This window comes from Kitasatospora sp. SC0581, assembly GCF_048159585.1.
GTDB lineage: Bacteria > Actinomycetota > Actinomycetes > Streptomycetales > Streptomycetaceae > Kitasatospora.
In genome coordinates, this window is record NZ_JBLRWA010000006.1 from 1 (window position 1) to 111,667 (window position 111,667).

The window sequence follows — 111,667 nt, forward strand, 5'->3', positions numbered from 1 at the left end:
ACCGTTGGCAGTCTGAAAATCACCCGTCACGCCCCTCTCCGCGGCCACCCCCTGCGCCACCCCCTCCCGCAGCGCGTCCCTCTCGCTAGAGGGGAGGGGCGGGTGGGTGGGGGTGGGGGAGGGGGCCCTGGTGCGGGAGGTGGGGGGTGAGGCGGGTGGGGTGGGTGTGGGGTGGGGTGGGGTGGGTGTGAGGGGTGGTGGGTGGGGGTCAGGTGGTGGTGATGTCGGCGAGGGTGCGGAAGACGAGGGCGGTGGAGGTGGCGCCCGGGTCCTGGTGGCCGATGCTGCGTTCGCCGAGGTAGGAGGCGCGGCCCTTGCGGGCCTGGAGGGGGATGGTGTCGCGGGCGCCCTGTTCGGCGGCTTCGGCGGCCGCTGCGGCCGCTGTGGGGAGGTCGGCGCCGGTGGCGGCTGTGGCGCGGAAGGCGGCGACGGCCGGGGTCCAGGCGTCCACGATGGTCTTGTCGCCGGGGGCGGCTTTGCCGAGGAGGCGGATGGCGTCCAGGCCGGCGGACAGGGCCTCGGCGACGGCGGCCGGGCCGGCCGGGTCGGGCAGGGCGGCGCCGATGGCGCGGAAGGCCTTGCCGTAGAGCGGGCCGGAGGCGCCGCCGACCTTGGAGATGAGGGTGGTGCCGGTCTTGGTGAGGACGGCGCCGGGGCCGGCGGGCTGGAAGCCGTCCAGGGCGGTCAGGGCGGCGGCGAAGCCGCGTTGGAGGTTGCTGCCGTGGTCGCCGTCGCCGATCGCGGAGTCCAGGTCGGTGAGCCGGGCCCGCTCCTTCTCGACGGCCGCGGCGATCGCGCGGACCCAGGCCTCGGCCAGCGGGGTGTCGAAGTCCATCGTGCGTCCTCCTCAGGCCCGCTTGAGGGCGGGGGTGTCGACCGGGGCGTCCCAGAGTTCCAGCAGCTCGGCGTCGGCCTTGGTGAGGGTGAGCGAGAAGCCCGCCATGTCCAGGCTGGTGACGTAGTTGCCGACCAGGCTGCGGGCCACCGTGATGCCGCGCTCGGCGAGCCGGGCGGCGACCTCGCCGTAGACCACGTACAGCTCCAGCAGCGGGGTCGCGCCGAGGCCGTTGAGCAGGGCGATCACCTCGTCGCCCGGGGTCAGGTGGTGGTCGGTCAGGATGGTGTCGACCACCTCGGCGGCCAGCTCGCGGGCCGGGCGGAGCTTCTCGCGCCGGCGGCCGGGCTCGCCGTGGATGCCGACGCCGACCTCGATCTCGTCCTCGGGCAGGTCGAAGCCGGGCTTGCCGGCGGCCGGGACGGTGGCCGCGGTGAGCGCGACGGCGAAGGAGCGGGAGGCGGCGTTGACCCGCTCGCCCAGGGCGGCCACCTCGTCCAGCGGGGCGCCGCGCTCGGCCAGCGCGCCGGCGGTCTTCTCGACCAGGACGGTCGCGCCGGTGCCCCGGCGGCCGGCCGTCCAGGTGGAGTCCTCGACCGCGACGTCGTCGTTGACCAGGACGGTGCGGACCTCCAGGCCCTCCTCGGCGGCGAGTTCGGCGGCGAGCTCGAAGTTCATCACGTCGCCGGTGTAGTTCTTCACGACGAAGACCACGCCGGCGCCGGTCTCCACGGCCTTGGCGGCGGCCAGCATCTGGTCCGGGACGGGCGAGGTGAAGACCTCGCCCGGGCAGGCGGCGTCGAGCATGCCGGGGCCGACGAAGCCGCCGTGCAGCGGTTCGTGGCCGGAGCCGCCGCCGGAGATCAGCGCGACCTTCGGGCCGGCCGACCGGGCGGCCCGGGTGATCACCCGGTTGGGGACGTCCACCGTCAGCTCCGGATGGGCGGCGGCGATCCCGGCCAGCGCGTCCTCCAGGACGCTCTCCGGGGTGTTGATCAGCTTCTTCAACGCTCTTCGCTCCCTTGGTGACCTGGGTGACCTGGGTGAGGACGCCACGGCCGGCGACGCCGTAGCCCCGACGCTACGCCAGACGGGGGTGGTGGGCACGGGGTGCGACACGCGGGATTCCGATCACTCTCCCGGAGTACCTGGTTCCGGCCGTAGGGTCGGCCGCATGAGTGAGAACGTGGGCATTGTTCTGGTCTCGCACAGCGCCCGGCTCGCGGAGGGGCTGCGCGAGCTGCTCGGCGAACTCGCCTCGGACGGCGTGCGGGTGGTCGTCGCGGGCGGCACCGAGGACGGCGGGCTCGGCACCAGCTACGACCTGATCGCCGGGGCGATCGCGCGGGCCGACGCCGGGGCGGGCGTGGTCGTGCTGCCGGACCTCGGCAGCTCGGTGCTCACCGCCGTCACGGTGCTGGAGGACGAGCCGCGCCCGGGCGTGCAGCTGGTGGACGCGCCGTTCGTGGAGGGCGCGGTGGCCGCCGCCGTCACCGCCTCGACCGGGGCGGGGCTGGCCGAGGTGGTCGCGGCGGCCGAGGACGCGCGCGGGTTCCGGAAGCTCTGACGGACCGGTGTCCGGGCGTCGTCCAGTGCCCGCGGCTCACTTGGCGTCCGCGTAGCAGTCCACCACCGCCGTGCTGAGCGGGAAGCGCACCGGGGTGTCGCCGAACACCAGCCGGCGGGCCTCGTCGGCGGCCTCGGCGACGGCGGCGGCCACCTCGTCGGCGAGGTTGGCCGGGGTGTGCACGATCACCTCGTCGTGCTGGAAGAACACCAGGTGCGGGCGGTCCTCCGGGCCCGCGGCGGGCAGTTCGTTCAGCCGGCGGCGCAGGGCCGCGAGCAGGGCCAGCGCCCAGTCGGCGGCGCTGGCCTGGATGACGAAGTTGCGGGTGAAGCGGCCGCGGGCGCGGGCGGTGCGGCCGCCGGCCTCGCCCGCGCCCTCGCCCTCGGTGAGGTCGAGGAAGTCGGCGGAGGCCGGCGGGCAGACCCGGCCGAGCCGGGAGGCGACCACGCCGCCGTCCTCGCCGGTGCGGGCGGCGGCCTCGACGTAGCCCATCGCGGCCGGGTAGCGGCGGTGCAGGGTGTTCAGCAGCGGGCCGATGTCGCCGCTGGTCTGCCCGTACATGGCGCCGAGCAGGCCGAGCTTGGCCTTGTCCCGGTCGCCCTGGAAGGCCTGGGCGGCGAGCGCCTCGTACAGGTCGCCGCCGGCGGCGGTGCGGGCCAGCCCGGCGTCCTGGGAGAGCGCGGCGAGCACCCGGGGCTCCAGCTGGGCGGCGTCGGCGACGACCAGCAGCCAGCCCGGGTCGGCGACCACGGCGCGGCGCAGGATGCGCGGGATCTGTAGGGCGCCGCCGCCGCGGCTGGCCCAGCGGCCGGAGACCACGCCGCCGACCACGTACTCGGGCCGGAACCGGCCGCCGCGGGCCCAGGCGTCCTGCCAGGCCCAGCCGTGCGCGACGTGGATCCGGGACAGCTCCTTGTAGCGGACCAGCAGCTGCGCGGCCGGGTGGTCGACGCCCTTGAGCTCCCAGGAGCGGGTGGAGCCGAGCTGGATGCCCGCCTCGGCGAAGGCGCGCAGCACCTGGGTGTGCGAGTCGGGGTTGAACGGCTTGGCGCCGAGGGCCTGCTGGAGGTCGACGGCGAGCTCGGCGAGGACCCTGGGCTGGGTGCCGGGGACGGTCGGCCGGGGGCCGAGCAGTTCGGTCAGCAGCCGGTCGTGGACGTCGGCCCGCCAGGGCAGCCCGTCGTGGGCCGTCTCGGCGGCCACCAGGGCGCCGGCCGACTCGGCGGCGACCAGCAGCCGGAAGCGCTGCCGGGCGGCCGGGTCGGCGATGGCGGCGATCCGGCGCTGCTGTTCGGCGTGGACGGCGACCACGGCCTCCAACGGGTCGGCGCCGGGCGGCAGTTGCAGCCGGTCGGGGGCGAACAGGGTGTCCTGGCCGTCGTCGGCGTCGGCCAGGCCGGGCTCGGGCAGGTCCGCCGGGACGGGCAGGTTCCGCAGCCGGGCCCAGGCGGCGCCGAGCGAGCGCGGCGCCCCGAACCGGCCCTCGTGCGCCAGCAGCAGCGCCTCGACCAGCCGCAGGTCGTGGCAGCGGGCGAGCCGGTCGGGCAGGCGCGGCAGCAGCGGGGCGTACCCGGAGTCGGCGGCGGCCCAGACCCAGCGCGGGTGGTCGGCGGCCTCCCGGGCGGCGACGGCGGTGGCGAGGTCGCGGACGGCCTCCGGCGGGCCGAGCGGCCGGCCCGTGTCGTCCAGCGGCTGGAGCCGGCCGCCGGGGCCGTGCGGATCGGGCGCGATGGCGGTCCTTGGTGCCACGGGGGCTGCTCCTCTCCGGCGCGCGGTCGGGCGTGCGGGGACGGGTACGGGGACGCGGGCCCGCGGACGGGCACGCCGCGGCCCGCGACCGACGGGCCCGCGCGTCGACGTTAACGGGTGGGTACGACAACGGGCGGCACGCGGGCCCCGCGAGGGGCGGCAAAAGCACGTGGGCAGGGCCGGGGACACGGCGTAGGGTTCGCGAAATGACCGTGAACCCGTTCTTCCAGGCCAGCCCGCTGGTCTACGAGCTCCCGCCGTTCGCCGAGATCCGCGAGGAGCACTACCTGCCCGCGTACGAGCGGGGGATGGCCGAGCAGCTGGCCGAGATCGCGGTGATCACCGCGGACCGGAGCCTGCCGACCTTCGAGAACACCCTGGTGGCCCTGGAGCGCTCCGGGGAGCTGCTGCGCCGGGTCGACGCGGTGTTCCGCAACCAGTCCTCCTCGGACACCACCGACGTGCTGGACGAGGTGGAGGCGAAGGTGAGCCCGCTGCTCGCCGCCCACCACGACGCGATCCACCTGGACCTCGCGCTGTTCGCCCGGATCGAGGCGCTGTACGAGGACCGCGCCGGGCTCGGCCTGGACCCGGAGTCGCTGCGCCTGCTGGAGCGCCGGTACACCGCCTTCGTGCGCTCCGGCGCCCGGCTGGGCGCGGCCGAGCAGGCCCGGCTGCGCGAGCTGAACGCCGAACTCGCCGCGCTCGGCACCACGTTCCAGCAGAACGTGAACGCCGCCACCCGGGCCGCCGCGCTGGTCCTGGACTCCGCCGAGGAGCTCGCCGGGCTGTCCGGGGGCGCGATCGCCGGGGCCGCCGAGAACGCCCGGGTGCTGGGCCACGACGGCCGGTACGTGCTGAGCCTGAAGAACACCTCCGGCCAGCCCGAGCTGGCCCAGCTCACCGACCGCGCGGTGCGCGAGCGGCTGCTGGCCGCCTCGCTCGGCCGGGGCGTCGAGGCCAACGGCCCGCTGGCGATCCGGATGGCCGGGCTGCGCGCCGAGCGGGCGGCGCTGCTCGGGTACCCGAGCCACGCCGCGTACGTGGTGGCGGACGAGACGGCCGGCACCGTCGAGGCGGTCTCCTCGCTGCTGGCCCGGCTGGTGGAGCCGGCGGTGGCCAACGCCCGCCGGGAGGCCGCCGAGCTGGCCCGGGCGGCCGCCGCGGACGGCATCACGGAGATCGCCGCGCACGACTGGGCGTACTACTCGGAGAAGGTCCGGCAGAGCTCCTACCAGGTGGACGCGGCCGTGCTGCGCCCGTACTTCGAGCTGGAGCGAGTGCTGCGGGACGGCGTGTTCTTCGCCGCGAACCTGGCGTACGGGGTGACCTTCACCGAGCGGCCGGAGCTGACGGCCCACCACCGGGACGCCCGGGTCTTCGAGGTGTTCGAGGAGGACGGCACCCCGCTGGGCCTGTTCATCGGCGACTTCCACGCCCGGGCGTCCAAGCGCGGCGGCGCCTGGATGGACGCGATGGTGGCCCAGTCCGGGCTGACCGGGCAGCGCCCGGTGGTGCTGAACAACCTCAACATCCCGCGCCCGGCGCCCGGCGAGCCGGTGCTGATGGACTGGGACGAGGTGCGCACGCTGTTCCACGAGTTCGGGCACGCGCTGCACGGGCTGTTCTCGGACGTGCGCTACCCGCTGTTCTCCGGCACCTCGGTGCCCCGGGACTTCGTCGAGTTCCCCTCGCAGGTCAACGAGATGTGGATGGTCCGGCCGGAGGTGCTGGCCAACTACGCCCGCCACCACGCGACCGGGGAGCCGCTGCCGGCCGAGCTGGTCGAGCGGATGACGGCGGCCGAGGGCTTCGGGCAGGGCTTCCGGACGGTGGAGTACCTGGCGGCCACGCTGCTGGACTGGGCGTGGCACACCGTGCCGCGCGGCGAGGAGGTCGCGGACGCCGAGGAGTTCGAGGCGCGGGCGCTCGCCGCGGCCGGGATCGCGGTGGACGCGGTCCCGCCGCGCTACCGGACGACGTACTTCCAGCACATCTTCTCCAGCGGCTACAGCGCCGCGTACTACGCGTACATCTGGTCGGAGGTGCTGGACGCCGACACCGTGCAGTGGTTCGAGACCAACGGGCGCGCGGTGCGGGAGAGCGGTGAGCTGTTCCGGCGCGAGCTGCTGGCGCGCGGGTTCAGCCGGGACCCGCTGGAGTCCTTCCGCGCGGTGGTCGGCCGGGCTCCGGAGACCGGGCCGCTGCTGGCCCGCCGGGGGCTGGTCTGACCGTCACCGTCACGGTCAGGCCGCGGTGAGCGTGACCGTCACGGTTGTGCCCCGGCGGGTGTGCGGGAGCCGGACGCGGACGGTTCCCGCGCGCCCGCCGGTCGGCTGGTCGACCTCGACCCGGGCGCCGGCGGGGGAGACGGCGACCCGGGCCCCGTGCGGGAACGCGGCCGGGGGGAGCAGGAGTTCGCTGCCGCGCCCGGTGCCGTCGGCGCGCCAGCGGACGGTGGCGCCGTCGGCGCGGGCGTCGGTGCGGACGTCCGTGCCCGCGACGGCCACCGGGTACGGGCCGAAGGCGGGTTCGTCGCCGGGGGCGGGGCGCCCGGCCGGGTCGAGCGCGCAGTAGCCGCCGTTGCCCCGGCACCAGTACCACATCGTCCAGCCCTCGGCGAAGCCGTCCATCGCGGCGGTCTGACGGCGGACCAGCTCGGTGTTGCCCGGGGTGCGGGAGTCCGGCGGGCCCCACTCGCCGACCAGGACGGGCAGGCGGTGGGCGGCCGGGTAGCCGGTGATCGCGGCGGTGTACCGCTCCACGAAGCCGTCGGCGGGGTTCCAGTCGGCGCCGCCCTCGACCGCGGTGTCGTAGAAGTGCGGCGCGTAGCCGAGCCGGGCCGCGCCGGGGCGGGGGTCGGCGAAGCCGGGCAGGCTGGTGGGCACGCCCTGGCCGACCAGCACGGTCGGCTCGACGAACAGCCAGGCGCGGGAGTCGGCCCGGCGCACGGCGGCGATCAGGCGGCGGTACATGTCGGCGAGCCGGCCCTGCTCCAGGGCGGAGGCGGCGGCGGCCAGCACGGCCGGGTCGCTCGGGTCGCCGTCCACCGGGCCGAACGGCTCGTTGAACAGGTCGTAGCCCAGCAGCGAGCGGTGGCCGCGCAGTTCGCGGGCGAGCCGGGTGTAGAAGTCGGCCTGCCAGGCGCGCAGGTCGGGGTCGTCGTAGAGGTGGCGGAAGGCGGCCTGGACGGCGGGCTGGAAGTAGCCGGCGAACCAGTCGTCCGGGTCCGGGGTGAACGGCAGGCCGTCGTCCCGGGTGGCCCAGACGGGGACGCCGTTGGTGCCGCCGCCGAACGCGGGCCCGTAGACGTCCTGGTGGAGGTCGACCAGGACCAGCAGGCCCAGCCGGTCGGCCCGGTCGAGGAGCCGCTGGACGCGGTGCAGTTCGGTGGGGTCGAGGCGGCCGCGCCGGGGTTCCAGCCTGGTCCAGGAGACCGGCAGCCGGACCAGGGTGAAGCCCTGGGCGGCGACGGAGTCGAGGTCGGCCGGGGTGGCCTCGGCGTACTTGTCGAGGTTGAAGCCGCGCAGGAGGAGCCGGCGGCCCTGGGCGTCGGTGAGGGCGGTACGGCCGTCGGCGGCGGTGACCGTACCGGTGGGGAAGCGGTCCGGGGGCCCGTCGTGGGCCGAGGCCGGGACGGCGGTGAGGACGGCGGTGGCGGCGAGCAGCAGGGCGACGGCGGTGCGGCGCAGGCGCATCGGGGACCTCGCACGGCGGGGGGTGGGGGTGGGGCCCGATGATGCCCGGACTTCCGTGCGCCGCACAAGAGTTCGGTCTACGGAGGACTCAGTCCGCGGCCGGTTCGGGCGCGGTCGGCAGGACGGCGGTCGGCCGGTCCGCGGCGGCGGCCAGCCGGCCCCAGAGCAGGTCGGCCAGCGCCTGCACCATCCGGGCGCGCGAGCAGGGTCTGGTCTCCAGCCACCAGTCCCCGGCGGCCAGCACCATCCCGGTGATGCCCCGGCCCCAGGCCTCGGCGAGCAGGTCGCGGTCGGCGCCGAGGTCGACCTGGCTCTGTACGGCCCGGGTGATCTCCTCGGCGATCTGCCGGAGCGCGGGGGCGAGGGCGTTGCCGGCGCCGCTCGGGTCGCCGGGCTCGGGGTGGGTGAGCAGCCGGTAGACCTGGGGGCGGGCCTCGATGCCGGCGAGGTAGGTGTCCAGGACGTGCTCGACCCGGTCGCGGCGCTCCAGCGGCTCGGCGAGGGCGGCCCGGACGGCGGCCAGCAGTCCGCCGGTGTGGCGCTCGGTCAGGGCTCTGATCAGGCCGTTCCGGTCGCCGAAGTGGCGGTAGAGGATCGGCTTGGTGATGCCGGCCTCGGCGGCGATGGCGTTCATGCTGGCGCCCGGCCCCTCGCGCTGGACGACCCGGTCGGCGGCGTTGAGCAGCTGCTCGCGGCGGGGCTCTCGGGACATGCGCTGCTCCTCGGAGTTGGGGTCCGTCTGGGCGTTGACACCGGTTACCAATCAGTAGCAGACTCCGACGATGTTACCCGAGGTAACACCCCGGTCGGCCGCACACGTCTTCGGAGGCACGCACCATGAGCAGCACGTTCTCGCTGGACCCGGGCGCGGACCAGCTCGCCGTACGCGACTGGCTGCACGGCTTCGCCGCCGACGTGATGCGCCCCGCCGCGGCCGAGTGGGACGAGCGCGAGGAGACCCCCTGGCCGGTCATCCAGGAGGCCGCCAAACTCGGCATCTACTCGCTGGACTTCTACGCCCAGCAGTACTTCGACCCCTCCGGCGTCGGCATCCCGATCGCCATGGAGGAGCTGTTCTGGGGCGACGCGGGCATCGGGCTGTCCATCGTCGGCACCACCCTGGCCGCCGTCGCGGTGCTGGCCAACGGCACCGACGAGCAGATCGGCACCTGGACCCCGCAGATGTTCGGCACCCCGGAGGACGTCAAGGTGGCCGCCTTCTGCTCCTCCGAGCCGGACGCCGGCTCCGACGTCTCGGCGCTGCGCACCCGGGCGGTGTACGACGAGGCCAAGGACGAGTGGGTGCTCACCGGCACCAAGACCTGGGCCACCAACGGCGGGATCGCCGCCGTCCACGTGGTGGTCGCCACCGTCGACCCGGAGCTCGGCGCCAAGGGCCAGGCCTCCTTCGTCGTCCCGCCGGGCACCCCGGGGCTGAGCCAGGGCCAGAAGTTCAAGAAGCACGGCATCCGCGCCTCGCACACCGCCGAGGTGGTGCTGGACGGCGTCCGGGTGCCCGGCAGCTGCCTGCTCGGCGGCAAGGAGAAGCTGGACGAGCGCCTCGCCCGGGCCCGCGAGGGCGTCAAGCGCCCCGGCGGCAGGGGCAACGCGGCGATGGCCACCTTCGAGGCCTCCCGTCCGGCCGTCGGCGCGCAGGCGATCGGCATCGCCCGGGCCGCGTACGAGGTGGCGCTGGACTACGCGAGGACCCGGGAGCAGTTCGGCCGGCCGATCATCGACAACCAGGGCGTGGCCTTCCAGCTCGCCGACATGAGGACCCGGATCGACGCGGCCCGGCTGCTGGTGTGGCGGGCCTCCTGGATGGCGGTCAACAACCAGCCGTTCACGGCGGCCGAGGGCTCGATGTCCAAGCTGTACGCGGGCGAGACCGCCAAGTACGTGACCGCGCAGGCGATGCAGATCCTCGGCGGCAACGGCTTCACCCGGGAGTACCCGGTGGAGCGGATGCACCGGGACAGCGCGATCTACTCGATCTTCGAGGGGACCAGCGAGATCCAGCGGCTGGTGATCGCCCGGGCGATCTCGGGGGTGCCGATCCGCTGACCGGTTGCCCTGGTCGCCCTGGTCGCCCGGGCCGGTGGGCCGTCCGTCAGCGGGCGGCCCAGAAGGTGAGGCCGGCGGCGAGCGCGCCCACCACCGCGCCGACGGCCGTCTGCGCGGCGGTGTGGTCCCGCAGCACCACCCGGGACCACCCGATCAGCGGGACCAGCGCGCCGAGCAGCAGCCAGAGCGGGCCGAGCGCGATGGCGAGGCAGACCACCGCGCCGGTGGCCACGGCGGTGTGCACGGAGACCTTCCACCAGACGGTGATCACCAGGATCGGGACCAGCGAGGCGAACATCGCCAGCACCAGCGCGGTCAGGTCGGCCGGGGCGTCCAGTCCGATCATCACCGCGAAGCTGAGCAGCACCGAGCCCATGATGAGCGGGAAGAGGGTCAGCCGGCGCTGCCGTCGGCCGACGTGACGGTCCGCCACGGTGCCCTTGCGCATGCCGTGGCCGATGATCAGGGTCGGGACGACGGCGGCGAACAGGGCGGCGAACAGCGCCCAGCCGATGCCCGACCAGCCGTAGCGGAGGCCGCCCAGCAGCGGGAGCAGCACGAGGATCACGTTCTTCGGCTCCAGGCCGTCGGTGATCCGGCGGGCCAGGGCCGTCCGGCGGGTGGGGGCGGGCGGGGCGGGCACGGCCTGGGCCTCGGTCGTCATCGGGGTGGGTGCTCCGGGGGCGGGAAGGGGTGGACGGGTTCCGGCCGGATGATCGTACGGGTGCTGCTGCGCCCCCTTCCGCCGGGCCCGCACCGTTCCCGCGCGGAAGCGTTCCCGCCTGGACCCGTTCCCGTTCAGAACCGGGCGGGCCGGCCCTCCAGGAAGGCGGCCAGGCCCTCGCGGACGTCCGAGCCCTCCCGGGCGCGGAGCAGCCAGGGGGCCAGGACCTCGTCGGCCCGCTCGGGCGGGGCGTCCAGGACGGCCTTGGCCGCGCCGACGGTCTGGGCGGAGCGACGGGTCAGCAGCCGGGCGAAGTCCAGGGCGGCGGCGTCCAGTTCGGCGTCTGGCAGGACGCGTTCGGCCAGGCCGAGCGGCAGCGCGTCCCGGCCGGCCACCAACTCGCCGGAGAACAGCAGGTACTTGGCCCGGGCCGGGCCGATCAGCCGGGCCAGCCGTACGGTCGGCACCGCCGGGTAGACCACGCCGAGCTTGGCCGGGGTGATCCCGAGCCGGGCGTCCTCGGCGACGAACCGCAGGTCGCAGGCGACGGCCAGCTGGCAGCCGCCGCCGACGCAGGCGCCGTGCACCACGGCGACGGTCGGGTGCGGGAAGGCCGCCAGCGCCTCCTCGGCGGCGACATTGGTCGCGTGGTAGGCCTCCGCGCGGTCCGGATCGCCGTACACCTCGGAGAGTTCGGCGATGTCCGCGCCCGCGCTGAAGGTGTTGCCGGCGCCGGTGAGCAGCAGGACGCGCACGCCCGGGTGGCCGGCCAGCTGCTCCAGCACCTTGGGCAGCGCCTGCCAGACCGCCAGGGTCACCGCGTTGCGGCGGTGCGGGCGGGCGAACTCCAGGACGGCGACGCCGTCCTCGCCGACGTACGCGTTGAGGCCCTCGGCCTGCGCGGGCAGGGCGGAGCGGTCCCGCGTGAGCAGCGGCTGGTCCATGCGCACCTCCGGTCGGTCGTGGTGCGCCAACTCTCTCAGGCGGCGCGGGCGCAGTAGTCGCCGAGGCCGTGCTCGAGCAGGGCGAAGGCGCGGCGGGCCTCCTCCAGGACGGCGGGCAGGGCGTCGGCGGCGCGCTCGCCGGCCAGCATCCGCCGGTGGTTGGCGGCGATCAGCGCGACCCGGACGGCGAGCAGCTGGGCGGTGGCGACCCGGGCGGTCAGTTCGTCGTGGGCCGGGTCCTGGGCGAGCAGTTCGGCGGCGAGCGCGGCGTGCGCCAGCCGGTCGAAGCCGTGGGTGGCGCGGGCGGTCAGCGCGGGGGTGCGGTGGATCAGCCGGACCACGTCGAGCACGATCCGGTCGTCGTTCAGCCCGGCGGCCGGGTCGAAGCGCTCCAGTGCGGCGAGGAACTGCTCGCGCAGTGCCGTCACCGCCGAGGTGCCCAGGGCGCGGTCGCGCACCGCCTGGGCCGGCTCGTCGAGGTGCTGCTCCATCGGGCCCATGACCAGGTCTTCCTTGGTGGGGAAGTAGTTGAAGACGGTCATCTTGGACACCTCGGCGGCGGCGGCGATCTCCGCGACCGAGACCTGGTCGAAGCCGCGCTCGGTGAACAGCGCGACGGCCGTGCGGAAGATCCGCATGCCGGTCTGGAACTTCTTGCGCTCGCGCAGCGGGAGGGCGTCGAGGTCGACGTCGGGGCCGAAGTCCTGTGCGGGTCGCATCGCCATGGGGGGACTGTACCAGGATCAAATGTTGACCCGGCAGAAAGATTGGTCGGGATGAAGAATTGACCGAGTCCAAAAACGCTGCGATGGTGAGGGCGTGCCGCCGGCCGCCCCGGCCCCGGCGCGAACCCGACGGACCCTGGGGGGACCCGACCATGGCCACCACCGCCGCCGCCGTACCCGCTGCCGTACCCGCGCCGCCGGACACCGCGCTGATGACCCCGGCCCAGCGCAAGCTGGGCATGCTGCTCTGCCTGGTCACGATCGTGCTGGCGGTGCTCGACATGAACATCGTGTCGGCCGCCACCGTGCCGATCGTCCGTGACCTCGATCCCGTCCACGGCGTGGACCGGCTGCCCTGGCTGGTCAGCGCGTTCGCCCTGGCCGCCACCGCGCTGCTGCCGCTGTACGGCAGGCTCTGCGACGTGTACGGCGCCAAGCGCGTGCTGCTCGGGGCCGTCGGCACCTTCCTGCTCGGCTCGGCGCTCTGCGGGGCGGCGCAGTCGATGGACCAGCTGATCGCCTTCCGGGCGGTGCAGGGCGTCGGCGGCGGCGGGCTGATGAGCGTCACCATGGTGGTCATCGCCCAGTTCAAGGACCCGGAGGAGCGCGGCGGCGCCAAGGGCGGGGCCGTGGGCGGGATCGTCGCGGGCCTCGGCATGGCGGTCGGCCCGCTGGTCGGCGCGCTGCTCACCGACCACCTCGGCTGGCGCTGGGTCTTCTACGTCAACCTGCCGCTCGGCCTGCTGGTGCTGGTCGGCGTCGCCCTGGTGGTCAGGCTGCCCCGAACGGCCGGCCGCCGGAGCCTGGACTTCGTCGGCGCGGCCCTCGCGGCGGCCTTCGCGACCGGGCTGCTGCTCGTCACCGAGTGGGGCGGCAAGGACCACGCCTGGACCTCCCCGGTGATCCTCGGGCTCGCCGCCGCGACCCTGGCCGCGCTCGGCCTCTTCCTGTGGCGTCAGGCCACCGCCGCCGAGCCGGTGCTGCCGCTGTCGCTGTTCCGGATCCGCGCGGTGCGGCTGGGCTTCGCGATCCAGGGGCTGGTCGGGATGGGCATGGTCGGCTCGATCATGTACGTGATGCTCTACCTGCAGATCGCCCGGGGCGTCGCTCCGACCTCGGCCAGCCTCTACCTGGTCCCGATGGCGGCCGGGATGACGGCGGCCGGCCTGCTGGTCGGGCGGCTGACCGGGCGCGGCCACCCGCCCCGGACCTTCCTGGCGGCCGGCGCGGCCTGCGCCACGCTCGCCCTCGCCCTGCTCGGCCTCAGCGGGCCGGACACCGCGCTGTGGGCGGTGCTGGCCGAACTCGCCCTGCTGGGCTGCGGGCTGGGGCAGCTGATCGGCCAGCTGGTCACGGTGGTGCAGGAGACCGCGCCCCGGCACCAGCTGGGGGTGGCGACCACGGGGATCCAGTTCTTCCAGAGCCTCGGCAGCGCGCTCGGCGCGGCGCTCTTCGGCACCGTGCTGACCCGGGTCTTCGAGGCGGGCGAGCCGGGGCGGCCGCTCGGCGCGGTCCGGGCGCTGACCGGGGCGGCGCACGAGCACGCGGTGCGCAGCTTCACGGACGCGGTGGACGTGGTCTTCCTGTCGGCGGGCGGGGTGCTGGCGCTGGCACTGGTGTGCGTGCTGCGGCTGCGGCCGGCCGAGCTGGCGGGGCCGGCCGGGTCGGCGGGGGTGGCGCCGGCCGCCTGACGGGTCGACGGCCGGCGGGCTGGTGGGCCGCCGGGACGGTGTGGTGCGGTTCGGTTCGGTGCGGGGCCCGGTGAGCGGGGGAGTCCACCGGGCCCGGCGCCGTTCCCGGTTCAGGCCCGGCTGGTCCACTCGTCGGCCAGCACGGCCCAGATCTCCTTGTCGTAGCGGACCCCGTTGTACGGGTACCACTCGCGCAGCACGCCGTCGCGGGTCATGCCGACCCGCTCGGCGACCGCCCGGCTGCGGGCGTTGACGGAGGAGCACCACCACTCGGCGCGGTGCATGCCGCGGGTGGTGAAGGCGTAGTCGAGCAGCTGCTTGACGGCGGCGGTGATCAGCCCGTGGCCCTCGCCGGCCGGCTCCGTCCAGGCGCCGATCTCGCAGACGCCGGACCGGGCGTCGAAGCTCACGAACATCACGCCGCCGACCAGGGTGCCGTCCAGCCAGATCCCGTAGATCCGCTTCTGGTCGGCGGCCAGGCCGTCGGCGTAGCGCTGGAGGGTGGCGCGGGCGGAGTCCAGGTCGACGGAGAAGGTGGCCCAGGGGATCCACGGGTCGGTGTGGGCGCGGGCGCGGTCGAGGTGGGTCAGGAACTCGGGCGCCTGCCAGGGCTCCAGCGGGCGCAGTTCGGCGTTCTCGGTGAGCGGTACGGCAAACACGGGCGGCCTTTCACGGGTGGTGCTGAGGTTGGCTGGACTATTCATAACAAACGTTTGGTACGTAAGATAGCCCCCATGACACCGGCCCGTGGAGACCATGACGCCCGACGCTCGGAAGTCTCCGAGGGGGTGTGGCGGGTGCTCTCCACCCGGGGCTTCGAGGGGCTGACCCTGCGCGCGGTGGCCGCCGAACTGGGTGCCTCCACCGGGCTGTTGACGCACTACTTCCCGAACAAGCGGGCGCTGCTGAGCCACGCGCTGGAGGAGCTGGACCGGCGCTCGCTGGCCCGGCCCCGGCGCACCGCCCCCGCCGACGGCAGCGCGCCGCCGGCCGGTCTGGCCCGGGTGCGGGCGTCGCTGCTGGACGTGCTGCCGCTGGACGGCGAGGCCGCCGCCGACAACCGGATCTGGGTCGGATCCTGGGACCACGCCCTGGCCGACCCGGAGCTGGCGGCCGCCCACGCGGGCCGCTACGCGCGCTCGCGCACCGCGCTCACGGCGCACGTCGCGGACGCCCAGCGGCTGGGGGAGCTCCCGGCGCGGGCCGACCCGGCCGCGCTCGCGGCGGGGGCGCAGGCCTTCGTGCTGGGCCTGGTGGTCCAGGCGCTGTTCGCCCCGGAGGAGTTCCCGGCGGAGCGGCAGACGGAGCTGCTGGACGCCTACCTGGCCGGGCTGGCCGGGCTGGCGGGGTAGGCCGGGGCGCTTCCGAGCGCGCCGGCCCGGCCCGGGGCGGGCTCCGGCGTGTTCGGGGTGGGGGATTCACCGGGAATTCCGGTTGTTCCGGTTGGACCCGTTTTTCGCCCCGTTTTCCCGACGGCCCGACACGCATGGTCACGAGTTCTGTGCGATGAGTGCGCGGAACGGTTGGTGTACGGGATTACCGACTGGTCCGGAGCGGACACGGAAAGTGTCCGCCGGAGTGGTGGCCTGCGGAATTGCGGGGTGGTGCCCCCAGCAGGATTCGAACCTGCGACCTACCGCTTAGAAGGCGGGTGCTCTATCCGCTGAGCTATGGGGGCGGGACGGGCGGTGCCCTGGCGGGCGCGACCGTGGCCGGGATCGGGCTGGCGAGCGCCGGGGCGCGCGCTGTCCGGCCCCGTACCTGAGGGTGGGGGTGGGGGTGGTGGGCCCTCGCCCTGTCGGGGACAGGATAAGGGTGACCGGTTCCCAGGCCGGGTGTGACGACACCGCCGTTGGTGTGTCGGTTCGGTGGAGCGGTCCGATAATCGCAGGTGAAGGCCGTGAGTGCAGCGGTCTGGGAGTGTTCCGCGCCGGACGTTGTGCAGTCGTTACGGGGCTGCCTCCTCACCCGTTATGGATTCGGCACGGAGAATGCGGCGCCGACGGTGCGGGTGGGGGCCTTAATCGCGGTTGCGCCGGTCGTATGACGTGCGCGGACGGCCATCGGGGCGCCTTCCGGGGCGCGTTCCCGGGCGGGTTCCGGGGTGCGCCGGCCGGGCGGCGAGCAGCGAGTTTGTTGTCATGGCCGCGAAGAAGTGGGGTCGAAGCGGCGGCGGAAGGCTGAAATTCACCCCTGCGGGTGACAACAGTTCCACAGGCCCGAGTTATCCACAGGATTTCGGAAGTCGGTGGCCCGGATTTCCCCTGAAGTGCACGCTCAAGGCGCACCGGTCGATTCCGTACGGTGCATCGGCGAGAACGGAGGGTGTGCCGTGAGCGAGACGCATGTGACGGTGATCGGCAATGTCGCGACGGAGGTGAGCTACGGCGAAACCAGCGGCGGGGTGCCGATGGCGAACTTCCGGCTCGGCTGCACCGAGCGGCGGTACGACCGGCAGCGCGAGTGCTGGGTGGACGGCGAGACGCAGTGGGTGGCGGTGACGGCCTGGCGGGCGCTGGCGGTCAATCTGATCGGCTCGCTGTCCAAGGGCGATCCGGTGCTGGTGAGCGGCCGGCTGCGGGTGCGCGAGTGGACGGAGGGGGAGGTGAAGCGGAGCCGGGCCGAGATCGACGCCCGATCGGTCGGACACGACCTCACCCGTGGTACCACGGCGTTCCGGTGGGCGGCGGGGGTGCGCGGGCAGCCGCCGGGCGGCGCCGGTCCGGCCGGGGCGGAGGGCGGGGGCGAGGCTGTGCCGGGGTGGATCGTCAGCGCGGTGGAGGCGCGCAGGGGCTCCGGGGCGCCCCCGGCGCCGGCCCCGGCGGCGGTCGCGGCGCCCGTCGTCCGGGCGCTGCCGCCGGGCGGGCGGCCGGCCGCGGGGGAGTCGGGCGAGGTGTCCGGGGCGGAGCGGGGAGGTGGCGCCGAGGATGCCCTGACCTGATCGGTCGGTGACCTTCCCTGTCGACAAATATGTTGATCGAGAACGTCGTTGTGCCCGCACGCGCAATCCGACCGGATAACAGAAAGCGCCCCGGGACTTTCTGGTCGACCGTCAGCTTGTGTGGGACTTGAGGGGATTGATAACGATCCAGATACGGAATCGTCCTGATTTCGCATGGGGGTTTCCGGGCCTCTGGGGCTCAATAGGATTCGTCTGGTTCATACCCGTAGCAGTGCCACAGGGGGCACGCGCGGAACGGCAAGTCGGCGGGCCGCCCACTCGGTGCGGCCCGGCCCGGAGGGATCCCAGATGTTCCAGAGGCAGGGGCGGAGTCTGTCCCGGATAACCACTGTCATGCTCACGACCAGCTTGGCGCTTGGCGGAGGCCTGTTCGCGGCCGGTGCGGCGGTCGCGGCCGGCGCCCCGACCTCGGGCGTGACGGCGGAAGTCCAGAACGAGATGCTCGGCGAGAAGATCGACGTCGAGGGCAAGGGCACCGTCGACGGCGGTCTGTTCACCCTCAAGACGGCTGCCGGGGAGAAGCTCCGGACGTACTGCATCGACTTCGACAACCCGGTCTACCTGGACAGCGGCGCCAAGTACCACGAGGCGGACTGGGCGTCGAGCTCGCTCAACAGCAACGCGAACGCCCCCAAGATCCGCTGGATCCTGGACAACTCGTACCCGCAGGCCAGCCTGACGTCCCTCGCGACGGCCGCCGGCGTCGACAGCCTGACCGACGCGGACGCCGCCGCCGGCACCCAGGCCGCGATCTGGAAGTTCTCGGACAACAAGAACGCCGTCCCGCGCAACGACAAGGCCAAGAAGCTGCGCGACTACCTCGTCGGCGACGCCAACAAGGGCGTCGCGGCCGAGCCGAAGCCCTCGCTGACCCTCTCCCCGGACTCGGTCTCCGGGAAGTCGGGCGGCAAGCTCGGCCCGTTCCTGCTGAACTCCAGCGCGAACGAGGTCAAGCTGACCGTCACCGGCGACGCCGCGGACAAGATCAAGCTGCTGGACAAGGACAGCAAGCCGGTCAACGGCAGCCTGGCCGGTCCGATCGGCAAGGACACCCCGCTGTTCCTGGACGTGCCGGCCGGCACCCCGGACGGCAAGGCCGCCATCAACGCCACCGCCGAGGCCACCGTGCTCAGCGGCCGGGTCTTCATGAGCGGCGTGGACTCCCGCGGCCGCCACAGCCAGACCATGATCCTGGCCGGCTCCACCAAGGTGAACGTCGCCGGCGGCGCCAAGGCCACCTGGAAGCAGGGCAAGGGCGCGCTGATCGACAGCACCGCCAAGGAGGAGTGCGCCACCGGCGGCGTGCGGGTGTCCGTCACCAACAGCGGTGACGAGGCCGCCACCGTCACGGTCGGCAAGCAGCAGGTCGCCGTCCAGCCGGGCAAGACCGAGAGCGTGCTCGTCAAGGTCGAGGAGAAGGCGCACTACGACTTCACCGTGACCGGCCCGAACGGCTACACCAAGCAGTTCACCGGCGTCCTGGACTGCAAGGTCGGCGTGACGCCGACCCCGGCCCCGACCACCCCCGCCGCGACCGGCACGCCGTCCGGCACCCCGAGCGCGGCCCCGTCGGGCACCCCGAGCACCGGCGCCGGCCAGCCGACCCCGGCGACCACCAGCGCCGCCCCGGGCACCGGTGGCCTGGCCCAGACCGGTGCCAATGACTCCACCCCGATCCTCGCCGCCGTCGCCGGTGGCCTGGTCGTGGCCGGTGGCGCCGCCGTCTTCGTCCTGCGCCGCCGCGGCCGCCACGGTCGCACCACCGCCTGAACCGCCTGAACCGCCTGAACCGCCTGAGGCGCCCGAAGCGCCCGAAGCGACGGAACCGCCCGAGCGGGCCGGGGGTCACCGACCTCCCGAGGCCCTGAGAGCGGTACCGGCCCGGCTCCCCGCACCCGCTGCGGGGAGCCGGGCCGTCGCGTTTCCCGGGCGGGCCCCCGGGGGCGTCGGCCACGGGGCGGCGGGGCCCGGGGTGGGCGGGGTGCCGGCCGGGGAGAGACGGCCGGGAGGGCGGGAGCGGGGGCGCCGGGCGGCCGCGGTCCGGGCGGCGGGGCCGGGGCGGGCGGGAGCGCTTCCGGATACCCCGGTGGGGTCATCCAGGCGATTCGGGCCTCAGGGCCGGGTGCGGCACAATGGAAGGCTGCAAGCCGAATACTCCCGACGACGCCGGAGCGATCTCACGTGGCGGAATACATCTACACGATGCGCAAGGTGCGCAAGGCTCACGGAGACAAGGTCATCCTTGACGACGTGACGCTCAGCTTCCTCCCCGGAGCGAAGATCGGCGTCGTGGGCCCCAACGGCGCCGGTAAGTCCACCGTGCTGAAGATGATGGCCGGCCTGGAGCACCCCTCCAACGGCGACGCCTTCCTCTCGCCCGGTTTCACCGTCGGCATGCTGCTCCAGGAGCCGCCGCTGGACGAGACCAAGACCGTCCTGGAGAACGTCGAGGACGGCGTCAAGGAGATCAAGGGGAAGCTCGACCGCTTCAACGAGATCGCCGAGCTGATGGCGACCGACTACTCGGACGCCCTGCTGGACGAGATGGGCAAGCTCCAGGAGGAGCTGGACCACGCCAACGCGTGGGACCTGGAGGCCCAGCTGGAGCAGGCCATGGACGCCCTGGGCTGCCCGCCCGGCGACTGGCCGGTCACCAAGCTCTCCGGTGGCGAGAAGCGCCGCGTGGCGCTCTGCAAGCTGCTGCTGGAGTCCCCCGACCTGCTGCTGCTCGACGAGCCCACCAACCACCTGGACGCCGAGTCGGTGAACTGGCTGGAGCAGCACCTGGCCAAGTACCCCGGCACCGTCGTCGCCGTCACCCACGACCGGTACTTCCTGGACAACGTGGCCGGCTGGATCCTGGAGCTCGACCGCGGCCGCGCGATCGGCTACGAGGGCAACTACTCCACCTACCTGGAGTCCAAGCAGTCCCGCCTGAAGGTCGAGGGGCAGAAGGACGCCAAGCGCGCCAAGCGCCTCAAGGAGGAGCTGGAGTGGGTCCGCTCCAACGCCAAGGGCCGCCAGGCGAAGTCCAAGGCCCGTCTGGCCCGCTACGAGGAGATGGCGGCCGAGGCGGACAAGATGCGGAAGCTGGACTTCGAGGAGATCCAGATCCCGCCGGGCCCGCGCCTGGGCAGCATCGTCATCGAGGTCGAGAACCTCAACAAGGCCTTCGGTGAGAAGGTCCTGATCGACGACCTGAGCTTCACCCTGCCGCGCAACGGCATCGTCGGCATCATCGGCCCGAACGGCGCCGGCAAGACCACCCTGTTCAAGATGCTCCAGGACCTGGAGACCCCGGACAGCGGCACGGTCAAGGTCGGCGAGACGGTCAAGATCAGCTACGTCGACCAGACCCGCGCCAACATCGACCCGAAGAAGACCCTCTGGGAGGTCGTCTCCGACGGTCTGGACTGGATCAACGTCGGCCAGGTCGAGATGCCGTCCCGCGCCTACGTGTCGGCCTTCGGCTTCAAGGGCCCGGACCAGCAGAAGCCGGCCGGCGTGCTCTCCGGTGGTGAGCGCAACCGCCTGAACCTGGCGCTGACCCTCAAGCAGGGCGGCAACCTGCTGCTCCTCGACGAGCCCACCAACGACCTCGACGTCGAGACGCTCTCCTCGCTGGAGAACGCCCTGCTGGAGTTCCCCGGCTGCGCCGTGGTCATCTCCCACGACCGCTGGTTCCTGGACCGGGTGGCCACCCACATCCTCGCCTACGAGGGCGAGAGCAAGTGGTTCTGGTTCGAGGGCAACTTCGAGTCGTACGAGAAGAACAAGATCGAGCGGCTCGGCGCCGACGCCGCCCGTCCGCACCGGGCCACGTACAAGAAGCTGACCCGAGGCTGACACCCAGCCGTCACAACGGCCCGGCAGACTGCCCTCCGGGGCGGCCTGCCGGGCCGCGGCCCGTCGCCGACCGCCCGCCGCCCCGGCGGTGGACGGCGGCGGGCGACCGGACACCGAGGAGAACTCCCGTGGCTCGCCACATCTACGCCTGCCCGCTGCGCTGGTCCGACATGGACGCCTTCGGGCACGTCAACAACGTGGTCTTCCTGCGCTACCTGGAGGAGGCCCGGATCGACTTCATGTTCACCCAGGCCGCCGCGGCCGGTGCCGGGGAGTTCGCGGGCGGCTCGGTGGTGGCCCGCCACGAGATCGACTACAAGCGTCCGCTGGTGCACCGGCCCGAGCCGGTCACCATCGAGACCTGGGTGACGAAGATCGGCGGCGCCTCGCTGACCGTCTCGTACGAGATCAAGGACGTCGCCGAGGACGGCGGCGACATCGTGTACGTCCGGGCGTCCACCGTGGTCGTCCCCTACGACCTGGCCGAGGGCCGGCCGCGCCGGATCTCGCCGGTGGAGCGGGAGTTCCTCGGCCGCTTCATGGACGAAGAGCCGGTAGTCGCCGCCGTCTGACCGCACCCGACGATTCGAGCTGAACCACTGTGACCATCACCGCCCGTCTCGCCCTGACCGACACCGGGGAGGCCGCCGACCTCTCCGCCTTCCTGCTGCGCCTGCTGCGCTTCGACCGGGCGGCGGCCGTCCGGATCCAGGCGGTGGGCCCGGGCGAGGGGGACGGCGTGCTGGCGGTCTTCGGACGGCTGCCGCTGGGCGACTCGGGCGTGCTGGCGATCCGCACGGCCCGGCTGGACGGTCTGGACGAGCCGGTGGACCTGACCGTCTCCGCGGGCCAGCTACTGGACGGCGTGGACGCAGCTTCGGGCGCCGTCGCGCTGCCCGCGCCGGTGACCGGTCCGGCCTGGGCCGGGCTGCTGCCGCCGCGCACCGGCTGGCGCCCGGTCGGCACCCCGCCGGCGGCCGAGGTGTGCCGCGAACTGATGGCGGCGGTCGGGGAGTTCCGCGAGCGCAGCGAGGCCGTCCCGGAGCACCACCGCACCCGCGCGGTGCTGGACCGGCTGGCGGACGAGGTGTGGTCCCGTCCGGTCTCGGTGCTGCCGGAGCTGCCGCTGCGCGCCGTGCACGCCTCGTACCGGATCGGCTTCCTGAGCCCCGAGGCGCCGCTCTCGGTGCACCGGGCGGGCGGCTGGCTGCGGTTGAGCTCCCCGGTGGGCTCGGTGGTGGTGCGGACCGCGGCCGCGCCGGGCGCGGGGCTGGGCCTCAGCCCGCTCCGGTAACAGCGGTCCGGGCCAGTCCCGCCCCGCCGAGGAGCGCTCCGGGCTCAGCCCGGGGTGTTGATCATCGAGGCGGCGGCGTAGACCAGGTACTCGAGCAGCTGCTGCTCGTGCTCGGCCGGCAGCTCCAGGTCCGCGACGGCCGCCCGCATGTGGGTGAGCCAGGCGTCGTGCGCGGCTTTGTCGACCTTGAACGGCGCGTGCCGCATCCGCAGCCGCGGGTGGCCGCGCCGCTCGCTGTAGGTGCGCGGGCCGCCCCAGTACTGCATCAGGAAGAGGGCCATCCGCTCCTCGGCGGGCCCGAGGTCCTCCTCGGGGTACATCGGCCGCAGCAACTCGTCCTCGGCGATGCCTTCGTAGAACCGGTGGGCCAGCCGCCGGAAGGTCGGCTCACCGCCGACCTGGTCGTAGAAGGTCTCCTCGCTCAACGTGCCTCGCCGGATCTCTCTCACCCGACCATGGTCGCAGACGCCGACGGGGTCGTACACCGGGACCAAAGGCGTACGACCCCGTCGGGAGGGGACCGGCGGACGTCGGCGCGGACGTCGGCGTAGCAGATCAGCGCCGGACGGTCAGTCCTCCCAGCGGAACAGCTTCCAGGAGATGCCGGTCAGCACGGCCGCGAAGAGCAGCAGGCCGCCCATGGTCGGCACGGCGTCCATGACGCCGCCGCCGCGGGTGAGCACCGACTGGGCGGATTCGACCAGGTAGTGCAGCGGCATGACCTTGGAGACGGCCTTCAGCCACTCCGGGGCGCCGTCCAGCGGGAAGAACGAGCCGGACAGGAAGGACATCGGCAGCACGATGATCTGCGAGATGCCGTTGGCCGCCTCCTCGGTCTTGGCGACCGAGCCGGCCAGCAGGCCGATCGACATGAAGGCGAGCGTCGCGCAGGCCACCAGCGGGATGACCAGCCACCAGTTGCCGGTGAGTTTCAGCCCGAAGAAGCCGGTCGCGACCACCAGGAAGACGGCGGTCTGCAGGAACGCGGTCAGCAGCGAGACCAGGATCCGGGAGCTGATCACGGTTCCGGCGCTGAGCGGGGCCAGCCGCAGCCGGCGCAGCACCTTGGTCTTGCGCCAGTTGACCAGGGTCAGCGCGGCACCGAACACCGCGCCGGTGGCGACGGCCCAGCCGAGCAGTCCGGGGGTGAGGAACTGGATCGGCTTGAGCGACTTGTCCTCGACCTGCTGGGAGTCCAGCACGAAGGCCGGCTTCTGCCCGGTGGCGGCCTGGTTGGCGCTCTGGACCACCGAGTTGAGGATGCCCTGGAGCGCGCCGGCCCGGACCTGGTCGGCGGCGGTGTAGCGCAGCTCGACCGTGCCGTTCGGGCCCTGCTTGATCAGCGCGTCGTAGTCGCCCTTGCGGACCTTCTCCAGCGTGCCGGCCTCGTCGTCGGTCTTCGTGATGGTGAGGACCTTGTCCAGCCCGGCCCGGTCCTCGCCCTGGATCGAGTCGAACAGCTTCACCGCGCCGACCTGCGCCACCTTGGCGTGCGGGCTGCCGGAGCCCTTGGTCACGGAGCCGAAGAAGACCAGGAACACCAGCGGGAACAGCAGGATGAAGAAGGCCGCGGTGCGGTCGCGCTTCATCCCGAGCAGCATGGCGCGGGACAGGCTCCAGAACGCGCTGACCCGCTCCCGCTCGCCGGCGGCCGGGCCGCCGCGCCGGGCGGGGGCCTGCGGCTCGGTGGGGGTGGTGGCGGTCATGCGCGGAACTCCCGTCCGGTCAGCTGGAGGAAGACGTCCTCCAGGGTGGCGCCGCGCACTTCCAGGCCGCGCAGCGCGTTCTGCTCGGCGAGGACGCTGAGCACCGGAGCCGGGAGGCGGGTGGAGACGGAGAGCGAGACGCTGTCGTCCTCCAGGGTGGCGATCTCCGCGCCGGCCGCGGTCAGCAGCTCCCGGGCGCGCTCGAGCGGGAGCTGGCCGGAGGCCACGCTGATCCGGACGGTGTCGTCGATCTCGCGGATCAGCGCCGCCGGGGCGCCGGTGTGCAGGATCTTGCCGTGGTCCATGATCGAGACCCGGTCGCAGAGCACCTCGGCCTCGTCCAGGTAGTGCGTGGTCAGCACGACCGTTCGGCCCTCGGCGTTGATGTCCCGCAGGAGGTCCCAGAGGTTGCGCCGGGCCTGCGGGTCCAGCCCGGTGGTGGGCTCGTCCAGGAAGACGAGCTCCGGGTCGTGGGCCAGCGCGCAGGCGATCGACAGGCGCTGGGCCTGGCCGCCGGACATCTGGTCGGTCAGGGTCTCGGCCTTGTCCGAGAGGCCGACCCGCTCCAGCATCGCGTCGGCCCGCTTGGGGCCGACCCCGTAGAACGACGCGAAGGTGCGGATGGTCTCCCGGGCCGTCAGTTTCCGGAAGAAAGCGGAGGCCTGGAACTGCACGCCGATTCGCGGCAGCAGTTTCGGATTTCGCGGCCAGGGCGCCATGCCCAGCAGCTCGACCCGGCCCTCGTCCGGTTTCCGGACGCCCTCCAGGATCTCCATCGTGGTGGTCTTCCCGGCGCCGTTCGGGCCCAGGATCCCGTAGAACTCGCCGGCCTCGACGGTGAACGACACCCCGTCGACGGCCTGCACATCCCCGTACCGCTGGCGGATGCCGTCAGCGGATATAGCAGCAGTCATGTGGCCTGAGCCTAGGGGCAGGGAAGGCTCCGGCGCACGCCTGCGGCAGCGAATTTGCGGATATTTTGAGGATGGTCCAAACAAATCCGGGCCGGGCGGATGTCGAATTCCGCCCGGCCCGGCCGGAGTTGTCACCGACGTGTGGTCAGGTAACGATTTGACGGGTTTTCAGTCGGAGAATCCCCTCCGACCGACGGCCGGTCAGCCGCGGTGCACGGTGATGGTGGTCCAGGCGCCGATGTGGATCCGGTCGCCGTCGTTCAGCGGTACCGCGGTGTGCGGCGGGACGGGCTCCGCGCCGCCGTTCATGGTGGTGCCGTTGGTCGAGTCCTGGTCCACCAGGACCCAGCTGCCGTCCGCCTGTTCGGCGAGCAGCGCGTGCTGGTGCGAGGCGCCCGGGTCCTCCGGCGGGACGGACAGGTCGATCTCCGGCACCGTGCCGCGGTGCTGGCTGCGCCGCCCGATCCGCAGCTGGCCGCGGCCGGTCAGCGGGATCCGGCGCTCGGGGCAGTACGGCGGGAAGAACAGGCCGGCCGCCTCGGGGCCGCTGCGGGCCATCATGTCGGTGAAGTAGTCCCGGTCGGCCGAGACCACGGCGATCCAGTTGGTCCGCACCGGCTCGGCCGGGGCGGTCTCCTGGGGCTGCTGGGGGACGGGCGGGGCCAGGTTGAACGAGGTGCCGAAGTCGCCGCCGCGGTTGTTCGGGCCGGGGCCGGTCGGCTGGGCGTACACCGGGCCGGAGTCCTCGCGCACCGAGGTGTCGGGGAACGCGCCCTCGGGCGGCGGGTAGCCGTAGGTGTGCTGGTGCGCCGGGGCCTGGGGCTGCTGAGGGACGGGCGGGGCGACGGCCTGCTGGGCCGCCGGTGGCTGGCCGAGCGGGGACTGCCCGAGCGGCTGCTGGCCGAACGGCGGTTGGCCGTGCGGGGGTTGTCCCGCCGGGGCGTGGCCGTGCGGCGGCTGACCGGCCTGGGCGTGGCCGTGCTGGGCCTGCTGCGGCGGGGGGCCGCCGTAGGAGGCCGGGATGTTCAGCGGCGGCTGCTGCTGCGGCTGTTGCTGCTGTTGCTGTGCCGCGCCGGGCACCTGGCGGCGCGAGGGCGTGGAGAGCTCGTAGTCGTAGCCGCACTCCTCGCAGAACCGTCCGGTCTGCGGGCTGCGGCAGATCGGGCAGACGGCCAGGCCCGCGGTGAGGCCCTGCGGTCCGGCCTGCGGCGGGACGGCCCCGTGCGGGGGTACGGCCCCGTGCCGGCCCGGGGGCACCAGGCCGGGCGGCGGCAGGGGTGCCCCGTGCGGCGGGACGGCCCCCGGCGGCATCGGCGGCGGAGGCGGCGGCGCGCCGAAGGAGGCGCCGCCGTACCCCGGGTGTCCGGAGTGCGCACCGGGCGCGGGCTCGCCCCCGTGCGCCCCCGGGTAGCCTCCGTGCGCCCCCGGCGCAGGGGCCGGCGGAGTCATCGGGAAGCCGCAGAAGTCGCACCAGTCCTCGGCCTGCGACTCGTGGCCCCTCGGGCAGATCGGCATCAGGTCCCCCTCGTTTCGGGCCGGCTCCGTGCGGCGTCGCGCCGGGGTGCCGGCCCGGTCACGTCTTCAGCGGTCACTTCTTCACACGTACCGTCTTGGTCGACCGGGTCTCAAGGGTCATCGAGTCGGCCTCGCTCACGTTCTTACGGAACCGAACCGTACCCTCCTTCGGGTCCACCACGTCCACCACCTTCTGGAGCAGCTTGTAGGTGCCCTCGTTCCCGGTCGCGTGGGCGATCCGGACGGCGGCGCCCAGCTTGGCGGTCGCCCGGTCGACGTCCCCGGCCCGGTGGGCCTCCAGGCCCTCCTGGATGGAGGAGGCGAGCTCGGCCTGCCCGGTGTAGTGGGCGACCTGCGGGCTGATCCGGGTGGAGGAGGCCAGGTCGTCGGTCCAGACCGCCTTGACCAGGCCCTGGGTGAGCACCTCGGGGGTGCCGCCGGCGACCTGCTCGGGCAGCACCAGGCTGATCCGGGCGGCCAGCATCTCGTTGCCGACCGAGGCGGCCGGCACCTCGACGCAGACGTGGTAGTCGCGGCTCTCGTCGCCCCAGGAGCCGGTGGGGTAGTCGCCGGCCCGGGGGCCGGCCTCGGTGCGGCGGGAGCTCAGGTCCTCGACCGCGGGGGCGACCTGCTTGACGAACCGGACCCTGGCGTTGGCCGGGGTCCAGATCCGCAGCGCGACGTCGGCGACCTGCTTGCCCATCGCGCCGGCCATCATCGAGCGGAAGTCCTCGGCCAGGCCGGAGGGCTCGGCGACGATGTCGGTGGTGCCGAGCAGCGCCGAGGAGATGCGGCGCAGCTCGTCGATCCGCCAGTCGGTGCCCACGCCGCGGCAGTCGGCGGTGAAGTGGCCGGTCACCCGTTCGACGGTGCGGGCCAGGTCCTCGGCCGACTCGTGCTCGTTGTTGCCGTCGGTGAGCAGGACGGCGTGCCGGATGGCGATGTCGCGGCGGGTGAGGAAGAGCTGGTCGGCCTTGGCCAGCCAGGTGCCCATCGCGGTGCCGCCGGCCGCGGTGAGCCGGCGCAGCGACTCCTTGGCCTGCGCGCGGGTGGTGGCGGAGGCGGTGGCGAGGGTGCCGTCGCCGGGGTAGATGTCGCGGGCCTCGTGGGTGCCGGCGACGACGGCGAAGGCGGTGCCGTCGCGCAGCGCGTCGATGGCGGCGGCGGTGGCCTCGCGGGCGCCGTTGATCTTGGTCTTGGGGTAGTCCATCGAGCCCGAGCAGTCCACCAGGACGACCACGGCCGCCGCGGTGCCGGCGCCCGCCGCGGTGGCGTCGGCGAAGCCGAGGGGCCGGCCGCCCGAGGTGCCGCCGCCGGTCGCCGTGACGGTGACGATGGCGTTGACCTCGCGGGCGCCGTCGGCCAGGTACTCGTTCTGGAAGATCTCCACGTTGAACCTGGGCAGGTTCGGCTTCGCCAGTGTTGCCATGGGGCGGTCGGCTCCCGTCGGGTGAGGGGTGGACGTGCTCAGGACGGTGGGGCGGCCCGCCGGGCGGGGCCGGCGGGCCGTGCCGCCGGAGCGTCCGGCGGGTGGTCGGGTCAGGCCGTCGGCGGGTGCGGCGGCTGCGGCGGGACGGGCGGAACGGCGGGCGCGGTCGGCGGGACGGACGGCGCCGGGGGGACCGGGGGTACGGGCGGGGCCGGGGGCAGCGGGGCGGCGGCGGAGCCGATCACCGGGAGGTCCGGCAGGGTCGGCTCGTAGTCCTCGTCCTCCTCCGGGGCCGGCCGGGCGGCCGCACGCGGAGCGATCACCGGCAGGTCGAACGCGGTGGGGGTCTCCTCGGCCGCCTCGAGGGCGGCGGCCGGCGGGTCGATCGGCAGCACGGCGACGGTGATGTTGTCGTGGCCGCCGGCCGCGACCGCGAACTTCACCAGGGTCTGCGCCGTGGCGAGCGGTTCGGTGCGGGCGTCCGGGCGCACGTAGTACGCCAGGTCGGTGGCCGCCTCGGCGTAGTTCCACAGCCCGTCGGTGCAGATCAGCACCACCCCGGGGACGTGCGGGGTGAAGTCGAGGGTGTGCGGCACGACCTCCTCGGCGTCGGCGCCGAGCCAGCCGGTGATCGCGTGCGCGCGGGGGTCGGCGTAGGCCTCGGCCTCGCTCATCAGCCCGGCCTCGACCATCCGGGCCGCCCAGGAGTCGTCCTGGGTGAGCCGGAACGGCTCGGCGGCGGCGCGGTCGTCCGGGATCCAGTACGCCCGGGTGTCGCCGACCCACCCGATGGTGACCCGGCCGCCCGCGGCTATCGCGCTGACGAAGGTGCAGGCGGGCGCGTTGAGGTCGGGCCGGGTGGGGCCGGCGCCGTCGGTGGCGAGGCCGGCGACCGCGTCGGCGGCGTCGGCGACGGCCTGGCGCATCGCCGAGTTCGGGTCCCGGCCGGCCTCCAGGGCGGTCAGCAGCGACTCGGAGGCGGCGTCCACGGCGGTCTCCGAGGCCTCGTCCGGGCGGTCGGAGGAGGAGACGCCGTCGCACACCACGGCGACCACGACCGGCTCGCCGCCGGGCAGCGAGGTCGCGGCGACGGTGAAGGAGTCCTCGTTGCGGTGGTGGCGCACGCCGCGGTCGCTGACCCCGGCGACGCCCCCGAGCGCCTTCTCCATGTGGTCGCGCGGGCGCGGCTGGGCGCTGCCGCAGCCCTCGCAGTAGCCGTCCGGGGCGACCTGCGGCTGCCCGCAGTGCACGCAGACCTGCCCGCGCGGCGACGGTACGGCCTCGCCGCGGGCGGCGGCCCAGCTCGTGGGCATCGAGCCGGGGGCCGCCCGGCCGTCCCGGCCGGTCCCGCAGGAGCCGCAGTAGGCGTCCTCCTGGTCCATCGGCTCCGAACAGCTCGGGCACTCGGTCTGCTGCGGCATCTGCTACACCCACGTCCTGGGACGGGCACGGTTGGCCCGTTCCACCATCTCGATCCTGGTCTCCGCCCGGTCGGCCAACCGGGCGAGTACCCGGTAGGACTGTTCCAGGGCGAAGCGCAGTTCCCGCTCCTGTGCGGGACGTCCCAGTACCACCAGGTCGGTGGTGCGCCGGCCGGCCGCCTCCTCGGCGCCGACCCAGCCGAGGGCCGTGTCGAGCACCTCGACGGCGAGCTCCTCGCGGCGGCGGGCGTCCAGCCGCAGCGCGGTCAGCTGGGCGGAGCTCGCGCCGAGGTCGGCGGCCAGGTCGTCGGTGGTCCGGCGCTCGCGCAGCCGGGCCCGGACGGCGGCGATCCGGGCGGCGGTGTAGTGGCTGGAGGTGGCCGGGACGGTCTCCAGGACGCGGACCGCGGCGGTCCGGTCCTCCTCGGCCAGCCGGACCCGGGCCAGCCCGAAGGCGGCGCTCAGGTAGGCGTGGTCGGTGGCCCACACCAGCCGGTAGAACTCGGCCGCGTCGCCGCCGTCGCCGAGCAGCTCGGCGCAGATGGCGAGGGCCAGCTTGGGGGCGGCCTCGCCGGGGAAGGCGTCGTAGACGGCGTCGAAGGCCTCCGCGGCGGCCCGGAGGGCGGTGGAGGAGCCGTCGACGAGGGCGGTCAGCCCGCGGTACCAGACCACCCGCCAGTCGTCCGGCTGGTCCCGTTCCAGCTCGGTGAGGCGGTTCACGGCGTCGTCGTGGCGGCCGAGTTCGAGCAGGGCGCGCAGTTCGCGCAGCCGGCTCTCGACCGAGACGGCGGGCGCGGCGGCCAGTGCGGCGAGCGTCTCCTCGGGGTCGGGGGTGACCAGGACGGCGAGGAAGCCCGCGTTCGGGTCGCCGGGGTCGACCCGGGGGACGGGCAGCGCGAGGGCGGCGGCGGCCGGGTCCAGGGGGGCCACCCGGAGCTGCCCGGCCTGTTCGGTGGGCAGGACCAACTCGGTGTCCACGACGCGCAGTTCGGGGCCGAACAGGGTGGAGGGCGCGGGCCGGGGCCGGTCGTCCTGGAGGGCCAGGACCTCCCGCAGCACGCCGGTGAGCTGGTCGGCCATCTCCTCGGCGGAGGCGAAGCGGCGGGCCGGGTCCGGGTCGGTGGCGCGGACCAGGAAGCGGTAGTACGACTCGTACCTGGCGAAGACCTCGACCTGTTCCGGGCCGGGCAGCGAGTCGCGGTAGGTGCCGCTGTAGCCCTGGAAGTCGAAGGTGAGCACCGCGAGGGTGCGGGCCACGGTGTACAGGTCGGAGGCGACGGAGGGGCCGTCGGTGGCGATCTCCGGGGCCTGGTAGCCGATGGTGCCGTAGATCGGGCCGTCGTCGTCGAAGCGGCGGACCGCGCCCATGTCTATGACCTTGAGCGTGTCGCCGCTCTGGATCACGTTGTCGATCTTGAAGTCGCAGTACACCAGGCCCCGGCCGTGCAGGTAGCCCAGGGCCGGCAGCGCCTCCAGCGCGTACGCGATCCCCTGCTCGACGGGCAGCGGTTCGCGCCGGCCGTCCGCGGTGCGGCGCTCGTTGGCGATGTCCTTGAGCGACTTCCCGCCGACGTACTCCATCACGATGTAGCCGTCGGTGGAGCCGGTGCGCAGGTCCGGGTGCTCGGCGAAGTTGATGATCCGGACGATGTTCGGGTGGTCCACCTCGGCCAGGAAGCGCCGCTCGGCGACGGCCGCCGCGAGCGCGTCCTCGTCCCCGGTGTCCAGCAGGCCCTTGAGCACCACCCACTTGTCGTGGACCCGTCGGTCCACCGCCAGGTAGATCCAGCCGAGCCCGCCGTGCGCCAGGCAGCCCACCACCTCGTACTGCCCGCCGACCAGGTCGCCGCGGCGCAGCTTGGGCGTGAACGAGTACGGCGTGCCGCACTTGGTGCAGAAGCCGTCCGGGCGGCCGGGGCGGCCGTTCTTCTCCCGGCCGACCGGGGTCTCGCACTTGGAGCAGAACCGCTTGCGCTCGGGCACCTCGGGGTCGGCCAGCACCGCCTGGGACGGGTCGGCCGCCTCGACGGTCGGCACGGTGACCAGGCCGGCGCCCAGCCGGTTGCGGGTGCCGGCGGTGGAGCCGCCCCGGGTGGAGCGGACCGAGAGGGAGCGGCTGCTGCCGGTGCGGGTCGAGCGGTGCGAGCGGGAGCGGCCGGACATCGAGCGGGCCGAGCCGGTGCGGACCGACAGCGAGCGGGCCGAGCCGTCGTGGCCGGAGCCGCGGCCGGAGCCGTTCCGGCCGGGGCCGGGGGAGACCCGGGCGGAGGGGACGTGGGGCTGGGTGACGCCGGTGTCGCCGCCGGGCGGGGTCAGGCCGCACTCGTCGCAGTAGCCGTCCGGGTCGATGGTGCCGGAGCAGTCGCGCGGGCAGGGCGCGCCGGGGCCGGCGGCCGTCGGTGCCCCCGCCGCCGGTGCCCCCGCTGTCCCCGTCGCCCCCGCGCCCGGTGCCTCCGCCGCCGCTCCGGTCGTCGCGGTGGTCCCGCCCGCCGGGGCGAGCCCGCACTCGTCGCAGTAGCCGTCGGCGTCGATCCTGCCGCTGCCGGAGCACTCCGGCCGTTCGCACGTCCCGCCCATCACCCTCAGCCCCCCTGGACCTGTCCGTCGGCCGGCTCCTGGCCGGCCGCCTCCTGTGCCTGCCCGGCCTCGGTCTGGGCCGGGCGCAGCGACTGCTGGAACCGGGCCACCGCGGCGGCCGCCGCCCGCAGGTCGCAGGGCGCGCTCCACAGCAGCCAGCGCGCCTTCTCGTACCGTTCGATCACTTCCGGGTCCTCGGAGACCCGCAGCCGGGCCGCCATCGCCTTGTAGGCGTCCAGCCGGCCGCGCAGCTCGGCCCGGACGGCCAGCGGCTGGGTCACCTCGGTGAGCGACTGCCGGGCCCGGCCCAGCTCCTTGGCGGCGGCGTCCTCCAGCGTGTCCAGCAGCGGCGCCAGCCGGCCCCACTGCCCGGCCTGGCGCAGGTCCAGGGCCGCGACGATCCGTTCGCGCAGCGCCGAGGCCGGTCCGGGCACCGCCGGGACGTCGCTGGACGCTATCTTCGCCAGCACCTCGCCGCGCGCCCGGCGGGCCTCGGCCAGGGTGGCGTCGGCCCGCTGGAGGAGGTCGCCGACGCCCTGGAGGCGCTCCTCGGCCTCGTCACGCAGCCGCAGCAGGTCCTCCAGCTCCAGCCGGACGCCGTCCAGCGCCCGCCCGGCCCGGTCGAACCGCTCGGTGTCGACCACCCCGGCGGGGCCGGCGAAGGCCGAGCCCTCCGGGACGGTGCCGCGCTGGGCGGGCACCCGGGCCGGGCGCCACAGCGCCAGCGGGTCCCCGTGGACCTCGGCGCGCAGCCCGGTGAGGTCCTGCTCGATCCCGGCCAGGTCGTCGCCCAGCGGGTGGCTCCCGGTGCGCACGCCGAGCGAGGCGGCGAGGGTGCGCACCCGCTGGAGCTCGGCCAGCAGCAGGTCGATCCGGGCGGGCAGCGCCGACCAGACCGCGTCGGCGGCGCTGACCACCTCCAGCACGGTGGCGTACCAGGAGTTCATCCGGACCATCAGCGCGTCCAGGCTGATCCGCTCGACCAGCCTGGCCGGCGCGCCGAGCACCTGCGGGCCGTCCGGCACCACCCCGCCGGGGACGGTCACCGCGTCGCCGGTCAGCAGTTCGCTCAGTTCGGCCAGTTCGGGCGCGCCGGGCTTGGCCTTGCGGGCCCGGACGGCGCGCGCCGAGGCCAGCGCCTCGGAGTAGCGGTCGAACAGCGCCCAGAGCAGGGGCAGGCCCTTGCCGGCGACGGACCAGCGCTCCAGGGTGCGTCCGGACAGCTCGGCGCCGTCCAGCAGCCGCAGGCCCGAGTGGTCCTGGAGGGCGAGCAGCGCCGACTCGACCGCGTCCCGCTCCGCGCCGAGGCGGGCGAGCGCGCGGTCGACCTCCTCCCGGTTCAGTACCGGGCCAGCCGATGCCGCCACCGCGGTGTCCTTCCTTCCTCGCGTGCGATCCCGACGTGCCTGACGTTCCTGACGTACCTGACGTGCTGGACGTACCGGACGTGCGGTCCCACGACAACCCCCGTGTCCACCACCGGTCTCCCCGTGGTGATCGTCCCGAACCCTAGCCGGTGGCCGTTCGGGCGGAGCGGGCGCGGGGCGTCAAGGCACCGTCAACGCCCCGCTGACGGCCCGCGCGCTACCTCCCCCGCGCCGTCCCCCGCGTCGCCCCCGGACCGGCCCGGGGTGGACCCCGGGGCGGCCCCGACGCCGGCTCAGCGGGTGCCCGGCCAGTAGCGGTCGGCCTCGTTGAGCATGTACGGCTTGAGCCAGTGCTCGTACGAACGGGCCCAGTCGCCGCGCGCGTAGTAGTCGGCCAGGACCTGGTTGACGCGGGCGGTCAGGTCGGTGCTGTCCTTCAGCATGGCGACGCCGACCACCTCCGGCTGGGCCTCGCCGTCCACGATCCGCACGGTCTGGTCCTGCGCGGCCTGACCGGCCGCCAGGCCGTTGTCGGTCATGGTCGCGTCGACCTTGCCGAGCTGCATCAGGACCAGGCAGTCCAGCTGGTTCTCCACCGTGACGACCTGCCGGGCGGTCTTCTTCTCCGTGACCACGGTCAGCGCGGTGGAGCCGGCGGCGGCGCAGACCCGCTGGTCCTTGACGGCGTCGTCGATGTTCTTCGCCGGCGAGGCCGTCGGCACCAGGACGCGCTGGGTGATGTTGAAGTACGGCTTGGAGAAGGCGACGTCCTCCATCCGCTTGCAGTTGATCGTCATGGTGCGGACGATCAGGTCGACCCGGCCCTTCTTGATGGCGTCGATCCGGTCGGCCGTGGCCACCGGCTTGAGCACCACCTTCTCCGGGTCGCCCATGACGGCCGCGCCGATCGCCCGGGCGAGGTCGATGTCGAAGCCCTCGATCTGGCCGGTGTTCGGGTTGCGGGCGCCCCAGCGGTAGCTGTTCTGGTCCACGCCGATCACCAGGCTGCGCCTGGCCTTGATGGCCTTCACGGCCGGGCCGTCGTCGGTGCTCGGCGGCACGCTCTTCGTGACGTCGCAGCCGTCGGCCTGCTCCTGCTGGTCCTGCTTCGTCCGGTGCACGGCCGCCGGCGCGGCGCCGACCGGGCCGCCCCCGGCGAGCACGGCCGCGCCGGCCGCCAGCAGGGCCACCGCGACGGCGGGCCTGGTCCTCCTCCCGGAACCGCCGGAACCGCCGGAACCGCTGGAACCGCTGAAGCTCCTGAAACCCCTGGTGCGCATCGGTCGCTCTCCCCCTTGCCCGTTACCGGTACTCGGCCAGTCGCCGGCCCAGGCCGCGCAGCGCGGCGGCCGCGGCCACCAGACCGAGCAGCGCGGCGGCGACGGCGGCGGTGCGCAGGTCCCCGCCGGTGCCCTCGGCGGCCTGCTTGAAGCGGTCCTGCTCGATGTCGGCGGCCTGGGCGAGCGCCTTGTCGGTGGCGTTGAAGGAGGCGTCGGCGGTGGCCGCGTCGCCCTTGGCCGTCACGGTGGCCTCCAGTGCGCCCTGGTAGTCGGCCTCGAACACCTCCCGCTTCCGGGCCTCGTCGTGCCGTTTGCGCCACTCGTCGAACTGCTTGGCGGCCTCCCGGACGCCCGGCTGGGCGGCCGAGGGGGCCAGGCGGAGGGCCTCCGGCAGCGAGCCGGCGGACCGGTCCGCCGGGACGTCGGTGGTTCCGGCGAGGTCTCCGACGGCCTTCGTCCACTGGTCGGCGTACTTGGTGGTCGAGCCGCGGGCGACGAAGTGGAGGTTCTCCGCCAGCCGGGCGGTCAGCACGTCCGCCCGGGCGGTGTTGAGCGCCTTCAGCGGGGCCGCGCCCTCGTGGACGCTCCGCTTGAGCGCCGCGCTGGTGGTCAGACCGGTGACGGCCAGCCACAGCCCGCCGGCCAGGACGGCGGCGGTGGCGCCCAGCAGCCCGATGTTGAACACCCGGTTGGTGCGGCGGAACAGCGTGAGCTGCACCCAGGCCAGTGCGGCCAGGGTGACCAGCGCCAGGCCGTACGCCCCCCACGGCACCGCCTTGGCCTCGGCGTAGTCGTCGGCCAGCTCCTGGTTCTCGGCCGCGGCCAGTTCGGCGGCGGCCGGCAGCAGCACGGTCTGCATCTGCTCGGAGGCGTACCGCAGGTAGGCGCCGCCGAGCGGGATGCCCTGCCGGTTGTCGGCCCGCGCGGTCTCCACCAGGCCGGCGTAGGCGGGGAGTTGCTGGTTCAGCCGGGAGAGCGAGCCCTGGGCGGGCGAGGTCGCGGTGGTCCGGGCGGCGGCCTGGGCGATCAGCTTGGCGGCGGTGGCGATGTCCTGCTCGTAGCGGGTGCGGACGGCGTCGGGCTCGGCGCCGGCCAGCAGGAAGCCGCTCGCCGCGGTGGTGGCGGCGTCGGCCAGGCTGCGGTGGATCTCGGCGGCGTCCCGGCTGAGCGGCTGGCTGTACGAGACCACCCGGTCGGCGGCCTGCGCCCTGGTCTCCAGCTGCCAGGCGGTGAGCCCGCCGAAGGCGACGGTGAGCACCGCGAGCACCACGCCGGCCAGTCGCAGCCGCCCTGGGGGCGTGCGGGTGGCCTGTGCGAGCCGGGCGCGCACGCCGGTGGCGACGGCCGCCGGAGGGCGCTTCTCGGGCGCCCCACCGGGTCTGGCCGCTGGGGGCGCCCCGCCGGACTTCGCGAGCGGTGCTGATCCGGGGACGGCCGGTGCCCCCGGTGCGGCCGCCGCCACCGGCACGGCCGTCGCCACCGCGGCGCCCGGCGCCCCCGGCAGCTGGTTCGGCCGTGCCGGGAACGCGGCGCCGGACGCGCCGTTGCCTACTGGTGTTGCCACCCGCCTCATCCTCCCCTGGGGCCGGGCCCGTCCCCGGGGCCCGACCGATGGCAGCAGTATGGCCGTGACTCCCCCCGACCACACCTGACTTGCGCCGATCTTGAGCATGTCGTGCACGTCCCCCGGACGGCCCGTGGCACCGGCGCGGCCGGTGCCGTCGGCGCGGCCCGTACGGTCCGTACGGTCCGTACGGTTCGTGCCGCTCCCGCCGGTCGTCTCCTGCCGGTCGTCCCGAGAGGTGGCGAACCGTCCGACGCGGGCCGCACCCTACGCGGTTCCCCCGGCCGGGCGGAGCGCGGGGGTCCGGTTGCGGGCGGGCTTTCCCGGGTGCGGCGACCCCTCGCTCCGTACGATGGAGGTATGCGCCTGCTTGGAACGATCTCGCCCGACCGTCCGCTGCTCGTCGTCGCCGTGCGCGAGGAGGCCGCCCACCTGGACGACCGCCTGCCCGTGCTGCTCACCGGGATAGGGAAGGTCAACGCCGCCGTCGCGCTGGCCACCGTCCTCGCGCAGGGCGAGAAGCCGTCCGAGGTGATCAACCTCGGTACGGCCGGCGCGCTGCGCCCCGGCTGGGAGGGCACCCACCACGTGGTCCAGGTGATCCAGCACGACCTCGACACCGCCGCCCTGCACGCGCTCACCGGGCGTGAGTACGGGGCCCCGCTGGTGATCGGCAAGGGCGACGGCCCGGTGCTGGCCACCGGCGACCTCTTCGTCTCCGACACGGACGCCCGCGACCGGCTCGCCGAGCACGCCGACCTGGTGGACATGGAGGGCTACGCCGTCGCCACCGTCGCCCACCGCGCCGGGCTGCCGGTGCGGCTGGTCAAGCACGTCAGCGACCAGGCCGGGGACGGTGCGGAGCACAGCTGGAAGGAGGCGGTGGACGACTGCGCCCGGAAGCTGGCCGACTGGGTGGTCGCGCAGGGCTGGTGACGTCGCCTCAGGGGCTGGTCAGGGTGGCGCGGTGACCGGGGGGAACGCAGGGCCGACCGGGCTTGACCGGGGAGGGCGCGGCCGCCCTCCCCGCCCCGCCTCCCGGGTCAGCCGTTCCGGAAGTCGGTGAGGTCCAGGCCCGCCAGCCGCTGCGGGTCGGTGAGCACGTCGATCGCGACGATCGCGCCGTCCACCACGGTGAACGCCATGACCGACAGCGGCCGGCCGTTGTCGCCGATGACCACCGCGCCCGCGGTGCCGTTGACCAGCGCCGGGCGGGCGAACGGGGACAGCGTGCCCCACAGGACGGCCTGGCCGGCCACCGTGCCGGCGCCCGAGAGCACCACGGTGTGCCGGGCCAGCAGCGCGCCGCCGTCCGAGCGCAGCACCACGTCCGGGTCGAGCACGGCGAGCAGCGCGTCCAGGTCGCCGTTGCGGGCGGCGGCGAAGAACGCGTCCACGGCCGCCCGCTGCCGGCCGAGGTCCGGGTCGGGCGCGGGCGCCTGCCCCTGCACCTTGCGGCGGGCCCGGCTGGCCAGCTGGCGGGTGGCGGCGGCGGTCTTCTCGATCAGCGGGGCGATCTCCTCGAACGGCACCGCGAACAGGTCGTGCAGCACGAAGGCGACCCGCTCGGCCGGTGACAGCGACTCCATCACCACCATCAGCGCCAGCCCGACCGAGTCCGCGAGCATCACCTCCTGCTCCGGGTCCACCACGCCCTCGCGCCGCAGCAGCGGGTCCGGGATGCGCGGCGGGCCCGGCTCGCCGCCCGGCCCGGCGGGCTCCAGCGGCTCCTCGCGGCGCTGGGCGCGGGTGCGCAGCAGGTTCAGGCAGACCCGGGAGACCACCGTGGTCAGCCAGCCGCCGAGGTTGTCCACCCCGGCGGTGTCGGTGCGGTCGTAGCGGAGCCAGGCCTCCTGGAGGGCGTCCTCGGCCTCGCTGATCGAGCCGAGCATCCGGTACGCGACCGCGCGCAGGTGCGGGCGGTGCTCCTCGAAGAGCGCGGTCCGGGCGGATTCCCCGTCCACCTTCTCGTCCACGTGTCACATTCCTTCGTCGCCGGGGGTCAGGGCAGCAGGAGTCACCCAACAACGGCCGCGGCGGGGAGATCAACTCCCCTCCCGGGACGAATCGGAGACGGTCATGACGAAGAACACGGTGCTGGTCACCGGAGGTACCGGGACCCTGGGCCGGCAGGTGGTCCCGCTGCTGCGCGCGGCCGGGCTGCCGGTGCGGGTGCTCAGCCGGCGGGAGCGCCCGGACGCCGACGGCGTCGCGTACGTGCGCGGCGACCTGCTCGGCGACCCGGCGACGGCGGCCGCCCGGCTGGACGGGGCGCTGGCGGGCGTGGACACGGTGCTGCACCTGGCGGGCGGCCCCAAGGGCGACGACGTCGCCACCCGGCTGCTGGTCGCCGCCGCCCGGCGGGCCGGGGTGCGGCACCTGGTGTACATCTCGGTGATCGGCGCGGACCGGCTGCCGCTCGGCTACTTCCGGGCCAAGCACGCCGCCGAGCGGGCGGTGGCCGAATCGGGCCTGCCGTACACGGTCCTGCGGGCCGCGCAGTTCCACGACCTGGCGTTCACGGTGGCGGAGAAGACGGCCCGGCTGCCGCTCGTCCCGGCCCCCGGCGGGGTCCGCTGGCAGCCCGTGGACGTGCGGGAAGTCGCCGCCCGGCTGGTGGAGTTGGCGCTGGGCGAGCCGGCCGGGGCGGTGCCCGACCTGGCCGGTCCGACGGTGTACGCGATGGAGGAGCTGACCCGCGGCTACCTCGCGGCGCGCGGCCGCAGCCGCCGGCGGCTGCCGCTCCGGGTGCCGGGCAAGGTCGGGCGCGCGTACCGGGCGGGGGAGAACCTGGCCCCGGCGGGCGCCGACCACGGGCGGCGGACCTGGGAGGAGTACCTGGCGGAGCGGCTGGCGGCCTGACGGCTGCCCCGTCGTGGTCCGGGGGTGGCCGCCGTGCCGCTCCTCGACGCCGTCCGCGCCGACTCCGCCGCCGCGCTCGGGCTCAGCGGCCCCCCGGCCGCCGCGCTCGGGCCCGACGTCCCCCGGCCTTCGGGGCCCTGGCGCGGCTGCGGGAGCTCGCGCTGGGCCCCGGGGCGTCGTACGTGCTGCTCAACGCCGAGGAGGGCGACGCCTACGAGCCGCTGTTCAGGCCCGGGCGGCTCCGGTGACGTCCTCGGTGGTCACCACCTTGGCGAAGCGCATCGCATGCAGGGTGGCGGCCGTGGCGCGGGCGAGGTCGGCGGCCGGGATGGTGGTGCCGTCCGGGCCGGCCATGTCGAAGGAGTGCATGGCGTCGGTGGGGAAGATCGCGTCGTAGCCGAGGTTGCCGGCCATCCGGGCGGTGGTCTCGCAGCACACGTTGGTGATGATCCCGGTGACCACCACCTGCCGGGCGCCGCGCTCCTGCAGCCAGGCGTGCAGGTCGGGGGTGCCGTAGAAGGCGCTGTTGACGGTCTTGGTGACGTGCAGCGCCGGGGTGAGCCCGGCGACGAAGTCCTTCAGGTCGTGCCCCGGGGTGCCCCCGGCCAGCGGCGTGCCCGGGCCGTCGTGCTGCACGGTGACGATCGGGCGGTCGGTGTCCTGCCAGGCGGTGATCAGCTCGGCCATCCGCTGCTCGGCCTGCGGGTTGTCGCGGGGGCCGAAGGCGGGGGCCTCGAAGCCCTTCTGGACGTCGATGAGCAGCAGGACGGCGTCGGGGTCGAGGGCGAGGGGGGCGTCGAAGGCGTCGAGGTTCGTCATGCCGTCCATGGTGGTCGGCGGTACCGGGGAGGCGTGATGGGCGGAGATGCCGACCATCGATAGATTCCTGCCATGCGTACGGTGGGTTGCCTGATCTTCGACGGTGTCCGGGCCTTCGACTACGCCGTGATCGGCGAGGTGTGGGCGAACCGGGCCATCCGGCCCGGCCAGCCCCTCTTCGACCTGCGGGTCTGCGGGCCGGAGGGCGCCCGGGTGCGGCTGGGCGGCGGGCTGGAGCGGCTCCCCGACCACGCCCTGGGCGCGCTCACCGACTGCGACCTGGTGGTGGTGCCGGGCGTCGAGGACCCGGGGGCCCGGCACGCCCCGGAGGTCCTGGGCGCCCTGCGGGCCGTCGCCGCGGCGGGCGTCCCGATCGCCTCGCTCTGCGCGGGCGCCTTCGTCCTCGCCGAGGCCGGCCTGCTGGACGGCCGCGAGGCCACCACCCACTGGGCGCTCGCCCCCGAACTCGCCCGCCGCTTCCCGGCGGTGACGGTCCGGCCCGAGGTTCTCTTCACCGGCGGCGACGGCCTGTGGACCTCGGCCGGCGTCGCGGCGGGCATCGACCTCTGCCTGCACCTCGTCCGCACCGCCCACGGCCAGCGGGCCGCCGCCACCATCGCCCGCGCCATGGTCACCGCGCCCTTCCGGGCGGGCGGCCAGAACCAGTTCCTGCCCTCCCCGGTCCCGGACGCGGCCGTCGGCGACGACCCGCTGGCCCGCCTCCGCGCCGAGGTCCTGGCCTCCCTCGACACCCCCTGGACGGTGCGCCGGATGGCCGCCGCCGCCCTGATGTCCGAACGCACCTTCGCCCGCCGCTTCACCGCCACCACCGGCACCACCCCGATGCGCTGGCTCCTCGACCAGCGCGTCCTCACCGCCCAGCGCCTCCTGGAGGAGACCGACCTGCCCGTCGACACCGTCGCCACCCACTGCGGCTTCGCCTCCGCGGTCTCCCTGCGGCCGGTCTTCGTGGACCGGGTCGGCGTCGCCCCCCGCGAGTACCGCCGGGCCTTTCGCGGCCGCGAGGAGGGCTGAGCGGTTCGGACCGGCTGAACCGGGTGACGTCATCCGGGAGTTGATGGAGCGGTGGCGGGGCGGCGGGGGCCCGTTGCGGCGGAGAGGGCGAAGACCAGCAGGCCGAGGGCCGTCATGGCGGCGCCGGCGAGGTTGGTGAGGGGGAGGGCGGTGCCGGGGTGGGGGCCGCCGTGCTCGATGACGGCGGCGCCGAGCAGGGAGCCGAGGGTGATGCCCACGCCGAAGGCGGCGGTGTTGGCGGTGCCGACCAGGGCGGAGTCGCGGCCCGCGACCCGCAGGACGTAGGCCTGGGTCGGGGTGAGCAGGCCGAAGCCGCAGAAGCCGAGCAGGAAGAGGGTGGCCACGGCCGCGCCCTTGTGGTGGACGGTGGCGGTGAAGAGGGCGAGGGTGAGGGCGAGGGCCGCGAACAGGGCCGCCGTCGTCGGGACGAGGGCGCGGTCGGCGGCCCGGCCGGCCAGCCAGTTGCCCGCGACCAGCCCGGCGCCGTAGACGGCCAGCAGCCAGACCACGTCGCCCGTTCCGAAGCCGGTGACCGCGGTCAGCATCGGCTGGACGAAGGTGAAGGAGGCGAACAGCCCGCCGAAGCCGACGGCCGTCGCGGCGAGGGCCAGCCAGAGGCGGAGGCCTGCGAAGACGGCCAGTTCGGCGCGGAGCGAGGACGCGGCGGAGGCGGGGGCGTCGGTGGGGGCGGTGTCCGTACGGGGGAGGAGCCGCAGCAGGCCGAGCAGTCCCGCCGCGCCGAACACGGCGACCAGCGCGAACGCCCCGCGCCAGCCCCAGGCCTGCCCGGCCAGGGTGCCGATCGGCAGGCCGAGCACGTTGGCCAGGCTCAGCCCGGTGAACACCAGGGCGATCGCGGCTCCCCGCCGGGCCGTCGGGACGAGCCCGGAGGCCACGACGGAGGCGACGCCGAAGAAGGCGGTGTGGGTGCACCCGGTGAGGAAGCGGGTGGCCAGGAGCAGGCCGAAGGTCGGCGCGAGGGCCGAGGCGAGGTTGCCCGCCGTGAACAGCAGCATCAGCAGGACGAGCAGGCGCCGGCGGGGCATCCGCAGGGTGAGCAGCGCGAGCGCCGGACCGCAGGCCTGGCCGACGGCGTAGGCGGTGGTGACCAGCCCGGCACGGGCGACGGTGACGTCGAAGTCGGTGGCGAGGGCGGTCAGCAGGCCGTTCGTGACGAACTCGGTGGTGCCGACGGCGAAGGCGCTGAGGGCGAGCGCGAGCAGGGCGGGGGGCATGGCGGTGGAGGGTCCTTGGCTGGGGCGGGGCCGGGGTGCGGCCGGACGGGGCCATGCTCCGGCGCCCCGCGCGCCCCCGGCCAGCCACCTGTCGTTCCTACCCCTCGGAGGGTCACCCACGGCGCTGGCCTGCGGAAACCTTCCGCCGTAGCCTCGGTGGGCATGGGAGCCAACAGCGAGCTGGGCGAGTTCCTGCGCCTGTGCCGCGCCGCCGTCACCCCGGCCGAACTGGACCTGCGCGTGCCGGCCGAGCACCGGCGGGTGGCCGGGCTGCGCCGGGAGGAGCTGGCCGGGCTGGCGGGCATCAGCGTCGCCTACTACACCCGGCTGGAGCAGGGGCGCAGCACCAACGCCTCGGACCAGGTGCTCGACGCGATCGCCCGCGTCCTGCGCCTGGACGCCACCCAGCGCACCCACCTGGGCGACCTCGCCCGCCGCCCGCCCCGGGCCGTACGGAGCCGCCCTCCGGTCGAGCAGCCGGACCCGCGCTCGGTGCACCTCCTCGCCTCGCTGGACCACGTGCCCGCCCTGCTGCTCGGCCGCCGCAACGACGTGCTCGCCTGGAACCGCCTCGGCCACGCGCTGCTCGCCGGACACCTCCCGTACGGGGCGCCGGACGATCCGGCCACCCGGCCGTCGATGAGCCGGCTGCTGTTCCTGGACCCGCGCACCCGCGCGCTCGAACGGGACTGGGAGCACTACGCCCGCACCCACGTCGGCTACCTGCGGCTGGTCGCCGGGCGGTACGGGGAGGACCGCGAGCTGGCCCGGCTGATCGGCGAACTCAGCATGAAGAGCCCGGAGTTCGCCGCCTGGTGGGCGGGCGGGAACGTGCGGGAGTGCACCTTCGGCAGCAGGACGCTGGACCATCCGGCGGTCGGGCCGCTGGAGGTGACGTACCAGGTGTGGCTCCAACCCGACCGGCCGGACCACCGGTTGGAGGTCTACACCCCCGGCCCGGACCCGGCCGCCGCGGCGGCGCTCGACGCGCTGGCGCGGTCGCGGCAGCCGTAGCGGGGGAGCGGGGGGAGGAGCCGACGGGGTGGCGGCCCTCAGCGCCGCCACCCCGTTGGCTTCTCGGCACGGGGCCCGTGGCGTGTTGAGCCAAACCCCACCTTGGGGTGAAGCCGGGTGGGGATTCCCGTGGGGACCGGTGCCGGTTCGGTGTGCGGCCGCCGCCACGGCCGCCACCCGGCGGCCGCGCACGGCGCGGTCCGGCGGGTGCGGGCCTTCAGGCCGTGGCGGCCGCGCGCAGCCGCTTCTTGTCCGGCTTGCCGACGGGCGTCAGCGGGATCTCGTCCACGAGGTGCAGCACCTCGGGGGCGAAGATCCGCCCCTTGCGCTCGGTGACGAACGCGCGGAGGGTGTCCAGGTCGGGCCGCTGCCCCGGGGCGGGGACGACGGCGACGTGGACGTGCTCCGCCTCCTGGTCGTCGCGGACGCCGAAGACGGCGCAGCGGGCGACCGCCGGGTGGGTGAGCAGGAGGTCCTCCACCTCGGAGGGGTAGACGTGGCCGCCGACCACGATGATCAGGTCCTTGACCCGGTCGGAGAGGTAGAGGTAGCCGTCCTCGTCGAAGTAGCCGACGTCCCCGGTGTTCAGCCAGCCGTCCCGGAGCACCGCGGCGGTGAGGTCGGGCCGCTTCCAGTACCCGGCCATGACGGCGTCGGAGCGCAGGTGGATCCCGCCCTGCTCGCCGGTCGGCAGGTCGGTGCCGTCGTCGGAGCGGATCGCCACCTCGACGCCCGGGACGGGCCGGCCGACCGGCACCTGGCCGCCGGGGCCGATCCGGTCGTGCTCCTGCGGGGTGAGGAAGGAGATCAGCTGGGCCTCCGACATCCCGTAGAGGCCGACCAGGACCGGCCCGAAGACCTTGAGCGCCTCGCGGATCCGGGTCGGCGAGGCGGCGCTGCCCCCGTAGGAGAGGTACCGCAGGCTGGACAGGTCGGTGCGGCCGATCGCCGGGTGGTCGAGCAGCTGGTGGAGCAGCGGCGGCAGCACCCAGAGGTCGGTGATGTGCTCGCGCTCGATGGCGGCCAGGACCGCGCCGGGCTCGAAGGAGCGCTGGAGGACCACCGTGCCGCCGTGCTGGAGGGTCAGGTCGGCGAAGATGCCGGCCAGGTGGGCGAGCGGGGTGGCGGCGAGGAGGCGGGGCGCGCCGGCGGCGGGGTCGCTGCCGATCGGGGCGTCGAAGATGCGGCGGTACGGTCCGTGCAGGCTGAGGATGCCCTTGGGGATGCCGGTGGTGCCGCCGGTGTGGCGGATGCTGAGGTCGTCCTCCGGCCCGACCCGGACGTCCGGGGGTTCGGCGGGGCGGTGGGCGGAGGCGGCGATGACGTCCTCGCCGAGGGCGGCGGGGTCGCCGCCGGGCCCGGGGCCGAGGGTGAGGACGGTCGGCACGTCGATCAGCGGGAGCAACTCGGCTGCCTCGGCGTACCGTTCGGCGTCCACGAGCAGCACGGTGGTGTCGACGCTCGCCGTGATCTCGGCCAGGACCGGGGTGCTCATGCCGTCGTACAGGTTCACCACCCGGGCGCCGGCGAGGCCCGCCGCGTACCGGGCGCTCAGGGCCTCGGGGGTGTTGCCGGTCAGCAGGGTCACGGTGGTGCCGAGGGCGGCGCCCCGGGCGATCAGCTCGTGGGCGAGGCGGTAGGTGGCGGCGGCGAAGTCGCCGGCGGTGATCTCGGCGCCGTCGGCGGTGACGACGGCCTGCCGGTCGGGATCGGAGGCGAGGGACTGGAGGATCAGAGCGGGACCGCTGACGAACTCCGCGTCGGGCATGGCTACTTCTTCCTTGTAGTTTGCAACCATGTCCACAGGCTAACCCCAACCTCCGCCCCTGGTCCGGGAACTGCCGAGGAGGGCCGAATGTGATCGTCCGTCACCCGGACAGGGGAATGATCGTGGGCGCGCGCCTGTTTCGTGGCGCACACCCGTTTCGGCGCACGCCCGTTGCGGGGCCCGCGCGGTCAGAACGCCGCCGGGGGCCGGAGGGCGAGGTCGGTGGCGGCGGCCCAGTGCTCGGTCGCGGCGGTGACGATCGCGTAGCCGGGCTGGGAGGGGAGCCGGGAGATCAGGGCGCTGCGGCAGCCGTGGCTGCGGTGGACCTCGACGGGGACGGGGACGCCGTGGAGCCGGACCTCGCCGGGGGTGGGCGGGCCGTCCGGTGGGGCGAGGTGGATGCGGGGGTCGAGGCGGTCCGAATTCGCCAGGAAGGTGGAGAGTTGGGACTGCGGGGTGGTGAGGGAGCCCACCCGGTGGCCGGACGGGACGGGGCGCGAGGTCTGGACGACGGCGACGAGTTCGCCGTCCAGGTGGTAGTTGAGGTCGAGGTGGCAGAGGTAGCCGTCGGAGGACAGTCGCCCCAGCAGGAAGCGCCACCCGCGCGGGGCGTCGCGGAGTACGGCGATCTGCTCGCCCCACTCCTCGGCGGTCTCGCGGTGGGTCGGTATGCGGATGCCGTGCGGGCGGGTGTCGCGGAACAAGGGCTCCCCCAACGGGCTGGTGGTGACCGGGCGTCGGCACGATGATCGCGCCGCGAGGGGCACCGCGGGAGGGGGAGACGACTTTTCGGCCGTTCGCCGCGTCGGCGGATTGCTTCGGGCCGGGGTGGGACAGAAGCTTCGGGGCGTCGGCTTCGGCGGCGTCGTGGGGACATCCGGGCAACAACCCGGTGAACCGCGGTCGACGCCGGTCGAACGGCAGTGGCAACCGGACGGGGGACGGGACATGGGTCAGGGCGGTGCCGCGACGTTCCGTGCGGGGGCGGCGCGGCGCCCGGTCGGCCCAGGAAGACGGGCGCTAGCCGCGGCCCACGTACGGCATGGCGCTGGGCATGACCAGGACGGACTGGATGTTCACCCCGAGCGGCAGCCCGGCCATGGTCCGCACCATGTCGACCACGTGCCGCACGTCCATGGTCGGTTCGACCCGCCGTGAGCCGTCGGCCTGGAGGACGGCCGGCTGGGGGTGGTCGGGCGGGGTCACGTTCCCGATGTCGATCTGGCCGCAGGAGATGTCGTGGCGGCGGCCGTCCAGGGACAGCGAGCGGGTCAGCCCGGCCACCGCGTGCTTGGCGGCGGTGAAGGCGGCGGAGTCCGGGCGGGGCGTCTGTGCGGAAGGCGCGCCGTTGTTGATGATCCGTCCGCCGCGCGGGGTCTGACGCTTCATGATCCGGAAGGCCGCGCGCGAGCAGAGGAAGGTGCCGGTGGCGATGGAGTCCATCACGCGGTGCCAGTCCTCGACGGCCACGTCCTCGGTCGGGGTGTACGGCATGACGTCGGCGGCGTTGTTGAACAGGAGGTCCAGCCGTCCGAACCGTTCCTCGACGAACTCGAACAGACCGTCCACGGCCACCGGGTCGGTGATGTCGGCGGTGAAGGGGACGGCGCGGTCCCGGTCGGCGGGGGCGGCGAGCCCGGCCGTCTCCGCGAGCGGCTCCTTGCGGCGGCCGACCAGGACCACCGTCCAGCCGTCCGCCAGCAGGCCCAGCGCGCTCGCCCGCCCGATGCCGCGCCCCGCCCCGGTGACGACCGCCGTCCGCTCCGCCATACCCCACGTCCCCTCTGCTCTGCCCTGCTCTGCTCGCGATGCCGTCCGGCAGGAACCCGTCCCGACGAAGGGCACCCCGAGCGTGCCCGGACAACCCTCGACCAAACAGGAGTCGCACATGAATGGCCGTAACCCGGCGGCGCAGTCGAACGGCCGCAGCCCGGCGCACGTGGATGTCCCCGACCCGGTACCGGGCCGGACCGACGGCAGCCGGCAGTGGTTCGAGCGGGCCAAGGAGTCACTGGCGGGCGGCGTCAGCTCCTCCGCCCGGCTGACCTCGACCGGCCCGGACCCCTACCCGCTCTACCTGGTGGGCGGTTCGGGCGCGCGGGTCCGGGACGTCGACGGCAACACGTACGTGGACTACCTCGCCGGCTACGGGAGCGCGGTGCTGGGCCACGCCGACCGGCAGCTCGCCGAGGCGCTCGGCGCCGTCCTGGGCGCCGGCACGATGTTCGGCACCTGCAACACGGTGGAGGTCGAACTCGCCGAGCTGATCAGGGAGATGGTGCCCTGCGCGGAGCTGGTCCGGTTCGCCAACTCGGGCAGCGAGGCGGTGCAGGGGGCGGTGCGGGCCGCCCGCGGGTACACCGGGCGGTCCAAGGTGCTCAAGTTCGAGGGCCACTACCACGGTTGGTCGGACACCCTGGCCGTCTCCAACCGGCCAGACCCCGTCGAGGCCGGGCCGTACGGCGCGCCGCGCTCCGTGCCCCACTCGGCCGGCATCCCGGCCGGTGTCGTCGGCGACGTCGTGGTCTGCCCGTGGAACGACCCGGGGGCGCTGCGCGCGGTCCTGGACGCCCACCGGGGCGAACTCGCCGCCGTCGTCTGCGAACCGATCGTCGCCAACAACGCCTGCACCATGCCCGCGCCGGGATACCTGGCGCTGCTGCGGGAGGAGTGCACGGCGCGCGGCATCGTGCTGGTCTTCGACGAGGTCTGCACCGGCTTCCGCACCGGCCCCGGCGGCGCCCAGGCGCTGTTCGGGGTCGTGCCGGACCTCGCCGTCTACGCCAAGGCGCTCGGCGGGGGCCTGCCGATCGCGGCCTTCGCGGGGCGGCGCGAAGTGATGGAGCCGGTGGCCGAGGGACGGGTGAAGCACGGCGGCACGTACAACGCCTCGCCGCTGTCCGCGACGGCCTCGCTGGTGACGCTGCGCAGGCTGAACCGGCCGGAGACCGTGAAGCACATCGAGGAGAGCGGCCGACGGATCATGGAGGCCGTCCGGCGGGCCGCCCGGGACCGGGGCGTCCCCTGCGCGGTCCAGGGAGTGGGGGCGATGTTCCAGGTGGTGTTCACCGCCGACGGCGAGCCGACCCGGCACTACCGGGACCTGCTCCGCAGCGACCAGGCCCGCCACCACGCGTTCCGCCACGAGCTGCTCCGCCGGGGGATCCACGTCAACGCGTACGGGATGGCCTGCTGGTTCGTCTCGGCCGCCGTGACGGAGGACGACCTGGACGAGACCTGCGAGGCCGTGGAGGGCGCGTTCCGCACCCTGTGAGCCGGAGCTGTTGTGCGCGGGAAGTCGGCGGGTCCGACTTCCCGCGCGCGGCCGGGCGGAGGCGGGCGGGTGCACCGGTGACTGTCGGAGGCGGGTCGTACACTCGCGCGCGGCAAGGGAGTTCCGGGATACCGGAGTTGACCGGCGTGCGAGGGGGACTGTTCCATGGCGACGTTCGTGCTGATCCACGGCGCGGCTGCCGATTCCTGGTGCTGGGAGCCGCTGGCGGCCGAGCTGCGGGGGCGGGGCCACGAGGTGGTCGCGCCGGACCTGCCGTGCGAGGACGACACGGCCGGGCTGGCCGAGTACGCGGACGCGGTGGTGGCTGCGGTGTCGTCGTCGGATGCGTCGGCGGCGGCTTCTGAACGGCCGGCCGGCGACCGGACGGGCCCGCTCGTGGTCGTCGCGCACTCCTTCGGCGGCTTCACCGGCCCGCTGGTGTGCGCGCGGCTGCCGGTGGACCTGCTGGTCATGCTCCAGGCCCAGGTGCCGGCGCCGGGGGAGACGCCGGGCGCGTGGTGGGAGAACACCGGCTACCCGGAGGCCCGCCGCGAGTCCGACCGAGACAGGGGCGTGGCGGAGGGCGCGGAGGAGGACGAGCGCGCCCTCTTCCTGCACGACACCCCGCCCGCCCTGGCCGAGGAACTCCTCACCGAGCACGGGCGACGCCAGTCGGCCACGCCGTTCGGGACACCGTGGCCCCTGGAGGCCTGGCCGCAGGTGCCGACCAGGTTCCTGCTGGCCACCGGCGACCGCTTCTTCCCGCCCGCCTTCCTGCGCCGGCTCGTCCAGGCGCGGCTCGGCCTCCGGCCGGACGAAATGCCGGGCGACCACCTCCCGATGCTCGGCCACCCGGAAGAGCTGGCCGAGCGCCTGGAGGCCTACCTGGCGGCGCTGTAGCCGGCCCGCACCGCGCAGGAAGTCGGCGGGGCCGACGTCCCGCGCGACCGGGCGAACCCGTTAGGGGGCCGGTGCGGGTGCGGGCTGCTCGGGGATGGGCGGGCCCGGCTCTGCGGGGGCGGGAGTGGGGGCGGCGGCGCTGCTGAGGCCGGCCGTCTGGGCGTCGAACAACCGGCGTGTGCCGCTGAGTTTCTCGCTGCCCCACATCACCGCCGGGCCGATGAGGGCGGTCAGTGCGGCGGGAGCGACCACCGATGCGGGGAGGTCGGCGAAGGCCGCGGCGCCCACGATGCCCGCCGCCGCAATGCTGCCGACCAGGACGACCAGCCGATCGTGCCTGTCCTCGCGGCCGGCGACCAGGTCGACCGGCTCTGGCGGAAGGTCCGCCTCGTCCAGCAGGCCCATCCACCGGCCCTGCACCGACCGGTCGAGCAGGGTGGCGACCAGCCGAGCGAGGCCGGGGACGGCAGCGGGGCCGTCCCGCAGGACGTTCGACGCCTCCCGCTCCAGCGCCTGCTGCACCTTGGCGATGTGCGGGCGGAGCGTGTCGCGGCGCCGTTCGCGATCGACCCCGTACGCGGCGAACCACCCGAGCCGGTTGGTGTAGCGGGTGACGTGCCGGTCCAGCTCCAGCAGCGGGAGGGTGCCGTCGGCCGCCTGCTGGCACCGGCGGAGGAGCTTGGCCAGTTCGACCGCCGAGGTGAGCGGGAGGCTCTCGCCGATCCGCCTCCGGTAGAGCTGACCGGACCGGTGGAGCCAGAGGAAGGCCGCGCTGCCCAGGCCCGCGGAGAGCGAGAAGAACGGCAGCGTGTTGTTCCGGACGAAGGCCGGATCGTCCGCAGCGCTCGGGCGGACGGTGAGGTCGAGTCCGGCCGCGGCGAGCGATCCGAACACGGCCGAGGGGATGAGGGCGAAGACCAGGAGCCAGGTGTCGATGCCGCCGGACCTCCGGACTCCTCGCCGCCAGTGCTCCCGCAGCGTTGCCGGGGAGGAGGACACCGGCGCGTGCAGGCTGTCGCCGAAGCGGCCGAGCTCGGCCGCACCGGGGAGGACGGCGCGCGAGACCCGTCCGGCGACCCATGGCGGGATCCACCACCCCTTCCAGGTGTCGGCGAAGTCGAGCACCCCCATGGCGATCGGGTAGAGCACCCCCGCCACGAAGGGCGGGAAGAGCGCGAACACCGCCGACTCGAACCACAGCACGGCACGACCCCCGTTCCGATCGGAATGACCGAGGAAGTGCCTACCACCGGTGGCGAATCGGGAATCCCGGACGGTTGTGCTGTTGACGGGCGGCCGCGTGGGCGAGGGGAAGGGCTCTGCGGGGATTCACCAGGAGTTGACCTGGGGTGCGCGGGAAGTCGGCGGGGCCGATCTCCCGCGCGTGAGCTGCTTGAGCCGGAGGTCTTTCAGTCGGGATCGGGCACGACCTTGACGGACTTCAGCTGGTCGGGCGTCAATACAACCTGCGCCAAACCGCGCACGGTGAAGAGCGCTCCGGAAAGGTCTGCCCCGAAGAAGGGACTGCTGCTCAGTTCCGCGCCGGTGAAGTCTGCTCCCGCGAGCTTGGCGTGCTCGAACACGCAGCCCGTCAGGACGGCCCGTCTGAAACTGGCCTTGTGCAGGTCCGCGTAGCGGAAGTCGGCGTACTCGGCCTTGCAGCCCGACAGTACGGCTTGGTGAGCCGAAGCGCTCGCCAGGTTCGTCCCCGAGAGGATGGCGTAAGACAGATCCGCGTTCGTGATTCTGACGCCCCGCATGGTCGCGCCGGACAGGTCACACCGGATGAGGTCGGCCAGGGCGAGGTCGGCGTGTTCCAGATCGACGTCGGTGAGCGTCGCTTCCACGAGCTGGGCCTCTGCAAGCTGTGCGTACTGCAGGGAACTGCCCGACAGCAGGCTCCCGCTCAGGTCGGCGTTCCAGAGCCGGGCGCCGTCCCAGACCAGGTTCCGGAGATCGAGCCGCGTGAGGTCGAAAGGGTCGCCGAAATACTGCTCGGGAAGACGGCCCAGGATCAGTACCGCAACCTGGAGGTCTTCGAACCGAGCCGACTCCGGACCGGAGGACTCCCCGAGCGGGCGGGCTTCCCGGAGGAAGTCGGCCAGCATCGACAGCCACGGCCGGGCGGGGTCCTCCTGTTCCCGCGGCGGGTTGCGCCAGGCCAGGCGTTCCAGGCGGTGGAGGGCGGCGATGCGGCGCTCCGGATCGGTGGACCGGAGCTCCGCCCACAGGTCCTTGTCCACCGCAGGCGGCCGTGCCGGTGTGGCCGGGTCCGCGTCGTCGGCGGCCAGCCAGAGCCGGTGGAAGCGTTCGACCTCGTCCTCCGGGTCCGGCTTCTGCCGCCCGACGGCGGTGCCGGCCAGGTACCGGACCATGGACTCCACCCGCGCCCAGGCGGGTACGGCCACGCCGTGCAGCAGTTGGCTCGCGGTGTCGTGGCTCACTGTCGTCGGCAGTTCGTCGCGCTGCTTGATGCCGAGGGAGATCTCGCGGAGGCTGGGTTTGCCCGCGCCCCGGTACAGCCCGTGCAGGGCTTCGACCAGGTCCCTGCGTGGCCCGGGCGGGAGTTTCTCACTGGTCGGAACGACGATTCCCGCCAAGGCTGCGCTACCCCTCGATGGACTGTCAGATTTCGTCCGTAACTGTCGGTCCATCATGAAGTGGCGGGGCGGTTCTGTCAGTTGAACGCGGGTTCCTGGCGGCAGGCCTCCGGTTTCATCCGGTCTCATCGACCGGGCGCGGTGCTGCCTCCGTCCGCCGCCAGGGTTGATCCAGGCCGTGAGAGGCGGCCGTCCCGAGGGATGAGGAGGAGCGCGATGTTCGAGCACGGTCGGCCCGGTGGGGCGGGACGGAGTGGCGAGGTGGCCGGACGGCGCCGTCGGTGGCGGGTCGTCCGGCGCACCGTCGCCCTGTACTTCGTCCGGGGCATGGCCACGGCGGCGGGCGGTGCCACCGTGACCGGCCTGCTCGCCTGGCTGGTCGCCCAGCGGGGCTAGGAGACAGGCCCTGCCGCGGCGCCGCACTAGCGCTGGAAGACCACTTCCGGATTGTCCGGCGAGGGGCCGTCCAGCAGCGGGCCGTCGATCCCCTTCAGCGTCCGGTCGAAGAACGCCGTCACGTACTCGCGGGTGATCTCCACCCCGCGTGCCGGGGAGAGGGGCGGCGCCGGGAACCCGGCCTGCTCGTGCAGCAGGTCCAGGTCGCTGAAGCTGAAGTGGTCGGCGCCGGCGACCGTCAGCCACTTCTTGTAGCCGCCGAGGGCGTCCCAGGCCTGCCCCCAGGTGGTGTCGCCGCCACCGGCCGGGTGGTTGTCGGGCGAACCCAGCATGAGGAACGGCCGGTTGATCTGGCCGGGCGTCGGGACCGGCTTGAAGGCGCCGTCCATGTTCACGCCGGCCCGTACGCGCGGGTCGGCGACCATCGCGGCGGAGGCCGCCGCTCCGCCGATGGAGTGTCCGGCCATGCCGATCTCGTGCTTGTCGATGAGGTGTGCCAGGCGCCACGCGGTGTTGCCGTGCGTCAACTGGTCGATCAGGAAGGACACGTCCCGCGCGCGGTTGGTGGGGATGGAGTCGATCCGCGACGGGTCGCCGCAGATCGCGCACGGCGTCGTCTGGCCGTTCGCCAGCGTCTCGCCGCTGTCCTCGTAGGTGTCGCCGACGAGCGCGACGACGTAGCCGTGACTGGCCAGGTCGGTCGCGAGCGCGGTGAGCGTGACGCGTGGGTCCTCGTACGCGGGTGAGAGGACCACCAGCGGGTACTTGCCGGGCTGCGGCCGCGCGCCGTCGAAGGCGTGCGTGGTGACTCCGGCGATGGTCTGTGGGGTGATGCCGGAGCTCGCCGGCAGGTTCTGCCGCTGGACGATTCCGGTTGCCTCGCCGAGGGACATGTAGGGGGCCGGGGTCCCCGTCCCGGGGACGGCCGGGTAGACCATGGTGACGGCCAGTTGGCGGGGGCCGGATGACGGCACCCACGGGTCGAGGCGGCTCGTGTCGGTGAGGTGGATGACGTCCTCGCCGGCGGCGTAGGGGCCGGTCGGCGCGGGGAGCGCGCCCTGGAAGGTCCGCGCGGGTGCGGCGGCCGCGGCCGGTGCGGTGTCGAACGCGTGCGTGGCCACCGGTGCGGCCGCCGGTGCGGCCGACGGTCCGGCCGTGGCGGCGAACCCGGCGCCGGTTCCGGTGGCGAGGGCGGCGAGCGTCAGCACCGCGACTGCGCTGATACGGCGATTGCGTCTCATGGGACAGACGCTAGGGTCCCGAGGCTCCGTGTCGGATCAACCCGTTGAGGTAACCGTCCTGTTGTCGTTCGTAGCCCCCACGGGGTACCGGGTCATACGCCGGGGCTACGTCGTGCGGCGCGGGGCTCCCTTGGTCGGCTCGTGGGGCCCCACCGCCGGTTCGAGCAGGGCGAGCGTCCGCTGCCGCGCGTCGAGGCCGACGCGGACGCCGACCGGCATCGGCAGGTTCGGGCCGGCGTGCCCGAAGTCGACGTTGCCCAGGACCGGGATGTCACGGTCCCCGAGGACGTCGAGGACGATCTCGCGCAGGGTCGGGGACGCGCCGGGTTCGAGGCCGCCGATCTCGCGCGGAACGCCCACGACCATGCCGGCGATCCGGTCGAGGATGCCGCTGTGCCGCATCACGTGCAGGTAGCTCCACACGTACGAGGCCAGGCCGCCCATCTCCTCCCAGAACAGCACCGCGCCGTCGAACCGTTCGAGCGGCAGCGCGAAGGGCGTCGCCTGCGCCAGCACGATCCGGTTGATCAACCCGCCGATCAGCGGCCCTTCGACACGGCCGGGACGCCAGCACTCCCATGACGGGCTCGCGGGCAGTGCGCCGATCGCCTCGGTGCCGGTCAGCAACCTGGCGTAGAGCGCCTCGAGTTCAGCCTGGCGCGCCGCGGGCGCGGACCGCCAGTGCCCGCCGAAGCCGGGGACGGCCATGTCGGCGTGGAACCCGACCAGGCCCGTGCGCGCGTGGAGCACCAGGTGCAGCAGCGAGATGTCGCTGTAGCCGAGGATCGGCTTGGGGTCGGCCCTGATCGCCTCGACGTCGATCAGGTCGAGGTAGCCGAGCGCCGTCTGGCCGCCGTCACTGGCGACGATCGCGCGCACCTCGGGATCGCACAGGAGGGCGTTGAGCTCCCCGGCGATCTCCGCCGGGGTGGCCGCGCTCCACCAGTGGCGGCGGCCCGCTTCGAGGAGCGGAGCCCGGCGCACCCGGAATCCCATCCGCTCCAGCACGGCCACCGTCCGCTCGACGTTGGGCTCGTACGCGGGCGGCAGCGGACCGGACAGCGCGGCGATGACGACGAGGTCTCCGGGCGCCAGGGCACGTGGTCGAAGCAGTCGAGGCGGTGCGGAACCAGTCATGGCGCCAGTGTCGCCGCCGCCGTCGGCGGGGTCACCCGACTTTCGCCGGAAGGGTTCTGTCACCACCCCCGGCGTTCGGCGGCCGCGCGTTCCTCGGCGATGGTGGGGATGGCGGCGAGGGCCTCGGCGGGGCGGCCGTTCCGGAGCAGCATGTCGGCCAGGTCGAGGGTGGCCCGGTAGTGGGTGGACGCGCGGAGGAGTGCGACGGCCTCCTCCAGTCGGCCGTCCAGTTCCAGCAGCCGTGCCAGCGAGGTGTCCCACGCGCCGGGCTGCCGTTCGTTGAGGGCGGTGGCCTCCGCGATGCCCTGCGGGCAGCGGCCGGCCTCGCCGAGCAGCCGGAGCCGCAGCTGGAGGACGTCGTCCGGGTGCCCTTCGGCGTACGGGCCGGTGAGCCCTTCCACGAGTTCGAGCGCGCGGTCGGGGCGGCCGTCGTCGACGAGCAGGTCCAGTGTCCGGTGGAGGAGGTTCCCGCAGTCGTAGTAGTCGAAGGTGGGCCGGCCGGTCTCGACGGCTTCGTCGATCCTGCCCTGGCGGACGAGGAGGTCCATCAGCGCCGCGCGGTCGTTCGAGAGGTCGTGGGCCTCGATGCGTTCGCGCAGCAGGGTCTCGGCCTCGGGTGCGCGCCCCGCGTCCTCCAGTGCCTTCGCGTACGCGTCGAAGGCGGCGTAGGGCTGGTCGGCGGCGAGGGATGCCAGCTCCTCGATCAGGCCCTGCCGGGCGAGGAGTTCCGCGTGGTACTCGGGGAAGTTGACGGGGTGGTGCCGGCCGGCGGCCGCTTCGGTGCGCAGGGTCTCGACGGCCTCGTCGGTACGCCCGGCGCGTTCCAGGACCCGGGCGGTCAGGAGCAGCACCTGCCACCGCTCCAGCGAGCCCGCGGGCTCGGTCCCCGCGCGCTCCGCGGCCTGGGCGAGGACGTCGAGGACCTGGTCGTCCGCTCCCTGGCCCCCGGTCGCCTCGACCAGGCACGACAGCGGCCAGGACGCCCCGAGGTGGGGCGTGAGCACCTCGATGGCCTCGTCGATCCGTCCGGCCTGCGCAGACAGTTCGGCGTAGCGCACGCACACGTGGGCGTCGTCCAGTTCGGCCGCGTCCGGGCGCACCATCGCGAGGGCCTCGTCGGCCTCGCCCTGCCGGATCATGATCTCGGCGGTGACCCACTCGGCGGCCCGCCAGCCGATGTCCGTGAACGGGTCCAGGAGTGCCAGCGCCCGCTCGAACTCCCCGGCCGCGCCCAGCTCCAGTGCCGCCGCCTTCGCGCAGTTCCAGTCCCCGCGCTCCTGCGCCGCCCGGGCGAGCAGCTCCACCTGGCCCAGGTCGAGGAGGGTCTGCGCCATGCGCGGGTAGACGCCGCCGAGGTTGTGCGCTTGCCAGGAGAGGTCGTCGATGTTCACGCGGGGAGCGTACGAACCGCCACTGACAGCGGCCCCGGGCTCGCCCCGTCCAGGGGTGGACCGGGGCCGGACCGTACGGGGAAGCCCTCGGCGTCCACCGCCCGCGTGCACGAGAAGTCGGACCGGCCGACTTCTCGCGCGGGTGGGGCGGACCCGTCAGGGGGTGGGTTCGGCTTCGCGGAGTCCGCGGAACACCGCGGGGGTCGTCCAGCCGCGCAGTGCGGCGTGGATCGTCGACTTGAACGCGGCCCGCGCGGTGGGGGCGTCGAGGGCTCCGGCGAGTTCGAGGGTGACAAGCCCGTGCAGGGTCACCCAGAGCGAGAGGGCGATCGAGGGTGCCGGGCCGTCGAGGACGGACTCCGCGACGGCCCGGTCGATCGCGGCGGTGAGCGGTCGGACGGGGTCGCTGGTGCCGACGGTGTCCGACGGTTCGAAGGACTGCACCCCGCCGAACAGCACCGTGTACAGGTGGCGGTGTTCGAGCCCCCAGTGCCGGTAGGCCGTGGCGAGGGCGTAGATGTCGGCGAGGGGGTCCGCGGAGGTGGGTACGTCCGCGACGGCGCGGAACAGGCCGGCGACGGCCTGGTCGCGGACGGCCGCGATCAGGCCGTCCTTGCCGCCGAAGAGGGAGTACACCGCCGTCGTCGAGGTCCCGGCGGCCGCGGCGACGGCCCGGACGGTGACGGTCTCCTGCGGGCGGGTGGCGAGCCATTCGGTCGCGCACGCCACGAGGCGCTCTCCGACGGTCTCGTCGTTCGTCTTCGGCCTTCCCATGACGGGGAGCCTACCGCCTTTGATAACGTCGTTTTGAAACAGCGTTACGAAACAAGGAGGGCTCCACCTTGTCCACGTTCGCCCTGCCCGCGACCCTCTTACGCCGCGCCGCCCGCTCGCTGTCGGCCCTGGCCGCCGTCGTGGCGTCGGTCCTCGCCTTCCTCGCCCTGGTCGTCCTCACGGACGGGGCGGGCTCGGGGCTCGCCGCCTGGCTGCCGGTCCTCGCGGCCGGGACCGCCCTCGCACGGTGGCGGAGCCGGAGCCGGAGCCGGAGCCGGGGTCGGGCGGCCCGGCTCGTGCCGTTCCTGCCGGTGGTCGTCGCGGCGGCGCTGACGGCGCCGGTCTGCGTCCCGACCGTGCCCACGGCCCGGCAGTACCCGCCGGACCTGCCGTTCGTGGCCACGGAGCGCTGGAGCCTGGACACCGGCAGCAGCGTCGCGGTGTACCACTACCCGCCTGCCGGGCCCGGCCCCCGGCACCCCGTCCCGCTCGTTTACCTCAACGGCGGTCCGGTGCGCGGCATTTCGCTGCTCGACCACCGGTTCCTGCAACTCCTGGCGGGGCAGGGCTACGACGTCTACGCCTACGAGCAGCCCGGCGGCGGACGCAGCGGCCTGCTCCCCATGGACCAGTACACGGCCGACCGGTCGGTCCGCGACCTCGGCGCCTTCGTCGACCGCCTGGGCGCGGGCGCGGTCGACGTCCTCGGGTTCTCGTCGGGCGCGGTCGTGCTCACCCGGGCCCTGGCCGACCCCGGAACCGCCGCGCGCGTGCACCGGGCGGTCATCGCCGAACCCGGCCCGATGGACGGCCCCACCGCGCGGATCGCCGGGCACCGGGGCCGCGAATCCGCGCGCGGCCTCGCCCTGGACCCGACCGGGCCGCGGTCGACGCACGTCCCCCGCTACGCGGTGGCGTTCGGCCTCATGCGGCTCGGACTCCTCAGCCCCGGCACCGGGCTGATCGGACAGGCCGAGGGCGACAACGCCTTCACCGCCGCCGACCTGGGCGGTGACACCGCATCCGCCTACTGCGCGCGCGACGCGCACCGCATCCCCGCCGAGGACAGCGCGCGGAACTTCTCCTTCAGCCCCGCCGCCAGCCTCCGCGTCCAGCGGACGGTCAGGGACTCGGCGTCCATCGCACCGCAGTTGGGGCGGTCCGGGACCCCCGCGATGCTGATGATCGCCGAGTGCTCCTCGCAGGTCCGTCAATGGGCGACCGCCGTCCTCGCCGCCGACCCCGCGATCCAGCGCACCCAGTTCATGCCGGGGGTCGGGCACCACATGTGGAACGGCCTCGACGGCAACAACGACCGGGCGGCGGCCGTGATCGGCGCGTTCCTCCAGGACCAGCCGGCGCCCCTGCCGAACTCCCCGACCCGCGAGGGGATTCCGGCCTTCCTGCGCGACCACGAGTGAAGGCCCGGCAGCCGCGTACGGGGTGGACCGCCGGCGGCCGGGCCGGGGGAGACCGTGCCGCACAGGAAGTCGGCGGGGCCGACTTCTCGTGCGGGGCGGGGTGATCGGGGGGCAGTCGCGGGCGGCCGCAGGGGCGCGGCCGCCGTGCCGGGGATGTCACCCGATGCGGTGAATTGTGTGCAAACCCCGATGGCACCTAGAGTCCAAGGACTGGTGTTCGTGCGCCGGCGGCGGGTGAGGCTGCCTGTCTCTGACGTGCCGCTAGCCCGGCTCGACGACGCCAAGTCCCTTATCCGAAAGGAATATCCATGAGTGACACTCTGTACGCTGGCAATGAACTCGGTCTCGGCCAGTCCCTGACCGGCGGTGCCTACACGCTGACCCTTCAGGGGGACGGGAACCTGGTGCTCTCCGAGCCGGGCGCCGTCGTGTGGGCGACCGAGACCCAGAACCAGGGCGTCGAGCGGGCCGTGCTCCAGGAGGACGGCAACTTCGTGCTCTACAAGGGCGACGGTGCGGCGTGGTCCACCGGGACCGACGGCCAGGACGTCGACCGCCTGGTCGTGCAGGCCGACCGCAACGTGGTGCTGTACGCCCGGGACGGCGGGGCGCGGTGGGCGACGGACACCAACACCGATTTCCCCCTCGCCGCCGAGGCCCCGGTCTCGGCCCCGGCTCCGGTCGCGGAGCCGGAGCCGGTCCCGACCCCGGAGCCCGTCGCGGTGCAGACCTACACCGTCGAGCCCGGGGACTCCCTGTGGGCCGTGGCCGAGCGCTTCTACGGTGACGGCAGCCGCTACCTGGAGATCGCGCAGGCCAACGGCATCGACGACCCGGACCTGGTGAACGTCGGTCAGGTGCTGACGATTCCGTAATCGTGCGGTCCGGGCGTCCGCGTCCGGGCACCTCGCCCTGATCACCGGATCGTCGATTCGGTGTGCCGGTGTGCCGGTGTGCCGGTGACCGGCTCGTGGGAAGTCGGCCCCGCCGACTTCCCACGCAGGGCGTTCAGGTGCGGGCGGCCTGGGTGCGGCAGTGGGAGAGGGCGTACTTGATGCGGCTGTCGGGGCCGGGGGCGGCGGTGAGGAGTTCGCCGGCGGTGACGAGCGTGGCCCAGTACAGGGCGGGGTCGCCGGTGCGGGGCATGGGATGGGCGGCGGCCAGGGAGAGGTAGGCCGTGGTGAGGTTGCCGGTGGTGAACCAGCGCTGGAGGCCGTGACGGTGGCCGGGGCGGAGGCTGCCGTGGGCGTCGATGGCGGCCAGGAAGTGTTCGACGACGGCGAGTTCGGTGTCGGTGAGCGACTTGGGGACGTCGAAGACGCCGAGGGCTTCGAGGAGTTCACCGGTGTCGTTCTCGGAGTCCGGGCGGGGGTTCGAGAGCAGGGCGTCGTAGCACTCGGCCAGGCGACGGGTGGTCTCGGCGAGGGGGACGTCGAGGGCGAGGCAGACGGCGCGCGCGACGGGCAGGGACGGGTGGCCCAGGCGGGCGATCAGGGCGAAGGCCGCGGCCGGGGTGGCACCCCGGGAGAGGGCGTGCCGGGCCAGGGTCGTGAGGTGCATGGGGGTTCGGGCTTTCAGGCGAGGGCGGTGGCGGGCGCGGGGGCGACGAGCACCCAGACGAACTTGCCGATGCCGTCGGGACGGGAGGTGCAGCCCCAGCGCTCGGCGAGCTTGTTGACGAGGAACAGGCCGCGCCCGTGCTCGTCGCAGGCGGTGGGGGTGTGGAGGGACGGCAGGCCGCTGCCGGCGTCGTGGACCTCCAGCCGCAGGCGGGAGTTGATCAGGGCGATGCGGATCTCGATGTGGCGGTCGTCCGGCGCGTCGGAGTGCTGGACGGCGTTGGCGAACAGCTCGCCGAGGAGGAGTTCGGCGGTGTCCGCGTAGCGGTCGCCGGAGGGCAGCCCGGAGAGGTACGCGCGGAGCAAGTAGCGCGCCAAGGGCGCGGATTCGGCGCGGGAGTCGAGGTGCGCGACGAACGCGCGGGGCCGACGGGGCGAGAGCATGGGGGAGCACCTCACGGGGGCGGAGGGGGTGTGAAGGGGGCGCGCGATGTAACGCTATGCATGCAAAAGATTGCATTCCGGCATCAATGATGAGGGTGTCGGAGTTACGGTTGCGACCAAAACGGAGTACGGAGATCCGTGGCACCTAAGGGGGAAACACGTGGCACATCGGCGCCTTGGGCTCGAGCCGACGGCGAACCCGGCGGAGATGTTCGGCGAAGCGCTCCGCTTCGCGCGTGAGCGAGCCGGCTACACCCAGGAGCAGCTGGGGAAGCTCCTGAGCTTCTCCCGCACGGTGATCACCCGGTTCGAGGGTGGGAGGAGGTCGATGGACCGGGAGACCGTCGAGAGGGCTGACGAAATCCTGGCCATGGGGGGCTTGCTGGTCCGGCTGTGGGAGCGGGTGGACTGGCAGGCGGATATCGAAAGCGCGGACTGGTTCGAGAAGTTCATGGAACTGGAGGACGAAGCGCTGGCGATTCGGGTGCTTCAGTACTCTCGGATCAATGGCTTGTTGCAGTGCGAGGAGTACGTCCGCGCGATGTTCGCGACTGGAAACGCGCGCAACAATCCGAAGTTGCTAGCCGAGCGGATTGAGACCCGGCTGATGCGGCAGCACCGCTTCCTGGTCGCTGATGGGCCGACCCTCATGGTGGTGCTCGATGAGGCTGCCATTCGTACGGTCTTCGGAGGGCCGGGTGTGATGAGGCGGCAGATGGAGCATCTTCTCGCGGTGACGGAGCAGTCGAACATCGTGGTCGAGGTGATGCCGTTCGGCAGTGCGATGCCAGTTGCGCCATCTGCCTCGCTGGTGCTGATGCTGATGCCGGACGGCAGGGAGTGGGTGTACTCGGAGAGCCTGTATCGCGGGCACTTCAGCGACGCCCCGTCGGTTGTCGAGCAGTCCAGGCGGGACTTCGACATGATGCGCGGCGGTGTACTCTCACCTGGAGAAACCAGGGCCCTGATCGCCGATGCGATGGAGGAGTACCGTTTTGCAGAACGTCGATCTGAGAAAGGCTGCTTGGAGCAAGAGCAGCTACAGCACGGGCGACGCGGGCGAGTGCATCGAGGTGGCCCTTGGCTTCCTCCCCGGCGCCGTCCCGGTGCGTGACTCCAAGGACCCCGGCGGCCCGGCCCTCCTATTCCCCGACTCCTCCTGGAACGCCTTCGTCGCGGCGGTGCGGGCCGGCGAGTTGCCGATCGAGGGCTGAGCCACCCCTCCACATCCCTCCCTCGGGGCGGGGCGCCAACTGGCGCCCCGCCCCGAGGCGTTCTCCGCCCCTGACTACTTCGCCTTCGCCCGGTAGGCGCGCTTCTTCGCGAGTGCGCCGCAGGTCTTCATCGAGCACCAGCGCCGCGCGCCCGCCCTCGATGTGTCCACGAACGGCGTTCCGCAGTCGGGGTTTCCGCAGATGCGCACGCGCGTCCGCTGCTCGTCGGACGCGCAGAGCGCGATCAGGTCCCGCGCGACCATCGACAGCACGGCCGCGATCCCGTCCCCGTCCCACCGCACGGACGCCGCGTCCGCCGAGAGCACGGGCACCGAAGTCGCCTCGGCCGCAGCACCGTTGACCACCGCGACGTCCTCGGGCGCGGGTGGCACCCCTTCCGCCAGTGCGACGCCCGTCCGCTGGATCGCCTCGCGCAGCCGCCTCGCTCCCTCCAGCTCTGCCTCGTCGCACCTCGGCGCCACCGTCGTGCAGCCGCTCTCCACGCTCCACCGGCTCAGGTCCTCCGGCAGTGCCAGCCGCTCGACGTGCACGTCCTTGCCGCGATCGGCGAGCGTGCCGGCGAAGGCGAAGCACAGCCGTGCGTCGTCGAACCGGAAGTCGGTCTTGGCGCGCTGGCGCCCTTCTCGTCGGCCGTCTTCGTCACTCATGTCCACCACTCTAAGCGGTTGACACGCATCGAAGCGGGCGCATAGCTTCAAGGTCCACCACTTGAACCAGTGGACTTTCCCCGAGGAGGTCGCGTCCATGCGCGCCGCAGTCATCGAAGAACTCCACCAGCCCCTCGTCATCCGTGACGTGCCCGACCCCGTCTGCCCGCCCGACGGCGCCATCGTGCGCGTCGGCGCCAACGGGATCTGCCGCACCGACTGGGCCCTGTGGGCCGGGGACTTCTGGACGGGAGGGCCGCAGGTCAAGCCCCCGTTCGTCCTCGGCCACGAGTTCGCCGGCACCGTCGTGGAGGTCGGCCGGGACGTTCGGGACTGGCGGGACGGCGACCGGGTCATCTTCCCGATGAACCCCGGCGAGGGCTCCTGCGAGATGTGCCGCAGCGGCAACCAGCACGTGTGCGAGCACGTGGACTCGCTCGTCCCCGGCGTCTCCTACTGGGGCGCCTTCGCCGAGTACGTCATGGTCCGCTTCGCCGACGTCAACCTCGTCCGGGTGCCGGAGACCGTCGGCTTCGTCGATGTCGCCGCCCTCGCCTGCCGCTACATGACCGCCTTCCACGGCGTCGTCGACCAGGCCCGCGTACGCGGCGGGGAGTGGGTCGCCGTGTACGGGGCCGGCGGCGGCATGGGCCTGTCCACGGTGGAGATCGCGGCCGCCACCGGCGCCAACGTCATCGCCGTCGACATCTCCGAGGAGAAGCTGGACGCCGCCCGCGCCCTGGGCGCCGTCCACACCGTCAACGCCGCCACCGACGACCCGGCCGAGGCGGTCAGGACCCTCACCCGGGGCGGCGCCCACGTGTCCGTCGACGCCGTCGGCATCGCCGAGGCCTGCCGCAACTCCGTCCTCTCCCTGCGCACGCGCGGCCGCCACCTCCAACTCGGCCACACCACCGGTGCGGAGAAGGGCGACGTCGGGCTACCGATCGACGTGATGATGGTCAAGGAACTGGAGTTCCTGGGCGCCTTCGGCATGCAGGGCCAGCGCTTCGGCACCATGCTCAACATGATCGAGGCCGGCCGCCTCAACCCCGGCCGCATCGTCACCCGCACCGTCGGCCTCCACGAGGCGAGTGGCGTGCTGGAGTCCCTGGAGACGTACGGGCCGACCGGCGTCGTCGTCATCGACGAGTTCCGGGCCTGAGCACCGGTGGAAGGAAGCACGACCATGCCCGTTCCCCGCCTGCTGGTCGACCCGGAACTGCGCCGGGCCCTCGACGCCGTCCCGATGACCCCCAACGGCGTGTTCGACCTGACCGACATCCCCGCCACCCGCGAGACCCTCCGCGCCTTCGCCGCGGCCGTCGCCGACTCCACCCCCGACGACCCGTCGGTCACCGTGACCGAACACCGCGCGACCCGGGCCGACGGCCCGGACGTACCGATCCGCCTGCTGCGGCCCACCACCGCCGGGCCCGGCCCGCTGCCGGTCCTGCTCTGGTTCCACGGCGGCGGGCAGGTGCTCGGTTTTGCCGCTCAGGACGACCCCTGGCTCAAGCGGCTCAGCACACGGCTCGGCTGCGCCGTCGCCGCCGTCGACTACCGGCTCGCCCCGGAGACCCCTGCCCCCGGCGCCGCCGAGGACGGGCACACCGCCCACCGGTGGCTCCTCCACGAGGCGGGGGTGCTCGGCCTGGACGCCACCCGGATCGGCATCGGCGGCCAGAGCGGCGGCGGGGGAGTCGCGGCGGCCACCGCCCTGCTGGTCCGCGACCACGGCGGCCCCACGCCGCTGTTCCAGGCGCTGATGTACCCCATGCTCGACGACCGGAACCGGACCGCGTCCAGCCACGAGATCACCGACCTCGGCATCTGGGACCGCGCCACCAACCTCCTCGCCTGGCGGGCGATCCTGGGCGACCGCGCCGGAACCGACCAGGTCAGCCCGTACGCCGCCCCCGCCCGCGCGGCCGACCTCGGCGGACTGCCGCCCACCTTCGTCGCCGTCGGCGAACTCGACTCCTTCCGCGACGAGGACCTCGACTACGCCATGCGCCTGCGCGCCCACGGCGTCCCCGTCGAACTCCACCTCTACCCCGGCGCGTACCACGCCTTCGACCTGTTCGCCCCCGAGTCACAGCTCGCCGAGAGCTTCGAGCAGGCCTGGCTCGGCTACCTCGCCCGCCACTTCCGCACCCCCGCGCCCCAGCACCCCCGGCCCCCGGCGTAGACCCGGTCTCCCGCCGTCTGCCCGGACGTGGTCGGAAGTGCCCCTCCGGATGGTCTATAGTTTTCCTCATCACCCAGATGCGCGGGTGGCGGAATAGGCAGACGCGCTGGATTCAGGTTCCAGTGCCCGAAAGGGCGTGGGGGTTCAACTCCCCCCTCGCGCACAGCGAACGGCCGGTTGATCTTCGGATCGACCGGCCGTTTTGTTTTGTTGTGGCCGTTTTGTCGTGGCCGCCGAGGGCCCCTCACGGTTTCGTGAGGGGCCCTCGGCGTTTGTGCTGGTCAAGGTGGGTGCGTGGGGTGGGGTCAGGGTTCGGTGCTGTGTCGCCTGGGGGTCCAGTTGCCGGGCTTGTTCGGGGTGTAGCGGTTGGTGGGGCGGGCGTCCACGCGGTGGCGCCAGGTGGTGTGGTCGATCTTCTTGTTGAGGAGGTCGGCGGTGGCGGTGATCAGCGGGGCGGGGATGTTGGGGCAGTACCAGGTGCCGTCGACGAGCAGGGCGCCGGCGTGGCTGCCCTGGATGCCGAGCTGGTCGCGGCGGTAGTCCCAGATCGGCCGGTAGCCGAGGTCGAGCAGGGGGATGTGGAAGGTTTCGGGCAGGGCGGTGAGTTCTTCAAGGTCAGCGGGAGTCGCCATTCCGCCGAGGTCGGGGGGAGCCACCTCCGTCGGTAGCGTCCCGCAGCCTGCAACGGCCTGAGCAGGGCAGCCCCTTTCGGTTGCCGCCTTGAGGCTCGGAAGATTGCTCCCGGCCTCGCCGAAGTTCTGGCTCTGGATCGTGTCGATGAACTCACCGGGCGTCAACCAGTCGGATTGAAGCCATGCCCCCGGCCGCTCCCGCGCGCTAGTGTCTGATGCCGTGTCATTCATCCTTCATGGGGGGGTGTGAGCAGGACGTGACTCGTTGGCAGAAAATTGTGCTCGTCACAGCCGGGTCGGTGGTCACCGTCTCGACGCCGATGGTCTGGCTCCTGGGTGATCCGGACACCGGGCAGTTGGTCGGCGCCTCGGTCCAGGCCGGGACCGGAATCGCGGCGCTGCTCCTGCCCGTGCTGTGGCGGCAGGACCGCCCCGCTCTGCGGGCTGAGGCCGTCGACACGGGCAAGGCCGTCGCGAACGGTGGCGGCTCCGCGAACAGCGGCGTACGACTGGGCGGGAACGCGGGCGGCGTCGCGTCCGCGCGGGCCGAACGGACCGGTGACGCCACCGCCGAGGGCGGCGGCACCGCCAACTCAGGAGTCACCGATGCCTGATCCGGTGGTCGACGGCGAAGGCCACCCCAAGGAACCGACGGCGTCGGCGTCCGATACGGGTGCCGCGCGGGCGAACGACGGCGGTACGGCCATCAGCGGGACCGTCGTCGGCAGCAACGTCAACAGCCGCATCTACACCCTGTACTTCTGGGGTCGCGCCGCCAGCTGGAGCCTCCCGACGGTGCTCGTCGGGCTAGTCGCCGTCGTGACGCTGGTACGCCAACCAGAAGGCCGCATAGGGCAGTTCACGCCGGTGTACTTGCTGCTGGGCGCCGCGCTGCTGGCATCCGTACTCCTGACGATGCTCGCGGGAGAGCAAGCCGGCCGGGGCGACTTCTTCCGGTCCGGACTCAGGCTGCCCGCCGCATTCTTGTTGTGCCTGGTCGCCGCCGGGGCCGGACTGCTGTGGATGGGATATCTCCGGGACCACGGCGAAGTGGACGTCGCCGGTGGGCACTTCCGGGTCGAGAATGCCACCGAAGTGGGGGACGGCGAAGGGGCGACCCTGGTGGTCGACGCCGACGGGATGAAACGCGACGGCATGAAGGTCACGGTCTCCATCGGGCAACGCGTGCGGAACGGGGGATCCTGCGCGGCCGCGACCACGCTCGGCGTGGCACTCGAAGGTAAAGACGTGCAGAGCGCCAACCGCTCTCTCGAAGACGGGGATACCGCCGACCTGCGGCTTGACGGCGGAAGCGAGATCCGGGTCCGCCTCATCGTCCACACGCAAAAGGGATGTCAGGTGAACCTCGGAGTCACCAAAGTTCTTCTGTACGGGTGATCTGTACGAGTGAGGGGTCATGGGATGAGCGCGTGGCGAACTGCCAGGCGGGTGGTGGCGGGACTCGGGGCGCTGGCATTCCTCGCGACGGCCACGGCATGCGGTGAAGAGCCCAAGAAGTTCCTCGGCCTCACGCGTGTCAACGTCGCGTACAAGCATGACCAGCCAGGCACCTCCTACTGGGACAAGGGGAAACATTCCGGATTCGACTGGTATGTGGGAGCCTATGTCACCCAGCAGTTGAAGGTCGCCCACTCTCCCAAGCTGGTCACGTCCGACGTGCGCGAGACCGATATCACCGAGAGATTGGCCGACCTGGTGATTGCCACCTACTCGATCACTCCGGAGCGCGAGGAGAAGGTCGCCTTCGTCGGCCCGTACGCCGTGACGGAACAGGGCTACATGGTCATGCCAGGGGCGATCAAGTCGGAGAGTGACCTCAAGGACAAGAACATCTGCACGATGACGAGCACGACCGCCGCCGAAAACCTGGAGCGCCAGGGTTTGAAAAAAATCAAGCAGGTGCCGAATGCCTCGACATGTGTGGATCTGCTGCTCCACGGAGAGACGGACGCCTTCTTCATGGACGAGATGATTCTCTATGGATTCCAAGCGGCGAATCCAGACAAGGGCCTACATATCTTCAAAGGCAAGGCCGGGCAGCCGCAGTTCTACGGCATCGGCATGCCCAAGGGGCATCTGAGAGACTGCGAGGACCTGAAGAAGATCGTCAAGGCATACGTGCAGAGCAGCCAATGGACAATGGACTTCGCGGCGGCACTACGGGAGTTCGCGAACGGACACTCGGCCGAGGTGGACGCATACCGGCCCAACGCTGAACTTCTCGACAAGCTTTCATGCAAGGGGTGAGGGCCTGACCGCCGAGGCCGTACCCCGCCAGGTCGGCAGGGTGTGGGAGGAGTTCAGTGACGCCCGAACAGCCCTGCGGGAAGGTCGTCACCCGTTCGATCCCCTCCTGCGGGGGAGCCCGGAGGCCTGGAACTCGCTCTACCGGGCTCGTCCCGAGGAGATCGTCCTTCCGGCGGACGCGCAGGAGGTGGGGGCTGCGGTGGTGTACGCACGTGAACGGGGCCTTCCCTTCCGCATCTGCGCAGGCGGCCTGCTTCCTCTACGAGGTGCGGCGCCCCGACTGAGGGGCGGCGGAATGCGGAGAGCGTCGCGACGCTCTCGGGTGTCGTCGGCCGGCTGGTCGGCGGACGTCGAACGAGGTCATCTGGTAGGCGTTCGTGGGCGTGCAGGTGTGGAGATAGACGCCGGAGGCCCGGTGGCGTCGGCGACACCCGCGCTGAGCACGGTCGTGAGAGTTGTCCATCGGACCTCTCATTGCCGCTGGTCAGCGAATTCTGTCGGTCGGCCACAGATGAACGGCCGGTTGATCTTCGGATCAACCGGCCGTTCTTTGTTGTCCGGACGCGCGGGGTTCAGTGCTTGTCGTAATGGCGGCAGAGCAGGACGCCGCCGAGGACGGTGAAGAAGGTGTCGAGGCCGGCCTTGACCGTCGCGATCACGAAGCCGGAGTCCGGTTCCTTGAGCATGATCCGGTTGTTCAGCAGGGCCGTCGCGGGGGAGATCGCGAGCAGGACCTGTGCCGCGCCCTCGTCGGCGTCCTCCGTCGTGCCGTCGACGATCCGGGCCACGGCCCCGCGCAGGTTCCAGAAGCAGCCCTTGAGCATCAGGAGGACGGGGATCGGGTCCCCGGCGTCCGCCAGTTTCGAGAGCCACCCCTTGAACGCGGTCCGGTAGACCACGGCCAGGACCGCGAACGCCAGGGCGAACAGGGTGGCGACGAGGGCGATGGCCCAGCCCGGCGTCGTGGTCGTTTTCAGCACGGTGGTCGCGATGTCGAAGACCACGAGGGTGAACAGCAGGTTGGCGACCTGGACGAGCGGGCCGAGGTAGGGCCAGTCAAGGTCCTGCGCGCTCTCGTAGGCGAGGAGGTCGCCCGCCGCGTAGAAGGCGAACTGCATGGTCTGCAGGATCGCCGCGACCAGCAGCCACGTCTTGTCCGTGGGGGTGAGCGTGTCCCTGGGGGCGGACCCGTGCCTCAGGGCCTCCAGCGGGGTGGACTTCTCGGGGAAGGGCTCGGCGCCCTTGCCCTTGATCAGCCGGTAGACCAGTGTCACCGGGAGCGCGCCGAGGAGGCAGACCGCGCCGTTGACGGTCAGTGGCGCGTCCGGATCGCCGGCCTGCTTGGCGATCCACTTCCAGAGCTTCCCGAGGATTCCGGCGTCGCGTTCGGCGGTCAGCGCCGTCTTCAGCTTGCCGACGGCCTTGGAGACCAGGTCGACCATCGCGTGGACCAGGACGTCCCCGAAGTCGAGGGCCGCCAGGGCCAGTTGCTCGAACGATTCGAGGAGCTTGGCGAGGGTGGAGGCCTTGAGGTCCTGGGGGTTGGCGGCGAGTTTCGTGAAGCCTTCCAGTAGGTCACTTACGCCGTTGACGAACTCCCCGCCGGCCTGCTTCAACGTGGGGGCGCAGGCGTTCCAGGCGTCGTCGTCGACGATCTCCTTGTCGCCGGCCTGCGACGCGACCGACATCCCGGCCGCCTTGTCCTGGAACCAGTTGAGGTGGGCGTTGCCCCCGCCGAGGTCGGCGAGTTTCGCGTCCCCGATGACGGGCACGTCCTGCTTGCCCTTCCCGGACCAGGTGTCGAAGCTGCCGACCGTCGTGTCCCCGAGCTTGGCGCGGGCGCCGTCGAAGGTCCTCTGGACGCTGTCCCTCTCTTTCTTGATGAAGTCGTCGGCGAGCTTGCCGACCTCGGCCACGGCGGCCTCGGCCTTGTCGAGCATGCTGAGGACGGAGCCCTCGAAGACCTTCTTGGTGCGCCAGATCGCGGGGAAGTCGAACCACGCGGCCAACCAGTCGACGACATTGAGGAGTTTCGAGCCGATCACGTTGAAGACGCTGCCGATGAAGCCCCAGACCGCCTCGATCGCCTTCTTCGCCGAGGTCCAGAACGTCTTGAGCTCCGTCCCGATCCGGGCGATCACGGCGAGGATGCCGTTCTTCGTGTCGAAGGTGATGCTCACGGGTGTGACGACCCCGCTGTGCAGGCCCGCGTGGAGGTCCCCGAAGGCGATCGGGGAGTCCTCCCAGGAGTCGTCGGGAGCCTCCGGCGCATTGAGCTCCTCGTACACGAGCTCCGGGGCGCCGGTGCCTTGCCGCACCGACAGCCGGAAGCTGGGCGCGTCCTGCGACATCGGACTGGCCTTGTAGCCGGCCATGGCCGTGATCGCCTTGGCTGCCGGCACGGCGACCAGTTTGGACTTCGCAGCCCAGGGCGCCAGGGAGTCGTGGGTCGGGTGCCCGGCCTGGCCGGGCACCTTCGCGCCGGCCAGGGCACCGCTGCCGAAGTCGGGCAGGGGGCCGGCGGGGTTGGTGAGGTTGAGCTTCTTGTTCTTGGTGCCGCGCAGGTAGTCCTCGGTGTCCCGCGAGGGCCGCAGGGCGACGTCGTCGATCCCCGGGACCTTGAGGATGAGGTCGGGAGCGGACAAACCGGTCGGGGTGAAGGTCAGGGTGATCCTGCCGAACAGGTCGGTTTTCAGGGGGGTCGGCTGGTCGGTGATATCGGTGACCTGGCCGTCGAAGGCGACCTCGCCCGAGGTGTTGCCGGGGGCGCGGGCGAGGGTCACATGCTGCCCCGGCATGGGCGCACCGAACTGGTCGAGGAGGGTGGCCTCCAGCCGGTAGCGCTTGACCTCCTTGACGCCCGCCGCGGGGTCGTGGACGTGCACCCGCCGCCACAGGCCGGTGGCGCTGTCCTGGACGTCGAGCCGGAGCTCGTTCCTCGTCTCGTCGCCGGGCTCGGTGCCCGCCTCGACCAGGAAGACGGTCGAGGTCTCCAGCGGCGAGGGCGGCGTGGCGACGGCGACCACGTCCTTCTGGAGCGGGATTCCCGGCAGTGCCGCGCCCTGGGCGGGCAGGCGGTGGATCCAGCAGACGTGCTGCGCGTCGACGGCGTAGACGGTGTGACCGCCGCCGGCAGCGGGGTGGACGGCGGCTTGGACGATGTTCCCGGCGTTGAGCCGCTCGCCGGCGGTCAGGGCCCTGGCGGCGTCGTCGTAGCGCATGGTCCACAGCGCGCCTGCCGTGTCGGTCACCAGGAACACCGCGCCGCCTGCGCTGGCGAAGCCACCGACCACGTGCTGTGGCCGGATGTCGGACAGATCGACGGCAACGTGTTCCTGGGCATCCGTATCGCCCTTGACCCGTGAGGCGAACAATCCACCCTGCTGCAGCATCCCCAGCAGCACGAAGTCCGTCTCAGAGAGCATCACCACGGTGTCGTCGTTCACCGGCTGGTCCGCGAGGGAGATCTCGACGCACCTGCTGGGGAGGTCGACGCGGACCCGCGATGCCCCACCGTCGTACGGCACGGGATGTCCCAGGGGCGTGTACGTCGCATTGACGGTCTCGTAGAGCAGGATCTGCGGTTCAGTGACGGACGAGGGCGCGGTCCAGGTGCCGTCCGGGAGGAGTTCTGAGGTGAACCACTGATTGGAGGGCGCCTCCTTCCCGTCATAGTCGTACCTGACACGGATCTGAGTGACCACCTTGTGGGAACTGTTCTCCGGTTCCAGGTACACCGTGAGGTCGACGAAGGACCAGTCGGCCCGTTTGGCCTGTTCCTGGAGCCAGCTCTCGAACGGGCTGGTGACGCGCCAGCCCGTCGGGGTGCCCAGGGCGCGGGCCACGTGCCGGATGTCGGGCACCCGGCCCTCCCGGGGACAGAACACCAGGGCCTGGTGCCCGTCCGAGTCCGAACCCGCCTTCTCTCCGGGGTTGTGGAACGCGAGGACCGGCTTGCGGCGGGCGGTGTCCACAATCACCGGCCCGCCCAGGACCACGTCCTGGCTGAGGACTTGGGTGACCTCCACCCGGTCTGCTGTGCGGCTGCGCAGCCGCCGGTCGGTCTCGCTCGGCGCCATCATGAGCGGCTCCATTTCGGTTGGGAGGCGAACCAGCTTGGTTCGCGCACTGTGTACCCGGGCCGTGAGCGCGCCCGTGCGGCGAACGGTGACGTTCCCACCAACAGCCCTTTCCGGAGGGAAGACGGGCAGAGACCGTCCCCGCAGGGCAGACCGGCGGGCCGGGGGCAAGGGTTTCGACCAGGGGCGAATTCCTGGCTCCGGCGCGCCGATCGGAGCATCGTCGTCACCAGCGAAGCCACGCCGGCCCCGCGACGGACGACGATCCGCGGGGGGCCGGCGCCAGCCGGAACTCAAGGAGAGGCACTGATCATGCGCATCAACACCTGGACCCGCCGCGCCGCCGCCCTGGCCGTGGGCGCGACCGCCGTCGTCGCCCTGACCGCCGGTTCCGCCAGCGCCGCGAGCACCCTCGCGAAGGGCAGCTCCGGCTCGGCCGTCGGCTGCCTCCAGCAGGGCCTCAACTACGTGGACAGCGCCGGTCTCCAGGTCGACAACGACTTCGGCGGCCTCACCTACAACGCCGTCGTGCACTACCAGAGCGGCCACAGCCTGAGCCCGGACGGCGTCGTCGGCCCGGCCACCGGCGGCTCCATCAAGAACGCGGTCAGCCGGGCCTACAACGCCTCGAACCACGGCGGCGACCACTCCCCGGAGCTCGGCGCCTGGCTGGTCAACTGCAGCGGCCAGCTCCCGGGCTGACGCGGGCCGCGGCGGGCCGGGTGCACCCGGCCCGGTGAGTGACTGACGAGGGGCTCGGCGGCCTGGCCGTCGAGCCCCTTCGCGTGCCCTTCCCCATGGTCGGATGACGGATTCGCCACCACGCCGCCCGGTGTGTGTACTTACGACTTTCCCCGGCGCCGTTTACCCCTCCCCTCCGGGGTGGGATCCCCCTCCCGAACGGCGATACCGCCGATCACCGGTGCATCGGAAGGGAGTTGGCGTTGGAGTGGTCCGTGCCGAGACGGGCGGCCGTCTCGCTGACCGCCGCCGCCATCGCGAGCGCGGCCGTGATCCCGGCGGCGGGCGCGCCGTCCGTGCCCCGGCAACTCGCCCGGCCCCGGGGCCGTACGGTGTGCGCGTTCACCGAACTCGACTTCCACGGCCTGCTGGTGCACATCCGGCAGCCGCGGCTGCTGATCGAGCCGCCCGTCGAGAGCGTGGTCAACACCAGCCACGTCGCCTGGTGCTTCTACGAGTCGCCCGCGTACGGCGGCCTCGCCGTCACCCTCGAACCGGGCCGCGGGGCCGCCAGCTTCCCGTACCCGGTGCAGTCCGCGCGGCCGGTGGGGGAGGACGGCTCCAGCGACTGATGCCGACACCGTGGGGTCAGGTGCAGAGCTTGTCCTCCGGGCCGGCCTCGCTGACGATCACGTTCCTGTTCAGGTCCACGTCGTAGGTCCAGTACGCGGTCCACAGGCCGGTGCCGCTCTGGAGCTCGGAGTCGAAGGAGTGCCGGACGGCCGTGCCGTCCTCGGAGGTGACGTAGCGGAAGGCGACGCGGTTCGCGGTGGAGCCCGGGTCGGGCCTGCCGCGGGTGAGGGTGACGAAGTCGGTCCAGTCGTAGGTGGCGCCGTCCCAGCCGAAGTGGATCCGGCCGTTCTCGCACCTCAGCGGGCGCACCTCGGGGCCGCTGCGGACATGGGCCGTCCGGTCCGAGGGGGCTGCCGACGCGGTGCTCGCGAAGGTTCCCGCAAGCGCGCACGCGGCGGCTGCCACGACCCAGGGGTTCCTCATTGCCTCGCCTTCCTTCCTGTGGTGGTCGAATGCCGTGGCCGGCCGGTCCTCCCGGCCCGCCACGGGTGACGGCCGGTCCTCCCGGCCCGCCACGGGTGACGGCCGGTCGACCCGACGGTCGACCGGCCGGTGCCGAGAGGGCTCAGCTGCAGAACTTGCTGCTCGGGCCTTCCTCGCTGACGATCACGTACGTCTCCGAGTCCGCGTCGCGGGTCCAGTACGCGGCCCACAGGCCGGTGCCGCTCTGGTACTCGGAGTCGAACGAGTGCCGGACGGCGCCGGCGGAGGAGACGAAGGCGTAGGCGAGGCGGTTCCTGCTGGTGTCGGCCGGGTCGGGCTTCGTGGTGTAGAGGCCGACGAAGTCGGACGAGGTGCGGGGGGTGCCGTCCCAGCCGTAGAAGATGTGGCCGTTCTCGCAGGTCAGCGGGCGCAGTTCGGGGTCGCCGGGGACGACGCCCCGGCCGCCGGAGGGGGCGGGCGGGACGTGGGTCGCGACGGGTCTCGGGCCGGTGTCCGCGGGCCGGGCGACCGCTGCCGACGCCGTGCCCGCGAAAGCGCCCGCAAGTGCGCAGACGGCGGCTGTTGCGACCCGGAGGTTCTTCATGTCCTCGCTTCTCCCTTGTTCGCGGGACCGCCCACCGATCCCGGTCTGCCTGCGTACCAATCGGAGGCCCCGGGGCAGACCGTGTGACCGGGATTTGGTTCGAATGGCGGCCGTCCCGTACCGGCCGTTCCGGCTACCGGCCCTCCACGCGGCGGGCGCGGCGGAGGACCTCAAAGACCGCCACGCCCGCGACGGCTCCGAGCGCCAGCAGCGCGGCCACGGTCGCCGCGTCGGGAGCGGTGACCGGCTGGGCGCGCAGCGCCTGCCAGAGGAGGACGAGCACCAGGCCCAGGTAGGCCGCCCCGGCGATCCCCATCAGCGCGACCCGGTGGTGCTCGGACAGCCCGCGCGGCCGGGTGGCGAGGAGGAAGCCGAGCAGCGGCAGCACCTGGAGCGCGTGGAGGCCGAGGAAGTGGGGGATCCGCAGGTCGCCGCCGAGGGTGCTCCAGTCGGTGACGGGCATTCCCGGGCCGCCGTCAGCGAGCCCGACGGTGTGCGCGCCGACGACGGGCAGGCCGTGGCCCCGCCTGGCGGCCGCGCGCTGCGGGGAGGTCGGCAGCGTCATCAGGAACGCGACGGCCATGCCGAGGGCGCTCACGGCGATGCCCAGCCGCAGCCCCCACGCGAACACCGGCGGCCGCACCCGCTGACGCAGCAGCAGCACGACGACCACCAGGGCCATCGCCCAGGTGGCGACGATGAAGGCGGCCATCGTCATCCACACCGCCGTCGCCGCCGGGGTGGCGAAGTTGAAGTGGCTGGTCGTGCCGGCCGCCGCCGCGGCGGCGATCAGGGCCATCTCGACGACCAGCGACACGGCCGTCACCCGGGAGACGACCCGGACGAGGCGGTCGTGGCCGCGGACGAAGGTGAGCAACCAGAGCAGGGTGAGGGTGTAGAGGCCGATCGAGAGCGCGAAGCGGGCCGGTTTCGCCCAGGCGGGCTGCCCGGTGATCGACCGGGGATCGGCGAGCAGGCCGACCAGGGCGACGGCCAGCATCAGGGTCATCAGGGCGGCCGTGCCGGCCAGCGGCCGGTTCGCCGCCCATGCCCGCCGCGCCAGTTCCGAGGGCCTGGGGGCCCGGGTCATGGGGTTCCTCTCCGGGTGGGGACACGGGAACGGCCGGTCGACCTCGTGGTCGACCGGCCGTTTCGTCATTCCGGGATCCGGTTCAGCGGGGGCCCTGTCCCGGGGCCCCGTACGTCCGGTGGTGCGGGGTCCGTCAGCCGTTCACCAGGGTGGCGCCCGAGCCGGTGAACCCACCGGTGACGCCCTCGTCGTCGGACCAGATCCCGAAGTCGGCGTGCGAGACGCCCTCGGGGCTGACCGAGGACTCGGCGCCCGCGACACCGGCGCCGTCCGGGCCGGCGGTGAAGAAGCCCTGGCCCCAGGCCGCGTTGACGCCCCCATGGGCCGAGGCGATGCCGGCGGCGCCGATCACGAGCGGGACGGTGAGGGCGCTGACGGCCAGGACACGCTTGAGAGCACGCATGGTGGTTTCCTCCGTGGGATTCGAGGTCATGAGCGGCGGCGCCGATCGGCCCGCCGGAACCAGCCAGACACGCACCGCCAGCCCCCGCAAGCGAGGCCGCCATCCGAACAGGCCTAACGGTTCGTCAGACGCGCCGCGCCGACCTGCGGAAATGGCCGATCGGGCGATCATCCGCCGAGGTCGTTCGGGCGGAGCAGCCCTGCGGGCCCGCGGCATGGGGTTCCTCTCCGGGCAGGCCCATGGGAACGGCCGGTCGACCTTCGTGGTCGACCGGCCGTTCCCTCATTCCGGGATCCGGTTCGGCGGGGGCCCTGTCCCGGGGCCCCGTACGTCCGGCGGCGGTGCGGGGATCGTCAGCCCTGCTGCCAGGTGGCGCCCGAGCCGGTGAACGAGCCGGAGACGCCGCTGTCGTCGGCCCAGACCCAGAAGTCGGCGTGCGAGACGCCTTCGGGGCTGACCGAGGACTCGGCGGCCGCGATGCCGGCGCCGTTCTCGTTGGCGATGAACTGGCCCTTGCCCCAGGACGCGTCCAGACCCTCCTGGGCCGAGGCGAGGCTGGCGGTGCCGATCACGAGCGGGACGGTGAGGGCGCTGACGGCCAGGACACGCTTGAGAGCACGCATGGTGGTTTCCTCCGTGGGATTCGAGGTCATGAGCGGCGGCGCCGATCGGCCCGCCGGAACCAGCGGGACACGTGCCGCCGCCCCGCGCAAGCGGGGTCGCCATCCGAACGGTGCCCACGGTGCGTCAGGCGCGCCGCGCCGACCTGCGGAAACGGCCGCTCGGGCGGTCGATCGCCGAGGTCGTCCGGGCGGAGGAGGCGGTGCGTCAGGAGACGCGGCGGCGGCCGGCCGACCCGAGGGCCGACCGGCCGCCGGGCGCACGGGGCCGTGGATTGCGGTTGGCCTCGTTGGCGGACGAGCCCGACCCCGTCCTGGTCACCCGGGTCGGCACCGGCGCCCTCTACCTCGACCGCCTCGGCGCGGTGTCCTCCCGGCACGCCATGCTGCTGGAGGCGTCGGCCGCCCTCTGCGCCGAGGACGACCGGGACGCCCTGCGCCGCTTCGCCCTCGCGCTGGACACCCCCGGAGCCGACCGGTGGTGCTTCGACCAGGCCCGGGTCCGGCTCGCCCACGGCGAACGGCTCCGCCGGGCCCGGGCGACGGTCCGGGCCAGGGTCCAACTCGCCGCCGCCCTGGAGGTGTTCGAGGAGCCGGATGCCCGGCCGTGGGCCGAGCGGGCGCGGAACGAACTGCGGGCGACGGGCGCGAGCAGGCCGCGGTCCGACGCCTCGAACACCCACGGCCTGAGCGCCCAGAAGCTGGAGATCGCCCGCCTCGCCGCCTCCGGACTCACCAACAAGCAGATCGCCGAACGGCTGTTCCTCTCGCACCGGACCGTCGGCGGGCACCTGTACCAGATCTACGAGCGGCTCGGCATCACCTCCCGCACCATGCTGCGCGACGCCCTCGGGCCCGCGCCGGAGCGGGGCGGAGAACGGCCGGTCCGAGAGGGGACCGGCCGTTCCGCGTCAGGGCTTCCAGACCACGGGGTGGGACGCGACCGGCTGGCCGGCCGCGTTCAGCTCGACGGCGTGACCGGCGACCAGTCCGGCGTCGTTGATGTACCTGGCCTCGGCGTACGGGCTGAGCGGGGACGGCGGGAGCGTGACGGTCGTCCCGTCGGGCTGCCACAGCAGGGCGGTGGCGCGGGTCCAGTCCGGGCCCTGGGCGCTGCCGACGGCGGTACCCGCGTTGTTGACCGCCATGGCCTCGCTCTGCCGGCCCGCCGGGCCGCCGAGCAGGGTCTGGCTGCCGTCCGGGTTCCAGCGGGCGGCGAACGTGGAGTGCGCCGCGTCGAACGTGGCCCCGACGACGGTGCCCGCGCTGTTGACGGCCCGTGTCCGGCCGTAGCCGGCGTCGCGGACGGTGCCGTCGGCCGTCCAGACCAGCACCCGGTCGAACTCCGTGCCGCCGGCCCGCCGCCCGTGCCCGAGCACCACGCCGTCGTCGGTCATCCGGTCCACCCGGGCGCCGTCGACGCCCGGCGGGAGCGGGAGCGCGGTCACCGTGTCCGTCGGGCTCCAGAGCACCGGGGTCTCCTGGTAGTCGCCGTCGGCGAGGCGCCGTACGGAACTGCCGGCGACGAAGCCCGCGTTGGTGACGGAGGCGGTCGAGCCCATGGTGTCGCCGGGCAGCAGCGGCAGGTCGACCCGGGTGCCGTCGGCCCGCCACTTCAAGGGCTTGGGCTGGTAGACCTCGTCGTACGAGCCGCCCACCACGACACCGGCGTCATTGACCGCTCCCGCGCCGCCGCCGCGGACCCCGGCCGGCAGCTCCAGCGCGGTCGGGGTGCCGTCCGGGGCCCAGCGGACCGGGTGGTTGTCGCTCAGCGATACGAAGGAGGCCCCGACCACGGTGCCCGTGTCGTTGTACCCGCTCGGGCGGCTGGACAGGTCGCCGGGCAGCGGCGCCAGGACGGTGTAGCCGAGGTGGTCGGGGCTCCAGCGGATGGCGCGCGGACCGGACTGGCCGGGGGTCTTCGCGAAGTACTCGCCGACGACGGCGCCGTCGCGGCTCAGGCCCCACACCGTGCTGTAGGCGGTGTCCGGCGGGGTCGGCAGGAACTGCGGGGAGGCCAAGTAGTGGGCGGGAGTGGCAGCCGCCGCGGGTATCGGGCCGAGGAGCAGGGCGGCGGCCGTCGCGGCGGCGGCGAGGGCGGCCGTACGAGAAGTGCGTGAACCGGTCATGCGGAGAACTCCTGTTTCGTCGGGGCGACTACGGGTCGTGGCCATCAGGGCTTCCAGACCATCGCGCGCGGCAGCGACTGCTCGCCGGGCACGGTGGCGTGTCCGACGATCACCCCGGACTCGTTGACGAGGGAGGCCGAGGCGTACGGGCTGAGCGAGGACGGCGGGAGCGTGACGGCCGTCCCGTCGCGCTTCCACAGCAGTGCCGTGCCGTGGTCCCAGTCCGAACCCGTCGCGGTGCCGACGGCGGTGCCCGCGCTGTTGATCGTGCGCGCCGTGCTCTGTTGGCCTGCCGGGCCGTCGAGCAGCGTCCGGGTGCCGTCCGGGTTCCAGTAGGCGGCGTGCAGGGAGCGGGCGGCGTCGAACGCCGCCCCGACGACGGTGTCGGTGTTGGTGATGGAGTTCGGCCGGCCCTCGCCGATGTCCCGGACGGTGCCGTCCGCCGCCCAGAGCACCACCCGGTCGAGCTCGGTGCTCCCCTCTCGCCGTCCGGGGCCGACGATCACACCGGCGTCGGTGATCCGGTAGACCCCGGCCACGTCGATCCCAGGCGGGAGCGGCAGCGCGGTCACGGTGCCCGACGGGCTCCAGACCACCGCGCGCTTCCGGGGCTCGCCGCTGAGACGTCGTTCGGACCAGCCGATGACGAAGCCCGCGTCGTTGACGGCCGTGGTCGAGCCGGTGTCGTCGCCGTCCAGCAGGGGCAGGGCGACCCGGGTGCCGTCGGCCCGCCACTTCACGGGCACGGGGCGGAACACCGCGTCGTACGAACTGCCGATCGCGACACCGGCGTTGTTGATCCCGGACGCGCCGCCGCCCCGGGCTCCGGCCGGCAGTTCCAGGGCGGTCGGGGTGCCGTCGAGGGCCCAGCGGACCGGGTGGTTGTCGGTCAGCGACGCGAAGGAGACCCCGACCGCGGTGCCCGCCTCGTTCATGGCGCCCGGGCGGGTACCGGTCTCGCCGGGCAGCGGTTCCAGGGCGGTGTAGCCGAGGGTGCCGGTGTTCCAGCGGAGGGCGCGCGGGGCGAACCGGCCGGGTATGTCCAGGTAGCACTCGCCGAGGACGTCGCCCGCGTTGTTCAGGCTGGACGCGGTGCTGAGCGGGCCGGCGTTGGCGGGCAGCGGTAGGAGGTGGGGGGTCGGGAGCAGGTGGGAGGTCGGGAGCGGTGCGCCCGGGTCGGCCGTTGCGGCGGGTACCGGGCCGAGGAGCAGGGCGACGGCCGTCGCGGCGGCGGCGAGGGCGGCCGTGCGCGGGGTGGATGAACCAGCCATCCGGAAACTCCTGTCTCTTCAATGACCTTGTGGATCAAGCGAATTGACGTTCCGTCGGAGTCAGGCTGGTCGGGTGCCCGGTCCGGTGGCCAAGTCTCGGCCACCGTCCGTTCGTTGGCAGGCCGATCACCGAAACGGCCGGAATCCGCACCCCCGGATCCGCATCGGGCAGGTCGGGAGGGGTGCGGATCCGGGGCGGCGGCCGATTTCCCGTGGTTCGGCCGAGCGGGGCGGTGGGGGTGCCGGGGCGGGCGTCGTTGCGCCTCCGCCCGGCTGCGTCAGCCGGGTGCGATCGCCGGGCCGCCGCTGCCGGTGGTGCCCTCGGTGGCGTCCCGGCCGCCGCTCCAGCCGCTTCCGGAGCCGCCGCCGCCGGAGCCGCCGCCGGAGCCGCCGCCGGAACCCTGGACGTACACCGTGAAGGAGGTCAGGCCGGGGGGCAGTTCCCAGGCCCCACCGGCCCGGACGGAAACCCGGTAGGCCTGCGGGCCGCCGTCCCGCTGGGCGGGTGCGGCCGGGGCGGCCGTCGTGGTGCCGGTCGTGACGGCCAGTGCCGTGGCTGTGGACGCGGTCGCCAACAGGCCTTGCCGGAAGAGCTTTTGATTGATCGTCATCCTTGCGATGGTCTGATCTCCGGCGGCCCCGGCGGTGGCTTCGACCCCGAATCACGCGAACGAGTGGTCGCGTTCCGGCCGAGTTCGACGCGGGCCCTCGTCGGTGAAGGTCGGCGGCCCTCGGACGGGCGGCGCTCGGGCGGGCGGCGTGGGACCGCGCCCGGGGCCCCGCCGCGGGGAGCCGCGTCGCGCTCGGCGGAGTCGGCGGAGCCGGCGGGTGGCGGACGGCGCGGGGGCACGGCGCGGACCTGCGGAGATCCTCCCTCGATCGGGGGAGGGCGAGGGTGCGAAGGCCGGTGATACTGGCGGACATGATCAAGGGACTGAAGCCGCTGCTGCGCGGGTCGACGTATACGGGTGTGCTGTTCGCGGTGGTCGGGGCAGTGGCCGCGCTGCCGGTGGCGATGGTGGCGCTCGGGGTGCCGCTGGGCTTGTCGGGCCGGCCGGACTCGGTCTGGGTGGCGCTGCCCCTGTGGGCGGTGCTGCTCGGGCTGTGCGGGCTGCCCCGGGTGGTGCGCCGGGTGCTGGCGGCGGGGGCGCGCAGGACGCTGGGCGTCGCGGTGCCCGCCCCGGTGAAGGGGGCCGCCGCGGCGGAGTGGTGGCGGACGCCGGCGTTCGTGGTGGCGCACGTGGCACTGGGCTGGACGGTGCTGATCGGCGGCAGCACGCTGCTGGTGACGGCCGTGGCGCTGCCCGGGCGCTGGGCGGAGGGCACGGCGCGGGTCAGCCTCCTCGGCTGGGCCACGGACGTGACGGGCGTCTGGGCCTGGATCGTCGGAGTGCTCGCCCTGGTGCTCGCGGTGGCGCTGTTCGTGGCCGTGTCGGGCGCGCTGCGGTGGCTGGCGCCCCGGCTGCTCGGGCCCTCGCCGGCCGAGCGGCTCGCGATGGCCGCCGAGCGGGAGCGGCTGCTGGCCGAACGCAACCGGCTGGCCCACCAACTGCACGACTCCATCGGGCACACCCTGACCGCCGCCACCATCCAGGCCGCCGTCGCGGGCGAGGTGCTGGCCGACGACCCGGTCGCGGCGCGGGCCGCCATGCGCAGCATCGAGGAGTCGACCCGGGCCGCGCTGGAGGACCTCGACTACGTGCTCGGCGCGCTGCGCGAGGAGCAGTCCGGCACCGCGCCGACCCGCACCCTCACCGACCTGCCCGAGCTGATCGACCGGCTCCGGCACGCGGGCGCCGTCGTGGCGCCGCGCACCACCGGGGACCTGGCGCAGGTGCAGGGCACGCTCTCCCGGGCCGCGTACCGGATCGTCCAGGAGGGGCTGACCAACGCGCTGCGGCACGGCTCGGGCGGGACGATCGAGCTGCGGGTGGCGGCGGGGGCGGACGAGCTGGAGCTGAGCGTGGTCAACGGAGTGGCGGACGGGGCCGGGGCGGGCGGCTTCCCGACCTCCGGGCACGGCCTGCCCGGGCTGGCCGAGCGGGTGCGGCTGCTGCACGGCGAGTTCGAGGCCGGCCCGTACGGCGAGGGGCAGTGGCGGCTGGCGGTCCGGCTGCCGATGCGGTGGTCGGCGTGAGCGGGAGCGGTGAGGACAGGGTGGCCGACCCCGCCGCTGGGGCGGCGCCCGACGTCACCCTCCTGATCGCCGACGACGACCCCGTCACCCGCAGCGGCCTGAGCACCCTGCTGGGCGCCCAACAGGGCATCACGGTGGTCGGGCGGGCCGCCGACGGCGTCGAAGTGGTCCAGCAGGTACGGATGTTGCGCCCGGACGTGGTGCTGATGGACGTGCGGATGCCGCGTCGCAACGGGATCGAGGCGACCCGCGAACTGCTGAAGGACGCCGACCCGCCCAAGGTCGTGGTGATCACCACCTTCGAGAACGACGGCTATGTCACCGCCGCGCTGAGCGCCGGCGCCAGCGGCTTCGTGCTGAAGCGGCGGCCCGTCCCGCAGATCGCCGAGGCGGTACGGGTGGTGGCCGCCGGGGAGGCGGTGCTGTTCCCCGCCGCGCTGCGCCGGATGGTCGCGGCCCGGCCGCTGGAGTCGGCCGAGGCGCTGCCCCGGGCGGCGCTGACCGGCCGGGAGGAGGGGGTGCTGCGGCTGATGGCGACCGGGCTCTCCAATCCGGAGATCGCGCAGGCCCTCGCGGTGAGTCAGGAGACGGTGAAGACGCACGTCGGGAACGTGCTGGGCAAGCTCGGCGCGCAGAACCGGACCCACGCGGTGGTGATCGCGTACGAGAGCGGGCTGGTGGTGCCGGGGCTGCCCGGCGCCTGAGCGGCGGTGCGGCCACGGTGATGTGGCCACGGCGGGGGCAGCCCCGGCGGTCGGTGCGGCCTGCGGCCTGCGGCCTGCGGTGTGCGGGCGTGCGGCCTGCGGCTTACGGCCTGCGGCTTACGGCCTGCGGCTTACGGCCTCGGGTCGATCGGGGCGAGGGTGCCGAGGCGGTCCTCGACGGCCTGGGCGGCGGCCAGGCAGAGGTCCTCCCGGAAGGCCCGGCCGACGAGCTGCACACCGGTGGGGAGGCCGTCCGCGGCGAGACCGGTCGGGACGGCGACGGACGGGACGCCGACGAAGCTGGTCACCGAGCAGAGCCGCATGGCCGAGGCGACCCGGTCCCGGCCCGCCTGGTCCCGCGACTCCAGGCCTGGTTCGACCGGCGGCTCGGTGAACACCGGGCCCAGCAGCAGCGGGTACGCGTGCAGGAACTCCGCCCAGGAGCGGCGGATGTTCATCCAGGTGCCCAGCAGCCGGATCAGGCCGGGGCCGTCCACGGGCGGGGAGCTGCGCATCGTCAGCTCGATGAAGCGGTCGCCGCCCTCGCCCAGCAGCTGCCGGACGGCGGGCCAGTTCGGCGCGAACTCGGTGCCGGTCAGGCGGTGGTAGGTGTCGAGCGCCTCGTCCAGCCGCGGGACGTCGGGGACCTCCTGGACGTCGTACCCGGCGTCGCGCAGCGCGTCGGCGGCGGTCTCGACGGCGCGGCGGACGGTGGGGTGGACGCCGTGGCCGCCCGGGTCGGCGACGACGGCGACCCGGACGGGGGCGGCGAGCGGCTCGCCGTACAGCGGGACGGGCACGGCGCGCGGGTCGCGCGGGTCGGTGCCCGCCAGCGTCTCGTAGGCGAGCCGCAGGTCGGCGACCGTACGGGCCAACGGGCCGTCGGTGACCAGGACCTGGGAGGCCGGGCCGGGGTCGTCCGGGCCGATCAGGCGCTGGTCGGCGGGGAATCGGCCGGTGGTCGGATCGAGGGCGGCGACCCCGCAGAAGGAGGCGGGGATGCGGACCGAGCCGCCGGAGTCGTTGCCGAGCCCGAGCGGGGCCATCCCGGCGGCGACGGCCACGCCGTCCCCGCCGCTGGTGCCGCCCGGGGTGCGGCGCCGGTCCCAGGGGTTGTAGGTGTCGCCGTACAGCTCGCTGCGGGTGTGCATCCCGGCGAGGATCAGGGTCGGCAGGTTGCTGTGGCCGATCGGGATCGCCCCGGCCGCGCGCAGCCGGGCCACCGGGACGGCGTCGTCGGTGGCGACGTGGTCGCGGAAGCGCGGGGTGCCGAAGGTGGTGGCCACGCCGGCGATCGGGGTGCACTCCTTCACGGTGAACGGCACGCCCGCGAGCGGCCCGAGGGGCTCGCCGGCGGCCCGGCGGCGGTCGGTGTCCCGCGCGGCCGCGCGGGCCCGGTCGGCGAGGAGCTGGGTGACGGCGTTCAAGCGGGGGTTGACCTCGTCGATCCGGGCCAGGTGGCTGTCCACCACCTCCAGGGCCGACACCTCGCCGCCGCGCACGGCGGCGGCGAGTTCGGTGGCGGGCTTGCTCCACAGGGACATGGGGGCGCTCCTCGGCGGGTCGTCGGGCTCGTTCCGATGCGGTCGCATCGGAACGGAACGAACCCTAGCCCGGAACCGATACGCTTGCATCGGAATATCGAAGTTCGGAGAGCACGGCGGCGAGGAGGACGGGCATGCCGAAACAGGTGGACCACGAGGGCCGGCGCCGGCGGATCGCCGAGGCCGTCTGCCTGCTGGTGGACGAGCACGGGCTGGAGGGCGTCACCCTGCGGGACGTCGCCACCCGGGCGGAGGTCTCGATGGGGGCTGTCCAGCGCTGCTTCCGCACCAAGGAGGAGATGCTGCTGGCCGCGCTCGCGCACGTCGGGGAGCGGGTCACCGCGCGGGTGCGGAACCGGCTCACGGCCGGCCCTGCGCAGTCGGCGGCCACCGAACTCGGGCTGGTGGCGGGCGAGGTGGCGCTGCTGCGCGAGGAACACCGGGCCGAGGCCAGGATCTGGCTCGCCTTCGTCGCCGGGGCCGCCGTCAACCCGGCGCTGGCGGCCACCCTGCGGAGCAGCTACGCGGCGCTGGAGGAGCTGGTGGTGCGGCTGGTCGCGGAGGCGGCGGCCGGGCCGGCAGCCGGGGGATCGGCGCTGGGCGGGGCGACGGCGGGCGGGCCGGCGGCCGGGGGATCGGCGCTGGGCGGGGCGGACACCGCCGGGGCGGTGGACGCGCGGACCGAGGCCCGTACGCTGCTCGCCCTCGCCGACGGGCTCACCGCGCACGTACTGGTCGGGCACCGGACGGTGGCGGAGGCGGAGGAGGTCCTGCACACGCACCTGGCCGGGCTCTGGGCGCGCTGCTGAAACGGCCCCTCGGCACGCGGCTGAAGCCTTCGCCCACTGTTGTCGCCCCCGTCACCGTCCAGTCCGTGGATGGTCGGCCACGGCGGTGGCCGGGTCGGGCAGGATCGGGCCCGACGTCACCGGAGACACCTGTCGGACACTCGAGTTGGGAGAGCCTGCCGTGACTGCTGTGGAGATCCCCGGGTCCAAGTCCATCACCGCCCGGGCGCTGTTCCTGGCCGCCGCCGCCGAGGGCGTGACCACCCTGCGCCGGCCGCTGTCCTCGGACGACACCGAGGGCTTCGCGCAGGGGCTGGACACCCTCGGGTACCGGATCGAGCGGACGGCCGCGGCATGGCGGGTGGAGGGCCGCCCGGCCGGTCCCGCCGTCCCGGAGGCCGAGGTGTACTGCCGCGACGGCGCCACCACCGCGCGCTTCCTGCCCACCCTCGCCGCCGCCGGCCACGGCACGTACCGCTTCGACGCCTCCGCCCAGATGCGCCGCCGCCCGGTCGCCCCGCTCACCCGGGCGCTGCGCGACCTGGGCGTGGACCTGCGGCACGAGGAGGCCGAGGGGCACCACCCGCTGACGGTCCTCGCCGACGGCGTCCGCGGCGGTGAACTCACCCTGGACGCCGGGCAGTCCTCGCAGTACCTGACCGCGCTGCTGCTGCTCGGCCCGCTCACCCGGGACGGCCTGCGGATCACCGTCACCCGGCTGGTCTCCGCGCCGTACATCGGCATCACCCTGGCGATGATGCGCGACTTCGGGGTCGAGGTGAAGCGGGAGCGGACGCCCGCCGGCGAGCTGTTCGAGGTGCCCCCCGGCGGCTACCGGGCCGCCGACTACCCGATCGAGCCGGACGCCTCCACCGCCAGCTACTTCTTCGCCGCGGCGGCCCTGGCCGGCCGGGAGGTCACCGTCCCCGGCCTCGGCCGGGACGCGCTCCAGGGCGACCTGCGCTTCGTCGACGTGCTGCGGCGGATGGGCGCCCGGGTGGACGTCGGCGCCGACCGCACCACGGTGGCCGGCGAGGGCCCGCTCGGCGGGATCACCGTCAACATGCGGGACATCTCCGACACCATGCCCACCCTCGCGGCCATCGCCCCGTTCGCCACCGGGCCGGTGCGGATCGAGGACGTCCACAACACCCGGGTCAAGGAGTGCGACCGCCTGGAGGCCTGCGCCGACAACCTGCGCGCGATGGGCGTCACCGTGGCCACCGGGGACGACTGGATCGAGATCCGGCCCGGCACGCCCCGCCCGGCCGAGGTCATCACCCACTCCGACCACCGGATCGTCATGTCCTTCGCCGTCACCTCGCTGCGCACCCCCGGCATCACCTTCGACGACCCGGGCTGCGTGCGGAAGACCTTCCCGGGGTTCCACGAGGCCTTCGCGGCGCTGCGCGCGGAGTGGGGGGTCTGACCCGCGCCGCTCCGACCCGGGTTGCCGCTCCGACCCGGGTTGCCGCTCCGACCCGGGTCGTCGGTCCGACCCGGGTCGTCGTCCGGGCCGGGAAATCCCGGTTGCCAGGCGGCGGCCCCGGCGGCGAGGATTCCGTTCGTGTCCGAGACGGTGTTCGAGACGGTGTCCGACGGGCCCGGGCTGCGGCCCTACCCCAAGATCCCCGCCCGGGGCCGCTCCGGCGGGCCCGGCAGCCGCGAGTGGACCGCGGCCGAGAAGGTGCACGGGGCGCACTTCGCCGTGGTCTGCGAAGGCGGCACCGTACGGGCCGCGAAACGGCGTGAACTGCTGGACGACGAGGGGCTGGACGGCTTCTTCGGGGTGAGCCGGATCTGGCCCGAACTCTCCGTCGCGGCCGCCCGGTTCGCCGCCGCGGTGCGCGAACCGTGGGGCGCCGCCGCCGTGGTGACGGTCTACGGCGAACTGGCCGGCGGCCGCTACCCGCACCCCGGGGTGCCCGCCGTCCCCGGCGTCGACCCGGTCCAGACCGGCGTCTGGTACGCCCCCGGCCTGCGCTGGCTGCCCTTCGACGCCACCGTCGAGACACCCGAAGGCCGTTGGTGGATCGCCGACCGGACCCTGCGCACGGCCGCGCGGGCCGCCGGACTCACCTGCGTCCCCCTGCTCGACCACGGCCCGCTGAACACCCTGCACGACCTGCCGGTCCGCTACCCCAGCCGGGTGCCCGCCCTGCTCGGCCTGCCCGAGCTGCCGGACAACCTCGCCGAGGGGTACGTCCTCAAACCGGCCGGCGAATGGCACGAGTCCGCCACCGCCCGTCCGCTCGTGAAGGTGAAGCAGCGGGCCTTCGCCGAGGACGACCGCTACGACGGCGCCCGCCCCTACCTCCCCCCGCCGGAGGGCGCGGCCGGCGTCCCCGCCTGGCTCCTCGTCCAGGCCTCGGCCCTGCTCACCCCCACCCGCGCCGCCGCCGCCGTCAGCAAGCTCGGCCCCCGCACGCCGGCACAGGCCGTGGCGGCGGAGATCGCGGCGGACGTGGCCGAGGAACTCGCCGACGCCGTGGGAGGGTTGGACCCAACCGTCCTGGCCGCCCTGCGCCAGGCCCTCGAACCGGGGGCCCGGGCCCTCACGTCCTTCGACGCGGAGGACCGGCGCAACTCCTGAGCGCCGGGTGGCCGGCGGCTGCCGTACCTTGATCGTCTGTGGGGTCAGGGGCGCGAGAAAGATTCCTCGGGAAAGTCGTCGGCTGATGTAGAGGCCGGGTTCCGCCGCTCCGACTGAGAGGTGACGGCGCGCCGACGGGGCGCGTGAGACGGAGGGGACACCCGGAATGAAGTACGTCGCGATGATCTACGGCAACCAGGCCAAGTGGGACTCCTTCCCGGCCGAGGCGTGGCCGGAGGCGATCGCCAGGCAGGAGGCGTTCAACGCGCGGTACCGGGAGAGCGGGGAGCTGGTCGGCGCGTACGGGCTGGCGGACGCGGCGGCGGCGCAGCTGGTGCGGCGGGCGGAGGGGGTGCCGGTGGTCACCGACGGGCCGTACCTGGAGACCAAGGAGTACGTGGCCAGCTTCTACCTGCTGGACTGCGAGAGCCTGGAGCGGGCCCAGCAGATCGCGGCGGACATGCCGTTCGCGGACGTGGAGCCGGTGGAGCTGTGGCCGATCCTGCACGAGTCCGTGGCGGGCGACCTCCCCGTGTGCGAGTGAGCGGAACGACCGGTGCCGTCGAGGGCCTGCTGCGCGAACTGGCGCCGCAGGTCCTCGGCGTGCTGGTGCGGCGGCACGGCGGGGCGTTCGACGCGTGCGAGGACGCGGTGCAGGAGGCGCTGCTGGCCGCCGCGACGCAGTGGCCGGAGGGCGGGGTGCCGGGCAACCCGAGGGGCTGGCTGGTGACGGTCGCGGACCGGCGGCTGGTGGACCGGGTGCGCAGCGATTCGGCGCGGCGCCGCCGGGAGGAGGCGCTGGCGCTGGCCACGCCGCAGTCGGCGCTGCTGGCCCCCGCGGCCGACGCGCCCGACCCGGCGGCGGACGACTCGCTCGCGCTGCTGTTCCTCTGCTGCCACCCGGCGCTGTCCGTGCCGAGCCGGATCGCGCTGACCCTGCGCGCGGTCGGCGGCCTGACCACCGCGCAGATCGCGGCCGCGTTCCTGGTGCCCGAGGCGACGATGGCGCAGCGGATCAGCCGGGCGAAGCAGACGCTGAGGACCGTGGGCGGGGGACTGTCCCTCGGTGGGGGAGAGTCCCTCCCGGAGGGCGGGGCGGGGCGGCTGGGCGAGGTCCGGCACGTGCTGTACCTGGTCTTCAACGAGGGCTACACGGCGAGCGGCGGCGAGGAGCTGACCGCGCCGCGGCTGTCCGAGGAGGCGATCCGGCTGACCCGGCTGCTGCGGCGGCTCACCCCCGGGGACGCCGAGACGGCGGGGCTGCTCGCGCTGATGCTGCTGACCGACGCCCGCCGGCCGGCCCGTACCGGGGCGCACGGCGCTGTGGTGCCGCTGGACGAGCAGGACCGCGGCCGGTGGGACCGTGAACTGCTGGACGAGGGGCTGGAGTTGATCGCCTCGGTGCTGCCGCGCGGGCAGGCCGGGCCGTACCAGGTGCAGGCCGCGATCGCCGCGGTGCACGGGGAGGCGGCGACGGCGCGGGAGACCGACTGGCCGCAGGTCCTGGCGCTGTACGACCTGCTGCTGCGCCTCGACCCGAACCCGGTGGTCGCGCTCAACCGGGCGGTCGCGGTCGCGATGGTGCACGGGCCGGAGGCGGGGCTGGCACTGGTGGCGGAGCTGGCCGGGGACCGGCGCCTGGCCCGGCACCACCGGCTGCTCGCCGTCCGGGCGCACCTGCTCGACCGGCTCGGCACCGACCCGGCGGCCGCCGCCCGCGCCTACCGGGAGGCGGCGGCCCGGACGGCGAGCGCCCCGGAGCGGCGCCATCTGGCCTCCCGGGCACGGCGGTTGGAGGTGGCCTCGAGTACGGGGTGAGCGGGCGGGCGGCAGGGTCGAGGGCGGGGTCGAGGGCGGGTTCAGACGGCGTCCAGGGGGCTTCCGCGTCCGGTGGGAGGGGCCCATCATGGGCTCCCGGCCCCGGCAGAACCGCCCCGACACCGTTCCAGGGCCGCCGTCAGGAGGCAGAAGAGATGACGATCCCACCGCCCGTTCGGATCCAGGCCGCCGTCGTCCGCGCCGCGTACGCGCTGCCCGAGGGCCTGCGGCGGGCCGTCGCGGGCAAGCCGGTGGTCCTCGACGGGCAGACGCTCGCGCTGGACGCGCAGTTGATACTCAAGCTCCAACAGCTGTCCGGGGCGTCCCTGGTGATGTCGGGCGGGGTCGGGCCGTCGCGCGCCGCGATGGAGCACGCGCGGCACCTGGTGGGCGGGCCGCGCAACCGTACGGTGGCCGCGCGGAGCGTCGGCATCCCGCAGGAGCACGGCGAACTGGCCGCGACGCTGTACACCCCGGAGGGGCTGGCGGCCGGCTCCGGCCTGCTGGTCCTCCTGCACGGCGGGGGCTGGGTGGTCGGCAGCCGGGCCAGCCACGACCACGTCGCCCGCTTCCTCGCCCAGCGGGCGCGGGTGCGGGTGCTGTCGGTGGAGTACCGGCTGGCGCCCGAGCACGCGTTCCCGGCGGCGGCCGAGGACGCGCTGGCCGCGTTCGACTACGCCTACGCCAAGGCCGCCGACCTGGGCGCGGACCCGGAGCGGATCGCGGTCGGCGGGGACAGCGCGGGCGGCAACCTGGCCGCCGTCGCCGCCCAGCAGGCGGTCCGGCGGGGCGGCCCCGCGCCGGTGTTCCAGCTGCTGCTGTACCCGGCGACCGACGCCTCGACCCGGCGCCCCTCGCGCGCACTGTTCGCCGACGGGTTCTTCCTGACCAGCGCCGACATGGACTGGTTCGCCGACCGGTACGCGCCCGCGCCCGCCGACCGCACCGACCCGCGGCTGTCGCCGCTGCTCGCCGAGGACCTGACCGGCCTGCCGCCCGCGTACATCGGCACCGCGGGCTTCGACCCGCTGCGCGACGAGGGCGAGGCGTACGCGCGGGCGCTGGAGGAGGCCGGGGTCGCGGTGCGGCTGAGCCGGCAGTCGGACCTTATCCACGGGTACGCCAGCTACATCGGCATCGGCCACCGCTTCCGGGAGGCGACGGCCGAGGCGGCGGAGGCGCTGCGGCAGGCGATCGGCGGGTAGCGGCGGCGCGCCGGAGGGCTTGCGGCGAAGGGCGGGACCCCGGCGGCGGGCGGGTCCCGCCCTTCGCCGTGCCGTGAGGCGGGAAGGCGGGGCGGGGCCGGACGTGGAAGGGGGGTGTGATCGTGAGGCGGAAGGGGGCGTGCCCGGAGGCAGAAGGGGGGCGTGAGCCGTACGGTCACGCGCCGGATCGCTGTCGCGCAGGGGGTTCTCGGCGACCGGCTCTTATTGTACTGTCCGTCTAATAAGCGGGTGAGCGGGAACCCGCGGAACAGGCACCTGGAGGCAGCCATGGCTCTCACCTGGCAGACGGGGCACGGCCACACCACGGCCGACGACGACGTCTCGAAGCGGCTGCTGGAGTCGGCCGCCACCCTCTCCTACGACCCCTCGACCGAGATCGACTGGGACGCCCCCCTCCCGGACGACCACTACGGCCTCAACCCGGAGTGGAGCACCCTCTACGGCACCCGGCTGTGGGACGAGATGACCGAGCGCCAGCGGGTCACGCTCACCCGGCACGAGGTCTGCTCGATCATGAACACCGGCATCTGGTTCGAGATGATCCTCCAGCAGATGGTGCTGCGCGACCAGTACCTCAAGAACCCCGCCACCGCCGAGTTCCAGTTCGCGCTCACCGAGATCGCCGACGAGTGCCGCCACTCGATCATGTTCGCCCGCGCCTGCGCCAAGATGGGCGTCCCCGCCTACCGCCCGAACAAGGTGATCGCCCAGGCCGGGCGCGCCTTCAAGGCGCTCGCCAAGGGCGAACTCGCCTACGGCGGCATCCTGGTGGCCGAAGAGGTGCTCGACGTCATGCAGCGCGACTGGATGCGCGGCGAGAAGGTGCTGGAGATCGTCCGCGGCACCTCCCGGATCCACGTGGTCGAGGAGTCCCGGCACATGAAGTTCGCCCGGCAGGAGATCCGCGAGCGGATGCGCCACGCGAGCCCGGCCCGCCGGCGCGCCTCGGCCACCGGCATCGCCGTGGGCGCGTACGTCATCGTCACCAGCATGGTGCACCCGGGTGTGTACAAGGCCGCCGGGCTCGACGTGCAGCGGGCGCTCGCCGAGGTGCGGGCCAGCGAGCACCGCAAGGCGATGATGCGCACCAGCTCCCGGCACCTGATGGCCTTCCTCGCCGAGACCGGCCTGCTCACCAGTCGCTCGGCGGCCGTCTACCGCCGGGTGCACATGCTCTGACGGACCGTCACCACCGAGCCGCCCCATCCCCCACGCGCAGCGAGGACCCACCCCGGCCATGGCCTACGCGATCACCCAGACCTGCTGCAACGACGCCTCGTGCGTGTCCGTCTGCCCGGTCAACTGCATCCACCCGACCCCGGACGAACCGGAGTTCGGCACCACCGACACGCTCTACATCGACCCGCGGGCGTGCATCGACTGCGGCGCCTGCGCGGACGCCTGCCCGGTGGACGCCGTGTTCCCGGTCGACCGGCTGCGCGGACCCGACACCGTGTTCGGCGACCTCAACCGCGACTGGTTCCGCGACCACCCCAACGACCACGCCTGGGGCGCGCCCAGCTTCCCGCGCAGCCTGCCGGCCGAAGTCGGCGCGCTGCGGATCGCCGTCGTCGGCACCGGCCCGTCCGCCGGGTACACCGCGCAGGAACTGCTGCGCGGCACCAGCGCCGAGATCACCATGATCGACCGGCTGCCGGTCACCGGCGGCCTGCTGCGCCACGGCGTCGCGCCCGACCACCAGTCCACCAAGCGGATCGCGGAGAGCTTCGCGAGCGTCTTCCACGACCCGCGGCTGCGGATGCACCTGAACGTGGAGATCGGCACGGACCTCACCCACCAGGAGCTCGCCGCCCACCACCACGCGGTGGTGTACGCGGTCGGCGCGGCCGCCGACCGCCGGCTCGGCATACCCGGCGAGGACCTGCCGGGCAGCCTGCCCGCCACCGCCTTCGTCGGCTGGTACAACGCCGAACCGACGGTGCCCGCCGACGCGGTGGAGCTGTCGGCGGAGCGCGTGGTGGTGGTCGGCAACGGCAACGTCGCGGTGGACGTCGCCCGCATCCTGCTCACCGACCCCGACCGGCTCGCCGCCACCGACATCGCCGACCACGCCCTGGCCGCGCTGCGCCGCAGCCGGGTCCGGGAGGTCGTGCTGCTCGCCCGGCGCGGCCCCGGGCAGGCGGCGTGGAGCAGGGCGGAGTTCCTGGCGCTGCGGCGGCTGCCGGGCGTCGAGGTGGTGGTGGCCGACCACCCGGAGGTCCGGGCGGCCATCGAGGCGGCGGCGGCGGAGGCGGAGGCGGAAGCGGAGGCGGAAGCGGGGTCGGGTACGGCGTCGGGGGCGGCGCTGCTCGCCGGGCTGCCGCTGGTGCCGCACGACGGTGACGCGGCGCCCGGGCCGGGGCGGCGGATCGTGCTGCGGTTCCTGTCGGCGCCGGTCGAGCTGTCCGGGGAGGGGCGGGTCGAGGCGCTGACCGTCGAGCGGACCGCCCCGGCGGCGGACGGCCGGGTCGAGGGCACCGGGGTACGGGACGTGCTGCGGGCCGGGCTGGTGGTGCGCTCCATCGGGCACCGGGGCGTCCCGCTGCCCGGGCTGCCCTTTGACGAGCGGACCGGGACGGTCGCGCACCGGGCGGGGCGGGTCGTCGACCCGGCGACCGGACGGCCGCTGCCGGGGACGTACGTGGTGGGCTGGGCCAAGCGCGGGCCGTCCGGCGGGATCGGCGCCAACCGGGCCTGCGCCCGGGAGACGGTGGGCGCGCTGCTGGACGACGCGACCGCCCGCGCGCTGCCCGTCCCGGAGGCGGGGCGCGGCGACTTCGAACGGCTGGTGCGCAAGCGGCGGCCGGACGCGGTCGGGCTGCGGGAGCTACGGGCGGTGGACCGCGCGGAACGCGAGCGGGGCGAGGCCGAGGGGCGGCCCCGGGTGAAGCTCGCCACAGTCGCCGAGCTGCTGGCGGCGGGGCTGCGGCGGTAGGGCCCGTCTTCGAACTCGCGTCTGCGGGGCGGCGCACAGGACGTGCGCAGGAAGTCGGGTGGGCCGACTTCCTGCGCACTGGCGGCTCCCCGCAGGGGGTTGACCTGCGGGGAGCCGGGTTGACGTGGCCGTGTCCCGGTACGGGCGGGGCGCGTTGGCCGGGTGTGAGTGGTTTTGGGAGGCTGCCGGAACCGGAGCGGCCGCTGGCTGAGGAAACGATCCTGCACGGCGCTCCGGACAGACCGCCGGAGCGGCCGCCGGAGCAGTCGTGGGCGGCGCCCGTGCCGGAACCCGTGGCGGAACCCGTGGCGGAACCCGGTCCGGAGACGCCCATCTACGCCGAACTGGCCCGGCGCTGGCAGGCCGAGGGGCGGGCCGTCCCCGGGCTGCCCGACCCGGACTGGGAGCCGCCGGCCGCGCCGGCCGGGGCTCAGGAGGCGTCCGGCTCCGGCTGGAGCCCGGCGCGGGCGTCGGGGTGGAACCCGGGGGCGGGCTCGGGGTGGAACCCGGGGTAGAACTGCCGCGCCCACCGGCGGAACAGCCCGATCGAGCGCTCCCCGGGGACGAGCCGGGGCTGCGCCAGGTACCGCTTGTGGTCCAGGACCGGGCGGTCCTGCTTGATGATCCGCACCGAGGCCTGGAGCGCCGCCCAGGAGGCCGCCCGGTCGACGGCCCGCGCCGCGCCGACCCCCGGCACCGGCACCGTGGCGGTCACCGCGAAGCGCACCCTGGTCCGCCACGGCGCGACCGGCGTCGGCAGCACCCACACCCGCAAGGTGCCGCCCACCTGCGGCAGTTCGACCTCCATGCGCATCAGCCCGAGGCCGAACAGCGTCACCGGCTGCTCCAGACTCACCGTGCCCAGCCCGGGGAACCGGGTCGTGGTGCGCTGGTGGACGGTGAACAGCGGCCCGGCCACCTCGGGCGGGGCGGTCTCCCGGGTGTCCAGGCCGTGCAGCACCCGGGTGTGCCGGAAGTCGACGCTGTTCTCCATCACCTCCTGCGGGTGGGAGAGCACGTCCCCGCTCCACCACGCCAGCGGCCGTACCCCGAGGGCCGGCGGCAGCTCCCAGTCCGGTGCGCCGCCGTCCGGACCGCCGCCCGAACCGTTGCCCGGGCCGCCGCCGGGGCCGCACCAGACGAACAGCGCGCCGTCCCGCTCGCACAGCCGGCGCCCGGCCAGGGCGCCGCGGAACCGGATGCCGTCCGGCGAACCGGTGCACGAGCCGTCCGGGCCGAAGGCGAAGCCGTGGAACGGGCAGACCAGCTCCTCGCCCCGGACCTTCCCGCCCGCCCCGAAGTGCGCGCCCAGGTGCGGGCAGTGCGGGCCGACCGCGCGCACCGCGCCCCGGCGGGTCCGGTACAGCACCACGTCCTCGCCCATCAGCCGGACCGTGCGGACCCGCCCGGGCGGCAGGTCCCGGGACCGGCCGACGCAGAACCAGCCACTGGGGTACGGCAGGGGGGCGGAGCGCTCGTCCACGCGGAGTTCACCTCGATGGCTTGACAGCCGTGTGAACGTACCAGGCGACGTGCTCCCGAACGCCGTACATCTCCACCGTGGACCGGAGATTGAGCCACTTGGCCGGATCGCCGAAGCGCCGCAGTATCTCCCACGGCAGCCGGAAGTACGCGTACACGGCCTCCGAGGTCGGCAGGTAGTACGGCGTCGCGTCCAGCGCCTCCTCGACCTCGAAGCCGGCCTCGGCGAGCAGCCGCGACAGGTTGCCGGCGTGGTAGACCTTGGAGCCGGTCATCGTCATCGCGTCCAGGTACGGTTCGATCAACGCCCGTGCGCCCGGCTCCATTTCGTCCAGCGGGCCGGTGCTCATCGGGCCGAGCAGTACCAGCCGGCCGCCCGGGCGCAGCACCCGGTGGAGCTCGGCCAGGGCCCGGGGCGGGTCGTAGGAGTGGACCAGCGTCTCCATCGAGTACGCGCCGTCGAACTCCCCGTCGTCGAAGGGGAGCCGGTGGAAGTCCCCGAAGCGGAACACCGTCCGGTCGCCCATCCGGGCCCGGGCGCTGAGCCGGGCCGCCTCGGCGAGGTGGAAGTCCAGGACGTCGACCCCCGTCACCGCCAGCCCGAAGCGCAGGGCCATCGCCCGGGCCACCACCCCGGCCCCGCACCCGGCGTCCAGCACCCGCGCCCCGGCCGGCAGCGCCAGCTTGCGCCCCAGCACGTCCTCCAACTGCCGCTGCGCCCGCCACAACCGCCACTTCGACTGCCCCGGCTCCGTCCACCCCCAGTGCCGCGCGTTGCGCGCCACCCGGGTGTAGAACCACCGGCTCCCCGCCCGCCCGTACACCCTGCGCAGCCCGGCCAGATCGAGTCCCTGAGCGCTCATGCCAGCGGGTTACCCGGCTCGCGGCGCCGCCTACCCCCGCCGCCCGCGGATGCCCCGATGGAGTGAATCGTGCGGTCATCGTTCCATCGGTGGGGTGGGGGAGGGCGGGCAGCGGGGGAGTCGGGCCCGCCGAGGTGTCAGTCGACGTCCCGGGCGGTAGGAGCTCAAGCGTCCTTCAGGTCAAGGACGCTCGCCGGGTCGCCCGCGCTCCGACCACGAGCGCTTCAGCTCTGCCCAGCGGGATGACTGATCCTCCGTCAGGGTGCCACGGAGTTCGGCGAGTTTGAGGAGCTGGGCCTCGGCGTCGGCGCCCAGGGGTTGGGCCTCGGCGCGGTAGTGGTCGGTGAGCAGGGCGTCGAGTTCGGGGCGGGTGAGGGCGGGGTCGAGGCGCTGGGCGAGCTTGGCCATGTTGCGGTAGGAGCCCTGGAGCAGGAAGGGGGGCTCGGTGCGGGTGCGGTCGTCCTGGGCGGCGGAGGCCAGGTAGGCGCGGTTGACGGCCAGGACGGTGGAGCGCAGGTGGAGCAGGCCGGCGAGGACGGCGGTCATCCGCTCGGTCTCGGCGGCGGGCCAGGCACCGGCCAGGGTGCCGCCGGGCAGGCCGCCGGCGCGGGCGAGCAGGGTGTCCAGGTCGGCGCGTTCGGCGGTGGCGAGCGGGGCCAGGTGGGGGCTGGCGGGCAGGGCGTTCTCGACGAAGCTGAGCGCGAACAGGTCCTCGCGCCCGGCGACGGCGTCGCCGAGGTTCCACACGTCGGCGCGGTTGGCGAGCATGTCGGGCAGCCGGAAGAGGCGGCCGGACTCGGTGTACGGGTTGGCGGCCATGACGACGGCGAAGCGCTTGCCGCGCAGGTCCCACTCGCGGGCCTCGCCGTCCCAGACGCCGTCGACCCGGCGCTGGGCGTCGCACAGCGGGATGAAGCGCTGGAGGAACTCGGGCGAGGTGTGCTGGACGTCGTCCAGGTAGAGCAGCACGTTGTCACCCGCGTGCAGGGCGAAGTTGAGCTTCTCGACCTCGCGCCGGGAGGTCGCGTCGGGGGCCTCGGCCGGGTCCAGCGAGGTGACCCGGTGGCCGAGCGCGGGGCCGCTGACGGAGACCAGCAGCAGGCCGAGCCGCTCGGCGAGGTACTCGACCAGGGTGGTCTTGCCGTAGCCGGGCGGGGAGACCAGCAGCAGCAGGCTGCTGCGGTCGACCGGTCCGCCGGGCCCGGCGGTGCCGAGCTGCTTGGCGAGGTTGTCGCCGACCAGCGGCAGGTACACCTGGTCGATCAGCCGGTTGCGGACGAAGCCGTTGAGCGGGGCGGGCCGGTACTGGTCGAGCCGCAGCCGGGCGTGCTCGGCGGCCAGCAGTTCGCCGCGCAGCCGCTGGTAGGCCCGGTAGCCGGGCACCTCGACCTGCTCGAACTCCGCCACCCGGGCGAGCAGTTCGTCCAGCCGGAGGTCGAGCGCTCCGCCCGCGAGCCGCGGGTGGTCGCCGAGCAGCCCGGTGATCCGGGCGCCCACGGCCCCCTCGGCGGGGCGGCGCGGCAGGGACGGGCAGAGCAGCGCGGCGGCGGCCTCGGCGAGGTCCGCCGGATCGGCGTCGACGGCGCCCGACTCCAGCCAGGCGGCGGCGAGTTGGCGCCGTACCGGCAGCAGCTCGGGCTCCTCGGGCAGTGCGGCCAGCGCCTCGGTGAGACCGGCCGACTCGGGGGCGGCGCGGAACTTGTCGAGCAGTGCGGCGGAGCCCGTCGAGTGGGCGAAGCTGGGTGCGGCGGCGGCCAGTTCGGCCACCAGGTAGGGCCCGGCGGGCGCCGCTCCCGGGACGAAGTCGGCGACGGCGGAGGAGAGTTCGCGGGCGAGGGCGTCCAGCGCGGCCTGCGCCGGGGCGCCCCCGAAGGCGTCCCGGGCGAGGCCCAGCGAGCGGGCCCGGGTGTGCCAGAGCAGCCGCTGCCGCTCGTCGGCGCCGTGCGCCCAGTACAGCTGCGCGGCCGCCCGGGCGCCCGCCGGGTGGCGCAACAGCCCGGCCTCGGCGTCGAGTCGGAGCAGGGCGCGGAGCAGCAGTGTGGCGTCGTGGTCGTGCACGCCGCGCTGGTAGCCCTCGTCCGGGCGCTGCTCGGCGGCCCGCCGGACGTACTCCAGCAACTCGGCGTCGGTGAGCGGCGCCGCCGCCTCGACGGCCGGCAGCAGGCTCGCGGCGAGGTACTCGGCGCGGTACAGCCGCGGGGTCTCCGAGGGCAGCGGACGGTCCCAGTACCGCTCGGTGGCGGCGAAGGCCGGGTCGGTGACGGGGGAGCGGTAGTCGGTGCCGGTGAGGGTGAAGGCGGGGCGTCCGCGCCAGGGCACCAGGGCGAGTTCGGGGCGCTGGGTGGTGACGGCGAACAGGTGCCGGCCCAGCCGCAGGGTGCCGGGGCCGTCCCCGGCGAGCTCGGCGCGGTCGCGCAGGGCCCGGTGGGCGCGGCCGCGGGCGGCGCGCAGCCGTCCGGTCAGCTCCTCGGCCCGGACCCGGTCGCCGAGCGCGGCCAACTGCCCGGCCAGGTCGCGGAGTTTGACGGCGGTCGGGTCGGCGGCGAGGGCGGCGTCGATCTCGGCGGCGGTGTCAAGACCGGCCAGCCGGCGGTGCAGGGTGTCGAGGACGCGTCCGGCGGAGGCGGCCAGCCGGTCGGCGCGCCGGGCCCGCTCCTCCAGCAGGTGCTGGCGGCGGGCGGTGAGCGCGTCGTGGACCTCGGTGCGGCGGGCGGTGAGCTGCTCGCCGAGCGCCGGGTCGGCGTCGGCGAAGCGGGTCTCCAACTGCTCGATCCGCAGCAGCAGCCGGCCGAGCTGCTCGTCGCAGGCCTCGGGGGTGTCGGCGGCGGCGAGCGCGGCGGTGGTGGCCTGGCCGAGCAGGGCGGTCTCGGCGGCGAACTCGGCGGCGGCCTCGCGGGTGCGCAGCTCCCGGCGGCGCACGGTCAGCGCGGACCGGGCCCGGTTGAGCAGCCCGAGCACGTCGGCGAGCCGGTCGAGGATCGCGGTGCGGGTGGTGGCGTCGGCCAGGTCGAGGGTGCCGACCAGCTCCGAGACGGTCTGCAGGGCCTCGCTCTGGCCGCCCAGTTCGAGGCCCAGCGGCTCGGCCTCGGCGGCGGTGGCGATGGCGGCGCAGCGCTCGGCCAGCTCACCGGCCCGCTGCCGGTGGGGCTCGAAGGCGGTCGGCTCGGCGAGCTGGCCGACGGCGCGGTCGGCGGCCTCGGCCAGGCCCTCGGCGAGGTGCGCGGCGAGCCCGTCGATCCGCTCCGGGTCGGCGCGCGGCAGGTCGCGCAGCGCCTCGACGCGGCCCTGGGCGCGGCGCAGTCCGGCCAGCCGGTCGACCCACTCGGCGGCGTCGGCCAGGGTCTCGCCGCGGGCGGTGCGCAGCAGGCCCTCGACGTGCTCGGCGACCTCGTCGGTCCGCCGGGCGGCGTGCGCGGTGAGCTGGGCGACGGCCTCGTACTCGGCGACGACCTGCCGGGCGGTGTCGCGGATCTCGGCGAGCGGCGCGGCGAGGTCGCCGAGGCCGTCCTGGCCGAGCCAGTGGTGCCGGTCGGCGGTGCGGGTGCAGGCGGCGAGGACGGCCTGGTGGCCGGCCGGGGTGCCGGCGCCGGCCGCGGCCAGCCGGGCCAGGGCCAGGCAGTCGGCCAGGCCGCGGACCAGGTCGGCGTTGCCGATCCGGGCCAACGGCCCGCTGCCGGGCGGCTGTTCGGCGGCGAAGCGCTCGCTGGTGAACGGGGTCTGCCAGAGCTGGACGGGGTGCAGCCGGGTCGGCCCGTCCTCGGCCGGGCGCAGCGCGATCAGAGTGCCGTCGGCGAGCAGCGCGTAGCCCTGGCAGGGCAGCGGGGCGGCGGCCTCCTGGCGGACGCTGTTGTACGGCTGGAGCAGGGCGCGGCCGTCGGCGGGGGAGCGGAACTCGTACAGCACGTCCTCGCCGTTGGGCGAGAGGAGGGTGCGCTCGTAGCGCAGGCCGTCGACCGGCTGGTCGAAGGTGCGCACGGTGCCGTCCACCAGGTGGCAGCCGCCGGGGAAGGCCACGCCCTGGTCGGCGGGCAGCCGCAGGCAGGCCTGGCCGAGCGCGTCGATCCGGGTGACGGTGCCGGTGGGCAGGTGCACCACCAGGTGCCGCTCGGTCTCCTCCTGGTACGGGCGCACGCGCACCAGCAGCAGGGTGCCGAGCCGGGCGTGGGCGATCCGGGCGTCGGCGAGCGTCTGCAGGGCCTCGGCCAGCGGCTCGTGGTGCAGCTCCCGGCCGTCCGGGGCGGTGATGGTCAGCCGGCCGCCGTCGACGCCGACGAGCAGTTCGCCGGCCAGGTCGGCACGGGGCGGGCGGCCGGGGCCGGCGGGCAGCTGGTCGTCCCGGGTGAGGGCGGTCCAGGGCAGCTGCTGCCCGTCGGCCGGGGTGTGGTCGCGTTCGCCGCGCCCGTCCAGGTAGGACGGCTGGGCGTCGTCGGCGAGGCCGCCGTCCAGGCGCCAGCGCAGCACCCGGACGTCGGCGGCGGTCGGGCCGGTGCGGAAGACGGCGAGCAGCCGGCCGTCCACCGCGCGCAGCCGCTCCAGCCGGGCGTCGCGGAAGTAGCGCCGCAGGTCGGCGAGGTCCTGGCGCAGCCGCGGGTCGTCCAGCAGGGTGCCCTCGGCGGGCGCGGGGGAGAGGTCGGGGTGGTGCAGGCCGAGGACGTCGGTGAAGTCCCCGGCACCGTCGGCGGATTCGGTCGGACGGGTGGCGAGCAGCAGCAGCCCGCCGGCGGCGGTGAGGTCCTGCGGCAGGCAGGCCCGGTCGGTGGTGAGCCGTCCGGTGCCGGCCAGCCGCAGCTCCCCGCCGCCGAACTCGGCGACCCGGCGGGCGTTCAACGCCTGGGCCCGGTCGGCGAGTTCGGCGGCGGCTCGGGCGAGCCGGTCGCGCAGGACCTCGTAGGTGCCGGCGTCGAGCCGGGCGTCGAGGGCGTCCACGGTCACGGTCACGTTCCTCAGTTGACTCGGTCGAATCGGTTGCCGCGATCGATGCGGCTGGATCGGTAGCCGCGGTCGGCGCGGTCGGCGTGCCCGCTCAGCGCGGTCGGCGTGCCCGCTCAGCGCGGTCGGCGTGCCCGCTCAGCGGATCACTTGGAGCCGTTGGCCGAGGCGAGCCCGCCGGCCAGCGCCCCGATCGGGGTCTCCGCGACGCCCAGCTTCCGTGCCGACTCCAGCAGTTGGCGCAGCTGACCGGCCTGGTCGCCGGCCCCCGAGCCGATCAGCTTCATCAGCAGGGCCGACACCGTCAGGTTCTGCACGTCGGCCGTGGAGACCGAGGAGAGCACCCGGGTGAGGTCGTCCGTGAAGCTCGCCCGCCCGTCCAGCCAGGGCCCGGCCAGCGTCTGCGCGGTCTGCGAGTGGGCGACGAAGGCGTCCACGCTCTTGCCGGCCGACACCGACTGCACCAGCCGGTCGAAGAACACCGAGTCCCCGCCGACGATGTCGATCTTCGCCTTCTCCAGCCCGGCCGCGACCAGCGCCGCCTGGGCCTCGGCGATCTGCCGCTGGGTGTCCAGCCCGGCCAGCCGGACGTCCTTCTCGGCGGCCAGCCGCAGCCGGTACTCCTCGTGCCCGCGCGAGGCCTCGTCCAGCTTGGCCATCGCCGCGGCCTTCTCGGTCAGGCCCTCGGCCTCGGCCTTCAGCCGGCCGCCGATCTCCAGCGCGGCGGCCTTGGCCTTCTCCGCCTGGACGACGGCCTCGGCACGGCCGACCTTCTCCACCGCCGCGGCCTCCTGCTCGCGGACCTGGACCCGGGCCAGGCCCTCGGCCGCGGCCTCCGCCCGGACGCCCTCGGCCATCCGGATCTTGGCGGCCGCGTCCAGCTCGGCGGCCTGCTGCCGGGCCTCGGCCAGCACCAGCGCCTCGCGGGCCTTGTGGGTGGCGGCCTGCTCGGCGGCCTCCGCGGCCTTGATGTCCTTGACGAGCTTCTCCTGCGCCTCGGCCTCGGCCTGGATCACGACGGCCTTGCGGACGCGCTCGGCCTCCTCGGTGGCGCGCAGGGTCTTGACGGCCTCCTCCTGCTCGGCGACGGTGCGGTCCACCGCGACCCGCTCGCGGACCACGTCGGCGACCTCGCGCTTGGCGGACTCGAGCTCCTTCTCCTTGGCGATCGTGGCGAGCTGGGTCTCCCGCTCGCGGCCGACGACCTCCAGCAGGCGGTCCTTCTCGATCCGCTCGTTCTCCACCGCGATCACCCGCTCGCGGTTCTTCTGCGCCACCGCGACCTCGCGGGCCTGGTTCTCCCGCTGCACCCCGAGCAGCTCCTCGGTGCGCAGGAAGGCGGTCTGGGCGTTGAGCCGCTCCTCCTCCTGCACCCGGGCGATCACCGCGTCCTCCTTGGCCCGCAGGGTCTCGATCTCGCGGCGCTGGCGGATCTCGGCGTCGGCCTGCCGGCGCTCCAGCTCCAGGACGGCCTCCCGGGCGTCCACGTTCTGCCGGGTGATCTCCTTCTCCTCGGTGCGCTGGTACTCGTTGGTGCGCACGTGCTCGATCGCGGTCAGCTCGGTGATCTTGCGGATGCCCTGGGCGTCCAGGATGTTGTCGGCGTCCAGCTGGTTCATCGGGGTCTGTTCCAGGTGGTCGATCGCCGCGTCCTCAAGGGTGTAGCCGTTGAGGTCGGTGCCGATGACCGCGATGATCTGGTCCCGGAACTCGTGCCGGTGGGTGTACAGGTCGGTGAAGTCCAGCTGCTTGCCGACGGTCTTGAGCGCCTCGGCGAACTTGACGGCGAAGAACTCCTGGATCGCCTGCGGATCGCTGGCCCGGGCGGTGCCGATCGACTGCGCGACCTTGATGACGTCCTCGACGGTCTTGTTGACCCGGACGAAGAACGAGATCCGGATGTCCGCGCGGATGTTGTCCCGGCAGATCAGACCGTCCCGGCCGGCCCGGTGGATCTCCACCGTCTTGGCGGTGATGTCCATCAACTCCGCCTTGTGGAGCACCGGGAGGACGATCGCGCCGGTGAAGGTCACGTCCACCTTCTTCGTCCGGGAGACGATCAGTGCCTTGCCCTGCTCGACCTTCTGGAACAGGCGGCCCACGAACAGCAGCATGGCGAGCAGGATGAGCAGCACGACGGCGACGAGCACGCCGAAACCCACGGCGATGGTGTCCATCACGGAGTCCTTTGACGAGATGGCGAGTTGGAGCGAAGAGGTGGTGCGAGGAGTCGATGCGAAGAGGTGGTGCGAAAGGGAAGTGCGGTGGCGGAGGGCCGGCCGGGGAACGGGAGGCCGGGGATCAGACGCCGGTGGACGGCGGGTCGAAGGGCGCCACCAGGAAGTGCTCGCCCACGGCGTCGTAGTCGAAGATCAGGGCGGTCCGCCCGGCCGTCAGGCCCGGTTCGGGCTCCGCCGTGCGGACCTGGACGGTCGCGGTGGAGCCGTCCTCCGCGGTGACCTCGGCCTGCCCGAAGTCGGCCGTCACCCGGCCGGTCCGGATCACGCAGACCCGGCCGACGAAGTCCCCCCGGGTGGCCGGCCGGTCCTGCGGGAACAGCCGCGACAGCGGCCGGACGAGCACCCGGGTGCCCGCCCAGGAGGCGGCCAGCGCGACGACGAACACGCCGCCGCGCGCCGGCGCCCCCGAGGTGAGGACGGTGCCGGCCAGGCTGACGAACCAGGCGAGCGCGACCAGCAGCGACACCGCCACCGTCACGGGCACCCCGCCCAGTCCCAGCGCGTCCAGCACGCCCGTGTGGTGGCCCGCACCGGGCCGGTCGGGTCCCCCGTCGGCACCGTGCCCCCCGGCACCGTGCCCCCCGTGTCCGACGTGCCCCCCGTGCTCGGCACCGAGGTGGTGCCCCGCGTGCCCGACGTCCATGTGGTGCCCGGCGTCGTGCCCCCCGTGCACGGCGCCGGGAACGAGGCCGCCGAACAGCATCAGCAACCAGTACCCGACCACCACCACCAGCGCGAAGCTGAACAGCGCCGTCGGAAAGGCCAGCGCGGCCGCGAAGAATCCCCCCATCCCGGCCACCCTCCCCCGCCTCTCCACCGGCGCCGCGCTTCGGCACCGGGGAGATCATGACAGCGCCGGGGCCCGTCGCACATTGCCAGGATCCGGCAATCTTTACGCCCTCTTGACACCCTGGTACACGCGGCCCGCGTGACACTGCAACAACCAGGCAACAGGACGGGCGCCGGACGGTCGCAGCGGCGCCGCGCGGGTTTCGCGCGGCGGGACCGCGGCGGCCCTTCCCGGGGCGGCGGGGACTACGGCCGTCGTGCCGCGCACTACGGCGGTAGTCCAGCGCACCACGGCGGTAGTTCCGCGCACTACAACGGTTGTTCCGAGCACTACAGCGGTAGTCCCGCGCACTACAGCGGTTGTTCCGGCCAGTTCAGCAGCCGCGCCCCCATGGCCGCGGTCTCCAGGGTAAAACGCTGGAGCGCGTCCGCCGGGTCGTACCCGGTGAGCGCCTTGATCCGCTCCAGCCGGTAGCCCAGGGTGCGCACGCTCAGGCCCAGTCGGCGCGCCGCCTCCGCGTTCACGTACGCGGCCTCCGCCTGCACCGCGATGGTGTCCAGCAGCGGACGGGCGCCGCCGCGCGCCTCGGTCAGCGGGCCGAGCACGGTGCGCACCAGGTCGGCCATGGCCGACCGGTCGCGCATCAGCACCGGGAAGACCAGCAGCTCCTCGGCCCGCAGCTGCCGGGCCGGCAGGCCCAGCCGCTGCGCGTAGTCCAGGGCGTCCAGCGCCTCCTCGTAGCTGCGCAGCACCCCGCTCGGCCCCGAGTGCCGGCGGCCGGTGGCCACCCGCCGGACCGGCTGGTAGCCGCGGCCGGTCCCCGGGCGCAGCGTCAGCTCGGCGAAGGCCTCCAGCACGGCCCGCTCGGAGTCCGGGGCGATGCACACCAGCCGGCCGTCCTTGCTGGCCAGCAGCACGTCCCGCTCGCCGAACCGCCCGGCCAGCTCCCGCTCCACCCGGTGCACCAGCGGATGGACGTCCGCGAACGGCTCGTCGCCCACCGCGACCGCCACCGTGTACGCGCCCGCCAGCCGCAGCCCGAACCGCTCCGCGCGCTCGGCGAGCAGCCCGAGGTCGCTGCGGCCGAACAGCAGGTCGTCGATGAACTCCCGCCGGGCGGCCTCCTCCTGGCGGACGGCCAGGCGCTGGGCCCGCTCGTGGCCCTCGCCCAGCGCGGCCAGCGCGGCGTCGGTGGCGGCCAGCACCGCGTCGCCGGTCCGGCGCAGTTCGGTGACGCTGCTCGCGGAGGTCGTCCCGGGCAGGGTCTGCCAGGCCCGCCGGGCCGCGGCCAGGCAGTGCGCGACCACCTCGCGCAGCCCGTGCCCGGCCTCGGCGCAGTGCTCGCCGAGCCTTCGCAGACGCTCCAGCTCCTCGCGGCGCAGCAGCCGGCCGGTGCGGGAGACGTCGGCGAGCAGCACGAGGTAGACCTCGGCCAGCTCGGTCGGTATGTCGTAGTCGATCTCCTCGGTCACCCTGTCCTGCCAACCCCCGTGCGGCCCGGTATTTCGGCGCTGAATTTATCAGGGGCGCTCCGGCCGGGAACGGGCGCGGCGGCCCCTGCCACCAGCCGAGGAGGCCCCCGCCACCGGCCGCTGCCGCCCGCCGCGGCGGCCCCCGCTACCGGTCCCGGAAGTGCAGGACGAAGCGGGCGCTGCTGCCGTCGATCCGCCGCCGCACGTACAGCGCCGGAGCGCCGTCCGGGGTGCAGCTGACCCCCTCGCGCACCAGCAGCGCGGTGCCCGGCGGGACGCCCAGCAGCTCGGCGTCCGCGAGGTCCGCGCCGACGGCGCCGAAGGCCCGCCAGTCGTACTCCAGCTCCACCCCGGCGGCCCGCGCCAGGTCCGGCACCAGGTTCCCGGGGCGGCCCGGCCGGACCAGCTCGGCGGGCAGCGGGCCGAACGGCACCCAGTAGCTGCACGCCGCCCGGGCCCGCCCGCCCAGCCGGATCACCGAGTCCACCCGGGACAGCTCCGCGGGAGTGCGGCCCAGCTGGCGGGCCGCCTCCGCGTCCTGCGCCGAGCCGGTGACGGGCGGGGCGGCCACCACGAACTCGCCGTCGGTGGACTCGTCGTTCGGCAGCGCGGTGGGCACGCTGCCGAGGTCGAAGCGCTGGCTGCGCGGGTCCACGGCGATCGACACCCGGACGGCGGGCGGGCGGACGAAGGTGCCCACGCCCCGGCGGATCTCCACCACGGCGGCCCGCTCCAGCTCCGCCACCGCCTGCCGTACGGTCAGCCGGTTCACGCCGAACTCGGCGCTCAGCTCGGGCTCGCTGGGCAGCCGGGTGCCGGGCGGGTAGGCGCCGGTGTCGACGCGCTCCTGGAGCCGGCGGGCCAGGCGGCGGTACACCGGGGTGTTCGGGGAGCTCGGGGTGTCCGGGGGGTTCGTCGCCACGGGCCCGATCCTACGGAGCCCGCCCGGGCCGCCCGGGCCGCCCGGCCCGCCCGGCCCGCCCGGGCCGCCTGCGTCGCTCGTGCCGCCCGTGCCGCCTGTGCCCCTCGTCACCGCTGGGGCCGCCCGGGCGCCGTGCCGTACGGGACACCGCGGCCCCCGGGTCGCCGTGGGCGGGCGATGGGCGTGGGATAGAAGGATGTACCGATCGAGGCCCGCGTCGGCGAGACCCGCGCCACCGAGGCTTGCCCGGCGGCCCCCCGAGGGGTTACACATCTAGACGTCTAGATGTCTCCGCCTCCGGATCTCCCCGTCTCCTCCCGGGTGCGGCCCCACCGAAAGGCCTCCCGCATGTCCCTGGTCAACTTCCGCGACGCCGCCGCCCTCGGCGACCCCGAGGGCCGGCGGGTCCGCCCCGGTGTGCTGTACCGCTCCGCCCAGCCGTTCCCGGCCGCCGACGAGGCCACCGTCGCCCAGCTGCGCGGCTGCGACATCCGCACCATCGTGGACCTGCGCGACCCGCGCGAGACCGACCCCGCCGACTGGGCCGCCGCCGAGGCCGCCGGGATATCCGTCGTCGCCGCCCCGGTGAACCCCGCCACCGACGCCCTCACCGCGCGGATGGGCACCATGGCCACCGCCGCCGACCTGGGCGACTTCTACGTCCTGCTGGCCGAGTCCGCGCCCGACGCGGTGGCCGCCGCCGTCGACGCCACCGTCCGCCCCGGCGCCGTCCTGCTGCACTGCGCCGCCGGCAAGGACCGCACCGGCCTGCTGACCGCCCTCCTGCTGGACCTCCTCGGCGTCCCCGCCGAGCACATCGTCGCCGACTACACCCGCACCGCCGACGCCCTCCCGCAGATCTTCGCGGGCCTCGCCGAGCGCCACCGCACCGCCCTCAACGACCGCACCACCTCCCGCGTCACGGACTCCCGGGGCCGCAACCTGACCATCCCCGCGCCCCTCCTGGAGGCCCCGGCCGAGGCCATGTCCGTCTTCCTCGACCGCGTCCGCACCCACCACGGCGGCGCCGCCTCCTTCCTCCCCTCCTGCGGCGTCCCGGCGGCCACCCTCGGCGCCTTCCGCACCAAGGCGGGCGCCGCCGCCTGAGCCCGACCTGTCGGAGCCCGCGCCTACGCTGGCGGGCGATGAGCTACCAGGCGATGTGGTTCCTGATCCCCGCGCCCGCCGACGTCGTCGAGCGGCACGGGCCGCGGCTGCGGGCGCTGCTCGACGCGCACGCCGCGGACCCGGGCAACCGGGCGCTGCGCCGTCGTTGGGAGCGGGAGGGGCTGGCGCCGGAGGAGTTGGAGGAGCTGGCCGTCGGTCCGCTCGGGGAGGACCCGGACGGCCTGTACGCGGTCTGGGAGGACTGCGGGACGGCCGGCCCGTGCGCCGCCGTCCAGGCCCGCAACCGCTACCCGGTGCTGGGGCTGGCGCACGGCCTCGGCCCGGAGCGGACGGCCGGGCTGCCCGGCTGGTTCGGGGACGTGGTTGTCGGGCCTGTCTTCAAACTCCCGTCGTCCGCCCGGAGGGCGGGCGGGGCGGCGTTGGGGTGCGTGCATCGCAAGGCGGAGGAGGGAGCCACTGCGGAGCATTGGCGACCGACGACAACGCGGCGAGGTGCGTGCCCCGGCGTCGCCCCGCAGACGCGAGTTTGAAGACAGGCCCGAGGGCCGGAGGAGGTGCGGGCCGCCCTCCCGGCCGTCGAGGCGGTGTTCGACCTGGACGGGGCCGAGCGACGGGCGGCTGAGCGGCGGGCCCTCGACGCCCTGTGGACGGACGACCTCTCCGGCCTCTTCGACGCCGTCCTCCCGGTCTGGCGGGCCGCAGCCGAGGCCGGTCACGGGCTGATCGGCGCGCAGTTCGTCCCATAGCGGTGCGCCCCTGGCGCCGTGCCCGTAGGCGTGCCCTAATCCCGTTGCACCGTGCCGTCGGTGCTGGCAGCGTGGCCGGGCGGGCAGCGTGCCGGGGCGGAAGGGGGTGGCGCGGGATGACCGCTCTGCGTGAGATCCGGGCCGACCACGACGGGCGGACGATCGTGCTCTACCAGGCCTACCCGCCGGCGATCGCCGACGCGGCGCTGGCGGCGGGCCGGTTCACGGCGCCGTTCGGCTTCCACCGGATGACGTGGATCAAGCCCTCGTTCCGCTGGCTGATGCACCGCAGCAACTGGGCGCAGAAGCCCGGCCAGACCAGGGTGCTGGCGGTCCGGATCACCCGGGAGGGCTGGGAGGAGGCGCTCGCCCGCGCCGTCCTGACCACCGCGCACCCGGACGTGGTGGCCCGCGCCGAGGTCCACGTGCAGTGGGACCCGGAGCGGTCGCTGCGCGGGGCGGCGCTGAACCACTACAGCATCCAGGTGGGCGTCGGCCGGTCGCTGGTCCGCCGCTACGCCGAGGAGTGGGTCGTCGGGCTCACCGACCTCACCCCGCAGGTGCAGCGGATCGCCGCGCTGGTCCGCGGCGGGCAGGCGGCGAAGGCGCAGCGGCTGCTGCCGCCCGAGCGCCCGTACCCGCTGCCCGCCGCGACGGCGCGGCGCCTCGGCCTGGGGTGACCCGAGGCCTGGGGCGACCAGAGGCCTGGGATGCCCCGAGACCTGGGGCGACCCGAGGCCCGGGGCGCCCCGATACCTCACACGTCCCGCCGCCGCACCACGACCACCGTCACCGCCACCGCCACCGCGCCCCACACCCCCATGGTGATCCACGAGTCCAGCACGCTCGGCGCGTACTTCCCCATCGTGGTCCTGGAGTTCGGTGTGATGGTGAGCCGCTGCACGGTGGCCAGCGGCAGGTGGGTGCCGATCTCCTTCAGCCACCGGTAGCGGTCCCCGCCGAACATCATCGGCAGGATGAACATCAGCATCACCAGCGACACGATCGAGGCGGTGGCGTGCCGCAGCAGCGCGCCCAGCGCCATCCCGATCAGCGCGCAGACCGGCACGATCGCCGCGTAGGCGAGCACGGCCCGCAGGCAGCCCTCGTCGGTGATGGAGAGCCCGACGTGCCGGGAGGCCAGCATCGCGTTGATGGTGAAGAAGGAGACCGCCGAGACGACGAGCCCGGCGAGCGCGGTGATCCCGCCGATCAGCAGCACCTTGGCCGCGATCACACCGCGCCGGTCCGGGACGGCGGCGAAGGTGGTGCGGATCAGGCCGGTGGTGTACTCGCCGAAGACGGTGATCGCCCCGAGGCTGCCGGCCGCGACCGCCATCAGGTCGCTCGCGATGCTGCCGAGGCCGTGGAACAGCGGGTCGTAGGTGTACGGGGAGCGCCCGGGCATCGGCGCGGGCGGGTGGTCGATGTACGTCAGGTCGGTGTGGACGGCGTTCACGTTGACCGCGATCGCCACCAGCGAGGCCAGCGCCAGCACCCAGTAGGTGGAGCGCAGCGAGCGCAGTTTGATCCACTCGGCGGCGAGCAGGTCGAGGAACCGGGGGGCCGGCTCGGCGACGGAACCGGTGGAACCGCCGGAACCGGTGGAACCGAGGGCCATGGCGTTCATGCTGCTCATCGGGCTTCTCCTGCCAGGTACTCGACGCTGTCGGCGGTCAGGGACATGAACGCCGACTCCAGCGACGACGTCCGGGCGGCCAGTTCGTGCAGCACCACGCCGTGCCGCAGCGCGAGTTCGCCGATCCGTTCGGCCGGCATCCCGGTGACGGTCCCGAACCCGGGCTCCGTCAGCCGTACTTCGGCCCCCTCCGCGCGCAGGACCCCGGCCAGCGAGGCGAGTTCGGGTCCCCGGACGGCCACCGAGGAGACCGCGTTGCGGGCCGAGAACTCGGCGAGGCTCTCGTCCGTGATCAGCCGGCCGCGCCCGATCACCACCAGCCGGTCGGCGGTGTGCTCCATCTCGGCCATCATGTGGCTGGAGACGAAGACGGTGCGCCCCTCGGCGGCGAGCCGGCGGAACAGCCCGCGCACCCAGAGCACGCCCTCCGGGTCCAGCCCGTTGAGCGGCTCGTCGAAGAGCAGCACCGGCGGGTCGCCGAGCAGCGCGCCCGCGATGCCGAGCCGCTGCTTCATGCCCAGCGAGTAGCCGCCGATCCGGCGCCCGGCGGCCTTGCCGAGCCCGACCTCGGCCAGCACCTCGTCCACCCGCCGGAGCGGGATGCGGTTGCTCCGGGCCAGGGCCGACAGGTGTGCCCGGGCGCTGCGCCCGCCGTGCACGTCGCCCGCGTCCAGCAGGGCGCCGACGTGCCGCAGGCCGCGCGGCCGGTTCGCGAAGGGCACCCCGGCCACGGTGGCACTCCCCCCGGTGGGGGTGTCGAGGCCCAGGACCATCCGCAGCGTGGTGGACTTGCCCGCCCCGTTGGGGCCGAGGAAGCCGGTCACGGTGCCGGGCCGGACGGTGAAGGTCAACTGGTCGACGGCCGTGGTGGCGCCGTACCGCTTGGTCAGTCGCTCGATCTCGATCACGGGGACAACGCTGCCGGTCGGGCCCCCGCCCGGGCATCGGGCCGCGGGCCACAACCGCGGGCGGCCGCACTGGCCCCGGGGATTACGCCCCCGGGCCAATGTGCCGCCGTCAGGGCCGCCGCTACCATCGCGTCATGATCACCGAACCCCGTCCGCCGCTGCTCAGGCGCCTGCCCGCGGGCGTGTGGGTGGGGGCGCTGTGGACGGCCCTGGTCGCGTTCCGCTTCTTCACGCGCGAGAACGAGCTGCACCACCTGCTGAACTACCACGGCAATCCCGAGGACATGCCGATGGTGGTCACCGCGGTGGTCACCACCCTGGTCGCGACGCTGCTGGTCCGGCTGCCGCTGCTCGCCGTCGTGGTGGCGCTCGGGGGCGGGATGTTCGCGCTCGGGATGTGGGGCGTCCCGGAGGCGGCGCCGCTCCAGTTCCTGATCGCCGACGCGGTGGTCGGCTACTGCGCGGCCACCCGCTCCCGCCGGGTCTCGCTCACCGCCCTGGCGCTGCCGCTCGCCACCCTCGCCGGGCTGCTGCTCTGGGGCGCCGTCAACGACTACCCCGTCAATCCGCTCGCCTACGGGGGCTTCGCGGCCACCGTGCTGATCGCCTGGCTGATCGGCAACACCGTGCACCAGGGCCGGGCCCACACCGAGGCGCTGCGCGGCCGGGCCTCCGAGCAGGCCATCACCGCCGAACGGCTGCGCATCGCCCGCGAGTTGCACGACATGGTGGCCCACAACATCGGCATCATCGCGATCCAGGCCGGCATGGGCAGCCGGGTCATGGACACCCAGCCCGCCGAGACCCGGGCCGCCCTGGAGGCGATCGAGGCCACCAGCCGGGAGACCCTGGCCGGGCTGCGCCGGATGCTCGGCGCGCTGCGGCAGGGCGAGGGGGAGCCGGCGCCGCTCGAAGTGATGCCCGGACTGGGCGAGTTGGACCGGCTGGTGGAGAAGGCGGCGGGCGCCGGGGTGCGGGTGGCGCTCACCCGCCGCGGCGAAGCCCGTCCGCTGCCGTCCGAGGTGGACCTCGCCGCCTACCGGATCGTCCAGGAGGCGGTCACCAACGTGGTCAAGCACTCCGGCACCCGGGACTGCCACGTCACCGTCGGGTACGGGCCGCGGGAGCTCGACGTCACCGTCGTCGACCTGGGCGCGGGCGCGGCGACCGGCACCCCCGGCACCGGCTACGGGCTGGCCGGCATGCGCGAGCGGGTCGCCCTGCTGGACGGCGAGTTCGCGGCCGGCCCGCGCCCCGAGGGCGGCTTCCGGGTCGCCGCGCGGCTGCCGCTCCCCGAGAGCCCGGCCGTGCAGACCCCGGCCGTGCAGACCCCCGTCGAGCCCGGTGTCGGGACCGCCGTCGGAACCGCCGTCGAGACCCCCGTGGAGGTGGGACCGTGATCCGTGTCGTCCTGGTCGACGACCAGCCGCTCATCCGCACCGGCCTGCGCGTGCTGATCGCCGACGCCCCCGACCTGGAGGTGGTCGGCGAGGCCGGCAACGGCGCCGAGGCCGTCGAACTGGTCGCCCGGCTGCGCCCCGACGTCGCCGTGATGGACATCCGGATGCCCGGCATGGACGGCATCGAGGCCACCCGCCGGATCACCGCCGACCCGGACCTGCCCACCCACGTCCTCGTCCTCACCACCTTCGACGACGACGACTACGTCTACGGCGCGCTGCGGGCCGGGGCGAGCGGCTTCCTGGTCAAGGACCTCGCCCTGGAGACCATCCTGGACGGCGTCCGGGTGGTCGCCGCCGGGGACGCCCTGCTGGCCCCCGGCATCACCCGCCGGCTGATCGGCGAGTTCGCCGCCCGCCCGGACGCCGACGCCGCGGCCAGGCCCCGCAGGCCGGTCGCCGAGGCCGTCACCGAGCGCGAGCGGGAGGTTCTCACCCTGGTCGGCCGGGGCCTGTCCAACGCCGAGATCGCCGCGGAGCTCACCATCAGCGTGGCCACCGCCAAGGCCCACGTCGCCCGGCTGTTCACCAAGCTCGACGCCCGCGACCGGGTCCACCTGGTCATCCAGGCCTACGAGTTCGGGCTGGTCAGCGCGTAGAAGCGTGTGAAGCGCGCAAGGAACGTAAAGCGCGTGGAGCGCGTCACGCGAGAGCGCCGGAGCGGGCCCGCACGGCCCACTCCGGCGCTCGCCTCACCCGGTCGTCAGTGGACGACCGCGTGCGAGATCTGGCAGCCGCTCACGCCGTTCGACCAG

General features: G+C 74.1%; 99 protein-coding genes, 2 tRNA genes and 1 pseudogene (1 of these 102 cut by a window edge). 46 read left to right on the top strand and 56 right to left on the bottom strand.

Features of this window, described 5'->3' with window-relative positions:
• Nucleotides 1-208: 208 nt before the first annotated feature.
• Together dhaL and dhaK are read right to left on the bottom strand one after the other, a co-directional pair.
• Complete coding sequence (gene dhaL, locus ACLWS4_RS12515; RefSeq protein ID WP_416874140.1) at nt 209-835, bottom strand: dihydroxyacetone kinase subunit DhaL; 627 nt, start codon at nt 833-835, stop codon at nt 209-211.
• A 12-nt stretch (nt 836-847) separates the two neighbouring features.
• On the bottom strand, nt 848-1,843 hold the full coding sequence (gene dhaK, locus ACLWS4_RS12520; RefSeq protein WP_416874141.1) for a dihydroxyacetone kinase subunit DhaK: 996 nt from the start codon (nt 1,841-1,843) through the stop codon (nt 848-850).
• Between the two features lie 166 nt (nt 1,844-2,009).
• Between dhaK and dhaM the strand changes: the two genes are divergently transcribed.
• The gene (gene dhaM / locus ACLWS4_RS12525) at nt 2,010-2,402 is read left to right on the top strand and encodes a dihydroxyacetone kinase phosphoryl donor subunit DhaM (RefSeq protein WP_049659695.1); all 393 of its coding nucleotides are present in this window, start codon (nt 2,010-2,012) and stop codon (nt 2,400-2,402) included.
• A 36-nt stretch (nt 2,403-2,438) separates the two neighbouring features.
• On the opposite strand, the gene ACLWS4_RS12530 is transcribed toward dhaM, so the two are convergent.
• Nucleotides 2,439-4,151, bottom strand: a complete 1,713-nt coding sequence (locus ACLWS4_RS12530; RefSeq protein ID WP_074005551.1) for a bifunctional 3'-5' exonuclease/DNA polymerase — start codon at nt 4,149-4,151, stop codon at nt 2,439-2,441.
• 206 nt (nt 4,152-4,357) lie between these two features.
• Here ACLWS4_RS12530 and ACLWS4_RS12535 point away from each other — a divergent pair, with 206 nt between their 5' ends.
• A complete protein-coding gene (locus tag ACLWS4_RS12535; RefSeq protein ID WP_416874142.1) occupies nt 4,358-6,382 on the top strand; it encodes a M3 family metallopeptidase in 2,025 nt (674 codons plus the stop codon).
• Between the two features lie 15 nt (nt 6,383-6,397).
• Here ACLWS4_RS12535 and ACLWS4_RS12540 read toward each other — a convergent pair whose 3' ends face one another.
• Both ACLWS4_RS12540 and ACLWS4_RS12545 read right to left on the bottom strand, forming a co-directional pair.
• Entirely contained in the window at nt 6,398-7,849 is a 1,452-nt protein-coding gene (locus ACLWS4_RS12540) for a cellulase family glycosylhydrolase (protein WP_416874143.1), read from the bottom strand.
• 88 nt (nt 7,850-7,937) lie between these two features.
• A complete protein-coding gene (locus ACLWS4_RS12545) occupies nt 7,938-8,561 on the bottom strand; it encodes a TetR family transcriptional regulator (protein WP_049655722.1) in 624 nt (207 codons plus the stop codon).
• Nucleotides 8,562-8,686: 125 nt separating this feature from the next.
• On the opposite strand from ACLWS4_RS12545, the gene ACLWS4_RS12550 reads away from it, so the two are divergent.
• The gene (locus ACLWS4_RS12550) at nt 8,687-9,913 is read left to right on the top strand and encodes an acyl-CoA dehydrogenase family protein (RefSeq protein ID WP_049655719.1); all 1,227 of its coding nucleotides are present in this window, start codon (nt 8,687-8,689) and stop codon (nt 9,911-9,913) included.
• A gap of 46 nt (nt 9,914-9,959) precedes the next feature.
• Here ACLWS4_RS12550 and ACLWS4_RS12555 read toward each other — a convergent pair whose 3' ends face one another.
• The 3 genes from ACLWS4_RS12555 to ACLWS4_RS12565 form a co-directional block, all read right to left on the bottom strand.
• The gene (locus tag ACLWS4_RS12555; protein ID WP_416874144.1) at nt 9,960-10,577 is read right to left on the bottom strand and encodes a hypothetical protein; all 618 of its coding nucleotides are present in this window, start codon (nt 10,575-10,577) and stop codon (nt 9,960-9,962) included.
• Between the two features lie 134 nt (nt 10,578-10,711).
• Nucleotides 10,712-11,521, bottom strand: a complete 810-nt coding sequence (locus ACLWS4_RS12560) for an enoyl-CoA hydratase/isomerase family protein (protein ID WP_416874145.1) — start codon at nt 11,519-11,521, stop codon at nt 10,712-10,714.
• A 35-nt stretch (nt 11,522-11,556) separates the two neighbouring features.
• Nucleotides 11,557-12,246 (bottom strand): TetR family transcriptional regulator, encoded by a 690-nt coding sequence (locus tag ACLWS4_RS12565; RefSeq protein WP_416874146.1) that lies wholly within the window; start codon nt 12,244-12,246, stop codon nt 11,557-11,559.
• Nucleotides 12,247-12,398: 152 nt separating this feature from the next.
• Between ACLWS4_RS12565 and ACLWS4_RS12570 the strand changes: the two genes are divergently transcribed.
• Nucleotides 12,399-13,937 (top strand): MFS transporter, encoded by a 1,539-nt coding sequence (locus tag ACLWS4_RS12570; RefSeq protein WP_416874147.1) that lies wholly within the window; start codon nt 12,399-12,401, stop codon nt 13,935-13,937.
• Between the two features lie 110 nt (nt 13,938-14,047).
• Here the strand turns inward: ACLWS4_RS12570 and ACLWS4_RS12575 are convergent, their stop codons facing one another.
• On the bottom strand, nt 14,048-14,596 hold the full coding sequence (locus tag ACLWS4_RS12575) for a GNAT family N-acetyltransferase (RefSeq protein ID WP_416874148.1): 549 nt from the start codon (nt 14,594-14,596) through the stop codon (nt 14,048-14,050).
• A 75-nt stretch (nt 14,597-14,671) separates the two neighbouring features.
• Between ACLWS4_RS12575 and ACLWS4_RS12580 the strand changes: the two genes are divergently transcribed.
• Nucleotides 14,672-15,289, top strand: a complete 618-nt coding sequence (locus ACLWS4_RS12580) for a TetR/AcrR family transcriptional regulator (RefSeq protein ID WP_380739237.1) — start codon at nt 14,672-14,674, stop codon at nt 15,287-15,289.
• A 250-nt stretch (nt 15,290-15,539) separates the two neighbouring features.
• Here ACLWS4_RS12580 and ACLWS4_RS12585 read toward each other — a convergent pair.
• Nucleotides 15,540-15,615: transfer RNA gene (locus ACLWS4_RS12585), tRNA-Arg, on the bottom strand.
• Nucleotides 15,616-16,269: 654 nt separating this feature from the next.
• On the opposite strand from ACLWS4_RS12585, the gene ACLWS4_RS12590 reads away from it, so the two are divergent.
• The 5 genes from ACLWS4_RS12590 (at nt 16,270) to ACLWS4_RS12610 (ending at nt 22,039) form a co-directional block, all read left to right on the top strand.
• Nucleotides 16,270-16,878 (top strand): single-stranded DNA-binding protein, encoded by a 609-nt coding sequence (locus ACLWS4_RS12590; RefSeq protein ID WP_416874149.1) that lies wholly within the window; start codon nt 16,270-16,272, stop codon nt 16,876-16,878.
• Nucleotides 16,879-17,232: 354 nt separating this feature from the next.
• A complete protein-coding gene (locus ACLWS4_RS12595) occupies nt 17,233-18,669 on the top strand; it encodes a Cys-Gln thioester bond-forming surface protein (protein WP_181970694.1) in 1,437 nt (478 codons plus the stop codon).
• Between the two features lie 411 nt (nt 18,670-19,080).
• Nucleotides 19,081-20,745: an energy-dependent translational throttle protein EttA gene (gene ettA, locus ACLWS4_RS12600; RefSeq protein WP_049657863.1), complete on the top strand. Its 1,665-nt coding sequence runs from the start codon at nt 19,081-19,083 to the stop codon at nt 20,743-20,745.
• Nucleotides 20,746-20,873: 128 nt separating this feature from the next.
• The gene (locus ACLWS4_RS12605; protein ID WP_049657866.1) at nt 20,874-21,317 is read left to right on the top strand and encodes an acyl-CoA thioesterase; all 444 of its coding nucleotides are present in this window, start codon (nt 20,874-20,876) and stop codon (nt 21,315-21,317) included.
• Between the two features lie 29 nt (nt 21,318-21,346).
• The gene (locus tag ACLWS4_RS12610) at nt 21,347-22,039 is read left to right on the top strand and encodes a hypothetical protein (protein ID WP_049657869.1); all 693 of its coding nucleotides are present in this window, start codon (nt 21,347-21,349) and stop codon (nt 22,037-22,039) included.
• 44 nt (nt 22,040-22,083) lie between these two features.
• On the opposite strand, the gene ACLWS4_RS12615 is transcribed toward ACLWS4_RS12610, so the two are convergent.
• The 10 genes from ACLWS4_RS12615 to ACLWS4_RS12660 all read right to left on the bottom strand — a co-directional run bounded on the left by ACLWS4_RS12615 (nt 22,084) and on the right by ACLWS4_RS12660 (nt 35,812).
• Nucleotides 22,084-22,488: a globin gene (locus tag ACLWS4_RS12615; RefSeq protein ID WP_049657871.1), complete on the bottom strand. Its 405-nt coding sequence runs from the start codon at nt 22,486-22,488 to the stop codon at nt 22,084-22,086.
• A gap of 120 nt (nt 22,489-22,608) precedes the next feature.
• Nucleotides 22,609-23,745: an ABC transporter permease gene (locus ACLWS4_RS12620; RefSeq protein WP_079272765.1), complete on the bottom strand. Its 1,137-nt coding sequence runs from the start codon at nt 23,743-23,745 to the stop codon at nt 22,609-22,611.
• Nucleotides 23,742-24,659 carry an ABC transporter ATP-binding protein gene (locus tag ACLWS4_RS12625; protein WP_049657872.1) on the bottom strand — a complete coding sequence of 306 codons (918 nt, stop codon included), beginning with the start codon at nt 24,657-24,659 and terminating at the stop codon, nt 23,742-23,744. Before ACLWS4_RS12625 ends, ACLWS4_RS12620 begins: the two co-directional genes overlap by 4 nt.
• A 201-nt stretch (nt 24,660-24,860) precedes the next feature.
• Complete coding sequence (locus ACLWS4_RS12630; RefSeq protein ID WP_416874150.1) at nt 24,861-26,174, bottom strand: FHA domain-containing protein; 1,314 nt, start codon at nt 26,172-26,174, stop codon at nt 24,861-24,863.
• A gap of 73 nt (nt 26,175-26,247) precedes the next feature.
• On the bottom strand, nt 26,248-27,603 hold the full coding sequence (locus ACLWS4_RS12635) for a vWA domain-containing protein (RefSeq protein WP_049660919.1): 1,356 nt from the start codon (nt 27,601-27,603) through the stop codon (nt 26,248-26,250).
• A gap of 110 nt (nt 27,604-27,713) precedes the next feature.
• Entirely contained in the window at nt 27,714-29,024 is a 1,311-nt protein-coding gene (locus tag ACLWS4_RS12640) for a PP2C family serine/threonine-protein phosphatase (protein WP_117489804.1), read from the bottom strand.
• Between the two features lie 3 nt (nt 29,025-29,027).
• Complete coding sequence (locus ACLWS4_RS12645; RefSeq protein WP_416874151.1) at nt 29,028-31,601, bottom strand: tetratricopeptide repeat protein; 2,574 nt, start codon at nt 31,599-31,601, stop codon at nt 29,028-29,030.
• Nucleotides 31,602-31,606: 5 nt separating this feature from the next.
• A complete protein-coding gene (locus tag ACLWS4_RS12650; protein ID WP_234348701.1) occupies nt 31,607-32,968 on the bottom strand; it encodes a hypothetical protein in 1,362 nt (453 codons plus the stop codon).
• Between the two features lie 293 nt (nt 32,969-33,261).
• Entirely contained in the window at nt 33,262-34,248 is a 987-nt protein-coding gene (locus ACLWS4_RS12655) for a glutamate ABC transporter substrate-binding protein (RefSeq protein ID WP_416874152.1), read from the bottom strand.
• Between the two features lie 22 nt (nt 34,249-34,270).
• Entirely contained in the window at nt 34,271-35,812 is a 1,542-nt protein-coding gene (locus ACLWS4_RS12660; protein ID WP_387826134.1) for a hypothetical protein, read from the bottom strand.
• Between the two features lie 360 nt (nt 35,813-36,172).
• Here ACLWS4_RS12660 and ACLWS4_RS12665 point away from each other — a divergent pair, with 360 nt between their 5' ends.
• Complete coding sequence (locus ACLWS4_RS12665; RefSeq protein WP_049649370.1) at nt 36,173-36,748, top strand: nucleosidase; 576 nt, start codon at nt 36,173-36,175, stop codon at nt 36,746-36,748.
• 107 nt (nt 36,749-36,855) lie between these two features.
• Here ACLWS4_RS12665 and ACLWS4_RS12670 read toward each other — a convergent pair whose 3' ends face one another.
• On the bottom strand, nt 36,856-37,788 hold the full coding sequence (locus ACLWS4_RS12670; RefSeq protein ID WP_416874153.1) for a sigma-70 family RNA polymerase sigma factor: 933 nt from the start codon (nt 37,786-37,788) through the stop codon (nt 36,856-36,858).
• A gap of 103 nt (nt 37,789-37,891) precedes the next feature.
• Between ACLWS4_RS12670 and ACLWS4_RS12675 the strand changes: the two genes are divergently transcribed.
• Entirely contained in the window at nt 37,892-38,674 is a 783-nt protein-coding gene (locus ACLWS4_RS12675) for an SDR family oxidoreductase (protein ID WP_375873176.1), read from the top strand.
• 225 nt (nt 38,675-38,899) lie between these two features.
• Here ACLWS4_RS12675 and ACLWS4_RS12680 read toward each other — a convergent pair whose 3' ends face one another.
• Nucleotides 38,900-39,550 (bottom strand): cysteine hydrolase family protein, encoded by a 651-nt coding sequence (locus ACLWS4_RS12680; protein WP_310593173.1) that lies wholly within the window; start codon nt 39,548-39,550, stop codon nt 38,900-38,902.
• 15 nt (nt 39,551-39,565) lie between these two features.
• Between ACLWS4_RS12680 and ACLWS4_RS12685 the strand changes: the two genes are divergently transcribed.
• Nucleotides 39,566-40,528 (top strand): GlxA family transcriptional regulator, encoded by a 963-nt coding sequence (locus ACLWS4_RS12685; RefSeq protein ID WP_416874154.1) that lies wholly within the window; start codon nt 39,566-39,568, stop codon nt 40,526-40,528.
• A 29-nt stretch (nt 40,529-40,557) separates the two neighbouring features.
• On the opposite strand, the gene ACLWS4_RS12690 is transcribed toward ACLWS4_RS12685, so the two are convergent.
• On the bottom strand, nt 40,558-41,763 hold the full coding sequence (locus ACLWS4_RS12690; protein WP_375873177.1) for an MFS transporter: 1,206 nt from the start codon (nt 41,761-41,763) through the stop codon (nt 40,558-40,560).
• A gap of 162 nt (nt 41,764-41,925) precedes the next feature.
• Here ACLWS4_RS12690 and ACLWS4_RS12695 point away from each other — a divergent pair, with 162 nt between their 5' ends.
• Complete coding sequence (locus ACLWS4_RS12695; RefSeq protein ID WP_049649375.1) at nt 41,926-42,777, top strand: helix-turn-helix domain-containing protein; 852 nt, start codon at nt 41,926-41,928, stop codon at nt 42,775-42,777.
• A 217-nt stretch (nt 42,778-42,994) separates the two neighbouring features.
• Here ACLWS4_RS12695 and ACLWS4_RS12700 read toward each other — a convergent pair whose 3' ends face one another.
• From ACLWS4_RS12700 to ACLWS4_RS12710, 3 genes are all read right to left on the bottom strand, one after another.
• Complete coding sequence (locus ACLWS4_RS12700) at nt 42,995-44,545, bottom strand: AMP-binding protein (protein ID WP_416874155.1); 1,551 nt, start codon at nt 44,543-44,545, stop codon at nt 42,995-42,997.
• Between the two features lie 188 nt (nt 44,546-44,733).
• The gene (locus tag ACLWS4_RS12705) at nt 44,734-45,261 is read right to left on the bottom strand and encodes a hypothetical protein (protein ID WP_416874156.1); all 528 of its coding nucleotides are present in this window, start codon (nt 45,259-45,261) and stop codon (nt 44,734-44,736) included.
• Between the two features lie 304 nt (nt 45,262-45,565).
• On the bottom strand, nt 45,566-46,315 hold the full coding sequence (locus ACLWS4_RS12710; protein WP_049649378.1) for an SDR family oxidoreductase: 750 nt from the start codon (nt 46,313-46,315) through the stop codon (nt 45,566-45,568).
• A gap of 118 nt (nt 46,316-46,433) precedes the next feature.
• On the opposite strand from ACLWS4_RS12710, the gene ACLWS4_RS12715 reads away from it, so the two are divergent.
• Both ACLWS4_RS12715 and ACLWS4_RS12720 read left to right on the top strand, forming a co-directional pair.
• Nucleotides 46,434-47,819 carry an aspartate aminotransferase family protein gene (locus tag ACLWS4_RS12715; RefSeq protein ID WP_416874157.1) on the top strand — a complete coding sequence of 462 codons (1,386 nt, stop codon included), beginning with the start codon at nt 46,434-46,436 and terminating at the stop codon, nt 47,817-47,819.
• Nucleotides 47,820-47,984: 165 nt separating this feature from the next.
• Nucleotides 47,985-48,719, top strand: coding sequence for an alpha/beta fold hydrolase (locus tag ACLWS4_RS12720; RefSeq protein ID WP_416874158.1), 735 nt, complete (start codon nt 47,985-47,987; stop codon nt 48,717-48,719).
• A gap of 60 nt (nt 48,720-48,779) precedes the next feature.
• On the opposite strand, the gene ACLWS4_RS12725 is transcribed toward ACLWS4_RS12720, so the two are convergent.
• Nucleotides 48,780-49,922 (bottom strand): hypothetical protein, encoded by a 1,143-nt coding sequence (locus tag ACLWS4_RS12725; RefSeq protein WP_375873182.1) that lies wholly within the window; start codon nt 49,920-49,922, stop codon nt 48,780-48,782.
• A 206-nt stretch (nt 49,923-50,128) separates the two neighbouring features.
• Nucleotides 50,129-51,319 carry a pentapeptide repeat-containing protein gene (locus ACLWS4_RS12730; RefSeq protein ID WP_375873183.1) on the bottom strand — a complete coding sequence of 397 codons (1,191 nt, stop codon included), beginning with the start codon at nt 51,317-51,319 and terminating at the stop codon, nt 50,129-50,131.
• A gap of 216 nt (nt 51,320-51,535) precedes the next feature.
• On the opposite strand from ACLWS4_RS12730, the gene ACLWS4_RS12735 reads away from it, so the two are divergent.
• Complete coding sequence (locus ACLWS4_RS12735) at nt 51,536-51,715, top strand: hypothetical protein (protein ID WP_147409168.1); 180 nt, start codon at nt 51,536-51,538, stop codon at nt 51,713-51,715.
• A gap of 26 nt (nt 51,716-51,741) precedes the next feature.
• Here ACLWS4_RS12735 and ACLWS4_RS12740 read toward each other — a convergent pair whose 3' ends face one another.
• The 4 genes from ACLWS4_RS12740 to ACLWS4_RS12755 form a co-directional block, all read right to left on the bottom strand.
• A complete protein-coding gene (locus tag ACLWS4_RS12740) occupies nt 51,742-52,956 on the bottom strand; it encodes an alpha/beta hydrolase family protein (protein WP_416874159.1) in 1,215 nt (404 codons plus the stop codon).
• 105 nt (nt 52,957-53,061) lie between these two features.
• Nucleotides 53,062-54,093 carry a S66 peptidase family protein gene (locus ACLWS4_RS12745; RefSeq protein ID WP_416874160.1) on the bottom strand — a complete coding sequence of 344 codons (1,032 nt, stop codon included), beginning with the start codon at nt 54,091-54,093 and terminating at the stop codon, nt 53,062-53,064.
• Nucleotides 54,094-54,152: 59 nt separating this feature from the next.
• Nucleotides 54,153-55,484 (bottom strand): tetratricopeptide repeat protein, encoded by a 1,332-nt coding sequence (locus tag ACLWS4_RS12750; RefSeq protein WP_416874161.1) that lies wholly within the window; start codon nt 55,482-55,484, stop codon nt 54,153-54,155.
• 156 nt (nt 55,485-55,640) lie between these two features.
• Complete coding sequence (locus ACLWS4_RS12755) at nt 55,641-56,258, bottom strand: TetR-like C-terminal domain-containing protein (protein ID WP_416874162.1); 618 nt, start codon at nt 56,256-56,258, stop codon at nt 55,641-55,643.
• Between the two features lie 68 nt (nt 56,259-56,326).
• On the opposite strand from ACLWS4_RS12755, the gene ACLWS4_RS12760 reads away from it, so the two are divergent.
• The gene (locus ACLWS4_RS12760; protein WP_416874163.1) at nt 56,327-57,679 is read left to right on the top strand and encodes an alpha/beta hydrolase; all 1,353 of its coding nucleotides are present in this window, start codon (nt 56,327-56,329) and stop codon (nt 57,677-57,679) included.
• 308 nt (nt 57,680-57,987) lie between these two features.
• A complete protein-coding gene (locus ACLWS4_RS12765; protein ID WP_049649385.1) occupies nt 57,988-58,554 on the top strand; it encodes a LysM peptidoglycan-binding domain-containing protein in 567 nt (188 codons plus the stop codon).
• A 133-nt stretch (nt 58,555-58,687) separates the two neighbouring features.
• Here the strand turns inward: ACLWS4_RS12765 and ACLWS4_RS12770 are convergent, their stop codons facing one another.
• Nucleotides 58,688-59,239: a hypothetical protein gene (locus tag ACLWS4_RS12770; protein WP_416874164.1), complete on the bottom strand. Its 552-nt coding sequence runs from the start codon at nt 59,237-59,239 to the stop codon at nt 58,688-58,690.
• Nucleotides 59,240-59,253: 14 nt separating this feature from the next.
• Nucleotides 59,254-59,682 carry an ATP-binding protein gene (locus tag ACLWS4_RS12775; protein ID WP_416874165.1) on the bottom strand — a complete coding sequence of 143 codons (429 nt, stop codon included), beginning with the start codon at nt 59,680-59,682 and terminating at the stop codon, nt 59,254-59,256.
• 160 nt (nt 59,683-59,842) lie between these two features.
• Between ACLWS4_RS12775 and ACLWS4_RS12780 the strand changes: the two genes are divergently transcribed.
• Both ACLWS4_RS12780 and ACLWS4_RS12785 read left to right on the top strand, forming a co-directional pair.
• Nucleotides 59,843-60,796: a helix-turn-helix domain-containing protein gene (locus ACLWS4_RS12780; protein WP_380739186.1), complete on the top strand. Its 954-nt coding sequence runs from the start codon at nt 59,843-59,845 to the stop codon at nt 60,794-60,796.
• A complete protein-coding gene (locus tag ACLWS4_RS12785) occupies nt 60,756-60,896 on the top strand; it encodes a DUF397 domain-containing protein (protein WP_416874166.1) in 141 nt (46 codons plus the stop codon). Before ACLWS4_RS12780 ends, ACLWS4_RS12785 begins: the two co-directional genes overlap by 41 nt.
• A gap of 74 nt (nt 60,897-60,970) precedes the next feature.
• On the opposite strand, the gene ACLWS4_RS12790 is transcribed toward ACLWS4_RS12785, so the two are convergent.
• Entirely contained in the window at nt 60,971-61,564 is a 594-nt protein-coding gene (locus ACLWS4_RS12790; RefSeq protein ID WP_416874167.1) for a CGNR zinc finger domain-containing protein, read from the bottom strand.
• 97 nt (nt 61,565-61,661) lie between these two features.
• Between ACLWS4_RS12790 and ACLWS4_RS12795 the strand changes: the two genes are divergently transcribed.
• The 3 genes from ACLWS4_RS12795 (at nt 61,662) to ACLWS4_RS12805 (ending at nt 63,918) form a co-directional block, all read left to right on the top strand.
• Entirely contained in the window at nt 61,662-62,729 is a 1,068-nt protein-coding gene (locus ACLWS4_RS12795; RefSeq protein ID WP_049649390.1) for an alcohol dehydrogenase catalytic domain-containing protein, read from the top strand.
• A gap of 24 nt (nt 62,730-62,753) precedes the next feature.
• Nucleotides 62,754-63,755: an alpha/beta hydrolase gene (locus tag ACLWS4_RS12800; protein WP_416874168.1), complete on the top strand. Its 1,002-nt coding sequence runs from the start codon at nt 62,754-62,756 to the stop codon at nt 63,753-63,755.
• Nucleotides 63,756-63,834: 79 nt separating this feature from the next.
• A tRNA-Leu gene (locus ACLWS4_RS12805) sits at nt 63,835-63,918 on the top strand.
• A gap of 142 nt (nt 63,919-64,060) precedes the next feature.
• Here the strand turns inward: ACLWS4_RS12805 and ACLWS4_RS12810 are convergent.
• Entirely contained in the window at nt 64,061-64,387 is a 327-nt protein-coding gene (locus ACLWS4_RS12810) for a hypothetical protein (RefSeq protein WP_416874169.1), read from the bottom strand.
• Nucleotides 64,388-64,665: 278 nt separating this feature from the next.
• Between ACLWS4_RS12810 and ACLWS4_RS12815 the strand changes: the two genes are divergently transcribed.
• From ACLWS4_RS12815 to ACLWS4_RS12825, 3 genes are read left to right on the top strand one after another with little or no spacing between them, the layout of a single operon-like run.
• Nucleotides 64,666-65,001 (top strand): hypothetical protein, encoded by a 336-nt coding sequence (locus ACLWS4_RS12815; protein WP_416874170.1) that lies wholly within the window; start codon nt 64,666-64,668, stop codon nt 64,999-65,001.
• Complete coding sequence (locus ACLWS4_RS12820; RefSeq protein WP_416874171.1) at nt 64,994-65,785, top strand: hypothetical protein; 792 nt, start codon at nt 64,994-64,996, stop codon at nt 65,783-65,785. Before ACLWS4_RS12815 ends, ACLWS4_RS12820 begins: the two co-directional genes overlap by 8 nt.
• A 24-nt stretch (nt 65,786-65,809) precedes the next feature.
• Nucleotides 65,810-66,655, top strand: coding sequence for a transporter substrate-binding domain-containing protein (locus ACLWS4_RS12825; RefSeq protein WP_416874172.1), 846 nt, complete (start codon nt 65,810-65,812; stop codon nt 66,653-66,655).
• A gap of 572 nt (nt 66,656-67,227) precedes the next feature.
• Here ACLWS4_RS12825 and ACLWS4_RS12830 read toward each other — a convergent pair.
• Entirely contained in the window at nt 67,228-70,737 is a 3,510-nt protein-coding gene (locus ACLWS4_RS12830) for a hypothetical protein (RefSeq protein WP_416874173.1), read from the bottom strand.
• 309 nt (nt 70,738-71,046) lie between these two features.
• Here ACLWS4_RS12830 and ACLWS4_RS12835 point away from each other — a divergent pair, with 309 nt between their 5' ends.
• Nucleotides 71,047-71,436 carry a peptidoglycan-binding domain-containing protein gene (locus tag ACLWS4_RS12835; protein ID WP_117489846.1) on the top strand — a complete coding sequence of 130 codons (390 nt, stop codon included), beginning with the start codon at nt 71,047-71,049 and terminating at the stop codon, nt 71,434-71,436.
• A gap of 254 nt (nt 71,437-71,690) precedes the next feature.
• Nucleotides 71,691-72,047 (top strand): peptidase inhibitor family I36 protein, encoded by a 357-nt coding sequence (locus ACLWS4_RS12840; protein WP_416874174.1) that lies wholly within the window; start codon nt 71,691-71,693, stop codon nt 72,045-72,047.
• A 16-nt stretch (nt 72,048-72,063) separates the two neighbouring features.
• Here the strand turns inward: ACLWS4_RS12840 and ACLWS4_RS12845 are convergent, their stop codons facing one another.
• The 5 genes from ACLWS4_RS12845 to ACLWS4_RS12865 all read right to left on the bottom strand — a co-directional run bounded on the left by ACLWS4_RS12845 (nt 72,064) and on the right by ACLWS4_RS12865 (nt 75,191).
• Nucleotides 72,064-72,471 (bottom strand): hypothetical protein, encoded by a 408-nt coding sequence (locus tag ACLWS4_RS12845; RefSeq protein WP_416874175.1) that lies wholly within the window; start codon nt 72,469-72,471, stop codon nt 72,064-72,066.
• Between the two features lie 142 nt (nt 72,472-72,613).
• Complete coding sequence (locus ACLWS4_RS12850) at nt 72,614-73,075, bottom strand: hypothetical protein (protein ID WP_416874176.1); 462 nt, start codon at nt 73,073-73,075, stop codon at nt 72,614-72,616.
• A 133-nt stretch (nt 73,076-73,208) separates the two neighbouring features.
• Nucleotides 73,209-74,165: a hypothetical protein gene (locus ACLWS4_RS12855; protein WP_416874177.1), complete on the bottom strand. Its 957-nt coding sequence runs from the start codon at nt 74,163-74,165 to the stop codon at nt 73,209-73,211.
• Between the two features lie 133 nt (nt 74,166-74,298).
• Nucleotides 74,299-74,568: a hypothetical protein gene (locus tag ACLWS4_RS12860; RefSeq protein ID WP_416874178.1), complete on the bottom strand. Its 270-nt coding sequence runs from the start codon at nt 74,566-74,568 to the stop codon at nt 74,299-74,301.
• Between the two features lie 353 nt (nt 74,569-74,921).
• Complete coding sequence (locus ACLWS4_RS12865; protein WP_416874179.1) at nt 74,922-75,191, bottom strand: hypothetical protein; 270 nt, start codon at nt 75,189-75,191, stop codon at nt 74,922-74,924.
• A 380-nt stretch (nt 75,192-75,571) separates the two neighbouring features.
• On the opposite strand from ACLWS4_RS12865, the pseudogene ACLWS4_RS12870 reads away from it, so the two are divergent.
• A pseudogene (locus tag ACLWS4_RS12870) lies at nt 75,572-76,015 on the top strand (helix-turn-helix transcriptional regulator); the annotation flags it as partial.
• Between the two features lie 84 nt (nt 76,016-76,099).
• Here the strand turns inward: ACLWS4_RS12870 and ACLWS4_RS12875 are convergent.
• From ACLWS4_RS12875 to ACLWS4_RS12885, 3 genes are all read right to left on the bottom strand, one after another.
• Nucleotides 76,100-77,317: a hypothetical protein gene (locus tag ACLWS4_RS12875; RefSeq protein ID WP_416874180.1), complete on the bottom strand. Its 1,218-nt coding sequence runs from the start codon at nt 77,315-77,317 to the stop codon at nt 76,100-76,102.
• Between the two features lie 44 nt (nt 77,318-77,361).
• Complete coding sequence (locus ACLWS4_RS12880) at nt 77,362-78,588, bottom strand: hypothetical protein (RefSeq protein ID WP_416874181.1); 1,227 nt, start codon at nt 78,586-78,588, stop codon at nt 77,362-77,364.
• 278 nt (nt 78,589-78,866) lie between these two features.
• Nucleotides 78,867-79,199, bottom strand: a complete 333-nt coding sequence (locus tag ACLWS4_RS12885; RefSeq protein ID WP_416874182.1) for a hypothetical protein — start codon at nt 79,197-79,199, stop codon at nt 78,867-78,869.
• A gap of 311 nt (nt 79,200-79,510) precedes the next feature.
• Between ACLWS4_RS12885 and ACLWS4_RS12890 the strand changes: the two genes are divergently transcribed.
• Both ACLWS4_RS12890 and ACLWS4_RS12895 read left to right on the top strand, forming a co-directional pair.
• Complete coding sequence (locus ACLWS4_RS12890) at nt 79,511-80,725, top strand: histidine kinase (RefSeq protein ID WP_416874183.1); 1,215 nt, start codon at nt 79,511-79,513, stop codon at nt 80,723-80,725.
• Nucleotides 80,722-81,429 carry a response regulator gene (locus tag ACLWS4_RS12895; protein ID WP_380778241.1) on the top strand — a complete coding sequence of 236 codons (708 nt, stop codon included), beginning with the start codon at nt 80,722-80,724 and terminating at the stop codon, nt 81,427-81,429. Before ACLWS4_RS12890 ends, ACLWS4_RS12895 begins: the two co-directional genes overlap by 4 nt.
• A gap of 131 nt (nt 81,430-81,560) precedes the next feature.
• Here ACLWS4_RS12895 and ACLWS4_RS12900 read toward each other — a convergent pair whose 3' ends face one another.
• Nucleotides 81,561-82,973, bottom strand: coding sequence for an amidase (locus tag ACLWS4_RS12900; RefSeq protein ID WP_117489864.1), 1,413 nt, complete (start codon nt 82,971-82,973; stop codon nt 81,561-81,563).
• 134 nt (nt 82,974-83,107) lie between these two features.
• Here ACLWS4_RS12900 and ACLWS4_RS12905 point away from each other — a divergent pair, with 134 nt between their 5' ends.
• From ACLWS4_RS12905 to ACLWS4_RS12940, 8 genes are all read left to right on the top strand, one after another.
• The gene (locus tag ACLWS4_RS12905) at nt 83,108-83,782 is read left to right on the top strand and encodes a TetR/AcrR family transcriptional regulator (protein ID WP_416874184.1); all 675 of its coding nucleotides are present in this window, start codon (nt 83,108-83,110) and stop codon (nt 83,780-83,782) included.
• A 160-nt stretch (nt 83,783-83,942) separates the two neighbouring features.
• Nucleotides 83,943-85,190 (top strand): 3-phosphoshikimate 1-carboxyvinyltransferase, encoded by a 1,248-nt coding sequence (gene aroA, locus ACLWS4_RS12910; protein ID WP_416874185.1) that lies wholly within the window; start codon nt 83,943-83,945, stop codon nt 85,188-85,190.
• 138 nt (nt 85,191-85,328) lie between these two features.
• Nucleotides 85,329-86,354, top strand: a complete 1,026-nt coding sequence (locus tag ACLWS4_RS12915) for an RNA ligase family protein (protein ID WP_416874186.1) — start codon at nt 85,329-85,331, stop codon at nt 86,352-86,354.
• Between the two features lie 166 nt (nt 86,355-86,520).
• Nucleotides 86,521-86,898, top strand: coding sequence for a YciI family protein (locus ACLWS4_RS12920; protein ID WP_416874187.1), 378 nt, complete (start codon nt 86,521-86,523; stop codon nt 86,896-86,898).
• Nucleotides 86,895-88,172, top strand: coding sequence for an RNA polymerase sigma factor (locus ACLWS4_RS12925; RefSeq protein WP_416874188.1), 1,278 nt, complete (start codon nt 86,895-86,897; stop codon nt 88,170-88,172). The genes ACLWS4_RS12920 and ACLWS4_RS12925 overlap by 4 nt, the downstream gene beginning before the upstream one ends.
• A 155-nt stretch (nt 88,173-88,327) precedes the next feature.
• A complete protein-coding gene (locus tag ACLWS4_RS12930) occupies nt 88,328-89,377 on the top strand; it encodes an alpha/beta hydrolase (RefSeq protein ID WP_416874189.1) in 1,050 nt (349 codons plus the stop codon).
• 288 nt (nt 89,378-89,665) lie between these two features.
• A complete protein-coding gene (locus tag ACLWS4_RS12935; RefSeq protein WP_049656586.1) occupies nt 89,666-90,577 on the top strand; it encodes an AurF N-oxygenase family protein in 912 nt (303 codons plus the stop codon).
• A gap of 58 nt (nt 90,578-90,635) precedes the next feature.
• The gene (locus ACLWS4_RS12940; protein WP_416874190.1) at nt 90,636-92,333 is read left to right on the top strand and encodes a 4Fe-4S binding protein; all 1,698 of its coding nucleotides are present in this window, start codon (nt 90,636-90,638) and stop codon (nt 92,331-92,333) included.
• A 430-nt stretch (nt 92,334-92,763) separates the two neighbouring features.
• Here ACLWS4_RS12940 and ACLWS4_RS12945 read toward each other — a convergent pair whose 3' ends face one another.
• From ACLWS4_RS12945 to ACLWS4_RS12975, 7 genes are all read right to left on the bottom strand, one after another.
• Entirely contained in the window at nt 92,764-93,816 is a 1,053-nt protein-coding gene (locus tag ACLWS4_RS12945) for an aromatic ring-hydroxylating oxygenase subunit alpha (RefSeq protein ID WP_380777542.1), read from the bottom strand.
• Nucleotides 93,817-93,823: 7 nt separating this feature from the next.
• Nucleotides 93,824-94,678, bottom strand: a complete 855-nt coding sequence (locus ACLWS4_RS12950; protein ID WP_074005600.1) for a class I SAM-dependent methyltransferase — start codon at nt 94,676-94,678, stop codon at nt 93,824-93,826.
• 180 nt (nt 94,679-94,858) lie between these two features.
• Complete coding sequence (locus ACLWS4_RS12955; RefSeq protein ID WP_416874191.1) at nt 94,859-99,616, bottom strand: DNA repair ATPase; 4,758 nt, start codon at nt 99,614-99,616, stop codon at nt 94,859-94,861.
• A 137-nt stretch (nt 99,617-99,753) separates the two neighbouring features.
• Entirely contained in the window at nt 99,754-101,784 is a 2,031-nt protein-coding gene (locus ACLWS4_RS12960; RefSeq protein WP_049655427.1) for a flotillin family protein, read from the bottom strand.
• Between the two features lie 124 nt (nt 101,785-101,908).
• Entirely contained in the window at nt 101,909-102,637 is a 729-nt protein-coding gene (locus ACLWS4_RS12965; RefSeq protein ID WP_387974917.1) for a hypothetical protein, read from the bottom strand.
• Between the two features lie 350 nt (nt 102,638-102,987).
• Entirely contained in the window at nt 102,988-104,109 is a 1,122-nt protein-coding gene (locus ACLWS4_RS12970) for a PucR family transcriptional regulator (RefSeq protein ID WP_387974920.1), read from the bottom strand.
• 145 nt (nt 104,110-104,254) lie between these two features.
• Nucleotides 104,255-105,031, bottom strand: a complete 777-nt coding sequence (locus ACLWS4_RS12975) for a GntR family transcriptional regulator (protein ID WP_074005604.1) — start codon at nt 105,029-105,031, stop codon at nt 104,255-104,257.
• Between the two features lie 348 nt (nt 105,032-105,379).
• Here ACLWS4_RS12975 and ACLWS4_RS12980 point away from each other — a divergent pair, with 348 nt between their 5' ends.
• The 4 genes from ACLWS4_RS12980 (at nt 105,380) to ACLWS4_RS12995 (ending at nt 107,585) form a co-directional block, all read left to right on the top strand.
• A complete protein-coding gene (locus tag ACLWS4_RS12980; protein ID WP_181970700.1) occupies nt 105,380-106,138 on the top strand; it encodes a tyrosine-protein phosphatase in 759 nt (252 codons plus the stop codon).
• Nucleotides 106,139-106,176: 38 nt separating this feature from the next.
• A complete protein-coding gene (locus ACLWS4_RS12985) occupies nt 106,177-106,689 on the top strand; it encodes a hypothetical protein (RefSeq protein WP_416874192.1) in 513 nt (170 codons plus the stop codon).
• 24 nt (nt 106,690-106,713) lie between these two features.
• Nucleotides 106,714-106,905 carry a hypothetical protein gene (locus ACLWS4_RS12990; RefSeq protein WP_416874193.1) on the top strand — a complete coding sequence of 64 codons (192 nt, stop codon included), beginning with the start codon at nt 106,714-106,716 and terminating at the stop codon, nt 106,903-106,905.
• 116 nt (nt 106,906-107,021) lie between these two features.
• Complete coding sequence (locus ACLWS4_RS12995) at nt 107,022-107,585, top strand: DUF4291 domain-containing protein (RefSeq protein ID WP_375873220.1); 564 nt, start codon at nt 107,022-107,024, stop codon at nt 107,583-107,585.
• Between the two features lie 77 nt (nt 107,586-107,662).
• Here ACLWS4_RS12995 and ACLWS4_RS13000 read toward each other — a convergent pair whose 3' ends face one another.
• Both ACLWS4_RS13000 and ACLWS4_RS13005 read right to left on the bottom strand, forming a co-directional pair.
• A complete protein-coding gene (locus ACLWS4_RS13000; RefSeq protein WP_416874194.1) occupies nt 107,663-108,544 on the bottom strand; it encodes an ABC transporter permease in 882 nt (293 codons plus the stop codon).
• Complete coding sequence (locus ACLWS4_RS13005) at nt 108,541-109,452, bottom strand: ABC transporter ATP-binding protein (protein ID WP_416874195.1); 912 nt, start codon at nt 109,450-109,452, stop codon at nt 108,541-108,543. Before ACLWS4_RS13005 ends, ACLWS4_RS13000 begins: the two co-directional genes overlap by 4 nt.
• A 134-nt stretch (nt 109,453-109,586) precedes the next feature.
• Between ACLWS4_RS13005 and ACLWS4_RS13010 the strand changes: the two genes are divergently transcribed.
• Together ACLWS4_RS13010 and ACLWS4_RS13015 are read left to right on the top strand one after the other, a co-directional pair.
• Nucleotides 109,587-110,852: a sensor histidine kinase gene (locus ACLWS4_RS13010; protein WP_416874196.1), complete on the top strand. Its 1,266-nt coding sequence runs from the start codon at nt 109,587-109,589 to the stop codon at nt 110,850-110,852.
• A complete protein-coding gene (locus ACLWS4_RS13015; RefSeq protein WP_049653795.1) occupies nt 110,849-111,511 on the top strand; it encodes a response regulator in 663 nt (220 codons plus the stop codon). The genes ACLWS4_RS13010 and ACLWS4_RS13015 overlap by 4 nt, the downstream gene beginning before the upstream one ends.
• Nucleotides 111,512-111,615: 104 nt before the next feature.
• On the opposite strand, the gene ACLWS4_RS13020 is transcribed toward ACLWS4_RS13015, so the two are convergent.
• Nucleotides 111,616-111,667, bottom strand: the 3' portion of a protein-coding gene (locus ACLWS4_RS13020; protein WP_198959494.1) for a hypothetical protein. It continues 1,049 nt past the right edge of the window; the window shows 52 of its 1,101 coding nt (coding positions 1,050-1,101); its start codon lies off the right edge, out of view; it ends in the stop codon at nt 111,616-111,618.

Excerpts from the sequence above, each read along its gene's own strand:
- ACLWS4_RS12580 (WP_380739237.1), top strand. The coding sequence starts at position 14,672 with ATGACACCGGCCCGTGGAGACCATGACGCCCGACGCTCGGAAGTCTCC.
- ACLWS4_RS12685 (WP_416874154.1), top strand. The coding sequence starts at position 39,566 with ATGCGTACGGTGGGTTGCCTGATCTTCGACGGTGTCCGGGCCTTCGAC.
- ACLWS4_RS12865 (WP_416874179.1), bottom strand. The coding sequence starts at position 75,191 with ATGCGTGCTCTCAAGCGTGTCCTGGCCGTCAGCGCCCTCACCGTCCCG.
- ACLWS4_RS12675 (WP_375873176.1), top strand. The coding sequence starts at position 37,892 with ATGACGAAGAACACGGTGCTGGTCACCGGAGGTACCGGGACCCTGGGC.
- ACLWS4_RS12885 (WP_416874182.1), bottom strand. The coding sequence starts at position 79,199 with ATGACGATCAATCAAAAGCTCTTCCGGCAAGGCCTGTTGGCGACCGCG.
- ACLWS4_RS12700 (WP_416874155.1), bottom strand. The coding sequence starts at position 44,545 with ATGCCCGACGCGGAGTTCGTCAGCGGTCCCGCTCTGATCCTCCAGTCC.
- ACLWS4_RS12570 (WP_416874147.1), top strand. The coding sequence starts at position 12,399 with ATGGCCACCACCGCCGCCGCCGTACCCGCTGCCGTACCCGCGCCGCCG.
- ACLWS4_RS12920 (WP_416874187.1), top strand. The coding sequence starts at position 86,521 with ATGAAGTACGTCGCGATGATCTACGGCAACCAGGCCAAGTGGGACTCC.
- ACLWS4_RS12905 (WP_416874184.1), top strand. The coding sequence starts at position 83,108 with ATGCCGAAACAGGTGGACCACGAGGGCCGGCGCCGGCGGATCGCCGAG.
- ACLWS4_RS12545 (WP_049655722.1), bottom strand. The coding sequence starts at position 8,561 with ATGTCCCGAGAGCCCCGCCGCGAGCAGCTGCTCAACGCCGCCGACCGG.
- ACLWS4_RS12645 (WP_416874151.1), bottom strand. The coding sequence starts at position 31,601 with ATGGGCGGGACGTGCGAACGGCCGGAGTGCTCCGGCAGCGGCAGGATC.
- ACLWS4_RS12710 (WP_049649378.1), bottom strand. The coding sequence starts at position 46,315 with ATGGCGGAGCGGACGGCGGTCGTCACCGGGGCGGGGCGCGGCATCGGG.
- ACLWS4_RS12550 (WP_049655719.1), top strand. The coding sequence starts at position 8,687 with ATGAGCAGCACGTTCTCGCTGGACCCGGGCGCGGACCAGCTCGCCGTA.
- ACLWS4_RS12935 (WP_049656586.1), top strand. The coding sequence starts at position 89,666 with ATGGCTCTCACCTGGCAGACGGGGCACGGCCACACCACGGCCGACGAC.
- ACLWS4_RS12960 (WP_049655427.1), bottom strand. The coding sequence starts at position 101,784 with ATGGACACCATCGCCGTGGGTTTCGGCGTGCTCGTCGCCGTCGTGCTG.
- ACLWS4_RS12560 (WP_416874145.1), bottom strand. The coding sequence starts at position 11,521 with ATGGACCAGCCGCTGCTCACGCGGGACCGCTCCGCCCTGCCCGCGCAG.
- ACLWS4_RS12635 (WP_049660919.1), bottom strand. The coding sequence starts at position 27,603 with ATGGCAACACTGGCGAAGCCGAACCTGCCCAGGTTCAACGTGGAGATC.
- ACLWS4_RS12845 (WP_416874175.1), bottom strand. The coding sequence starts at position 72,471 with ATGAGGAACCCCTGGGTCGTGGCAGCCGCCGCGTGCGCGCTTGCGGGA.
- ACLWS4_RS12595 (WP_181970694.1), top strand. The coding sequence starts at position 17,233 with ATGCTCACGACCAGCTTGGCGCTTGGCGGAGGCCTGTTCGCGGCCGGT.
- ACLWS4_RS12640 (WP_117489804.1), bottom strand. The coding sequence starts at position 29,024 with ATGCCGCAGCAGACCGAGTGCCCGAGCTGTTCGGAGCCGATGGACCAG.
- ACLWS4_RS12855 (WP_416874177.1), bottom strand. The coding sequence starts at position 74,165 with ATGACCCGGGCCCCCAGGCCCTCGGAACTGGCGCGGCGGGCATGGGCG.
- ACLWS4_RS12900 (WP_117489864.1), bottom strand. The coding sequence starts at position 82,973 with ATGTCCCTGTGGAGCAAGCCCGCCACCGAACTCGCCGCCGCCGTGCGC.
- ACLWS4_RS12765 (WP_049649385.1), top strand. The coding sequence starts at position 57,988 with ATGAGTGACACTCTGTACGCTGGCAATGAACTCGGTCTCGGCCAGTCC.
- ACLWS4_RS12795 (WP_049649390.1), top strand. The coding sequence starts at position 61,662 with ATGCGCGCCGCAGTCATCGAAGAACTCCACCAGCCCCTCGTCATCCGT.
- ACLWS4_RS13000 (WP_416874194.1), bottom strand. The coding sequence starts at position 108,544 with ATGAGCAGCATGAACGCCATGGCCCTCGGTTCCACCGGTTCCGGCGGT.
- ACLWS4_RS12800 (WP_416874168.1), top strand. The coding sequence starts at position 62,754 with ATGCCCGTTCCCCGCCTGCTGGTCGACCCGGAACTGCGCCGGGCCCTC.
- ACLWS4_RS12625 (WP_049657872.1), bottom strand. The coding sequence starts at position 24,659 with ATGACTGCTGCTATATCCGCTGACGGCATCCGCCAGCGGTACGGGGAT.
- ACLWS4_RS12735 (WP_147409168.1), top strand. The coding sequence starts at position 51,536 with ATGTTCGAGCACGGTCGGCCCGGTGGGGCGGGACGGAGTGGCGAGGTG.
- dhaL (WP_416874140.1), bottom strand. The coding sequence starts at position 835 with ATGGACTTCGACACCCCGCTGGCCGAGGCCTGGGTCCGCGCGATCGCC.
- ACLWS4_RS12770 (WP_416874164.1), bottom strand. The coding sequence starts at position 59,239 with ATGCACCTCACGACCCTGGCCCGGCACGCCCTCTCCCGGGGTGCCACC.
- ACLWS4_RS12755 (WP_416874162.1), bottom strand. The coding sequence starts at position 56,258 with ATGGGAAGGCCGAAGACGAACGACGAGACCGTCGGAGAGCGCCTCGTG.
- ACLWS4_RS12810 (WP_416874169.1), bottom strand. The coding sequence starts at position 64,387 with ATGGCGACTCCCGCTGACCTTGAAGAACTCACCGCCCTGCCCGAAACC.
- ACLWS4_RS12745 (WP_416874160.1), bottom strand. The coding sequence starts at position 54,093 with ATGACTGGTTCCGCACCGCCTCGACTGCTTCGACCACGTGCCCTGGCG.
- ACLWS4_RS12690 (WP_375873177.1), bottom strand. The coding sequence starts at position 41,763 with ATGCCCCCCGCCCTGCTCGCGCTCGCCCTCAGCGCCTTCGCCGTCGGC.
- ACLWS4_RS12535 (WP_416874142.1), top strand. The coding sequence starts at position 4,358 with ATGACCGTGAACCCGTTCTTCCAGGCCAGCCCGCTGGTCTACGAGCTC.
- ACLWS4_RS12790 (WP_416874167.1), bottom strand. The coding sequence starts at position 61,564 with ATGAGTGACGAAGACGGCCGACGAGAAGGGCGCCAGCGCGCCAAGACC.
- ACLWS4_RS12655 (WP_416874152.1), bottom strand. The coding sequence starts at position 34,248 with ATGCGCACCAGGGGTTTCAGGAGCTTCAGCGGTTCCAGCGGTTCCGGC.
- ACLWS4_RS12880 (WP_416874181.1), bottom strand. The coding sequence starts at position 78,588 with ATGGCTGGTTCATCCACCCCGCGCACGGCCGCCCTCGCCGCCGCCGCG.
- ACLWS4_RS12825 (WP_416874172.1), top strand. The coding sequence starts at position 65,810 with ATGAGCGCGTGGCGAACTGCCAGGCGGGTGGTGGCGGGACTCGGGGCG.
- ACLWS4_RS12830 (WP_416874173.1), bottom strand. The coding sequence starts at position 70,737 with ATGATGGCGCCGAGCGAGACCGACCGGCGGCTGCGCAGCCGCACAGCA.
- ACLWS4_RS12890 (WP_416874183.1), top strand. The coding sequence starts at position 79,511 with ATGATCAAGGGACTGAAGCCGCTGCTGCGCGGGTCGACGTATACGGGT.
- ACLWS4_RS12875 (WP_416874180.1), bottom strand. The coding sequence starts at position 77,317 with ATGACCGGTTCACGCACTTCTCGTACGGCCGCCCTCGCCGCCGCCGCG.
- ACLWS4_RS12565 (WP_416874146.1), bottom strand. The coding sequence starts at position 12,246 with ATGGCGATGCGACCCGCACAGGACTTCGGCCCCGACGTCGACCTCGAC.
- ACLWS4_RS12665 (WP_049649370.1), top strand. The coding sequence starts at position 36,173 with ATGCGCCTGCTTGGAACGATCTCGCCCGACCGTCCGCTGCTCGTCGTC.
- ACLWS4_RS12940 (WP_416874190.1), top strand. The coding sequence starts at position 90,636 with ATGGCCTACGCGATCACCCAGACCTGCTGCAACGACGCCTCGTGCGTG.
- ACLWS4_RS12540 (WP_416874143.1), bottom strand. The coding sequence starts at position 7,849 with ATGCGCCTGCGCCGCACCGCCGTCGCCCTGCTGCTCGCCGCCACCGCC.
- ACLWS4_RS13010 (WP_416874196.1), top strand. The coding sequence starts at position 109,587 with ATGATCACCGAACCCCGTCCGCCGCTGCTCAGGCGCCTGCCCGCGGGC.
- ACLWS4_RS12835 (WP_117489846.1), top strand. The coding sequence starts at position 71,047 with ATGCGCATCAACACCTGGACCCGCCGCGCCGCCGCCCTGGCCGTGGGC.
- ACLWS4_RS12695 (WP_049649375.1), top strand. The coding sequence starts at position 41,926 with ATGGGAGCCAACAGCGAGCTGGGCGAGTTCCTGCGCCTGTGCCGCGCC.
- ACLWS4_RS12950 (WP_074005600.1), bottom strand. The coding sequence starts at position 94,678 with ATGAGCGCTCAGGGACTCGATCTGGCCGGGCTGCGCAGGGTGTACGGG.
- ACLWS4_RS12980 (WP_181970700.1), top strand. The coding sequence starts at position 105,380 with ATGTCCCTGGTCAACTTCCGCGACGCCGCCGCCCTCGGCGACCCCGAG.
- ACLWS4_RS12985 (WP_416874192.1), top strand. The coding sequence starts at position 106,177 with ATGAGCTACCAGGCGATGTGGTTCCTGATCCCCGCGCCCGCCGACGTC.
- ACLWS4_RS12630 (WP_416874150.1), bottom strand. The coding sequence starts at position 26,174 with ATGCCGATCTGCCCGAGGGGCCACGAGTCGCAGGCCGAGGACTGGTGC.
- ACLWS4_RS12555 (WP_416874144.1), bottom strand. The coding sequence starts at position 10,577 with ATGACGACCGAGGCCCAGGCCGTGCCCGCCCCGCCCGCCCCCACCCGC.
- ACLWS4_RS12860 (WP_416874178.1), bottom strand. The coding sequence starts at position 74,568 with ATGCGTGCTCTCAAGCGTGTCCTGGCCGTCAGCGCCCTCACCGTCCCG.
- dhaM (WP_049659695.1), top strand. The coding sequence starts at position 2,010 with ATGAGTGAGAACGTGGGCATTGTTCTGGTCTCGCACAGCGCCCGGCTC.
- ACLWS4_RS12995 (WP_375873220.1), top strand. The coding sequence starts at position 107,022 with ATGACCGCTCTGCGTGAGATCCGGGCCGACCACGACGGGCGGACGATC.
- ACLWS4_RS12930 (WP_416874189.1), top strand. The coding sequence starts at position 88,328 with ATGACGATCCCACCGCCCGTTCGGATCCAGGCCGCCGTCGTCCGCGCC.
- ACLWS4_RS12720 (WP_416874158.1), top strand. The coding sequence starts at position 47,985 with ATGGCGACGTTCGTGCTGATCCACGGCGCGGCTGCCGATTCCTGGTGC.
- ACLWS4_RS12820 (WP_416874171.1), top strand. The coding sequence starts at position 64,994 with ATGCCTGATCCGGTGGTCGACGGCGAAGGCCACCCCAAGGAACCGACG.
- ACLWS4_RS12715 (WP_416874157.1), top strand. The coding sequence starts at position 46,434 with ATGAATGGCCGTAACCCGGCGGCGCAGTCGAACGGCCGCAGCCCGGCG.
- ACLWS4_RS12965 (WP_387974917.1), bottom strand. The coding sequence starts at position 102,637 with ATGGGGGGATTCTTCGCGGCCGCGCTGGCCTTTCCGACGGCGCTGTTC.
- ACLWS4_RS12775 (WP_416874165.1), bottom strand. The coding sequence starts at position 59,682 with ATGCTCTCGCCCCGTCGGCCCCGCGCGTTCGTCGCGCACCTCGACTCC.
- ACLWS4_RS12620 (WP_079272765.1), bottom strand. The coding sequence starts at position 23,745 with ATGACCGCCACCACCCCCACCGAGCCGCAGGCCCCCGCCCGGCGCGGC.
- ACLWS4_RS12740 (WP_416874159.1), bottom strand. The coding sequence starts at position 52,956 with ATGAGACGCAATCGCCGTATCAGCGCAGTCGCGGTGCTGACGCTCGCC.
- ACLWS4_RS12680 (WP_310593173.1), bottom strand. The coding sequence starts at position 39,550 with ATGGTCGGCATCTCCGCCCATCACGCCTCCCCGGTACCGCCGACCACC.
- ACLWS4_RS12850 (WP_416874176.1), bottom strand. The coding sequence starts at position 73,075 with ATGAAGAACCTCCGGGTCGCAACAGCCGCCGTCTGCGCACTTGCGGGC.